87 protein-coding genes and 1 pseudogene (2 of these 88 only partly in view) are annotated in these 115,343 nt (G+C 62.6%); 43 read left to right on the plus strand and 45 right to left on the minus strand.

Going from position 1 to position 115,343, the window contains the following annotated elements; genetic code table 11:
* Positions 1 to 204, minus strand: partial view of a DUF6434 domain-containing protein gene (locus tag J3D60_RS07310; RefSeq protein WP_065942065.1) — the 5' portion only. It extends 15 nt beyond the left edge of the window; 204 of the gene's 219 nt are visible here — the first part of the coding sequence; the start codon lies at positions 202 to 204; its stop codon lies beyond the left edge, outside the window.
* A 246-nt stretch (positions 205 to 450) separates the two neighbouring features.
* Between J3D60_RS07310 and J3D60_RS07315 the strand changes: the two genes are divergently transcribed.
* Positions 451 to 879 (plus strand): nuclear transport factor 2 family protein, encoded by a 429-nt coding sequence (locus tag J3D60_RS07315; RefSeq protein ID WP_024075865.1) that lies wholly within the window; start codon positions 451 to 453, stop codon positions 877 to 879.
* A gap of 23 nt (positions 880 to 902) precedes the next feature.
* On the opposite strand, the gene J3D60_RS07320 is transcribed toward J3D60_RS07315, so the two are convergent.
* Positions 903 to 2,228: a PLP-dependent aminotransferase family protein gene (locus J3D60_RS07320; protein WP_253490655.1), complete on the minus strand. Its 1,326-nt coding sequence runs from the start codon at positions 2,226 to 2,228 to the stop codon at positions 903 to 905.
* Positions 2,229 to 2,316: 88 nt separating this feature from the next.
* Between J3D60_RS07320 and J3D60_RS07325 the strand changes: the two genes are divergently transcribed.
* Entirely contained in the window at positions 2,317 to 3,207 is an 891-nt protein-coding gene (locus J3D60_RS07325) for a DMT family transporter (protein ID WP_253490657.1), read from the plus strand.
* Here the strand turns inward: J3D60_RS07325 and J3D60_RS07330 are convergent.
* Complete coding sequence (locus tag J3D60_RS07330) at positions 3,204 to 3,761, minus strand: YceI family protein (protein ID WP_253490659.1); 558 nt, start codon at positions 3,759 to 3,761, stop codon at positions 3,204 to 3,206. The two genes, J3D60_RS07325 and J3D60_RS07330, sit on opposite strands and share 4 nt — an antisense overlap.
* A gap of 86 nt (positions 3,762 to 3,847) precedes the next feature.
* On the opposite strand from J3D60_RS07330, the gene J3D60_RS07335 reads away from it, so the two are divergent.
* Both J3D60_RS07335 and yghX read left to right on the plus strand, forming a co-directional pair.
* Entirely contained in the window at positions 3,848 to 4,342 is a 495-nt protein-coding gene (locus J3D60_RS07335; protein WP_253490661.1) for a PaaI family thioesterase, read from the plus strand.
* A 44-nt stretch (positions 4,343 to 4,386) separates the two neighbouring features.
* A complete protein-coding gene (yghX, locus tag J3D60_RS07340) occupies positions 4,387 to 5,274 on the plus strand; it encodes a YghX family hydrolase (RefSeq protein ID WP_253490663.1) in 888 nt (295 codons plus the stop codon).
* Positions 5,275 to 5,336: 62 nt separating this feature from the next.
* On the opposite strand, the gene J3D60_RS07345 is transcribed toward yghX, so the two are convergent.
* Positions 5,337 to 6,521: a DUF2252 family protein gene (locus tag J3D60_RS07345; protein WP_253490665.1), complete on the minus strand. Its 1,185-nt coding sequence runs from the start codon at positions 6,519 to 6,521 to the stop codon at positions 5,337 to 5,339.
* A gap of 74 nt (positions 6,522 to 6,595) precedes the next feature.
* A complete protein-coding gene (locus J3D60_RS07350; protein ID WP_253490667.1) occupies positions 6,596 to 7,474 on the minus strand; it encodes a LysR family transcriptional regulator in 879 nt (292 codons plus the stop codon).
* Positions 7,475 to 7,601: 127 nt separating this feature from the next.
* On the opposite strand from J3D60_RS07350, the gene ampC reads away from it, so the two are divergent.
* A complete protein-coding gene (ampC, locus tag J3D60_RS07355; protein ID WP_253490668.1) occupies positions 7,602 to 8,756 on the plus strand; it encodes a class C beta-lactamase in 1,155 nt (384 codons plus the stop codon).
* 56 nt (positions 8,757 to 8,812) lie between these two features.
* On the opposite strand, the gene dctM is transcribed toward ampC, so the two are convergent.
* The 8 genes from dctM to J3D60_RS07395 form a co-directional block, all read right to left on the minus strand.
* Positions 8,813 to 10,093, minus strand: a complete 1,281-nt coding sequence (dctM, locus tag J3D60_RS07360; RefSeq protein ID WP_065942056.1) for a C4-dicarboxylate TRAP transporter large permease protein DctM — start codon at positions 10,091 to 10,093, stop codon at positions 8,813 to 8,815.
* On the minus strand, positions 10,093 to 10,725 hold the full coding sequence (locus J3D60_RS07365) for a TRAP transporter small permease (RefSeq protein ID WP_027608529.1): 633 nt from the start codon (positions 10,723 to 10,725) through the stop codon (positions 10,093 to 10,095). The genes dctM and J3D60_RS07365 overlap by 1 nt, the downstream gene beginning before the upstream one ends.
* Before the next feature lie 49 nt (positions 10,726 to 10,774).
* On the minus strand, positions 10,775 to 11,758 hold the full coding sequence (locus J3D60_RS07370; RefSeq protein ID WP_253490670.1) for a TRAP transporter substrate-binding protein: 984 nt from the start codon (positions 11,756 to 11,758) through the stop codon (positions 10,775 to 10,777).
* 155 nt (positions 11,759 to 11,913) lie between these two features.
* Positions 11,914 to 12,726 (minus strand): CoA ester lyase, encoded by an 813-nt coding sequence (locus J3D60_RS07375; protein WP_253490672.1) that lies wholly within the window; start codon positions 12,724 to 12,726, stop codon positions 11,914 to 11,916.
* A gap of 14 nt (positions 12,727 to 12,740) precedes the next feature.
* Positions 12,741 to 13,934, minus strand: a complete 1,194-nt coding sequence (locus J3D60_RS07380; protein WP_253490674.1) for a CaiB/BaiF CoA-transferase family protein — start codon at positions 13,932 to 13,934, stop codon at positions 12,741 to 12,743.
* 9 nt (positions 13,935 to 13,943) lie between these two features.
* The gene (locus J3D60_RS07385) at positions 13,944 to 15,293 is read right to left on the minus strand and encodes an MmgE/PrpD family protein (RefSeq protein ID WP_253490676.1); all 1,350 of its coding nucleotides are present in this window, start codon (positions 15,291 to 15,293) and stop codon (positions 13,944 to 13,946) included.
* 10 nt (positions 15,294 to 15,303) lie between these two features.
* On the minus strand, positions 15,304 to 16,467 hold the full coding sequence (locus tag J3D60_RS07390) for an acyl-CoA dehydrogenase family protein (RefSeq protein WP_253490678.1): 1,164 nt from the start codon (positions 16,465 to 16,467) through the stop codon (positions 15,304 to 15,306).
* Between the two features lie 29 nt (positions 16,468 to 16,496).
* Positions 16,497 to 17,315, minus strand: a complete 819-nt coding sequence (locus J3D60_RS07395) for a MaoC family dehydratase N-terminal domain-containing protein (protein ID WP_065942126.1) — start codon at positions 17,313 to 17,315, stop codon at positions 16,497 to 16,499.
* Positions 17,316 to 17,561: 246 nt separating this feature from the next.
* Between J3D60_RS07395 and J3D60_RS07400 the strand changes: the two genes are divergently transcribed.
* The 4 genes from J3D60_RS07400 (at position 17,562) to J3D60_RS07415 (ending at position 21,703) form a co-directional block, all read left to right on the plus strand.
* Complete coding sequence (locus J3D60_RS07400) at positions 17,562 to 18,452, plus strand: LysR family transcriptional regulator (protein WP_253490680.1); 891 nt, start codon at positions 17,562 to 17,564, stop codon at positions 18,450 to 18,452.
* A 33-nt stretch (positions 18,453 to 18,485) separates the two neighbouring features.
* Entirely contained in the window at positions 18,486 to 18,974 is a 489-nt protein-coding gene (locus J3D60_RS07405) for a GFA family protein (protein ID WP_253490682.1), read from the plus strand.
* Between the two features lie 94 nt (positions 18,975 to 19,068).
* Complete coding sequence (locus tag J3D60_RS07410; protein ID WP_253490684.1) at positions 19,069 to 20,892, plus strand: serine hydrolase; 1,824 nt, start codon at positions 19,069 to 19,071, stop codon at positions 20,890 to 20,892.
* A 19-nt stretch (positions 20,893 to 20,911) separates the two neighbouring features.
* A complete protein-coding gene (locus tag J3D60_RS07415) occupies positions 20,912 to 21,703 on the plus strand; it encodes a MipA/OmpV family protein (RefSeq protein WP_253490686.1) in 792 nt (263 codons plus the stop codon).
* Positions 21,704 to 21,778: 75 nt separating this feature from the next.
* Here the strand turns inward: J3D60_RS07415 and J3D60_RS07420 are convergent, their stop codons facing one another.
* The gene (locus tag J3D60_RS07420) at positions 21,779 to 23,056 is read right to left on the minus strand and encodes an ATP-binding protein (RefSeq protein WP_253490688.1); all 1,278 of its coding nucleotides are present in this window, start codon (positions 23,054 to 23,056) and stop codon (positions 21,779 to 21,781) included.
* Positions 23,057 to 23,764, minus strand: coding sequence for a response regulator (locus J3D60_RS07425; RefSeq protein ID WP_065928008.1), 708 nt, complete (start codon positions 23,762 to 23,764; stop codon positions 23,057 to 23,059).
* A gap of 157 nt (positions 23,765 to 23,921) precedes the next feature.
* On the opposite strand from J3D60_RS07425, the gene J3D60_RS07430 reads away from it, so the two are divergent.
* A complete protein-coding gene (locus J3D60_RS07430; protein ID WP_253490690.1) occupies positions 23,922 to 25,121 on the plus strand; it encodes an MFS transporter in 1,200 nt (399 codons plus the stop codon).
* Here the strand turns inward: J3D60_RS07430 and J3D60_RS07435 are convergent.
* The gene (locus J3D60_RS07435; protein WP_253490692.1) at positions 25,077 to 25,679 is read right to left on the minus strand and encodes a tRNA-(ms[2]io[6]A)-hydroxylase; all 603 of its coding nucleotides are present in this window, start codon (positions 25,677 to 25,679) and stop codon (positions 25,077 to 25,079) included. The two genes, J3D60_RS07430 and J3D60_RS07435, sit on opposite strands and share 45 nt — an antisense overlap.
* Before the next feature lie 149 nt (positions 25,680 to 25,828).
* On the opposite strand from J3D60_RS07435, the gene J3D60_RS07440 reads away from it, so the two are divergent.
* Positions 25,829 to 26,692, plus strand: coding sequence for a universal stress protein (locus J3D60_RS07440; RefSeq protein ID WP_253490693.1), 864 nt, complete (start codon positions 25,829 to 25,831; stop codon positions 26,690 to 26,692).
* 34 nt (positions 26,693 to 26,726) lie between these two features.
* Here J3D60_RS07440 and J3D60_RS07445 read toward each other — a convergent pair whose 3' ends face one another.
* Positions 26,727 to 27,197: a DUF1289 domain-containing protein gene (locus J3D60_RS07445; RefSeq protein WP_065928006.1), complete on the minus strand. Its 471-nt coding sequence runs from the start codon at positions 27,195 to 27,197 to the stop codon at positions 26,727 to 26,729.
* Positions 27,198 to 27,593: 396 nt separating this feature from the next.
* Here J3D60_RS07445 and acnB point away from each other — a divergent pair, with 396 nt between their 5' ends.
* Positions 27,594 to 30,203, plus strand: a complete 2,610-nt coding sequence (gene acnB / locus J3D60_RS07450; RefSeq protein ID WP_065942045.1) for a bifunctional aconitate hydratase 2/2-methylisocitrate dehydratase — start codon at positions 27,594 to 27,596, stop codon at positions 30,201 to 30,203.
* Between the two features lie 472 nt (positions 30,204 to 30,675).
* On the opposite strand, the gene J3D60_RS07455 is transcribed toward acnB, so the two are convergent.
* Complete coding sequence (locus J3D60_RS07455) at positions 30,676 to 32,325, minus strand: SulP family inorganic anion transporter (protein WP_253490695.1); 1,650 nt, start codon at positions 32,323 to 32,325, stop codon at positions 30,676 to 30,678.
* A 144-nt stretch (positions 32,326 to 32,469) separates the two neighbouring features.
* Positions 32,470 to 33,747, minus strand: a complete 1,278-nt coding sequence (locus tag J3D60_RS07460) for a serine/threonine transporter (RefSeq protein ID WP_027608552.1) — start codon at positions 33,745 to 33,747, stop codon at positions 32,470 to 32,472.
* 442 nt (positions 33,748 to 34,189) lie between these two features.
* Here J3D60_RS07460 and J3D60_RS07465 point away from each other — a divergent pair, with 442 nt between their 5' ends.
* The 6 genes from J3D60_RS07465 to J3D60_RS07490 all read left to right on the plus strand — a co-directional run bounded on the left by J3D60_RS07465 (position 34,190) and on the right by J3D60_RS07490 (position 39,030).
* Positions 34,190 to 34,690, plus strand: a complete 501-nt coding sequence (locus J3D60_RS07465) for a DUF4822 domain-containing protein (protein ID WP_253490698.1) — start codon at positions 34,190 to 34,192, stop codon at positions 34,688 to 34,690.
* Positions 34,691 to 34,742: 52 nt separating this feature from the next.
* Positions 34,743 to 35,174: a hypothetical protein gene (locus J3D60_RS07470; RefSeq protein ID WP_065942042.1), complete on the plus strand. Its 432-nt coding sequence runs from the start codon at positions 34,743 to 34,745 to the stop codon at positions 35,172 to 35,174.
* A 275-nt stretch (positions 35,175 to 35,449) separates the two neighbouring features.
* Positions 35,450 to 35,974: a cysteine hydrolase family protein gene (locus J3D60_RS07475; protein WP_253490699.1), complete on the plus strand. Its 525-nt coding sequence runs from the start codon at positions 35,450 to 35,452 to the stop codon at positions 35,972 to 35,974.
* A gap of 127 nt (positions 35,975 to 36,101) precedes the next feature.
* Positions 36,102 to 37,055 (plus strand): 2-hydroxyacid dehydrogenase, encoded by a 954-nt coding sequence (locus J3D60_RS07480; RefSeq protein ID WP_253490701.1) that lies wholly within the window; start codon positions 36,102 to 36,104, stop codon positions 37,053 to 37,055.
* 129 nt (positions 37,056 to 37,184) lie between these two features.
* Positions 37,185 to 38,252: a phosphotransferase family protein gene (locus J3D60_RS07485; RefSeq protein WP_253490703.1), complete on the plus strand. Its 1,068-nt coding sequence runs from the start codon at positions 37,185 to 37,187 to the stop codon at positions 38,250 to 38,252.
* A gap of 10 nt (positions 38,253 to 38,262) precedes the next feature.
* Positions 38,263 to 39,030 (plus strand): SDR family oxidoreductase, encoded by a 768-nt coding sequence (locus J3D60_RS07490; protein ID WP_027608558.1) that lies wholly within the window; start codon positions 38,263 to 38,265, stop codon positions 39,028 to 39,030.
* A gap of 48 nt (positions 39,031 to 39,078) precedes the next feature.
* Here J3D60_RS07490 and J3D60_RS07495 read toward each other — a convergent pair whose 3' ends face one another.
* The 3 genes from J3D60_RS07495 to J3D60_RS07505 form a co-directional block, all read right to left on the minus strand.
* Positions 39,079 to 40,926, minus strand: a complete 1,848-nt coding sequence (locus tag J3D60_RS07495; protein ID WP_253490705.1) for a hypothetical protein — start codon at positions 40,924 to 40,926, stop codon at positions 39,079 to 39,081.
* Between the two features lie 61 nt (positions 40,927 to 40,987).
* Positions 40,988 to 44,344 carry a calcium-binding protein gene (locus J3D60_RS07500; protein WP_253490707.1) on the minus strand — a complete coding sequence of 1,119 codons (3,357 nt, stop codon included), beginning with the start codon at positions 44,342 to 44,344 and terminating at the stop codon, positions 40,988 to 40,990.
* 134 nt (positions 44,345 to 44,478) lie between these two features.
* Positions 44,479 to 44,922 carry a carboxymuconolactone decarboxylase family protein gene (locus J3D60_RS07505; RefSeq protein ID WP_065942036.1) on the minus strand — a complete coding sequence of 148 codons (444 nt, stop codon included), beginning with the start codon at positions 44,920 to 44,922 and terminating at the stop codon, positions 44,479 to 44,481.
* Between the two features lie 147 nt (positions 44,923 to 45,069).
* Here J3D60_RS07505 and J3D60_RS07510 point away from each other — a divergent pair, with 147 nt between their 5' ends.
* Entirely contained in the window at positions 45,070 to 46,503 is a 1,434-nt protein-coding gene (locus J3D60_RS07510; protein WP_253490709.1) for a PLP-dependent aminotransferase family protein, read from the plus strand.
* 85 nt (positions 46,504 to 46,588) lie between these two features.
* Complete coding sequence (locus tag J3D60_RS07515) at positions 46,589 to 46,870, plus strand: putative quinol monooxygenase (protein WP_065942034.1); 282 nt, start codon at positions 46,589 to 46,591, stop codon at positions 46,868 to 46,870.
* Between the two features lie 95 nt (positions 46,871 to 46,965).
* Here the strand turns inward: J3D60_RS07515 and J3D60_RS07520 are convergent, their stop codons facing one another.
* Positions 46,966 to 47,595 carry a DNA-3-methyladenine glycosylase I gene (locus tag J3D60_RS07520; RefSeq protein WP_253490711.1) on the minus strand — a complete coding sequence of 210 codons (630 nt, stop codon included), beginning with the start codon at positions 47,593 to 47,595 and terminating at the stop codon, positions 46,966 to 46,968.
* Positions 47,596 to 47,812: 217 nt separating this feature from the next.
* Between J3D60_RS07520 and J3D60_RS07525 the strand changes: the two genes are divergently transcribed.
* The 4 genes and pseudogenes from J3D60_RS07525 to J3D60_RS07540 all read left to right on the plus strand — a co-directional run bounded on the left by J3D60_RS07525 (position 47,813) and on the right by J3D60_RS07540 (position 50,698).
* Positions 47,813 to 49,138 carry a C4-dicarboxylate transporter DctA gene (locus J3D60_RS07525; RefSeq protein ID WP_253493977.1) on the plus strand — a complete coding sequence of 442 codons (1,326 nt, stop codon included), beginning with the start codon at positions 47,813 to 47,815 and terminating at the stop codon, positions 49,136 to 49,138.
* 32 nt (positions 49,139 to 49,170) lie between these two features.
* Positions 49,171 to 49,260, plus strand: a pseudogene (locus J3D60_RS07530) (outer membrane lipoprotein carrier protein LolA); the annotation flags it as partial.
* A gap of 32 nt (positions 49,261 to 49,292) precedes the next feature.
* Complete coding sequence (locus J3D60_RS07535; RefSeq protein WP_027608565.1) at positions 49,293 to 49,994, plus strand: FadR/GntR family transcriptional regulator; 702 nt, start codon at positions 49,293 to 49,295, stop codon at positions 49,992 to 49,994.
* A gap of 17 nt (positions 49,995 to 50,011) precedes the next feature.
* Complete coding sequence (locus tag J3D60_RS07540; RefSeq protein WP_065942031.1) at positions 50,012 to 50,698, plus strand: GntR family transcriptional regulator; 687 nt, start codon at positions 50,012 to 50,014, stop codon at positions 50,696 to 50,698.
* An 83-nt stretch (positions 50,699 to 50,781) separates the two neighbouring features.
* Here the strand turns inward: J3D60_RS07540 and J3D60_RS07545 are convergent, their stop codons facing one another.
* Positions 50,782 to 55,650, minus strand: a complete 4,869-nt coding sequence (locus J3D60_RS07545) for an NAD-glutamate dehydrogenase (protein WP_065942030.1) — start codon at positions 55,648 to 55,650, stop codon at positions 50,782 to 50,784.
* A gap of 491 nt (positions 55,651 to 56,141) precedes the next feature.
* Here J3D60_RS07545 and J3D60_RS07550 point away from each other — a divergent pair, with 491 nt between their 5' ends.
* From J3D60_RS07550 to J3D60_RS07605, 12 genes are all read left to right on the plus strand, one after another.
* Positions 56,142 to 56,495, plus strand: coding sequence for a hypothetical protein (locus J3D60_RS07550; protein WP_065942029.1), 354 nt, complete (start codon positions 56,142 to 56,144; stop codon positions 56,493 to 56,495).
* Between the two features lie 114 nt (positions 56,496 to 56,609).
* Entirely contained in the window at positions 56,610 to 58,310 is a 1,701-nt protein-coding gene (locus tag J3D60_RS07555; protein WP_253490713.1) for a S8 family serine peptidase, read from the plus strand.
* 192 nt (positions 58,311 to 58,502) lie between these two features.
* Positions 58,503 to 59,462: a MoxR family ATPase gene (locus tag J3D60_RS07560; protein WP_003174327.1), complete on the plus strand. Its 960-nt coding sequence runs from the start codon at positions 58,503 to 58,505 to the stop codon at positions 59,460 to 59,462.
* Positions 59,463 to 59,467: 5 nt separating this feature from the next.
* Positions 59,468 to 60,400 carry a DUF58 domain-containing protein gene (locus J3D60_RS07565; protein ID WP_253490715.1) on the plus strand — a complete coding sequence of 311 codons (933 nt, stop codon included), beginning with the start codon at positions 59,468 to 59,470 and terminating at the stop codon, positions 60,398 to 60,400.
* Positions 60,397 to 60,891 (plus strand): DUF4381 domain-containing protein, encoded by a 495-nt coding sequence (locus J3D60_RS07570; RefSeq protein WP_065927988.1) that lies wholly within the window; start codon positions 60,397 to 60,399, stop codon positions 60,889 to 60,891. The genes J3D60_RS07565 and J3D60_RS07570 overlap by 4 nt, the downstream gene beginning before the upstream one ends.
* Complete coding sequence (locus tag J3D60_RS07575; RefSeq protein WP_253490717.1) at positions 60,884 to 61,972, plus strand: VWA domain-containing protein; 1,089 nt, start codon at positions 60,884 to 60,886, stop codon at positions 61,970 to 61,972. Before J3D60_RS07570 ends, J3D60_RS07575 begins: the two co-directional genes overlap by 8 nt.
* Positions 61,969 to 63,708, plus strand: coding sequence for a tetratricopeptide repeat protein (locus tag J3D60_RS07580; protein WP_253490719.1), 1,740 nt, complete (start codon positions 61,969 to 61,971; stop codon positions 63,706 to 63,708). The genes J3D60_RS07575 and J3D60_RS07580 overlap by 4 nt, the downstream gene beginning before the upstream one ends.
* Positions 63,705 to 65,345: a BatD family protein gene (locus tag J3D60_RS07585; protein ID WP_065942025.1), complete on the plus strand. Its 1,641-nt coding sequence runs from the start codon at positions 63,705 to 63,707 to the stop codon at positions 65,343 to 65,345. The genes J3D60_RS07580 and J3D60_RS07585 overlap by 4 nt, the downstream gene beginning before the upstream one ends.
* A 275-nt stretch (positions 65,346 to 65,620) precedes the next feature.
* A complete protein-coding gene (locus tag J3D60_RS07590; RefSeq protein WP_253490721.1) occupies positions 65,621 to 68,701 on the plus strand; it encodes a hypothetical protein in 3,081 nt (1,026 codons plus the stop codon).
* Positions 68,702 to 68,808: 107 nt separating this feature from the next.
* Positions 68,809 to 70,050 carry an exonuclease SbcCD subunit D C-terminal domain-containing protein gene (locus tag J3D60_RS07595; protein ID WP_253490723.1) on the plus strand — a complete coding sequence of 414 codons (1,242 nt, stop codon included), beginning with the start codon at positions 68,809 to 68,811 and terminating at the stop codon, positions 70,048 to 70,050.
* Positions 70,047 to 73,685: an AAA family ATPase gene (locus tag J3D60_RS07600; RefSeq protein WP_253490725.1), complete on the plus strand. Its 3,639-nt coding sequence runs from the start codon at positions 70,047 to 70,049 to the stop codon at positions 73,683 to 73,685. The genes J3D60_RS07595 and J3D60_RS07600 overlap by 4 nt, the downstream gene beginning before the upstream one ends.
* The gene (locus tag J3D60_RS07605; protein ID WP_253490727.1) at positions 73,682 to 74,275 is read left to right on the plus strand and encodes a glutathione S-transferase; all 594 of its coding nucleotides are present in this window, start codon (positions 73,682 to 73,684) and stop codon (positions 74,273 to 74,275) included. Before J3D60_RS07600 ends, J3D60_RS07605 begins: the two co-directional genes overlap by 4 nt.
* Here J3D60_RS07605 and J3D60_RS31275 read toward each other — a convergent pair.
* From J3D60_RS31275 to J3D60_RS07620, 4 genes are all read right to left on the minus strand, one after another.
* A complete protein-coding gene (locus J3D60_RS31275; protein WP_256097795.1) occupies positions 74,272 to 74,397 on the minus strand; it encodes a hypothetical protein in 126 nt (41 codons plus the stop codon). The two genes, J3D60_RS07605 and J3D60_RS31275, sit on opposite strands and share 4 nt — an antisense overlap.
* Positions 74,398 to 74,567: 170 nt before the next feature.
* Positions 74,568 to 74,747 carry a hypothetical protein gene (locus J3D60_RS07610; RefSeq protein ID WP_027608577.1) on the minus strand — a complete coding sequence of 60 codons (180 nt, stop codon included), beginning with the start codon at positions 74,745 to 74,747 and terminating at the stop codon, positions 74,568 to 74,570.
* A gap of 156 nt (positions 74,748 to 74,903) precedes the next feature.
* Entirely contained in the window at positions 74,904 to 76,079 is a 1,176-nt protein-coding gene (locus tag J3D60_RS07615; RefSeq protein ID WP_253490729.1) for a lactonase family protein, read from the minus strand.
* On the minus strand, positions 76,066 to 76,356 hold the full coding sequence (locus tag J3D60_RS07620) for a DUF5629 family protein (RefSeq protein WP_065942019.1): 291 nt from the start codon (positions 76,354 to 76,356) through the stop codon (positions 76,066 to 76,068). The genes J3D60_RS07615 and J3D60_RS07620 overlap by 14 nt, the downstream gene beginning before the upstream one ends.
* A 140-nt stretch (positions 76,357 to 76,496) precedes the next feature.
* Here J3D60_RS07620 and J3D60_RS07625 point away from each other — a divergent pair, with 140 nt between their 5' ends.
* Complete coding sequence (locus tag J3D60_RS07625) at positions 76,497 to 81,353, plus strand: hypothetical protein (RefSeq protein WP_253490731.1); 4,857 nt, start codon at positions 76,497 to 76,499, stop codon at positions 81,351 to 81,353.
* A 43-nt stretch (positions 81,354 to 81,396) separates the two neighbouring features.
* Entirely contained in the window at positions 81,397 to 86,052 is a 4,656-nt protein-coding gene (locus J3D60_RS07630) for a hypothetical protein (protein ID WP_253490733.1), read from the plus strand.
* Positions 86,053 to 86,243: 191 nt separating this feature from the next.
* Here the strand turns inward: J3D60_RS07630 and J3D60_RS07635 are convergent, their stop codons facing one another.
* Positions 86,244 to 88,619 (minus strand): RND family transporter, encoded by a 2,376-nt coding sequence (locus J3D60_RS07635; protein ID WP_065942015.1) that lies wholly within the window; start codon positions 88,617 to 88,619, stop codon positions 86,244 to 86,246.
* 15 nt (positions 88,620 to 88,634) lie between these two features.
* On the minus strand, positions 88,635 to 89,663 hold the full coding sequence (locus tag J3D60_RS07640; RefSeq protein WP_253493978.1) for a YCF48-related protein: 1,029 nt from the start codon (positions 89,661 to 89,663) through the stop codon (positions 88,635 to 88,637).
* 298 nt (positions 89,664 to 89,961) lie between these two features.
* On the opposite strand from J3D60_RS07640, the gene J3D60_RS07645 reads away from it, so the two are divergent.
* A complete protein-coding gene (locus J3D60_RS07645; RefSeq protein ID WP_253490736.1) occupies positions 89,962 to 91,077 on the plus strand; it encodes a Gfo/Idh/MocA family protein in 1,116 nt (371 codons plus the stop codon).
* A 56-nt stretch (positions 91,078 to 91,133) separates the two neighbouring features.
* On the opposite strand, the gene J3D60_RS07650 is transcribed toward J3D60_RS07645, so the two are convergent.
* The 11 genes from J3D60_RS07650 to J3D60_RS07695 form a co-directional block, all read right to left on the minus strand.
* The gene (locus tag J3D60_RS07650) at positions 91,134 to 92,837 is read right to left on the minus strand and encodes an AMP-binding protein (RefSeq protein ID WP_065942012.1); all 1,704 of its coding nucleotides are present in this window, start codon (positions 92,835 to 92,837) and stop codon (positions 91,134 to 91,136) included.
* A gap of 31 nt (positions 92,838 to 92,868) precedes the next feature.
* On the minus strand, positions 92,869 to 94,167 hold the full coding sequence (locus J3D60_RS07655) for an acetyl-CoA C-acetyltransferase (RefSeq protein WP_253490738.1): 1,299 nt from the start codon (positions 94,165 to 94,167) through the stop codon (positions 92,869 to 92,871).
* Positions 94,164 to 95,054 (minus strand): MaoC/PaaZ C-terminal domain-containing protein, encoded by an 891-nt coding sequence (locus J3D60_RS07660; protein WP_253490739.1) that lies wholly within the window; start codon positions 95,052 to 95,054, stop codon positions 94,164 to 94,166. Before J3D60_RS07660 ends, J3D60_RS07655 begins: the two co-directional genes overlap by 4 nt.
* Positions 95,055 to 95,057: 3 nt before the next feature.
* On the minus strand, positions 95,058 to 96,401 hold the full coding sequence (locus tag J3D60_RS07665; RefSeq protein ID WP_253490741.1) for a 3-oxoacyl-ACP reductase: 1,344 nt from the start codon (positions 96,399 to 96,401) through the stop codon (positions 95,058 to 95,060).
* 223 nt (positions 96,402 to 96,624) lie between these two features.
* Positions 96,625 to 99,150, minus strand: coding sequence for an acyl-CoA dehydrogenase (locus J3D60_RS07670; RefSeq protein WP_253490743.1), 2,526 nt, complete (start codon positions 99,148 to 99,150; stop codon positions 96,625 to 96,627).
* A 292-nt stretch (positions 99,151 to 99,442) separates the two neighbouring features.
* The gene (locus J3D60_RS07675) at positions 99,443 to 100,861 is read right to left on the minus strand and encodes an outer membrane protein transport protein (RefSeq protein WP_115488182.1); all 1,419 of its coding nucleotides are present in this window, start codon (positions 100,859 to 100,861) and stop codon (positions 99,443 to 99,445) included.
* A 94-nt stretch (positions 100,862 to 100,955) separates the two neighbouring features.
* Positions 100,956 to 101,456 carry an alkane oxidation protein activator PraB gene (praB, locus tag J3D60_RS31355; protein WP_367399667.1) on the minus strand — a complete coding sequence of 167 codons (501 nt, stop codon included), beginning with the start codon at positions 101,454 to 101,456 and terminating at the stop codon, positions 100,956 to 100,958.
* 117 nt (positions 101,457 to 101,573) lie between these two features.
* Positions 101,574 to 102,098, minus strand: coding sequence for an alkane oxidation protein activator PraB (gene praB, locus J3D60_RS07680; protein WP_115488183.1), 525 nt, complete (start codon positions 102,096 to 102,098; stop codon positions 101,574 to 101,576).
* A gap of 123 nt (positions 102,099 to 102,221) precedes the next feature.
* Positions 102,222 to 102,716 carry an alkane oxidation protein activator PraA gene (gene praA, locus J3D60_RS07685; RefSeq protein ID WP_065942006.1) on the minus strand — a complete coding sequence of 165 codons (495 nt, stop codon included), beginning with the start codon at positions 102,714 to 102,716 and terminating at the stop codon, positions 102,222 to 102,224.
* Between the two features lie 117 nt (positions 102,717 to 102,833).
* Positions 102,834 to 104,114: an alkane 1-monooxygenase gene (locus J3D60_RS07690; RefSeq protein ID WP_065942005.1), complete on the minus strand. Its 1,281-nt coding sequence runs from the start codon at positions 104,112 to 104,114 to the stop codon at positions 102,834 to 102,836.
* Positions 104,115 to 104,408: 294 nt separating this feature from the next.
* Positions 104,409 to 105,407, minus strand: coding sequence for an alpha/beta fold hydrolase (locus tag J3D60_RS07695; protein WP_253490745.1), 999 nt, complete (start codon positions 105,405 to 105,407; stop codon positions 104,409 to 104,411).
* A 275-nt stretch (positions 105,408 to 105,682) separates the two neighbouring features.
* On the opposite strand from J3D60_RS07695, the gene J3D60_RS07700 reads away from it, so the two are divergent.
* The 3 genes from J3D60_RS07700 to J3D60_RS07710 are packed head-to-tail and all read left to right on the plus strand — an operon-like array spanning position 105,683 to position 108,957.
* On the plus strand, positions 105,683 to 107,221 hold the full coding sequence (locus J3D60_RS07700) for an NAD(P)/FAD-dependent oxidoreductase (RefSeq protein ID WP_141155185.1): 1,539 nt from the start codon (positions 105,683 to 105,685) through the stop codon (positions 107,219 to 107,221).
* Positions 107,218 to 108,108, plus strand: a complete 891-nt coding sequence (locus J3D60_RS07705) for an SDR family oxidoreductase (RefSeq protein ID WP_253490748.1) — start codon at positions 107,218 to 107,220, stop codon at positions 108,106 to 108,108. The genes J3D60_RS07700 and J3D60_RS07705 overlap by 4 nt, the downstream gene beginning before the upstream one ends.
* A 15-nt stretch (positions 108,109 to 108,123) precedes the next feature.
* Positions 108,124 to 108,957 carry a metal-dependent hydrolase gene (locus tag J3D60_RS07710; protein ID WP_253490750.1) on the plus strand — a complete coding sequence of 278 codons (834 nt, stop codon included), beginning with the start codon at positions 108,124 to 108,126 and terminating at the stop codon, positions 108,955 to 108,957.
* On the opposite strand, the gene J3D60_RS07715 is transcribed toward J3D60_RS07710, so the two are convergent.
* Positions 108,954 to 111,029, minus strand: a complete 2,076-nt coding sequence (locus tag J3D60_RS07715; RefSeq protein WP_065942000.1) for an EAL domain-containing protein — start codon at positions 111,027 to 111,029, stop codon at positions 108,954 to 108,956. The genes J3D60_RS07710 and J3D60_RS07715 overlap by 4 nt on opposite strands.
* A gap of 208 nt (positions 111,030 to 111,237) precedes the next feature.
* Here J3D60_RS07715 and J3D60_RS07720 point away from each other — a divergent pair, with 208 nt between their 5' ends.
* Positions 111,238 to 111,567 (plus strand): DUF6388 family protein, encoded by a 330-nt coding sequence (locus tag J3D60_RS07720; RefSeq protein WP_065941999.1) that lies wholly within the window; start codon positions 111,238 to 111,240, stop codon positions 111,565 to 111,567.
* Here J3D60_RS07720 and J3D60_RS07725 read toward each other — a convergent pair.
* The 3 genes in view from J3D60_RS07725 to tssM are tightly spaced (each overlapping or abutting the next) and all read right to left on the minus strand, a layout consistent with a single transcriptional unit that may run on beyond the window.
* Positions 111,543 to 112,418: a serine/threonine-protein kinase gene (locus J3D60_RS07725; RefSeq protein ID WP_065941998.1), complete on the minus strand. Its 876-nt coding sequence runs from the start codon at positions 112,416 to 112,418 to the stop codon at positions 111,543 to 111,545. The two genes, J3D60_RS07720 and J3D60_RS07725, sit on opposite strands and share 25 nt — an antisense overlap.
* Positions 112,415 to 113,143, minus strand: a complete 729-nt coding sequence (locus J3D60_RS07730) for a PP2C family serine/threonine-protein phosphatase (RefSeq protein WP_253490752.1) — start codon at positions 113,141 to 113,143, stop codon at positions 112,415 to 112,417. Before J3D60_RS07730 ends, J3D60_RS07725 begins: the two co-directional genes overlap by 4 nt.
* Positions 113,140 to 115,343: the 3' portion of a type VI secretion system membrane subunit TssM gene (tssM, locus tag J3D60_RS07735; protein WP_253490754.1), read on the minus strand. The gene runs 1,168 nt beyond the window's last position; 2,204 of the gene's 3,372 nt are visible here — the last part of the coding sequence; the start codon falls outside the window, past its right edge — the gene reads right to left on this strand; its stop codon occupies positions 113,140 to 113,142. Before tssM ends, J3D60_RS07730 begins: the two co-directional genes overlap by 4 nt.

Genomic DNA, 115,343 nt, shown 5'->3' on the forward strand with positions numbered 1-115,343 from the left:
CTCGTTGTGTCGTTGCCATTCATCCACCACGTCGCCCATGGTCTTGGGCGTTGCGTTGCGAATCCAGGCCATGAAAGGCCGGTCGAACTTGAACCCCGGCCCACAGTGTTCAAGCATGAAGCGTCGCACGTTCTTGGTGTTTTTATAGTGTGGGGTCACGGGAGTGGCGCGGGTGATGGGGTCGCTGTGCCAGTCAACATCCATTTTGTCTCTCCGGGATCTGGGGGGCGGGCAGTAGCATAGCGATGTGCTACTTGCACCGGAAGCGGGGTTTAAGCCAAACGAGGTGTTGAGACATCGTATAAGAAACTCAGATGTCCACCCCCCCCTTAAACGCCAATCCTTTCGAGATATTTCAAATTTTTCTTTCCTTCCCTGGGGAAAATATTGCATGGTTGTACGATGACTTAACGAGTCATATCCGCCCCCAACAACAATAAGGAAACACCCATGCAAAACGTCAAAGTGCTGATCGGATTTCTGTGCCTGTTCAGCGGCTATGTGGCCGCCGCCCCTGCCGCCGACAAAGACGTCGCCCAAGCGGTCGACCACCTCACCCAGGCCATGCTGCATAAAGACCTCAAGCAGCTCCAGAGCCTGACCGCCGAGAACCTCACCTACGGCCACTCCAGCGGCAAGATCCAGAACAAGCAGGAATTCATCGCCGACATCGAGACCGGGCGCAGCGGCTTCAAGACCCTGGAAATGCAGAAACAGACCATCACCCTGAGTGGCGATACCGCCCTGGTACGCAACCACTTCTCCGCCCTGGCGGTGAACAGCGGCAAGGAAGTGCCCACCGAAATCGAGAACTTCCAGATCTGGCAAAAACAGAAAGGCCACTGGCTGCTGATCGGTCGCCAGGCGTTTAAATTCTGATGGCTAGCGGTGGGCCATCGGGCTCACCACTGCACCACCTTGCGCACCTTCAGCAACGCCTCGCGCAGCGCCGGCATGTCCACCGAGCCCAAGGCCAGGCGCAATGCATGGGGCACGTGGGCCGAGACGGCGAAGGGCTCGGCGGTGGAGACGGAAATACCGTCACGCTGTAAGGCCATGGCGACTTGATCGGCGCGGGCCTCTTCCGCCAGGGGCAGCCACAAGAAATACGATGACGGGTGGCTGGTGTAGGCCAGCCCCTTGAGCACCTGCGCCGCCAAGGCTTGCCGCGCCCGCGCATCCTGGCGCTTTTGTGCTTCAAGTTGCGCCACCGTGCCATCCTCGAGCCAGGCCACCGCAATCGCACTCATCACCCCCGGCACGTTCCAGGTGGTGGCCATGATGGTGCGTTCCAGTGCTTTGACCCAACCCGAAGGGGCAGCGATAAACCCCACGCGCAGGCCGGTCGCGACACTTTTCGACAGCCCGCCCACGTAGACCGTGCGCTCCGGCGCCAATCTCGCCACGGGCAGCGGCACGTCCTCGGCCAGGAACGCGTAGGCCGCGTCCTCGATGATCATCAGGTTGTGCTCACGGGCAATCGCCACCAACTGCTCGCGCTGCGCCAGGCTCAGCACCCAGCCCAACGGGTTATGCAAGGTTGGCATGCTGTACACGGCACGCACCGGACGCTTGCGGCACAGGCTGTGCAGGTGGTCCAGGTCCGGGCCGTCGGCGGTGACCGGGATGGCGACAATTTCCAGGTGCAGGGTCTCGGCCAGCACCTTGAACCCCGAATACGTCAAGGCGTCGACGGCGATCACATCACCGGGCTTGAGCAAGGCCATCATGGTCACGGCCAACCCGTGCTGGGCGCCGCTGACCACCAGCACCTGTTCGGCCTCGACCGTCAGCCCTCGATTCAACAGGTGCCGCGCGACAGCGGCGCGCTCATGCAGGCGACCGGCGTGGGGCTGGTAACGCAGCAGCGCGTCGAGGTCGCCGGACAGTGCCAACTGGCGCAAGGCCGTGCGCAGCAAGTCGGCCTGGCCGGGCAAGGACGGGTAGTTGAAATTCAGATCGAGCATGCCCGCCGCCACACTCATCTGCCCGCTGCCCTGCCCCGGCGGCAGCGAGATTTCGCGCACGAAGGTGCCTCGGCCTGTTTCGCCGCTGACCAGGCCCATGGCCTCCAGCTCGGCGTACACCCGGCTCGCGGTGACCAACGCCAGGCCATGCTCGGCGGCCAGTTGGCGGTGGGTCGGCAGTCGCGTGCCGGGAGGCATGCTGCCTGAGCGAATGGCCTCGGCGAAGCTGTCGACCAACGACTTGTAGCGGGCACGGGGCATAAGCGATGTATCCATGACAATTTTTTGATTGTCTTTATCTTCAACCCTAGGATGCCTGCCACGCAACTCCTCCTTTCGGACGCCCCTTATGGAACGTACAGCTCCCCTCAGTAACCTGGACACCCGCACCCAAGGCTGGATCAACGGTTTTATCGGCGTAGTGATCTTCAGCGGCTCGTTGCCGGCCACGCGCTTGGCGGTGATGGAATTCGACCCGGTGTTCCTGACCATGATCCGCGCCGCCATTGCCGCGCTGTTGGGGCTGGCCTTGCTGGGGCTGTTCAAGGAGAAACGCCCCGCGCGCCAGCAATGGATGCCCCTGGCCATCGTCGCCCTCGGCGTGGTGATCGGCTTTCCCCTGCTCACCGCGCTGGCGCTGCAATACGTGACCTCCGCCCACTCCATCGTCTTCATCGGTTTGCTGCCGCTGGCGACCGCCGTGTTTGCTGTACTGCGTGGCGGCGAGCGTCCACGCCCGGTGTTCTGGCTGTTTTCGATCCTCGGCAGTCTGCTGGTGATGGGGTACGCCTTCGCCCAAGGCTTGAGCGCCGCACCGGCGGGTGACGTACTGATGCTGCTGGCGGTGCTGGTGTGCGGCCTGGGGTATGCCGAAGGCGCCAAACTGTCGCGCAGCCTGGGCGGCTGGCAGGTGATCTGCTGGGCGCTGGTGGTGTCGTTGCCGGTGGTGGTGCCGTTGAGCCTGGTGCTGGCGCCGTCGAGCGTCAGCGGCATCAGCCTGCCGGCCTGGCTGAGCCTGGGCTATGTGTCGCTGTTCAGCATGCTGATCGGCTTTGTGTTCTGGTATCGCGGCCTGGCCCAGGGTGGCATCGCCGCCGTCGGCCAATTGCAACTGCTGCAACCGTTCTTCGGCCTGGCGCTGGCAGCGGGCTTGCTGCATGAACAGGTCAGCCTGGGCATGCTGCTGGTGACGGTCGCGGTGATCGGCTGCGTGGCCGGGGCCAAGCGGTTCGCGCGCTAACGCTGGGGCGCGACCATCTTGAACTTGATGTTGATGTCGTCGGACACCACGCTGTTGCCGGCCCATTCGCCTTCGCCGATCCTGAAGTCGCCGCGCCTGAGGATGAACTCACCGTCGAACACGCCAATGCCATCCAGCTCCTTGAGCACCACGTTGACCGCCACCGGGCGCGTGGTGCCCTTGATCGTCAGGTTGCCGCTGATGTTGAAGCGGTTATCCCCCAAGGCCTTTACAGCGGTGGACTCATACACGCCCATCGGATAGGTCGCGGTATCGAACCACGAGGCCCGTTGCAGCTCGTCGTTGGCATCGGGGCTGCCGGCATCGATACTCGCCAGCTGGATCTTGAGCAAGGCATGTCCGCTTTCGGGCTTTTGCGTGTCAAAGCTCAGCGTGCCTTCGAAGTCGCCGAAGGTGCCATACACCCGCTGCCCCAACTGCTTATAGGTAAAACTGATCTGGCTGGCGGTGCGATTGACGTCGGTGTACTCCGCCGCCTGGGCACAGCCGATAGCACCCAGGACCAGGACCAACGGGAGAATTCGACGCTTCATGCCACGCTCCGCAAAAAAAGGATGTATTCCCATCAGGTGCCTGTGCTGCTAAACAGATTAGCCGCTCACAACAATAAGGACGCTGCATGCCCACCCCTTCTCTACAGGACATCACCGCGCCGGAAGGCATCTGCTACGGCTGCGGCGGCAGTAACCCCCATGGCTTGCATATCAAGAGCCGCTGGGATGCCGACGGTGTCCATCTCATCGCCGAACATCACCCCGAGGCAAAATACAGCGGCTGGCCCGACCTGGTCTACGGCGGCCTGATCGCCATGCTGGTGGACTGCCACTCCAACTGGACCGCCATGGCCTACCACTACCGTGCCGAACAGCGCGAACCCGGCAGCCTGCCGCGCATCGACTGCGTCACCGGCAACCTGGGGATCAAATTCATCAAGCCAACCCCCATGGGCGTCCCGCTCACCTTGCGTGCGCGGGTCGAGGGCGACGTGGGCCGCAAAAGCCGCGTGGTCTGCGAGGTGTACGCCGGCGAGGTGCTCACGGCCATCGGCGATTCGCTGTTCGTGCGCGTCGACACCCGCGAACTGGCTGCGGCCGCCCATGGCCGTGACAGCTGATCCTGGTCTACATTGACTGGCACCGCTAATCGAGGACCGAACCGATGACTCGTCTCACCGCGAAAGACTTTGCCCCCGAACTGCTGGAACTCTACGACGGCTACGCCCACGGCAAGCTCAACCGCCGCGAATTTCTCGACCGCGCGGCGCTGTTTACCTTTGGCGGCCTCACCGCCTCGGCCCTGCTGGCGGCCCTGAGCCCCAACTATGCCCTGGCCGAACAGGTGAAATTCACCGACCCGGACATCGTTGCCGACTACATCACCTACCCCTCGCCCAAGGGCAACGGCACCGTGCGTGGCTACCTGGTGCGCCCGGCCAAGGCCACCGGCAAGCTGCCGGCCGTGGTGGTGGTCCACGAAAACCGTGGCCTCAACCCCTACATCGAAGACGTCTCACGGCGCCTGGCCAAAGCCGGGTTTATCGCCCTCGCGCCGGACGGCCTGACCTCGGTGGGCGGCTATCCCGGCAACGATGAAAAAGGCGTGGCGCTGCAACAGACAGTCGACCCGACCAAGCTGATGAACGACTTCTTCGCCGCTATCGAATGGCTGATGCACCACGACAGCAGCACCGGCAAGGTCGGCATCACCGGCTTCTGTTATGGCGGCGGCGTGACCAATGCGGCGGCGGTGGCTTACCCGGAACTGGGCGCGGCGGTGTCGTTCTACGGGCGCCAGCCGGAAGCCAAGGACGTGCCGCGCATCAAGGCGCCGATCATGCTGCATTTCGGCGAGCTGGATACGCGGATCAACGAGGGGTGGCCGGCGTATGAAAAGGCCTTGAAGGCCGCCGGCACGACTTATGAAGCGTACATCTACAAGGGCGCCAACCATGGCTTCCATAACGATTCGACACCGCGTTATGACGAGGCCGCGGCGAATCTGGCGTGGGAAAGGACACTGGGTTGGTTCCGCAAATACCTGGCCTGAATACAGTCCAAATATGGGAGGAGGCAAGCCCCCTCCCACATTGATCGTCACCTCATTCCAGCTCAGTGTTCCAGCGCATACCGGCGGCAATGGTTGAGGTAGCCCTGCTCATGGCTGCCCACCAACTGCACCACGCTGGTCCATAACCACGACGGCGCATCCAATTGCCTGGAGCGGTTTTCCTGCAGCACCGCCATCCAGCCCTTGCGCGTCGCTCGGTCCATCTGCCGGGCATGGGCGATACCGACCACGCGCGCCAGGTAACCGGCGGCGTGCATGGCATCGAGTTCACTCAGTTCGTCCAGTTCCAGCTTCATGTCCTGGGGCAGCAGTTCGCGGATGAAAAAGCCATGGTCCAGAAACCGTGTCGCCACCATGCGTTCACCCAGGCCCGGCGACAGCTGGCGGGCGCCCTCCACCACTCGGCGGCCGTTGTCCCTGGGCATCTTCGCCCGTGCCGCGCGCGGTGCGGCGGCGCCGACGGCTTCCTTGATATCGATCAGGCAGTATTCCTCATCGCCCTTGTCGCCCACCCCCAGCAATACGGCGTAGCGCAGCAGGCCGAGGGAGCTGCAGCCCTTGACCCAGTAAGCCGAATCCAGCAGTTGGACCTTGGCGTCCTTGGGGCGGCCCTTGAGCGAGGTGACCAACTGATGGATGTCATCCGACGCGCAGACGCTTTCCAGCGCACTTTTTTCTGCCCGCGACAGCGACCAGAAATGCTTGCCCAGCGGGATCGTCGGCCGCACGTTGTCGATGCGCTCACGGGCCAGGCTTTTCCAGGTGCGCTCGACGGCGCTGCGCATCCCCGCCTTGACCTGGGACGGACGCGGCGGTACCTCGTCGGGCTTGTCCTTGAACGCCTGTTCATAGCCCACCATCATTTCTTCAAGCATGCGCGCGGTGGTCACGCCCGGCAGGTCCGAACCGCGCGCGGCGGTGGCCAGGGACAGCGCCAGGCGCACCAGGTCGTGGGCCGGGTTGCCGATCACGGCCTGGTCAAGGTCGCGGATATGCATATCGATGCGGCCCTTGTTGTCGCCGGTAGGCCCCAGGTTGCCCGCGTGGCAGTCGCCGCAGATCCAGATCGCCGGGCCTTGAGGCAGACGCCTGCCCATCTGGCTGTGCAGCCACTCGTAGAATTGCACGGTGCTGCCGCGCACATACGCGTGGGCGGAGCGTGCCATCTTCAAATTACGCAGTTGGGTGAGGTGTGGCATGCGAGCGGAGGGGCGCGGTATTTTCATGGAATAACTCAGTGCAGGTGTAGCGGTAGAACGCCGGCCCCGAGCAAATGTTTCATTATGTTTCAGAAATAAACTCAGACACGCCCACTCTCCTCCAGCAACCACGCCTTGAAGGCCTGCATGGCCGAGGTCTCGGCCCGCGACTGCAGGCGCGTCAGCCAGTAGCTGCCGGTGCTGATGCCGACGTCGAAGGGCTGGCGAATCACATCACTCTCCAGTTGCCGCGAGAACATCATCGCCGGCGCCAGCGCCACGCCGCTGCCTTGCAGTGCCGCCTCCATCATCGCCAGCGACGAGTCGAACACGATGCTGCGCGGTACCAGGGTGTCGGCGGGCAGCCCGGCGGCCTGAAGCCACAGGCTCCACTCATCCGCGCGGTAGGAGCGCAGCAGCGTGTGTTTCAACAGGTCGGCCGGCGTGTGCAACTGCGCGGCGAGTGACGGCACACACAGTACCGTCAGCGGCGCTTCCAGCAACTCCAGCGCATCCGTGCCGTGCCAGGCACCTGCACCGAAACGGATCGCGTAATCCAGGCCTTCGGCAGCCACGTCGACGCGGTTGTTGTGGGTGGACAGGCGCAGGTCGATGAACGGGTAGCGGCTCTGGAAGTCCGCCAGACGTGGCAGCAGCCAGCCGACGGCAAAGGTGCCGACCGCGCCCACGGTGAGTACCTCGCGGTAATGCCCGCCCTCGAACTGACCCAAGGTGTGGGCAATACGGTCGAACGACTCGCGCACCACCGGCAGCAGGGTTTCGCCCTCGCGGGTGAGCATCAACCCGCGGGGCAGGCGCTTGAACAAGGTGACAGTGAGCTGCGCCTCCAGGCTCTTGACCTGATGGCTGACCGCCGCCTGGGTCACGCATAACTCGATGGCGGCGCGGGTAAAACTCAAATGTCGGGCGGCCGCTTCGAAGGCGCGCAAGGCGTTCAACGGTAAGTGGGAGCGGAGCATATTGACCCCAATATTTCTAATGACTGCTGCGAGATATCATCGTTTGCCCAGGACCGGCGAACGGCCTACATTTGCCTCGCCCGCGCAGGCCCTTCATTCAATCGATCATTCTCATGGAAGCGTTATCATGCCCCAACATTTACTGTCTGGCGTGCGTAATTTCACCGCCCTCGCGGTGTTTATCGCCGCCGGCAACTGCCTGGCGGCCACCGACCTGCAGGCGGTGGTGGATGCCAATGTAAAACCGCTGATGCAGCAGCAGTCGATTAACGGCCTGGTGGTCGGCGTGGTGCGGGCCGGCAAGGCGCAATACTTTAACTACGGCGTCGCCGCCACCGACACTCGCCAGCCGGTCAGCGAAAACACCCTGTTCGAAGTGGGCTCGGTGAGCAAAACCTTCACCGCGACCCTGGCCGGTTACGCGGTAGCCCGCGGCAAACTCACGCTCTCCGACCCGGCCAGCCATTACCTGCCGGCACTGGGCGGCGACAAGTTCGACCACATCAGCGTGCTCAACCTCGGCACCTATACCGCCGGCGGCTTGCCCCTGCAATTCCCCGCCAACGCGGATAACAGCCAGCGCATGATCAGCTACTTCCAGCAGTGGCAACCCGACTTCGCCCCTGGCACCCAGCGCCTGTATTCCAACCCGAGCCTGGGGTTGTTCGGCTACCTGGCGGCGCAGAGCCTCAAGCAGCCGTTCGATCAGGCGATGGAAAAGACCCTGTTGCCCGCGCTCGGGCTCAAGCACACCTTCATCAAGGTGCCGCAGAGCCAGATGAGCCTGTACGCCCAAGGCTATGGCAAAGATGGCAAACCGGTACGCGTCGGCCCCGGCGCCCTGGACAGCGAGGCCTACGGCATCAAGACCAGCGCTGCGGACTTGCTGAAGTACGTTGACGCGAACATGCACCCGGCGACGCTGGATAAAACCCTGCAGCAGGCGATCAGCGTGACTCACACGGGCTACTACAGCGTGGACGGCATGACCCAGGGCCTGGGTTGGGAAATGTACCCCTACCCCATCCCGCTCGATAGGTTGATGGCCGGCAACTCCACACCCATGGCAATGGAACCGCACACGGTCAACTGGCTGACCCCGCCCCAGGCGCCCCACGCCGACACCCTGGTGAACAAGACCGGCTCCACCAATGGGTTTGGCGCCTACGTGGCGTACGTGCCGAGCAAGGGAGTGGGCGTGGTGATATTGGCGAACAAGAACTACCCGAATGCCGAACGGGTAAAGGTCGCCCATGCAATCTTGAGTGCGCTGGACCACTAACGATGGAGGGGCCGGTGCGACGATTCGACTGGCCCCCTCCCACCTATTGACCCGCGCTACATCCCCAGCCAATGCGGCAAGGCCAGCGAGATAAACGGCAAGTACGTGACCATGATCAGGAACACCAACAGGATCATCAGCCACGGCAACGCCGCACGAATAGTCTGCCCCAGCGTCAACCCGGTCACCGCCGAGGTCACGAACAGGTTCAGCCCCACCGGTGGGTGCACCAGGCCGATTTCCATATTGACCACCATCACGATGCCCAGGTGAATCGGGTCGATGCCCAGCTTCATGGCGATCGGGAAGAAGATCGGCGCCAGGATCAGCACGATGGCCGAAGGCTCCATGAAACTGCCGGCGATCAGCAGTACCACGTTGACCATGATCAAAAAGCCAATCGGCGTCAGGCCCTCGGACAGCACCCAGGCGGTGATTTCCTGAGGGATCTGCTCGGTGGTCAGCACATGGGCGAAGAGCATGGCATTGGCGATGATAAACATCAGCATGATCGCCAGGCGCCCGGACTCCAGCAGCACCTTGGGGCAGTCGCGCAGCTTCATGTCCTTGTAGACGAACAACGCCACGAACGCCGAGTACACCGCCGCCACCGCCGCCGCTTCGGTGGGGGTGAACATGCCGCTGTAGATGCCGCCGAGGATTATCACCAGCAACAACAGGCCCCAGAACGCGCGGCGCGCACAGCCCAGCCACTCACGAAACGTCGCCCGTGGCTGGGCCGGCAGCTTCTTAATGCGCGCGACAATGTAGATCGCCACCATCAGCATCAGGCCCAGCAGCAAGCCCGGGATCACCCCGGCCATGAACAGCTTGCCCACCGAGGTTTCCGTCGCCGCCGAGTACACCACCATCACGATCGACGGCGGAATCAGGATGCCCAGGGTGCCAGCGTTGCAGATGATCCCCGCGCCGAATTCCTTCGGATAACCGGAGCGCACCATGCCCGCCACCGCAATCGAACCCACCGCCGCCACCGTCGCCGGGGATGAGCCGGACAGCGCCGCAAACAGCATGCATGCCAGCACCGCCGCAATCGCCAGGCCGCCACGGATATGCCCGACACAGGCGTTGGCAAAGTCGATCAGCCGCTGCGCCACGCCGCCGGTGGTCATGAACGCACCAGAGAGCAGGAAGAACGGGATCGCCAGGAAGGTATAGGCGTCGGAGGTTTCGAACAGCTTGATCGCCAGGGAACTGACCGAGTCCGGGCTGAACATCAGGATCGACACCGCGCCCGACAAACCCAGCGCGATGGCAATCGGCACGCCGAGGAACATGAACACGAACAACAGCAGGAACAGACAGAGCACGGCCATCAGTGACGCTCCCCATGGCTGCCGGCCAACTTGCTGGCCTCACCGGCCTCGTCGGCCAGCCCCAACCCGACCTGACGACGGGTAAAGATGCGGTAGAAAATTTCCAGGTAGCGGATAAACACCAGGGCAAAACCGATGGGCACGATGATCACGATGTCACCCACGTCGATGCCGAACTTATCGAGGTCTTCGGCGCCGATATGGGCGGTCATCACCGCGCTGACCCACTTGTAGCTGGCGACCATGAACAGCCCGGCATAGGCCAGGCAACACAGGCAGGCGAGCATGCCCAGCACGCGCTGCACCGGACGCCGGGTCAGCTTGACCAGCGCGTCCACCCCCAGGTGCCCGGCGGTGCGCACCCCATAGGAAATGCCGAAGAAAATCAGCCAGCCGAACATGGCCTTGGTCAGCGCAACGCTCCAGGTCATGTCCTGGGCCCAGGTCATGGTGCCGTCGCCCAGGGCGCTGAAGAAGTTGCTGCTGAAGGCCCACTTGTCGGCCAGGGCAAAGAACAGCGTGTAGATGTTGTTGAGCATGACGTAGACGAATGTCACCAGGGTCATGGCCGCCAGCAGGAAGGCAATAAAGCCTTCCTCCAGGTGCTCCCAGACGCGCCTTAGCGTTTGCATGGCAAAACCTCGCGAAAGCAAAATGAGATGTCAGGGCGGAAACCGGCCTTTACTGGTTGGCGGAATCCGCCGCCTTGATCAGATCAGCCCCGATCTCGCCTTCGAACTTCTGCCATACCGGGCGCATCGCGTCGCGCCACAACTGGCGTTGCTCGGGGGTCAGCTCGATGATTTCGCTGGTCCTGGCCTCGACGATCTTCTGCCTGGCCGACTGGTTCAGGGCTTCGGCCTGTTTGTTCACCTCGACGGTGACCTCGACCATGACCTGCTCCAGGGTGCTGCGGATGTCGGGCGGCAGGCCGTTCCAGAACGTGGCATTGGTGATGACCATGTAGTCGATCAGGCCATGGTTGGATTCGGTGAAGTACTTCTGCACTTCGTTGACCTTCTGGCTTTCATAGTTCGACCAGGTGTTCTCGGTGCCATTCACGGTGCCGGTCTGCAAGCCCTGGTACACCTCGGCAAAGCTCATCTTGCGCGGGTTGGCGCGGATCGCCTTGAACTGCTCCTCCAGCACGCTGGAGGCCTGCACACGGAATTTCAGGCCACGGGCGTCCTTGGGTTCATGCAGCGCCTTGTTGGCGGAGAGTTGCTTGAGGCCGTTGTGCCAATAAGCCAGGCCGAGGATGTTCTTGTTCTGCATCGAGGTCAGCAGTTGCTTGCCCTCGGCGGCCTGGAAGCGGTCGACGGCGGCCAGGTCGTTGAACAGGAACGGCAGGTCATAGATCTGCACTTGCCGGGTGTATTGCTCGAACTTGGCCAGGGACGGCGCCAGCATCTGCACGTCGCCCAGCAGCAGGGCTTCCATTTCCTTGCCGTCACCGAACAGTGACGAGTTGGGGTACACCTCGACCTTGACCTTGCCCGGCAAGCGCTCTTCGGCGAGCTTCTTGAACAGCAACGCGCCCTGGCCCTTGGGGGTGTTTTCAGCGACCACGTGGGCGAACTTGATCACGATCGGGTCCGCCGCCTGGGCCAGGCCTGCGGCAAACAAGGTGGCGGCGCAGAACAGCGCCCGAGAAAGCTTGAGCATGGAAATCACCTTCTTATTGTTGTGTTGTAGGGCAAGGTGCCTGATATGACGCGTGTAGTGAATTTCGAATTTTTGATACCTGCGTTCGGCCACGCCGAACACCAACCTCAAGAAAAATGCAGTTCCCCCTCCCACCTTTGATTCAGTTCCGTCAGCTATGACTGTGCGAGCAACCGCTGCGCCCGCAACAAGACCGGCGCATCCACCATCTGCCCATCAATCTGATAAGCCCCCGCCCCATGCGCCCCGGCGTCCACCACCCGCTGCGCCCAGGCCAGGTCTGCGGCGCTGGGCGCCAACGCTTCATGGATCACCGCCACCTGCCTGGGATGGATACACAACGCGCCGGCAAAGCCCATTTCATAGGCATGCCGGATCGAACGGCGCAGGCCGTCGGGGTCGTCGATGGCCGGGTGCACGCCATCCAGTGGCGCCACCAGGCCAGCCGCGCGGGAGTGCACGATCAGCGCCAGGCGTGCCTGGTCGAGGGCGAACTGCGCGGCCGGGGAGTTGCTGCTCAGGTTGAGGTCCAGTGCCAGGTCCAGGCCGCCGAATGACAGACGTTCGACCTGCGGCGCCCGGGCGATGTCGGCCAGCGCCAGCAAGCCGCGGGCGCTTTCGATAATCGGCCAGATCAGCTTGCCCGCCGTGGCGACCACCGCCACCTGGGCCGCGCTTTCCACTTTCGGCAGGAGTACACCCGCCACGTTGGCGTAGGCTTTGCAGAACGCCACATCGTCGAAATGCCCGGCATGTTCCGGCGCGTTGATGCGCACCCACACCCGGGCCTGCGGATGAGCTTGCAGAAACGCTGCGAGGTTATCCCGCGCCTGGCGCTTGAGCGGCTCTTCCACCGCGTCTTCGAAATCCACGATCACGGCGTCGGCGCCACTGGCCAGCGCCTTGGCAAAGCGTTCCGGTCGGCTGCCGGGAACAAACAGCGCAGAGCGCACAAGAGGATTTGGCATAACGGACTTCCTTATTAGATAACGCCGCGCGCACGCAGGCTGTCGATGGCATCGCCGGAGTAACCGAGCTGCTCGAGGATGCCCTGACTGTGCTGCCCCAGCGCCGGTACAGCGTCCATGCGCGGGGTAAACGCCCCGTTGCGCGCCGGCGGCAACAGCGACGGCAACGGCCCGGCAGGGCTTGCGACTTCACGCCAACTGTCGCGGGCCTTGAGCTGCGGGTGGTCCCACACGCCTTGCATATCGTTGACGCGGGCGCTGGCGATCTGCGCGTCCTCCAGGCGCTGGATCACGGCCTCGGCATCCAGTTGGGCAAAGCTGTCGACGATGATCTGGCGCAGCGCCTCGCGGTTGGCCGAGCGCTTGAAGTTGGCGCCGAAGCGCTCATCCGTCGCCAGCCCAGGCGTGAGCAGCACCTTGTCGCAGAACGCTGCCCATTCGCGCTCATTCTGCAAACCGAGCATCACCGTGCCGCCGTCACCGGTGGGAAACGGCCCGTAGGGGTAGATGGTCGAATGCGCCGCGCCGGCACGCGGCGGCGGCGGCGCACCGTCGAAGGCGTAGTACATCGGGTAGCCCATCCATTCCACCAGGCTTTCGAGCATGCTCACGTCGATGCGGCTGCCCTGCCCCGTCTTGCCGCGCAGCAGCAGTGCGGAAAGGATGCCGCTGTAGGCGTACATGCCAGCGGAGATGTCGGCGATGGAGCAACCGGCCTTGGCCATCTGCTCGTCACCCGGGCCACCGGTCACCGAGAGAAAGCCGCCCTCGCTCTGGATCAGCAGGTCATAGGCTTTCTTTTTCTCGTAGGGCCCGCCTTCGCCGTAGCCGGAAATGTCGCAGACGATCAGCCGTGGAAAGCGTGCATGCAGCGCCTCGAACGACAGGCCCATACGCGCCGCCGCGCCCGGTGCAAGGTTCTGCACCAGCACATCGGCCTCCGCCAGCAGGCTGTCGAGGATGGCGTCGGCTTCGTCCTGCTTGAGGTCCAGGGTGAGGCTTTCCTTGGAGCGGTTGGTCCACACGAAATGCGAGGCCAGGCCACGCACGCGCTCGTCGTAGCCACGGGCGAAGTCACCGGCACCGGGGCGTTCGATCTTGATCACGCGGGCGCCGAGGTCGGCCAGTTGACGGGTGCAAAAGGGCGCGGCGATCGCGTGTTCCAGGCTGACAACGGTGATGCCGTCCAGCGGTCGTGGGTCAGTCATGACAGTTCCTCAGAGCCAGTGGGCCATGGACGCGGCGTTGCGCACATCCCAGACCTTGGCGATCAATGTGTCGGCCTGGGCCGGTGTGCAGGCGTGACTGAACCGGGCGAGGCGCTGGAATTTATCCGCCAGCTCTGCACGGCTCAGGGTGTTGCCCGGGTCGCCCTTGGGCTCGTCGATGGCACCGTGCAGGGTGCGGCCGTCAACCGTGGTGACGGTGACGCGGCCGAGCCAGCGCTGCGGGTAGGCGCCATCGACCTCGGGGTCGAGGGTCATGCTGACCCTGTCGCGAAAGGCGGCGACGGCGGGATCGGTCAACGCGTACTCATGGAACTCGGTGAGCCCGGCCTTGCCATGCACGGCGATCAACCCCAGCACGGTGCCCATGGAGAACTTGGCCTGATGCACGCTGGCCGGCACGCTTACCCGCCCCAGTACATCGATGGCGCCTTGGTGCACACGGGTTTCCACACGGGCGATATCGACGGCCTCCAGACCTTCGCGTTTCATCAACGCCAGCAACGCATCGGCGGCCGGATGGGTATGGCGGCACGACGCATGGAACTTGAACGAGGTCTCCAGCAGCGCCCAACGGCTACCAAGGCCAGCCGACAATTTGCTCGGTTCGGCATCCGTGGACATGCCCGCCGCCAGGCCCTGGTCGCCTTCGAGGATATTGCGCGCACCGGTCAAGCCATCCGCCGTCAGGTACGCGGCGAGCAAACCGTCCGCGGCCGCCTTGGCCGTGTGCAGTTGCTTGGAGTCGGCGGCATCGCGCAGGAACTCCCACAGCCCGGCGGCCTGGGTGCCGGCGCTGCCGAGCAGATGGATGAACTGGTCCTGATTGAAATCCAGCAACTTGCCCACCGCCACGGCCGCCGCCAGGGTGCCCACCGTGGCCGTGGTGTGGAAGATGCGGTAGTGGGAGCGCCCCATGAATTCGCCGATGCGGATTCCGGCTTCATAACCGGCTACCGAGGCCAGCAACAAGTCCCGGCCGGATTTACCGAGGTCCTGGGCGGCGGCCAAGGCAGCGGGAAACACCACGGTGGCCGGGTGCAGCACCGAGCTGTTGTGCAGGTCATCCTGCTCCACCAGGTGGGACGAGGCGCCGTTGACCAGCGCGGCGAAATACGCGCTGCTGCCGGTGCCATTGACGATCACCTGGGCCGGGCCGCTGCTGGGGCCCATCTTCTGCGCATAGCGCTCGAACAACGGGATCGGGTGCGCGCCCTGGCTGGCCAACGCGGACGCCAGCCAATCCAGGAACAGGTCTTCGGTGCGCGCCAGCACGGGTTCGGGCAATTGCTCGTAGGTCAGCTCGGCCAGGAACCGACACAGGGCTTGGGTATGGCTCATGGGCAGGCCCTCAGAAACTGCGTGGCAGCTCGAGCAGGTGCTCGGCCACGTAGGACAGGATCAGGTTGGTGGAGATCGGCGCCACCTGGTACAGGCGCGTCTCGCGGAATTTGCGCTCGACGTCGTACTCACAGGCAAAGCCAAAGCCGCCGTGGGTCTGCAGGCAGGCATTGGCCGCTTCCCAGGACGCCTTGGCCGCCAGGTACTTGGCCATGTTCGCGCTGGCGCCGACATTCACGCCGCTGTCGTATTCCGCACAGGCGCGCCAGCGCATCAGGTCGGCCGCCTCGACTTCGATATGGGCTTCGGCAATCGGAAACTGCACGCCCTGGTTCTGCCCGATGGGCCGGCCGAACACCACGCGGTCGCGGGCGTAGGCGCTGGCCTTGTCGATAAACCAGCGGCCGTCGCCGATGCATTCGGCAGCGATCAGGGTGCGTTCGGCATTGAGGCCGTCGAGGATGTATTTGAAGCCCTTGCCCTCTTCGCCGATCAAGCCATCGAGGGGCAGTTCAAGGTTGTCGAAGAACAACTCATTGGTCTCGTGGTTGACCATGTTCGCGATGGGCTGCACGGTCAGGCCGTTGCCGATGGCCTCACGCAGATCGACCAGGAAGATCGACATGCCTTCGGACTTTTTCTTCACCTCGGCCAACGGTGTGGTGCGCGCCAGCAGGATCATCAGGTCGGAATGCTGCACCCGCGAGATCCAGACTTTCTGGCCGTTGATCACGTATTTGTCGCCACGCTTGATCGCGGTGGTCTTGATCTTGGTGGTGTCGGTGCCGGTGGTGGGCTCGGTGACCGCCATGGATTGCAGGCGCAATTCGCCACTGGCGAGCTTGGGCAGGTAGAAGCGTTTTTGCGCCTCGCTGCCGTGACGCAACAGGGTGAACATGTTGTACATCTGCCCGTGCACGGTGCCGGAGTTACCGCCGCAGCGGTTCACCTCCTCGAGGATCACCGAGGCTTCGGCCAGGCCCAGGCCGGAGCCGCCGTACTCCTCGGGAATCATCGCCGACAGCCAGCCGGCGTCGGTCAGCGCCTTGACGAAGGCTTCGGGGAAGCCCTTTTCTTCGTCGATCCGGCGCCAGTAGGCCGCGTCGAATGCGGCGCACAAGGCGCGCACGCCGTCGCGGATGGCATTGAGTGCTTCGTTGTCATTCGGGTTCATCTCACGGCTCTCCGCCTGTTGTTCTTGGCTTATTCGAAATGCACTTCAGCGGTTTGCGCCAGGCCATCGGTATTCCCGGCCCACAACGCCGCCACTCCGGTTTCACTGATGCGACCGCCCACGTCGAACGGCTGCGGCGCAATCAACGGGCGCACGCCGCGATAGGCAAAGCGGCGCACGCTGGCTTCGGGATGGGCGCGGCAAAACGAGCGCAGGCTCAAGGTCGCGATCAGCGGGCCATGCACCACCAGCCCGGCGTAGCCTTCGGTGCCGGTGACATAGGGGTAGTCGTAGTGAATGCGGTGACCGTTGAAGGTCACGGCGCTGTAGCGAAACAGCAGGGTCGGCGTGGGGTCGATGGTTTCCTGCCACTCACCCTGGGCCGGGGCCTCGCCGCTGCCCGGCTTGGGCGGCGTCGGCTCGCGGTAGACGATGTCCTGTTCTTCGCGGATCGCCAGGCGACCGTCCTGGGCATAGTCGTGGCGCACGGTGACAAACAACAGCGAGCCGCTGCGGCCGGTCTTTTCTTCGACCTGGGTGATGGTCGACACACGGGTCGCCGCTTCGCCGGCCCGCAGCGGGTGCAGGAACTCGATACGCCCGCCCGCCCACATGCGGTTGCGGTTATCCGCCGGCGGCAGGAAGCCGCCACGGGCCGGGTGGCCGTCGCCGCCCAGGGCACTTTCCGGCAGCGGGTCCTGGAAGAAGCACCACTGCCACAGCGGCGGCAGGTCCGCGCCCTGCTCGGGGACGGCTTCGCCAAAGGTGGCGGCAATGCGTTTGAGCAGGTTATGGCTCAGGTGGTCGTGGGCGGTTTCGCTTCGGCCGATCCAGTCAGTGGCGCTCATCGGGTACAGGTCCTCGGGCAGTGAGTGTCTGCCCCGGATCATGCAAGCACGGGCCCGTTCTGAGAATTTGCATTTCAATAAACCAGCGTTCGGTTATGCTGAACGCCGCATTCCAACCCGTACCGTTTGTGGCGAGGGCGCTTGCTCCCGCTGGACTGCGCAGCAGGCCTGGTTTTTTGCGGCCGCTTCGCGCCCCAACGGGAGCAAGCGCCCTCGCCACAGGTCTTCGCAAGCCTGGAGTTTTGCATGCACTTCGACCTGGCCGACCTGCGCCTGTTTATCCATATCGCCGAATCCCCCAGCCTGACCCAGGGCGCCAGGCGCGCGTTCCTCTCGCCGGCCGCCGCGAGTGCGCGGATCAAGGCGCTGGAAGGCCAGCTCGACACGCGCCTGCTGTACCGCGACAGCCGTGGCGTAGAGATCACCCCGGCGGGCGAACGGCTGCTGCACCATGCGCGGTTGATCATGCGCCAGGTGGATTACCTCAAGAGTGAGTTCACCCAATACGGTGTGGATTCCGCCGGGCATATCCGCATCTTCGCCAACACCACGGCGGTCACCGAGTTCCTTCCGGAGGTGCTGGCCGGTTTCCTGTCCCAGCGCCCTGGCGTGACCGTCGACCTGCAGGAGCGCTTATCCCGCGATATCGTGCGCGGCGTGCTGGATGGCACCAGTGACATGGGCATCATCGCCGGCCCCGTGGAGGCGGCCGGTTTGCAGGTGCTGCATTTCAGCACCGACACACTGGTGCTGATGGTGCCCGTCGGCCACGCCCTGGCCGATCAAGCCGCGGTCACCCTGGAGCAGACCCTGGCCTATCAGCATATCGGCCTGCATGAAGGCAGCACCTTGCTCAGCTTCCTGCGTGAACACGTCGAGCGGTTGGGCAAGCAGTTGTCGCTGCGTATCCAGGTGTCGAGTTTCGAGGCGATTTGCCGGATGGTCGAAGCGGGCGTGGGCATCGGCATCATCCCCGAGTCCGCCGCCGTACGGCACAGCCGCACCATGCAACTGGTGGCGGTGACGCTGGATGAGCCGTGGGCGATTCGCGAGCGCAGTATTCTGGTCAGGGAGCTTGAGGCACTGCCCGGCACCATACGGGCATTGATTGCCACGTTGATGCCGGAAAGCACCTAAGCTCAGAAGTCACCTTGCCAGAGGAAACCTCCCATGCAGCTTGAAGGATCCTGCCACTGCGGCGCCGTGACGTTCAGCCTCACCAGCGCCCACCCGTACCCTTACCAGCGTTGCTATTGCTCGATCTGCCGCAAGACCCAGGGCGGCGGCGGTTATGCGATCAACCTGGCCGGGGATGCCAATAGCTTGCAAGTGCGCGGGCGCAAACAGATTTCGATCTACCACGCCCGGCTCAAACCCGAGGGCGCCAGCCGTGCCCATGCGAGTAGCGCCGAGCGGCATTTCTGTTCGCAGTGTGGCACTGCGCTATGGCTGTTCAGCCCGGAGTGGCCGGAGCTGATCCACCCGTTTGCCTCGGCCATCGACACGCCGTTGCCAGTACCGCCGGCGCATACGCACCTGATGCTGGGCTCGAAGGCGCCGTGGGTCGAAGTCAGCGTGCGCAAAGGCGACCTGCAGTTTGAGGCATACCCCGAAGAATCCATCGCGCAGTGGCATGAACGCCATGGGCTCAGCCGTTAACAGTCTTTGACAGTTTCCCGACAAAGCTCGCAAAGATTGTTGGACGGCCCTTCCCTAGCATTCGAGCATCCAAACAGCCATTCGGGTGCTCCTCATGTTTCGCAGATTGCGCGGTATTCCGCTGCTGGGTTGCCTGCTGGGCAGCCTCGGTTGCCATGGGCAGCCGCCGGCACCGCCGCCCATTCAGAAGGGTGACTACGGCGCGATCATCCGCTACCTGCAAGCGCGCATTCCCCGGGCGATCGCCCAAGAGCATATCGCCGGCCTGTCGATTGCCCTGGTCAATGGCCAGGAGCTGATCTGGGCCCAGGGCTTCGGCCTGGCCGACAAGGCCCGGGGCGTGCCGGTCACGCCCAACACCGCGTTCCGTGCCGGTGGCATTTCCAAGCTGCTCACCGCCACGGCCGCGCTGCAATTGGTGGAACAACAACGGCTGGCGCTGGATGCGCCGATCCAGCAGACCCTGCGCGAGTTTTACGTGCGCTCGCGCTTTCATGACGACCAGGCCGCTGCCGACCGCGCTGTCACCCTGCGGCGTTTACTCAGCCACCAGTCCGGCCTGCCCAGTGAACACCTGCGTGACCTGCGCAGCACCTACGCCATGGGGCAGATGCCGATGCGCGTGTCGGGGGTTTGGCTGAGCAGCCCGCCAGGCTCGCAGGTGGCGTATTCCAACCTCGGTTATGCCCTGGTGGGCGCGGCCATCGAGCGCAGCAGCGGCAAAAGCTTTGAAGCCCAGTTGCAAAACAGCCTGCTCAAGCCGCTGGAAATGAACCAGTCGAGTTTTGTCGGCACCGCCAGCCAGCAGGCGTTCCGCGCCCTGGGCTATACGGACGGCGTTGCCAGTACCGATGCCCCGGTGCGCGACCTCGCCGCCAGCGGCCTGTGGGCCAGCCCGAAAGACCTCGCGCATTACGTGCATATGCTGTTCGCCCAAGGCGTCTACAAAGGCAACCGCGTGCTGGGCAGCGCTTCGATTGACGCGATGTTCACCCAGCAGAACACCGGCAATGCGCTGGACTTCGATTGCCAGATGGGCCTGGGCTGGTTCCTCGCCCCCTGCGGTGACGAACCCGTCGGCCCCGGTATACGCACCTACCAGCACAGCGGTGGCGGCGACGATTTTGCCGCGCAGTTGAGCCTGCTGCCCGACCAGCAACTGGCCGTGATCATCATGGCCAATGACAGCAACGCCGAAGACCTGGTGGCCGGCCTGGCCACCGACACCCTGCGCCTGCTGCTCCAGGCGCAAACCGGCCACGCGGTCTGCGCCGACGACTGCCAGGCGCCCAGCCACGGCCTGAAACTGCGCCACGTGCCGGCCGCCATTGACCGCAGGCGCCTGGCCGGCTTCTACGCCACCGCCTGGGGCGTGTTCCGGATCAAGGATGACGATCAGCGGCTGTCGGGCGAGTTGGCCGGCTACACCTTCGAATTGTTGCGCGACGACGATGGCTGGTTGCGCGCGCAGAAGAAAATGCTCGGCTTCTGGTTCAAGGACCTCGGCGAACTGGGTCGCGTGCAACTGGACGTGATCAGCGTGCAAGGCCGCCAGATGCTCACCGCCCGCAGCCACGGCCAGCGCGTAGCTATCGGTGAGCGCATCGAGCCGCCACCCTTGCCCTCGGCCTGGGCCGACACCATCGGCACCTATCAAGTGCTCAACACCCATGAGCCGGACGCGCCCCTGAGCGGCATCAGCGTGCGCCTGGAAGACGGCTTCCTGGTGATCCGCGGCCAACTGCACGACGAACCGCTGACCGACTACATCCTGCTGCCCATCGACAACGCCCATGCCGTCCTCGCCGGTAACGGCTACGGCCTGGGCGATACGGTGAGCCGTCAGATCAACGGTCTCAGCGCTTCGGGCTACGCCTTCAAACGCACCCGCTCCCCTCATAACCCCTTGGCCTTCTAACCCCCATATGGAACCCTTTATGCGCTCAACCCCCCTGTACCTGTCGCTCTCCTCACTGTGCCTGCTGGCCGCTGCCGACCGCGCAATTGCCGAAGACTGGCAATACAGCCTCAAGGCCGGCTTGGCCAACGTGCCCCGCTACAGCGGCAGCGATGAACGCATGACCGCGCCGGTGCTGGGCGGCAAAGTCGTCAGCCCCTGGGGGATATTCCTCGACACCGACAAAGGCCTGGGCTGGGGCTATGAAGGCAACGCCTTGAGCTTCAGCACCTATATCGGTGCCAGCCATTCACGCAAGGACAAGAATCAAAGCCTGCACGCCGGCTCGAAGCGGCTCAAGGGCATGGGCGAGATCAAGGCCCGCCCGCAAGTGGGGGTGAGTGCCAGCTATAACCTGGGTGGGGTGATTGCCGGCGCGACCCTGGAACACGCGCTCAAGGAAGATGACCACAAAGACAGCGGCAAGGCGTTCACCCACCTGGAGCTGAGCCTGGGCACCACGCTCTACGACGGCCGCTACGGATCGGTCGATGCCAGCCTCAACAGTCACTTTGGCGACCGCAATTACCTGCAGACCTGGTACGGCGTGACCACCGGCCAGGCCGCGCAAAGTCGCTTCAAGGCCTACAAGGCCGGTGCGGGCAACATCAGCAATGGCATGAACCTGGTGTGGAGCCTGCCGATCGGCGAGCACACCCAGTTCTCGACCCTGCTGGATGTGCAATACCTGGCGGATGACGCCGGCAAGAGCCCGATTGTGGAGCGGCGCTTGCAGACCTCGGTGATGGGGGTGTTGGAATACACCTTTTGACCGGGTAAGCCCGTCAGAAAATGTGGGAGAGGGCTTGCCCCCTCCCACATTTGCCTCCCACTGTTCTCCGGGTACTTATTCGGCATACGCCCACGTCATGCGAAACGACGCCCCGCCCCACTCCGAATCCATTACGTGCACGTGCCCGCCATGCCACTGCGACACCCGTTGCACCAGCGCCAGGCCGAGGCCGAAGCCGCCGGTGCGGCGGTCGCGACTGGCATCCAGGCGCATGAAGGGCTGGAAGATCCTGGCCCGGCCTTCCTCAGGCACGCCGGGGCCGTCGTCACACACACGCACTTCGTAGCCCTCGCCGAACTTCACCAGCGACACCTCGACCCGGCGCTCGGCATAACGGATGGCATTGCGCAGCAGGTTGATCACGGCGCGGGCCATGAAGCGCGGTTCGATCTGGATAACGTCGACCTCGCAGGTGCGCAGCGACAACTGGATGCCGGCCGCCTCCGCCTCCAGCGCGACGCTGCCGATCACGCTGTCGAGCCAGCTGTGGGCCTCGATGCGCTCGCGGGTGACCTGAGTGGCGCCGCGCTCCAGGCTGGCGTAGGTGAGCAGCTCGGACACCATCTCCTCCAGCTCGCCGAGGTCGGCGTACATATCGGCGATCAATTCGCCCCGCTGGTGCGGGTCGGCCTGTTGCTTGAGTTGGTCGAGTTCGAACGATAACCGTGCAATCGGCGTACGCAGCTCGTGGGACACCGCATTGGTAAGTTCGCGCTGGTTGGCGATCAGGCTTTCGATGCGCTCGGCCATCTGGTTGAAGTGCCCGGCCAGCGCACGCACGGTGGAGCTGCGCGGCAGCAGAATGCGCGAGCCGAGGTCGTTGTCGCCGAAGCGCTGCGCGGCCAGGCGGATATGTTCCAGGTCGCGCCAGTGCGGGCGCACCCAGAAATACAGGACGATGGCCAGGCACAGCCCGAGAAAACCGTAGGCCCACAGGTATAACCATTTGGGCTCTTCCGGCAGCTTGATTTCCAGCAGTTGCGCGCCACCGTCGATGCCCGTGAGAAACTCCATGAAGTCGCCGCGCACCACCAGCAAGCCCTGCTCCAGAAGCTTCTGTTCGCGCTCGGTGAGGGCCTGGGCATCCTTTTGCACCAGCTTCAGGCGCAGGCCGTAGTGGGGCTGCAACTCGGCCAGCCGGGCAGCGCGCTGCTCCACGGGCAATGGCCGCAGTTGCTCCACCAAGCCGTATGCCGGACCACGCATGGCTTCGCGGTTATAGGTCTCGTTGGCTTCGGGGAGCAGTTCGTCAAAGGTGTAGTTGACCAGCCAGATCGCCCCCGCCAGGCCGATCGCCAGAATCACATACAGGCGCAGAAACAGGCGCAGCATCTAGACCTCCCACGCAAACGGATTGAACAGATAACCCTTGCCCCAGATGGTCTTGATGCACACCGGCTCACGGGGGTTGTCATTGAGCTTGCCGCGCAGCTTGCTGATGTATACGTCGACGCTGCGGTTAAGGCCGTCGAAGGCGATGCCGCGCATGCGGTTGAGGATGTCGTCGCGGGAAAGAATCTTGCCCGCGCTGCTGGCCAGCAACCACAGCAGCTCGAACTCCATGGTGGTGAGGTCGATCTGCTCGTCCCCCAGGCTGACCACCCGGCAACTGCGGTCAATCGCCAAGCGGCCGAACGCGAGGGCGCCGCGCACCGTCGGCTCGGGCGCCTGGCGACGTTGCAGGGCGCGCAGGCGTGCGAGCAGTACCGGCGGCTTGATCGGCTTGATCACATAGTCGTCGGCACCCGACTCCAGGCCGAGAATGTGGTCCAGGTCGTCTTCCTTGGCAGTGAGGATCACAATGGGGGTATCGGACACCGTGCGGATTTCGCGGCACACATGCAGGCCACTCTGGCCCGGCAGCATCAGGTCGAGCACGACGATCTTGGGTTTGAAGTCGAGGAACGCCGCCAGGGCTTCATCGCCACGGTGCACCACGCGGACCTCAAAGCCATGCTGTGACAGAAAATGCGCGATCAGCCCTGCCAGCTTCTCGTCGTCCTCAACGAGCAGGACCTTGCCCAGACCCAGGTTTTCCATAAGTTCTCAGTGTGCAAAGGCGGATTGAAGAGCGGGCATTATAGGTGGCAAGCTGGGCAACTAAAGCAACTGGCCAGTGGGTGCCGACGAAGCTTCATGCTTTTAAGAGTTTTTAACAAATAGCCCGCACTTTTTAACGCCATCCACAGGGAGTTGTATGCGCAAGGATTACCTGGCGTTCTTCGTTTCGCTGTTCCTGTCGAGGCTGGCGGACCAGATTCTGTTGTTTATCGTGCCGCTGATCGTGTTCCAGACCACCCACAGCGTGTCCTGGGCCGGGCTGGCCTTCTTTGTCGAGTCACTGCCGCGCTATCTCGCGTTTCCGGTGTGCGGGGCGTTGTGCGACAAGTATTCGCCGGTGCGCATCCTGCATATCAGCCAGGTTTACCGGGCACTGTCCTGTGTGGTGGCGGTGGCGTTGTATGGGATGTTCGACGGTATCTACTGGCTGGTGCTGCTGTCGGCGTTGTGCGGCGTGCTGACGACCCAGGGCATCATGGCCCGCGAAGTGCTGATGCCCCATGTCTTCCAGCAGTACAGCTATGCCAAGACCCTCTCCTACTCGCAGATCGCCGACCAGAGCGGCCTGGTGCTGGGGCCGCTGGTGGCTGCGCTGATGCTGGAGGTGTGGGCCTGGCATTGGGTGGTGCTGGGGATTGCCGGGCTGTTTGTGCTGGCAGACTTGGCGATGCTGGCCTGGCAGCGTAAAACCACGGCAAGCCTGGACACCCATCGGCAGCACCGGGACATCTGGCTGCAACCGCTGCGCATCGCCTTCGGGCATATCCGTAACCTGGCGGAACTGAAGCGGATCATTACCCTGGCGGTCGGTGTGAACCTGATCATCGGGGTGACGCTGGCCACCTCCGCCGCCATGGTCACCGGGCTGTACGCCGCCGACAAGGACACCTATGCCCTGCTGCAGGCGGCCGGCGCGGGGGTGACCATTGCCATCCTGTTTTACCTGGCGCGCGCCGCCCTGCCCTTGAAAGTGCTGGGCGGGCTGTCTTACTCGATGATCGGCGCCGGCGCGTTGATCATGGCGATCAGTCCCAACCTGTGGGCATACACCCTGGGCTTCCTGCTGGTCACCGGCTTCGACAAGATGTTCAACGTGTACCTGCGCAGCACCCGCCAGCGGGTCATTCCGGTGCAGGACTTCGGCAAGACCGTGGGCGTGATCACCTTGCTCAACAACCTGCCCCAGCCGCTGGCCGGCCTGATGATTGCGCTGCTGGCGGCGCCCTTGGGCACGCAAGCGGTGATCCTGCTGCTGACCGGGATCACCGCCTTGATCGGCGTGGCCGTGGCCTCAGGCTGGCACGCCACTGTGAAAGCGGAACTCGATATCGGGTGATTCGATCAGTTCCTGCTCGGCCCCCCTCACCCGCTCGATCACCTGGGCGATGTCCTTGGCGTCGCCGTACTGGTAGGCCAGCTTCAGGTAACCCTGGAAGTGCCGCGCCTCGCTTTTCAGCAGGCCGAAGTAGAACTTGCCGAGTTCTTCGTCCAAATGCGGCACCAGGGCTTCGAAACGCTCGCAACTGCGGGCTTCGATAAAGGCGCCGACCACCAGGGTATCCACCAGCTTGACGGGTTCGTGGCTGCGCACCACCTTGCGCAAACCGGAGGCATAGCGCCCGGCGTGCAGTTGGCGCAACTCGACCTTGCGCTTCTTGATCAGGCGCATGACTTGCTCGTGGTGCACCAGTTCTTCCCGGGCCAGCCGCGACATCATATTGATCAGGTCAACGTGGGCGTGGTACTTGGCGATCAGGCTCAGGGCGGTGCTGGCCGCTTTGAATTCGCAGTTCTTGTGGTCGATCAACAGGGTGTCCTGATCGGCCAGTGCGGCCTGCACCCAGGCATCGGGGGTTCGGCAACCGAGGAATTCGTGGATTTCGGGCAGGTTCATCGGGCTCACGGGCAAAGGATCACAAAAAGGCCGCCGATTATACCCACCGCACCGCAGACCACCAGCCACCGGCCTTGATGTGCATCAACATGACGTCTGGCGGGCAGCAACTATAGTTGTTCCACGCCCACCCTTTTGGAGATCCGATCATGCAAGCCATTCGCAGCATCCTGGTGGTCATCGAGCCCGCGCATTCGGAAAGCCTGGCCCTCAAGCGCGCCAAGCTGATCGCCGGGGTCACCGGCGCGCACCTGCACTTGCTGGTCTGCGACAAGAAACACGAGCATTCGGCGCTGTTGAGCCTGCTCAAGGCCGGTTTGCAGGAGGACGGTTACAGCGTGACCACCGAGCAGGCGTGGAATGAAAGCCTGCATGACACCATTATCGACGTGCAGCAGGCCGAAGGCTGTGGGCTGGTGATCAAGCAGCACTTTCCCGACAGCCCGCTTAAAAAGGCGCTGCTGACGCCGGCGGACTGGAAGCTGTTGCGCTTGTGCCCGACGCCGGTGTTGCTGGTCAAGACGTCCACACCGTGGGCGGGCGGGGTGACTCTGGCGGCGATTGATGTGGGCAACAACGACGGAGAACACCGCGAGCTGCATCACGCGATCATCGATCATGGCTTCGACATCGCCAGCCTGGCCAAGGCGCAGTTGCATGTGATCAGCGCCCATCCGTCGCCGATGTTGTCGGCGGCGGACCCGACGTTCCAGCTCAAGGAAACCATCGAGGCGCGTTATCGGGAGCAGTGCAAGGCGTTCCAGGCTGAATTCGATGTGGATGACGCGCACCTGCATGTCGAGGAGGGCCCGGCGGATGTATTGATCCCCCACCTGGCCCACACATTGAAAGCGGCCGTGACCATCATCGGCACCGTGGGGCGCACCGGCATTTCCGGGGCGTTGATCGGTAATACCGCGGAGGTGATCCTGGATGCGGTGGACAGTGATGTACTGGTGCTCAAGCCGCAGACGTTGATGGATCACCTGGAGGAACTGGCGACCAAGGCCTGACGCCGATCCCCTTCCCACATTGGGATGTGTGTTGTCAGTCAGCGAGCGCGTCTCTCAGGAACCCCGGGGCGATATAGCGCTGGTAATGGGCCTCGGACAGGATAAAGAACTCACGGTCGATGGCATCGCGCAGTTCCGGCAAGGCCCAGTCGCGAAACTCCGGCAACAGCACCATGCCGTACGCCTCCAGGTTATTGATCACCCGCGCGCCGCGGGCAATCAGCTGGTACGCCCAGCAGTACTCGGACTGGTGCGGCACGAAACGGATCTTGCGTTGCTCCAGTTGGCCGCGCAGGGTCTTGGGGTCGAAAATCTCGAGCTTGCCGGCCATCACCTGCACCAACAGTTGCTCCAGCCGCAGCCAGACCGCACGTTTTTCTTCCTCGTTATAGCCATTCCACTGGATCACTTCGTGGTGGAAACGCTTGCAGCCACGGCACACGAGATCGCCGTAGACCGTGGAGCACAGGCCGACGCAAGGGGTCTTGATGGTTTGGTTGGACATGGGCAACGACACGCAAATCAGCGAAACAGTGCGCCATGTTAGCCCTTTGTCTAAGGTTGATCACCCAGCAAACTTGGTGATGCAACTTACCTTTCGAAATTTTTTGCCGTAGAATCATCCGGCCTTGTAAGGCGCCAATAATCCGCTGGAAGCTGTTTTCAAAGCGTCACGAGCACAGTCGTTCCTTCAGAACGGTGTTGGCGATGGTTATTACCCGGTAGGTAATGATCAGCGCCAACCCTCATCAGCTCCGTTCTGCAGGCGTAAAACTTTGAAAGCAGCTTCTGTAAGGAATGCCGGCAGCGCTGGCTTTGCGGCCCAAAAAGCCCCCGAGCGCATGCGTGCCGTTCATTTCTGGATGAGCGTCCCGTGGGACCACTGATGAGGGTAATAACTGTGCTTGAAGCCTACCGCAAACATATCGAAGAGCGTGCAGCACTGGGTATCGTTCCCCAGCCGCTTAATGCCGAACAAACCGCAGGCCTGGTTGAGCTGCTGAAGAATCCTCCGGCTGGCGAAGAAGAATTCCTCGTTGACCTGATCACCAACCGCATTCCACCGGGCGTTGACGAAGCTGCCTACGTCAAGGCCGGTTTCCTGTCTGCCCTGGCCAAGGGCGAAGCCACTTCCCCCCTGATCGACAAGAAACGCGCGGTTGAACTGCTCGGCACCATGCAGGGCGGCTACAACATCGTGACGTTGGTCGAGCTGCTGGACGACGCCGAGCTGGCGCCTGTCGCGGCTGCCCAACTCAAGCACACCCTGCTGATGTTCGATGCGTTCCACGACGTCGCCGAAAAAGCCCGCAACGGCAACGCGCACGCCAAAGCCGTGATCCAGTCCTGGGCTGACGGCGAGTGGTTCCGTAACCGCCCGACCCTGGCCGACAAGATCAGCCTGCGCGTGTTCAAGGTCACCGGCGAAACCAACACCGACGACCTGTCCCCTGCCCCGGACGCCTGGTCCCGCCCTGACATCCCGCTGCACGCCCTGGCCATGTTGAAAATGGCACGTGAAGGCATCGTACCGGACGAGCAAGGCAAGACCGGCCCGATGAAGCAGATCGAAGAAATGCGCGGCCAAGGCTTCCCGATCGCCTACGTCGGTGACGTGGTCGGTACCGGCTCTTCGCGTAAATCCGCGACCAACTCGGTGCTGTGGTTCTTCGGCGACGACGTTCCCTACGTGCCGAACAAGCGCGCCGGCGGCTTCTGCTTCGGCAGCAAGATCGCTCCCATCTTCTACAACACCATGGAAGATGCCGGCGCACTGCCGATCGAATTCGACGTGACCAACATGAACATGGGCGACGTGATCGACCTGTACCCCCATGCTGGCAAAGTCTGCAAACACGGCACCGACGAAGTCCTGACCACCTTCGAAATGAAGACCCCGGTCCTGCTCGACGAAGTCCGCGCCGGCGGCCGTATCCCGCTGATCATCGGCCGTGGCCTGACCGACAAGGCGCGCGCCGAGCTGGGCCTGGGCCCTACCGACCTGTTCAAGCTGCCTGAAGCACCGGTCGACACGGGCAAGGGTTTCACCCTGGCCCAGAAAATGGTCGGCAAAGCGTGCGGCCTGCCGGAAGGCAAAGGCGTTCGTCCAGGTACCTACTGCGAACCGAAGATGACCACCGTGGGTTCCCAGGACACCACCGGTCCGATGACCCGTGACGAACTGAAAGACCTGGCGTGCCTGGGCTTCTCGACCGACCTGGTGATGCAGTCCTTCTGCCACACCGCGGCGTATCCAAAGCCGATCGACGTGACCACCCACCACACCCTGCCTGACTTCATCATGACCCGTGGCGGTGTATCGCTGCGTCCAGGCGACGGCATCATCCACAGCTGGCTGAACCGCATGCTGCTGCCGGATACCGTCGGCACCGGTGGTGACTCCCACACCCGTTTCCCGATGGGCATCTCGTTCCCGGCCGGTTCCGGTCTGGTCGCCTTCGCCGCAGCCACCGGCGTCATGCCGCTGGACATGCCGGAATCGATCCTGGTGCGCTTCAAAGGCAAGATGAAACCTGGCATCACCTTGCGTGACCTGGTTCATGCCATTCCTTACTACGCGATCCAGGCTGGCCTGCTGACCGTAGAGAAGAAAGGCAAGAAAAACGCCTTCTCCGGCCGCATCCTGGAAATCGAAGGCCTGAACGACCTGACGCTGGAGCAGGCTTTCGAGCTCTCCGACGCCTCGGCCGAACGTTCGGCTGCCGGTTGCACCATCAAGCTGTCGAAAGAGTCCGTCACCGAGTACCTGAACTCCAACATCACCCTGCTGCGCTGGATGATCGGCGAAGGCTACGGCGATGCCCGCACCCTGGAACGTCGTGCCCAAGCGATGGAAGCCTGGGTCGCCAACCCGGAACTGATGGAAGCCGATGCCGACGCGGAATACGCTGAAATCATCGAGATCGACCTGGCCGAAATCAACGAGCCGATCCTCTGCGCACCGAACGACCCGGATGATGCCCGCCTGTTGTCCAGCGTTGCCGGCGAGAAGATCGACGAAGTGTTCATCGGTTCGTGCATGACCAACATCGGTCACTTCCGTGCTGCCGGTAAGTTGCTGGAGCAGGTCAAGGGTCAGTTGCCAACTCGTCTGTGGCTGTCGCCGCCGACCAAGATGGACGCTCACCAGTTGACCGAAGAAGGCTACTACGGCATCTACGGCAAGGCTGGCGCGCGCATGGAAATGCCGGGCTGCTCGCTGTGCATGGGTAACCAGGCACGTGTAGAGCCGAACTCGACCGTGGTATCGACGTCGACCCGTAACTTCCCGAACCGCCTGGGTGACGGCGCGAACGTCTACCTGGCTTCGGCTGAGCTGGCGGCAGTCGCCTCCACCCTGGGTCGCCTGCCGACCGTCGAAGAGTACATGGGCTACGCAGCGAAACTGGACACCATGGCCAGTGACGTCTACCGCTACCTGAACTTCGACCAGATCGCCGAGTTCCGCAAAATCGCAGCAAGCGCCAACATCCCGGTGATTCAAGCTTAACGGTGTGTTGATGTAAAAGACGCCGCGTATCGCAAGGTACGCGGCGTTTTTTATGCCTGGAATACCAACACATTCAGTTGATCCCTTTGCTACTGACCCACCGCTATCGGGGGCAAGCCCCCTCCCACAGTTTTGACCGCGCCAAGCGACCTTATACCTTCAACCACACCACCGTCTGATCCTGAGAATGAGCTGACTGATGTACACCGATCCAAATGTGGGAGGGGGCTTGCCCCCGATGAGGGAGTGTCAGTTGATGCATCTGCCACTAACCCACCGCTATCGGGAGCAAGCCCCCTCCCACAGTTTCGACCGCGCCAGGCGACCTTATACCTTCAGCTGCGCCACCGTCTGATCCTGGGCCTGAGAATGAGCCGACTGATGTACATCGCTCCAAATGTGGGAGGGGGCTTGCCCCGTCAGTTGACGCGTCTGCCACTGACCCACCGCTATCGGGAGCAAGCCCCACGCGTCACGCTTTGCCCACCTCAAGCGCCAGCTGCACCGCGCCATCGACGCTCAAGCCACTGAGCAGCACATGGGGCGCGAGCGCTTCGGGCAGCCCCTGCAACACCTCACGCGCCTCATGCCGCACACGGGCCAGTACCAGGCGCTTGCCCTCCCCGTGCACCTGGGCAAAAAACGCCGCCAGGGCTTCGATGCTGGTGCCGTCCAGGTCCGGGGATTCTTCCAGGCTCAACACCACCGCCTCGACCGGCGACCGGCGCATCAGGCGCAAGGCCGCGCCCAGGATGCGTTCGGCATTGGCAAAAAACAGCGCCTCGCTGGGCCGGACGATCAAGACCCCCGGCACGGCCAGGGCATCGGCATGGTGCTGGCGGTCGACAAAGTCATGGCTGTCACCCAGGCGCCCCAGTACCTGGATGTCGGCTGACGACATCTGGCGCAGCATTAACATCACGCTGATCGCGACCGCCACCAGCAAACCATCCAGCACACCGAGCACCAGCACTGCCGTTACGGCACAGATCACCAGCACGCGATCGCGCCGCCACAGGAAATAACGCCCCAGCGGCTGCACGCTCAAGCCTCGTCCCAGGGCATAGATGACGACGGCGGCCAGCACCGGCTCCGGCGTGAGCGCGACATAGGGCAGCACTGTCAGCACAATCAGCAAGATCACCAGCGCCGCGACAATCCCCGCCAGGCGCGAATAGGCGCCGGCCGCCTCGTTGGCCGACGTCGCCGAATACCCGGCACCGGCCGGCATGCCGTGGAACAACCCGGAAACCAGGTTGGCCGCGCCCAGCGCCAGCAGGTCACGGTTGGATGACACGCGGTCGCCATGCTTGAGCGCGAACGAACTGATAGAACCGTAGGACTCCGCGTACAGGATCATCACCAGCGCAAACGCCAATTCCCCCAGGCGCAGCCAGTCGGCAAACGGCAGCACCGGCAAATGCCCCAGCTCCAGGCGCAGGTCGATCATGCCGATCTGCGCCACCCCGTAGGCCTGCAGGTCCAGATACTGCCCGGCAACGATGCCGAGTACCACGACCACCAGGCCACCGGGCAGGCGCGGGAGGCGTGCGCACAGCCACAACACCAGCAACGCCAGCGCCGCCACCAGTGCCGCAGGCCAGTTCCAGCGCGGCAGCTGCTCCAGCAACTGCGGCAGAAAACGGATCAGGTTGTTATCGGTGAGGTGCACACCCACCACACCGGCCAATTGCTTGAGGATGATGGTCAGCGCCAGGCCGAAGGCGAAGCCACGCAATACCGGTTTGGCGATAAACGAGGTGACGCCGCCGAGCTTGAACAGTCCGGCCAACAGGAAAAACACCCCGGTGAGCAACACCAGCCCGAAGGCCAGGGAAAGCCTCAGCGCCGGGTCGTCACCCGCCAGGCTGGCCGTGGCCGCCGCCAACACGGCTGCCGACGACGAGGTGGCCGAGACAATCGCAAAACGGCTGCTGCCGAACAGGCCGTAGCACACCAGCCCGGCAAACAAGGCGATCACCCCGGCCTGGGGCGGCAGCGCGGCAATACTGGAATAGGCCACGGCCTCCGGCAGCAGCAAACCGGCAATGGATAAGCCGGCCAGCAGGTCTTGGATGCGGTTCGACGGTACAGCAACGGGTGCATCGGTTTCAGTCTTCAATCGGCCCAACCCATCCTGGCAAAAAGCGTGGGTAAGCTTAGCCCTCATTGGTCGGTGACGGTTGCGCCGCGTCAGCTTTTGCGCAGGCAAAAAAAAGCCGATTCGCGGTGTGCGCGAATCGGCTTGCGGGCGTGAGCCCCGGGGTCAGGACAGCAGCGAGTAAATCAATGCGGTAATCGCCACCAGGCCCACCGCCGTGACAAACACGTTGGACGCCTGCCCACGGTACCTGGCCATGGCCGGCACCTTGCGGATCGCGTACATCGGCATCAGGAACAGGATCGACGCAATGATCGGCCCGCCCAGGGTCTCGATCATGCCAAGGATGCTGGGGTTCAGCGTGGCAACGATCCAGCACACCACCAGCATGAAGGCGGCGGTCATGCGGTCCAGGGTCTTGGCGGCCGGGCGGCGACCGCTTTTGAGCACCAGGCCCTTGAGGCCTTCGCTGGCGCCGATGTAGTGGCCCAGGAACGACTTGGCAATCGCCACGAACGCGATCAACGGCGCGGCAAACGCGATGGTCGGGTTGTTGAAGTGATTGGCCAGGTACGACAGGATCGACAGGTTCTGCTGTTTGGCTTCAGCCAGTTGCGCCGGCGACAGGGTCAGCACGCAACTGAACACGAAGAACAGCACCATCACCACCATCAACAGGTGCGCGCGGGACAGGATCTGCGAACTGCGCTCATCGGCGTGTTCGCCGTACTGGCGCTTCTGGTCGACCGCAAACGCCGAGATGATCGGCGAGTGGTTGAACGAAAACACCATCACCGGAATCGCCAGCCACAAGGTGTTGAGCAACGCCGACGGCGCCGGCACCACACTGGCGGTGCTGAGGATGCCGCCGTTCCAATGGGGGATCAGGTACACCGCGAGGAACAGCAAGGCGACGATAAACGGGTACACCATCAGGCTCATGGCCTTGACGATCACCTGTTCACCGCAACGCACCACCGCCAGCAGGCCGAGGATCAGCACAAACGCCAGCAACGCCCGTGGCGGCGGCATGATGTGCAACTGGTGCTCCATGAAGCTGCTGACCGTGTTGGTCAGGGCCACGCTGTAGATCAGCAGGATCGGGAAGATTGCGAAGAAGTACAGCAGCGTGATCAACGCACCGGCCTTGACGCCGAAATGCTCTTCGACCACATCAGTGATGTCGGAACCCGCACGACCGGAGAGTACGAAACGGGTCAGGCCTCGGTGGGCAAAGAACGTCATCGGGAACGCCAGCACCGCCAGGATCACCAAGGGCCAGAAGCCGCCCAGGCCGGCGTTGATCGGCAGGAACAAGGTGCCGGCGCCAATGGCGGTGCCGAACAGGCCAAGCATCCAGGTGGTGTCCTGGCGGCTCCAGCTTGAGAGGGTTGCAGGTGTCGTTGCATAGCGTTCGTCGACGCTATTGGCCTGATCATTCATCCGGTCGGATCTCCGCATTTACACGGCCGGGACGAGTCAGAAAAACCTGACAGGCAGCGCCCCGACCATAGAAGGGGCCGGATTGTCCGGGATTCTCGTGAATAAGCAAAGACTTAGCTGAGGAACGGTTATGCGGTGCAGAGGCTCAAGCGCGGCCCTGGGCAGTGGTTTCGGGGAGCTGCCGCGGGTTTCTCGAGTGGCTGCCAGGCGCCCTTGACGAGCGCGATCGGGGATTCTAACCAATAGACTTCCCATACTTTTAGAGAAGTCGCCTACAGCAAAACCAGAAACGCCTCATATCTAAATAAAAGTTTAACCACAACACCCTTGCAATTGTTACACAACCCTACATAGCCATTGAGCATTCGCCAAAAACCAACCTAACATCGCCCCGCTCCACTCGAAGAACAACATGCTTATTTAAAATAACAAGGATTCCAATATGCGAAGACTCACTGTTGTTTTTGCTGGTTTGTTGATAACGGGCCTACTCTGCTCGTCTGAAAGTTACGCCAATCAAACCGCGTCTGAACCTGACGCTCAAGCACTGGCTTCCTCGCCTCAATGGCTGACCACCAAGGTTTATATCGAAGGCGAGCCGGACACCGACGTCAAGGCCAGCTACCCCGGCGTGGTCGGCATATCGATGTGGGACCCGCAGCGCAATCGCTACGAGTTCTTCTACACCGATACCGGCCGCTCGAAACACGCCGATGGCGGCGGCGGTTACTTCCTGGTCACCGGCGATAAAAAGACCCATATCCTGGTCCCTGACGTTGGCCCGACCAGAACCATTGTCAGAAGGCTCGAAAAACTCGACAGCAGCGAATTCACTTATTCCCGCGAAGTGCCGCGCGATATGGTCAGCACTAACCCGCCCGTTCGAATTTATGTGGTACACGCCCCCTACACCGGCCCCATAAAGACAGTCATGTCGAACTGATTAAACATTCATGTTTAGTGATAAAACCGAATAATAAACAAGGCACCCGACAATGAATATGCGCAAACTGTTAATACCCGCACTGCTGGCCGCGACACTGTTACCCGGTGTAGCGACTGCGCAAACTTCAACAGCCCTTCCTGCAAAAAACGCTGCTGCCACAGCGGACAACGCCGTCATGTTGACCGTATTTCTTAAACACGATCAATCACGCCCGTTGAGCGAATTGAAACAACAACTGGCCAAGCAGGAATTTCACAAGGTGTTCCCGCCTGCCGGGGTGGAAGTGCTGAGTTGGAACATCACCATGGGTATCGGGCAGGTCGTCGTGCTGCGCCTGCCGGCGTCGCGCCTGGCGGAAGTCAACCTGGCGATCGAAAACACCGCATGGGGGGTCTACACCACGGAATTCTTCCCCACCTACAATTTCATGCCCATCGCTCAGGCCGAGCAGGAAAAGGCACGACGTAGCCCCCCGCAGTGATCTCCTGCTGGCAGCAGCGCCCCTGTTCCAGCTGGGGCGCAACTTTTTCGGCACCTGATGCATTTGACAGCCTCGCCCCTGTCCCAGCATGATCGAGGCATGACCTTTTTCCAGCAGCTCCTCACCCGCACCACCACCACGACCGCTCCAGGCGGGTCGTGCGGTTGCCGTGGGTGCTCGAGCTAAACACCACCCAGATTCAACCCAAGGCCCCGCCAGCAATGGACGGGGCCTTTTTATTGCTCCGTCGACTGGCACTCACAAGGAGCAATACCATGGCTGATGCCCTGTTGATCATCGATATGCAAACCGGCTTGTACGATGGCCCCGACAAACCCTTTGAACGGGAGCGCGTGCTGGGCACCATCAACTCGTTGATCGGCCGCGCCCGTGAAGCCGGCGCGCCGATCCTGGTCGCCCGCCATACCGGCCCGGCGGGCTCGCCGATAGCTGCAGGCAGCCCGAATTGGCAACTGTGGCAAGGGCTGCACGTAGACGAGACTCACGACCATCTGTTCGACAAAACCCGCCCCAGTTGCTTCCTGGGTACCGACCTGGCCCGACGACTGCGCGCCCTGGAGGTTAATCAACTGGTGATCGTCGGGATGAAAACCCAGTACTGCATCGACACCACCTGCCGCGTGGCGGTAGAGCTGGGCTTCTCGGTGATCGTGCCTGAAGACGCCCATACCTGCATGGACACCCCGGCGCTGAAGGCCGAGGCGATCATCGCGCATCACAATGCCACGCTGGCGGGGGCGTTTGGGCTGAGTGGGAAAGCGGCTGACGTCCGGTTCTGACCGGTACAGACGGTAGGAGCAAGCGTGCTTGCGCCTGCAGTCGTAGATTTTTTCTACCCGAGCAAAACGCGCCCTCCCGCAAATCCCGCATACTGATGCCCTCAAACCCTTCAGGAAGAGCCTTCCGATGACCACCACTGTTCTGGTTCTGGTTGAAACCATCAATGAATACCTGCAAATCATCGAGAGCAACGACTTTCATGTGATCCTGGCGCCCACACCCAGCGAGCGCGCCCAGGCGATCAAGACCCATGGCGGGCAGATCAAGGCCGTACTGACCCGTGGCCCGTTGGGCCTGTATGCCGAAGAAATCGCGGCCCTGCCGCTGCTGGAGATCATCTGCGTGATCGGCGCCGGTTATGAGCATGTCGACCTGCAGGCCGCGAGCAATCGGGGCATCGTGGTCACCAATGGCGCCGGGGTGAATGCGCCATCGGTGGCCGACCACGCCATGGCGCTGCTGTTGTCGCTGGTGCGCGGCATTCCCCAGACGGACGCAGCGGTACGCCGCAGCGAATGGCCCAAGGTCATGCGCCCGTCCCTGGGCGGCAAGCAATTGGGCATACTCGGGCTCGGCGCGGTGGGCCTGGAAATCGCCAAGCGCGCGGCCCTCGGCTTTGGCATGGAAGTGAGCTATCACAACCGCCAGCCGCGCGATGATGTGGACTACACCTACTGCGCCACGGCCGTGGAGCTGGCGCGCAGCTCGGATTTCCTGATCCTGGCCACGCCCGGCGGCGCCGGCACGCGCCACTTGATCGACCGCCACGCCCTGGACGCCCTCGGCCCGAACGGTTACCTGGTGAATATCGGCCGTGGCAGCGTGGTGGTCACCGCCGACCTGGTCATCGCCCTTGAACAACGCCGTATCGGGGGCGCGGCGCTGGACGTGTTCGACGATGAACCCAAGGTGCCGGATGCCCTCAAGCGCTTGAGCAATACCGTGCTCACGTCCCACGTGGCCGGCCTGTCTCCCGAGGCCGCCCACGACACCGTGCAGCGCGTGGCCGACAACCTGGTGGAATACTTTGCCGGCCGTCCGGTGCTCACCCCGGTTGTATTGCCCGCGCCCGAAAAATGACCGATCAGGCAGGCTGATCACCCTTCAACACGCTAACCTATTAAGCCGCCCCGATCTTGTCGCTGGGCGGTGGTGCGCATTAGATTAGGAAATAGTCCGACGCCTTTAGAATAAGCAGAAGGGATAAGCATGGCGCTTAACGACCAATCGACCCAGATTCGCCCAGGCGAAGAACTTGATGCCAACCTGATCGATCCCTACCTCAAGGCCCATATCCCTGGCCTGAGCGGCACGCCCACGATCAGCCAGTTCCCCGGCGGTGCATCCAACCTCACCTACCTGCTGGAATACCCCGGCCAGGAATTCGTGCTGCGCCGCCCACCCTTTGGCCACAAGGCCAAGTCCGCCCACGACATGGGCCGCGAATACCGCATTCTCAACCAGCTCAAGGATGGTTTCCCGTATTGCCCCAAGGCCTATGTGCACTGCACCGACGCGTCGGTGATCGGCGCCGAGTTCTATGTGATGGAACGGGTCAACGGCATCATCCTGCGCTCCGACCTGCCCGCCGAACTGGGCCTGGATGCCACCCGGACCGAGGCGTTGTGCAAAAGCTTTATCGACAAGTTCGTCGAACTGCACAAGGTCGACTACCGCGCCTGCGGCCTGGCCGACCTGGGCAAGCCTGAAGGTTATGTGGCACGCCAGATCGGTGGCTGGAGCGACCGCTACGAAAAAGCCCTGACCCCCGACGCCCCCAACTGGGAAAAGGTACGTGCCTGGCTCAACGACAAGATGCCCGCCGACCATCCCACCTCGAGCATCGTGCATAACGACTACCGCTTCGATAACGTGATCCTCGACCCGCATAACCCGATGCAGATCATCGGCGTGCTGGATTGGGAACTGACCACCCTCGGCGACCCGCTGATGGACCTGGGCAACACCCTCGCCTACTGGATCGAAGCCGACGACCCGGCGCCGGTGCAACTGATGCGCCGCCAGCCGAGCAATGCCCCCGGCATGCTCACCCGCCGCCAGTTCGTGGATTACTACGCTGAGCGCGCCGGGATCCAGATCGACAATTTCGACTTCTACTACACCTACGGCCTGTTCCGCCTGGCCGGCATCGTGCAGCAGATCTACTACCGCTTCTTCCACGGCCAGACCCAGGACAAACGCTTTGCGCAGTTCATCCACATGAACAAGCTGCTGGAGCAGATGAGCCTGAATGTCATCGGTAAATCAGCCCTCTAAGGAATCGCTAATGTCCAAGACCCACCTGTTCGACCTCGACGGCAAGATTGCCTTTGTATCCGGCGCCAGCCGTGGCATCGGTGAAGCCATCGCCAAGCTGCTGGCCCAGCAAGGCGCCCACGTGATCGTCTCGAGCCGCAAGCTCGAAGGCTGCCAGCATGTGGCGGATGCAATCATCGCCGACGGCGGCAAGGCCACGGCGATTGCCTGCCATATCGGTGAAATGGAGCAGATTACCCAGGTGTTTGCCGGCATCCGCGAGCAGTTCGGCCGCCTGGATATCCTGGTCAACAATGCCGCGACCAACCCGCAGTTCTGCAACGTGCTGGACACCGACCTCGGCGCCTTCCAGAAGACCGTTGACGTCAACATTCGCGGCTACTTCTTCATGTCGGTGGAAGCCGGCAAGCTGATGCGCGAGAACGGTGGCGGCAGCATCATCAACGTGGCGTCGATCAACGGCATTTCGCCAGGCGTGTTCCAGGGCATCTACTCGGTGACCAAGGCCGCCGTGATCAACATGACCAAGGTGTTCGCCAAGGAATGCGCCGAGTTCGGCATTCGTTGCAACGCCCTGTTGCCGGGCCTGACCGACACCAAGTTCGCCTCGGCGCTGGTGAAGAACGACGCGATCCTGAAAATGGCCCTGGCGCAGATCCCGCTCAAGCGCGTGGCCGACCCGAGCGAGATGGCCGGTGCGGTGCTGTACCTGGCCAGCGATGCGTCGAGCTACACCACCGGTGTGTCGCTGAATGTGGATGGCGGCTTCCTGTCCTGAACACGTGCCTGGGAGCAAGGGCGCTTGCTCCCAGGCATACCAGCACGGCTAGAAGTCCACGGGGCTCATGTCAATCTTGAACATGACAAGTTTGCCGTCCTTGGACGTCGCGCCTAATAACTTGAATAACTGGCCACGCCACAACGCGTCGGAAACGCGCCTGGCCGCCGGCGTATCGGGCTGGGATAACGCCAGCACTTGCCGCACCCAACTGTCGGTCATTTGACGTGAGCTTGTCGTCCCTCCCAGGCTGACGTTGGCAAGCTCGCCGGCGGAGGTATGACTGACATGCTTGGCTTCCAGAATGTAGATATCGCCTGCCGGGCCTTCAAACACCCGATCAAAGCCATTCTGTCCGCCTCCGTAGGTTCCGCCGGGAAGTACCGTATAGCCATCTTCCGTCAACCGGGCCTCATACATCGCTTCGTTCACTTCGCCCTTGCGCTTGTTGTCCCGGGCAGCGTCTTTTTCCCGCCACGTCTCAAGTAACGCCTCTTCGGCCAACGACCGTCTTCTATCGGGATAGTGCAGTTGCATGGTGCGGCTGATACGCGCCACATTGAAGTTTCCGTCTTTTGAGCACCTGACCGTGCCCAAACCTTGAAACCCATCGTATATCGGCATCCCCGGAGGCAATGGGCGGCGGTTTTCCAAGGCGCTGCAGATGGAAGCCAGACAGTCATACGGATAACCATTGCGCCAGATATAGGCATCGATCAGCCGGCCTTTTTGCGCGGTTGGCGCACTGCGGACAGTCGGCTCGCAAAACCCGACTATTTGCCGCAAGTAGCCCTGCATGTAGTGATAAACCCGCTGGTCGATACTGCTGTTGCGCAGATCGACTGCCCCCACACGCCCGGCATAACCTTTGATATTCCGCGCCGCTTGAAAAAGATTCGAGAGTTGATCCACTGCCAGCATCGGCACCCAGCTATCGGGCGCGCCACCCATTTCAATAAAAATCCCTGCCCCGCCATGACCGCCTGCGTCCATCACCTTCCAACGCAGCCTTGCACTATCGAAGCTCACGGGGCAAAAACCTGTGTCCGCCGGCAAATAATGTCGGTTGTCGTTTAACCTGAACAGGCCTTCCGGTTCGATACGCCCGGCGTTTACCAGATTGCCTCCCGCCCCCACAGCAAACAGATGGGGTAGCGCATTCGGCACGGCACCTGATGGGTTGCCATAATTGGCATCCATAAAATATTGCTCAGCCCCGATCATGAAGGCTTTCTTACCCGGGAACGCCAGGGTGTTGGCGGGGGCCGGACTCACCGGCAACGTGTAAAGCCTCAGGTCCCATACCGGATCAATACGCTGGGTCGCCGACAAGCTCACACTGCTCAGTGGGGCGGTCAGCGAGGAAGACGAAGCACTGTGGCTCAGTGACGACGCCGATGAGCTATGACTCAGGCTCGGGGAAGACGAGGACGAACTGGCCGCAGAGTGACTGCGCCAAGTGTTCGTCTGCGGCACCCGGTACAGTGCCGGGCCTTGTGGCAAGCGCGAATCCGGCGGTCTTTCACGCCATTCCCCGGTCTGCGGATCGCGCACCGCCAGAACGGTGGTGCCGTCGTCCAGGTTCAGGTAAGTGCGCGAATCATATTCACGCAACCCCGTAGCGGGATCAGGCGCCGGTATGGGGTCACCGAGGGCGGCGAAAATGGCATCTCGGGTGACCGCGGAAGGCGTGGGCAGATCGGTCATGCGCTGATAAGTCGCGCTCGGAACCGCTGCGGATGGTGTGTTGCGCACAGGTATCGCTTCAGGCGGCAGGGGCCCGCCGGCAAAATCAACCACAGGAAACGCAGTACGCGCACTGGGTGCCGCACCGCTGGGACGATCGACCGGACGCCCTGTAACCGGTGGCACGGAAGGGGAAGTAAATTGCTTCATAGAATGTCCTTGGACTATGTTGTTCAGCCACCCGTCAGAACCACCTCGGCTGCTGATGGGTTCAGGTTGAAACAGCCAGCTCCTCACTGGATAGCCGCCGATGCCTGTCAGCGTCCAGCCTCCAGCAATCCGCCATGACGTCGTAGTAAACGGTGCCTTTTGTCCCATCGGCCATGCCGATGCCGGTCACGTTGATGGTTGGCGTAAACACGGAGGCTCTTTGCCGATGGTGACGCAAGGACTTCAACAGTTGCGCAATCGAACTATTGCCCGAGGCAGCGACCCTGGCCAGGTACACCTTGCCAAGGTCCAGCCTGACGTCGAAACGCCCGCCGTCCTTTGAATGAATCCGGATGTTTTCCAAGGGAACGTCGGGGTCGTCATACCGGGGGACCCGAATCGACACGCTGCCCACCTTGATGTGACCGGGGCTGACAACAATGCTGTCGAGCTGAATATCTTCCGCCAGCGCTGTACAAAAGAAGTCCCAGGTCGATGCATCGGACTCTTTACTCAGCGCCTGCGGTGTTGACAGCTCAACGATCGCCCATGACGTCAGATAGATTTCGTACACCCCGCCCCGTCCGCATAACACACAGGTTGCCAGGTGAGGGGCCGCGCCCAGGTGCACCCGTTGTGAGTGAGCGGTCAGATTCAGGCTTTTAGGCCTGCGCGGCCTCAAGAACGGGTAATGACCGTACCTCAGGTTCAGCGAAGCCATTGCGTCCTTGATTTTGTAACCCGGGCTGGCGAAATCACTGACGTAAGACTGCACCGGCGGTAATAGCCGGTACGAAACACCGTCGCGCATCACCACGACAAATTCAGCCTTCAACTTCAAGGCTGACGCCTGTAATGAACCGCCCACGCTCGTCCACGTCGCTGAGGGTTGCGCTGCGTATTCGTCCAGATACAGCGTGCGGCCATCAGCCCACTCAAACTTTATCTTCGCGCCCGTGTAATCCAGGTAGTCGAAGTGGCTCTGGCGTCGCGTGGCCACATGATAGGTCGTATACACCCCTGCCAATTCTTGACTGTCATAGTCCACATACACACAGCATCGGCCCTGCTCCTGGCTTGCATGCGCATCAATGGCCGTCATCCCGTGGCCGCGGCTGACAAAGTAGCTGGACGTGCCTGCCGCCAAGGCAACCGACTGACCGGGTCCCAGAATAATCGGGGAGATCCTGGGCCCGGGAGGCGCCAGCACTTCCATGCTCACCTGCGGCTCCCCGGTCGGGTCCAACGTTTCAGGCAACAAGGGCGCTATTCGATAGCCGTCCTGGGTGAGAAAGCTGAAAAGCGCGTTGGCCAGGTGGCGTTTACCCTCGCGTAGCGTGTAGACATTTTCGATCCCGACACAAGGGCCCGGCAGTTCACCGTCCAGCCCCAGGGTAGACGCCACCTTCAGAGCGTTGCCCGAGATCCACCAGCGTTGAATCCGGCTGAAGGGCCAGTTGAGCATGATGAGGCTGCGCTGCTGGCCGTCCTCCTCGATCACCACGTCCTTGGCGCTCTCAAGAATCTCGAAGTAATCGGCGCCTGGCCCGCCATTCACCCTGGCGCTGCCCCGCTGTATCAACAACTGGTCGTCTCCGGCCATTGCGTGGGCCTGGTCGTACTCCCCCTTCAGGACAATACGGTTGGCCTCGTTACTGCCGGTAATCACGCTGGAAGCGCCGGCAAGGGACGCAACATTTTCAATGCTCCACAACCCCATGCACTTGATACCGTCGCGGCCATTGTCGGTCATCAACGTCACGCTGCCCGCCCCCAGGTTGACGTTGAAGCCTGCTGCACGCGACCCCGGCGTCTCGCCGAGAAAGCTCAGGGTGTCAGCCCCGGTACCGCCCACCAACACCGAGATCGGCACCCGCCCTTCTGCGCCAGAAAAAGTATCCGGCGGTACCTCGAACATGAACTCGTCGTCCTGACTGCCGCCCACCAGGTGCTTGCGACCACCGCCATAGCGAAAGTGGTTCGGGCGATTCGGCACGCCCAACACCGAGTCATCCCCGCCACCCAGCAGCCAGAGCACACCTTTTTCGGGTCCCTTCGCCCCCCAGGTGGCCTCGGGCAATAGATCGACGGCCCCCTCCTTGCTCGCGTCGAAGTAGTCATCCACCTCATGGATGACCGGTTCACGCACCAGCGTGTGAGGGGACTCACCCGCCTGCTCATCCCATTGATGTTTCCAGTGCCGTATCGTCTGCAGGCGGACCTCGAACCTGCCATTGACGATGGCCTGCACACTGTTCTTCATCTCTGCGCCAAGCAATGCCCGGGCTTGGGCCTTGAGGCTTTCTGCGTAGGCAGTGCGCGCGCGGCTGGTCTTGTAGCGCTCGAGTACGCTGTCATCCAACTCCACACCGGCAAACGCGAACCAGCCAGTGCGCAGGCGCTCAAGGGTGCTCAGCTCGATGTAATCATCGATCTCATCCACCACTCGACACGCGGCATAAATCCGCGCGCCGACAATCAGCACCGCTGCGGCGATAAGGCCCACGGGCCCGGCCGCGCCGAAGCCCGCCAACGCCGAGACGCCCAGTGCAAGACTGAGGGTTGCGCTGACGAGACTGAAACCGGCCTCGACATAGAGATCCTGTGCCTGTTTACCTTCTGCTTTCAACGCTTTTGAAAGCGCAATGACCGCCTGGGCAATGTCAAAAGGCACGGTCAATACCGAGGCGATCAATCCGGCACCACGGCGCAGCAGCAACCCCGCGCGTGATGCGCAGAACCCGCGATAAACCGTATGGCCGGCGCTCATCATTTTCTGGCCGATACGCTCCAACGCCAACTCCAGGCCGAGGGACGCAACTTCTGCGGAAAAGGCGCCGCCCTCGAACAACAGCTCGCCCGTATCCCCCGTTCTGAGCGCTTCGCCTATGCCTCGAATGGCGCTGTAAAAACCGTAGAGCTGCAGCCCGGCTCCCAAGGTTTGCGCACTCCCGCTCCTGAGCTTATCGGCCCAGCCGGGCAGGTTTTCCATGGCACTCACGTCGTTGAGGTTGACGCTCTGTACCCGCCGCAGCAGTCGATCGAGTTTGACAATCGCCCCGTCCGAAGCATCCGGCGGGCTCAACATGACGGGCGCCCACTCCGAACGCAATGACGCCAGTTCAAACAGTGCGGTGGTGGCCTGGTCACAGCTTTCACCGCTGGCGGACGTCAGATACGCCTTAAGGTGCACGGCAGAAAACGTGATCTGATCGATCAATGCCTGATCAGCTTCCTTGACGCGATACCGCTCCACATCAAGTTCCCCGCCCTCCAGGCGCGCGCCCATGTTATCCAGGGCCATGCGGCCAACCGAGATTTCACCGATACCCATCGGCCCCCATGCTGCGTCCAGATCCATCAAGGTCTGTTGACGCAGCGGTAAGACCGACGCGCCGTCGTCCTGCAACTCTTCCATTACGGCACTCCAGTCACTGACGAAGCACGCTTCGTCGTTATCAACGCGAACACCCTGTGCGCGCACTGCGTCGATACTGAAGTGTTGAGGCATGAACCTGGGGTGCATAGGTAGAGCGCTGGTGAATATCCCGCTCAAGCATTCGGCGGTTGCTGGCGAAAACTCACCGCCAGGCGGTTCCAGGCACTGATGCTGGAGACCGCCATGGTCAGGTCCACCAGTTCCTGTTCGCTGAATTCCTCGCGCACGGCGCTGAAGAGTTCGTCCGAAACACTGGAAGTCGGCAGCATCGCCACCGATTCGCACCAGGCCAATGCCGCCTTCTCCCGCCGCGTAAAGAACGGCGAGTCACGCCATACGCACAGCGCGAACAAGCGTCGCTCCGTTTCGCCGCGCTGACGCGCCGCCATCGAATGCATATCGGTGCAAAAACCGCAGTGGTTGAGCTGCGAAACGCGGATCTTGATGAGTTCCAGCAACGGCCGCTCGATGGACAGGCCAAAGGTGTTCGCCTCCAGCAGCAACATGCCCTTGAGCGCTTGCGGTGACGCAGTGTAGTAGTCCAGACGGGATTCCATGGGCAGTTCTCGGGGGCAATGACCGTTCAGCCTAGAACTCTCACGGTGTAAGCCCTATAGCCAATCCGACGGTTTACCCAGGGACCATTTTGAGCGCGCCCCGCGAGCGAGTAACCTTGGCGCAGAGCGAAGACCCCGGGATGAAACATGGAACTGCACGTCGTCATCAATGGCCGCAAGGATCTGGCCGAACAGCTGTACCAGCAGTTGCACGAGGCCATTGGCTCCGGGCGCCTGGCCGCCGGCGCGCAACTGCCGCCCAGCCGCTTGCTGGCCGAACAACTGGGGGTATCCCGCAAGACCGTATCCGACACCTACGCGACCCTGACCTACGAAGGCCTGCTGGTCGGCAAGACCGGCCGCGGCACCTTCGTCAACGCCCGTACGCCGCAGACCGAGCGCCTGCAAACCGCTACCGACCTGGCCTGCGCCGCCAACCTGGCGAAGTGGCAGTCACTGCCCTCGCCCATGCGCCACCCCACTCGCGACAGCACGTTGCGCTACGAATTTATCGGCGGCGCCACCAGCCGCAACCAGTTCCCCCAGGATGAATGGCGGCGCTGCACCCAGGACGCGTTGCGGCGCATCGCCCGGAACAGCGGGTTCTACAGCCAGCCGGAAGGGTTGCCGGCCCTGCGCAGTGCCATCGCCGGGCATATCGCGTTTTCCCGTGGGGTCCAATGCCGCGACAGCGACATCGTGGTCACCAACGGCGCGCAGCAGGCCCTGGACCTCATCGCCCGCGTGGTGCTGGAACCGGGCAGCATCGTCGCCATGGAAGACCCCGGCTACAGCCCCGCGCGCCAGTTATTCATGGCGATGGGCGCGCAGGTCATCGGTGTTCCCGTCGATGAGCAAGGCATCCAGGTCGACCGGATCCCCGATGGCGCACGGCTGATCTACGTCACGCCCTCCCACCAGTTCCCCCTTGGCATGCCCATGAGCCTGCTACGTCGGAAAGCGCTGCTGGCGCGGGCCTTCGAGCTGGGTGCAATCATCATCGAGGACGACTACGACAGCGAGTTCCGCTACGAAGGCCGGCCCACCGACTCGCTGCAAAGCATGGACAGCCGTGGCGTGGTCACCTACGTCGGCACCTTCTCCAAAACCTTGTTGCCCGAACTGCGCCTGGGTTATGCGGTGCTGCCCCCGGCGATCTACGGCGCGGTGCTCAAGGCCAAGCAATTGACCGACCAGCACAGCTCCACGTTGCCGCAATGGGCGCTGGCCAAGTTCATCAGCGAAGGTTATTTGCTCAAGCATATTCGCCGCTGCCACACCGTGTACGCCGGGCGCCGCGAGCGCATTTTGCAGCGCCTGGCGGGCGACCTGTCGCCGTGGTTCGAAGCGGTGCCCACCGTCGCCGGGTTCCATATGGCGGCGTTGTGCAAAGTACCGGTGAATATCCCGTTGCTGATGGCATTGGCGCGCCAGGTGGAAGTCGGCCTGTACCCGCTGGACGTGTTCTTCCACGACACGCCGGTGCGTTCGGGCCTGATCATCGGGTTTGGGGCCATCGAGACCCTCGATATCGACCCGGCGCTGGACAAGGTGCGCGATATTCTCCAGCAGATTGGCTAGGGGGTTTTCCGAGGGATTGGTCATTGGTCCTGGCGCGTCGAGGCTCTAGCCTGTGCGCTGACACCTGACCTCGGAGACCATCGCCATGCCCGACCGTGCCTTCAACACTGTTCATGTCCGCGCAACTGCCGGGCGCTCCAGGGAACTGGGCGAGCGCCTGCGACAGATCGCCGAGCTCGTGCGCACCACCCCAGGCTGCCTCGATTACGCCGTACAGCGCAGCCCGGTGGATCCCGACCTCTGGACCGTCAATGGCTGCTGGGCCGGTGCCGAACCGCTCAACGCACACTTCGGGCTGCCAGCCCTGCAAGGCTTTATCGAGCTGGCCTCGGCAAACCTGGCGAGCCGCCTTGCGTTCGACCATTGATGGGATTGGCCTCCTGGTGCTGACCCCTCTTCCACACCAATCAGCCTCATCACCAATCAGCAGCATGGGTGAACCCCCCTCCCACCGTCAGCGGCTCACGGGCGCTTGAACTGGCGGCGCAGTTCTTCGATCTTTGGGCGGCACACACACCCATCAAGGTGATCATTGACCATCCCCATCGCCTGCATCAGCGCATACATCGTGGTCGGCCCGACGAACGTCCAGCCGCGTTTCTTCAAGGCCTTGGACAGGCGCACCGAGGCCGGCGAGGTGGGATTGCCCGTCCAGTAAGCCAGGTCCACCACTGCCGGGCGCTCTTCAGGGCCGGGTTCGAACGCCCACAACCACTGCGCAAGCGAGCCGGTCTCATCCACCAGCTCGCACGCCCGGCGGGCGTTGTTGATGGTGGAAACGATCTTCGCCCGATTACGCACGATGCCCGGGTCCTGCATCAACCGCGCGATATCCGCCTCGCCGTACTGCGCCACCCGGCGAAAATCAAAACCGTCGAATGCAGCCCTGAACTGCTCGCGCTTGCGCAGGATGGTGATCCAGGCCATGCCGGCCTGGAAGCCTTCCAGGCAGATCTTCTCGTACAGCTGAACATCATCCGCCACCGGTACGCCCCACTCGTGGTCGTGATAACGGAGGTATTCCGGCGCGGCCGTGCGCCAGGTGCAGTGGGTCAGCCCGGTGTCGTCAGTGGTCAGTCCTGGTTTAGCCATCCATCACCTCATGTGCCAGGCCGCGGATGATAAGCGAAAAAATTTGCGCCCCGCCAACCGCTCAAGCATCAACCTTCGCGACCAACTGGTCAGACCGGGACCTGCCAACCGCCGAATTTTTACTTGTGATTTCAAAAATACCTGGCCTAGACTGGCGACGCACTGGACTTACCGGTATGACCACAAAAATTAAGCCCTGGAACCACCAGGGCACCGAATAGAGATCCCTCCCATGCTCAGATGGTGCTCGCGTTCGATTTTCCTGCAAGTCGTGATTGGCCTGATGCTCGGCATCGTGTGCGGCCTGGCCCTTCCCGAATTCTCCTCGCAACTCAAACCCCTGGGTGACGGCTTTATCAAGCTGATCAAGATGCTGATCGGCCTGATCGTGTTCTGCGTGGTGGTCAGTGGTATTTCCGGGGCCGGCGACTTGAAGAAGGTCGGGCGCATCGGCCTCAAGTCGGTGATCTACTTTGAAGTGCTCACCACCATCGCCCTGGTGATCGGCCTGGTCATGGCCTTCAGCACCGGGATCGGCACCGGCGCCAATATCCATCTGGAACAGCTCTCCTCCGCCGGCCTCAATGAACTGGCCGACAAGGGCCAGCACATCAAGGGCACCAGCCAGTTCCTGATGGACCTGATCCCCAACTCGGTGATCGGCGCCTTTGCCGACAACAATGTCCTGCAAGTACTGCTGTTTTCGGTGCTGTTCGGCAGCGCCTTGAACCTGGTGGGCGAAGCAGCCTCCGGTATCACTCGGCTGATCAATGAACTGAGCCATGTGATTTTCCGCATCATGGGCATGATCGTGCGCCTGGCGCCCATCGGCGTGTTTGGTGCGATCGCCTTCACCACCAGCACCTACGGGCTGGACTCCCTGCAACACCTGGGCAGCCTGGTGGGCCTGTTCTACCTGACCTGCCTTGCCTTCGTCGCGCTGATCCTCGGCGTGGTGATGCGCCTGTCGGGCCTGCGCATGCTGCCGCTGCTCAAGTACTTGCGTGAAGAACTGCTGATCGTGATGGGCACCGCCTCCTCCGACGCGGTGCTGCCGCAGGTCATGCGCAAACTCGAACACCTGGGCATTGGCAGCTCCACCGTCGGCCTGGTGATTCCCACCGGGTACTCGTTCAACCTCGACGGTTTCTCGATCTACCTGACCCTGGCCATCGTGTTTATCGCCAACGCCACCGGCACGCCACTGTCGATGACCGACCTGCTGACCATCCTGCTGGTGTCGCTGATCACCTCCAAGGGCGCCCACGGGATTCCCGGCTCGGCCCTGGTGATCCTGGCGGCGACGCTTACGGCGATCCCGGCGATTCCAGTGGTCGGCCTGGTGCTGGTGTTGGCGGTGGACTGGTTCATGGGCATCGGTCGCGCCTTGACCAACCTGATCGGCAACTGCGTCGCCACCGTGGCCATTGCCCGTTGGGAAAAAGACATCGATATCCAACGCGCCAACAAGGTGCTCGACGGCCAGCAAGGCTATGCCTTCCAGGCCAGGAAGCCGGTATCACAGGCGCACCAGGAATTTTAAAACGCTAAACGCTTTCCACTGTAGGAGCGAGCTTGCTCGCGAAGGTCGTCAACGATAACGCGGGCATTCTGGATGCACGCGGTGACTTGAAGTTTTTCGCGAGCAAGCTCGCTCCTGCAGTGCAGGGATTATTCATTCTTAAGGAGCGCACGACGTGATCAGCACCTCAACCGTCGTCAATTCAGTCGTAGAAAAACTCCGCGCCGCACTCAAGCAAGGTCAGTGGCGCCGGGGCGAAATGCTCCCGGGCCAGCGCGAACTGGCCGAACAGCTGGGCATCAGCCGCCCCAGCCTGCGCGAAGCGGTGATCGTGCTCGAAACCCTCGGCCTGGTGCGCTCCATGCCCGGTAAAGGTGTGGTCGTGCTGGAAACCAGCGTCAGCGAACCACAATCGAGCGACGCCGTGGCCGATGCCAGCCTCGAAGACATCCTGCAACTGCGCTACACCCTCGAACCCTTTATCGTCGGCCTGGTGGCCCAGTCCATCAGCAGCAAGGAAGTCGGCCAATTGCGCCTGACCCTGATGGACATGCGCGAAGCCCTGGATGCCGGTGACGCCGAAGCCGGCATGAACGCCTACCTCGATTTTCACGAAGAACTGTTCGCGCTCACCGCCAACCCGATCTTCCAGAACGTGGTGCAGCAAACCAGCACCGCCCTCAAGCAAAGCGCCCAGGTACTGCGCAATTCCCCCGAGCACCTGGCGGAACGCCTGCAGGAAAATGAAGCGGTGGTACGCGCCATCCGCAACAAGAACAGCGCCCTGGCCAGTGCCGAGATGCGTCGGCACATCCTCCAGGAAGGCCTGCGCATGGGCATTCACTTGAACATTCCGGACGACCATCTCGGCAACTGATTTTTTGGAGACAGGCCATGACCGCCCACGCCCTGCAACGCGATCCGATCATTCCTGCCCTGCGCCTGGTGGCCGGTAAAAAGCCTTCGGTGGACGACATCTACCCACGGTTGTTCGACGCCATCCTCGAACAACGCATCGCCCCGTCCAGCCGCTTTACCGAAGAAGGCCTGGGCGAAACCTTTGGCGTCAGCCGCAGCGTGATTCGTCGGGTGCTGGCCAAGTTGTCCCACCAGCAAGTGGTCATCCTGCGCCCCAACCAGCGCGCCCAGGTCGCAGCGCCGGATGCCCAGCAGACGCGGCAGATCCTCGAAGCGCGGCGCATGACCGAAATCACAGTGGTGCAATTGGCCTGCGCCCAGGCCACGCCCACGCAGATACGCCAGCTGCGCGAGCTGATAGCACGGGAACGCGACGGTATGGAACGCAACCAGCGTGGGCCGGCGATTCGGTTGTCCGGGGAGTTTCACCTGCAATTGGCGCAGATGGCGGGCAACGCGCCATTGGCGCAGTTCCTCAACAGCCTGGTGCCGTTGACGTCGCTGATCATTGCCCAATACGAAGCGAAAGCCTGCACGTATTGCGCGTGGCAGGAGCATGTGGCGATTGTGGATGCGATTGAGCAGCGGGATGTGACTGCTGCGGTGGGCTTGATGACCCGGCACCTGGATCACCTGGAAAGCAAATTACTGAAACACCACTGATATCCGGATAGATAAAGATCCAAGTGTGGGAGGGAGCAAGTCGAATCGTCGCACCGCCCTCCCACATTGGTTTTACCCAGGCATCAAGCCGGTTGCAGCACCGATTGACCACTCAACGCCAGGTCCAGCAGTTCACGGTTTGCCACCGCGTACATGGCGTAGTCCGTGCCGACCGCAGCACGGATTTCCACCATCATTGCGACCCAACGATCAGCCATGTCCTTGTGCTGCTCAAGCCACAGGGCCACGCGGGCTTCCATGTCCTGTGGCGCGTCGGCCATTTGCAGGACGGAAATGGTGATCGCCCGCTGCTGCCAATCCACATCGTCGCGGAACGCTTCGCGGGCCTGGGCCTGCCAGTTGTTGGCCACGGGCAGATCGCTGATCTGCTGCAGGTACCACGGCAGGTCCAGGGCGCTGCCGACAGCGAAGTAGGCCTTGGCCACTTCGGCGGCGTCATGCCCGGTCACATCAGCGGCTTCGATGATCGGCAGCAAGGTGTACAGGTGGGTCGTGCCTGCAACCATGCGCGCCAGCAACTCCGGCACGCCGGCTTCGGTGTAGGCCTGGTAGCGGGTCTGCCAGCCTTCGCGGGTCGGACCTTCCAGCAGTTCGTCGAGCTTGAGGCCCAACGCGGCCAGGTGCGGACCGAAGTGCGCGGTGTCACGGCCAGCGTCCTGCTCGTTGCGACGGCTGCGCAGGAACCAGCGCGTGGCGCGACGGCCCAGGCGCATCAGCTCATCCATCAACTGCAATTGCACGTCAGCGGAGACCTGGTGGTCCAGGGCTTCGATCTGGCGGAACCAGTGCGGGAGGTGGAAGATGTCGCGCACGATCACGTAGGCACCTGCCACGTTCGCCGGGCTCATGCCGGTCGACTCCTTGAGTCGCTGCACAAAGGTGATGCCCATGTGGTTGACCAGGTCGTTGGCGATCTGGGTGCTGACGATCTCGCGCTTCAGACGGTGGCGACGCATGGCTTCGCCGAACTTGGCCACCAGGCTCGGTGGGAACGCGGTCTCCATGTCGCGGGTCAGGTAGTCGTCATCCGGTACCAGCGACTTGAGCAGCGCTTCCTTGAGGTCGATCTTGCTGTAGGAGATCAGCACCGACAGCTCCGGACGGGTCAGGCCCTTGCCGGTGGAAGCGCGCTCGGTGAGCTGCTCTTCGGTCGGCAGGTACTCGATGGCGCGGTCCAGCTTGCCACGGCCTTCCAGGTCGCTCATCAGGCGCTTGTACTCGGCGGCACGCTCGTAGGCACGGCGCGCGGCCAGGGACAGGGCCTGGGTCTGCTTGTAGTTGTTGCCCAACACCAGGCTGCCGACTTCGTCGGTCATGCTCGCCAGCAACTGGTTGCGTTGCTTGTCGGTCATGTCGCCGGCCTGCACCACTTCATTGAGCAGGATCTTGATGTTCACTTCGTGGTCGGAGCAGTCCACGCCACCGGCATTGTCGATGAAGTCGGTGTTGGAACCGCCGCCATTGAGGCCGAATTCCACACGGCCCAGCTGGGTCATGCCGAGGTTACCGCCCTCGCCGACTACCTTGCAGCGCAGCTCGTTGCCATTGACGCGCAGCGCGTCGTTGGCCTTGTCGCCTACATCGGCGTGGCTTTCGGTGCTGGCCTTGACGTAGGTACCGATACCGCCGTTCCACAACAGGTCCACCGGCGCCTTGAGCAAGGCGTTCAGCAGTTCGGTCGGGGTCAGCTTGTCGGCCGAAATGTCGAAGCGTTCCTTCATCTGTGGCGAGATGGCAATGCTCTTCGCGCTGCGCGAGAAGATACCGCCGCCTTCGGACATGATGCTGGTGTCGTAGTCGGTCCAGGCCGAACGCGGCAGCTCGAACATGCGCTGGCGCTCGACGAAGCTGGTGGCCGGGTTCGGGTTCGGGTCGATGAAGATATGCAGGTGGTTGAAGGCCGCGACCAGTTGCAGCTTGTCGGACATCAACAGGCCGTTACCGAACACGTCGCCGGCCATATCGCCGACGCCCACCACGGTGATGCTGTCTTCCTGCACGTTGATGCCGCGCTCACGGAAGTGACGCTGCACACCGACCCACGCGCCCTTGGCGGTGATGCCCATTTTCTTGTGGTCGTAACCGGCGGAACCACCGGAGGCGAACGCGTCGCCCAGCCAGAAACCGTAGTCGATGGCGATGCCGTTGGCGATGTCGGAGAAGGTCGCGGTGCCCTTGTCCGCTGCCACCACCAGGTACGGGTCATCGTCGTCATGACGCACGACGTTGGCCGGCGGCACCAGGGCGCCATCCTTGAGGTTGTCGGTGATGTCCAACAGGCCGGAGATGAAGATGCGGTAGCAGGCGATGCCCTCGGCCGCGATCTCGTCACGGCTGCCGCCCAGTGGCAGGCGACGCGGCAGGAAGCCGCCCTTGGCGCCCACCGGCACGATCACCGAGTTCTTCACTTGCTGGGCTTTGACCAGGCCGAGCACTTCGGTACGGAAGTCCTCTTCACGGTCGGACCAGCGCAGGCCGCCACGGGCCACGTTGCCAAAGCGCAGGTGCACGCCTTCGACGCGGGGCGAGTAGACGAAGATTTCAAACTTCGGCACCGGCTTGGGCAGCTCGGGGATCGCGCGCGGGTCGAACTTGAAGCTGAAGTACGACTTGTTCTGGCCGTTGGCGTCGGTCTGGTAGAAGTTGGTGCGCAGGGTGGCCTTGATCAGGTCGAGGTAGCGCCGCAGGATGCGGTCTTCGTTGAGCACCTGGACGTCGTCCAGGGCCGTGAGGATCGCTTGTTCCAGGCGTTGCTGCTTGTCTTCCAGGTCATCGGCGGTGAGCTTGCGCGCCAGGTAGAAGCGGGTCTTGAACAACCGGGTCAACTCGCGGGCGATGTCGGTGTGGTTGTTCAGGGTGCTGGCGATGTAGCCGAGGTCGAAGCCCAGGCGGATCTGCTTCAGGTAACGGGCGTAGGCACGCAGCAGCGCGACGTCGCGCCATGGCAGGCCGGCGGTAAGTACCAGGCGGTTGAACGCATCGTTCTCGGCGTCGCCATGCACGATATGCACGAACGCGTCCTGCAGGGTGTCGTTGAGCTGCTGGATGTCCAGGTTCACGCCTTCGGCGGCGATGAACGCAAAATCATGGATCCAGAACTCGCGGCCGTTGGCATGACGCAGGCGGTACGGGAACTCACCCAGCACGCGCAGGCCGAGGTTTTCCAGGATCGGCAGCACGTCGGACAGTGCCAGTGGGGTATCGGCGTGATACAGCTTGCAATGCAGCTCGCGTTGGCCGGAGACCTGGCCCAGGGGCTGATAGAAGCTCATCACCAGCGGGTTGGCTTCGGTGAGGCTGAGCAGGTGCTGCATGTCGACCACGGCCGAATGCGCAGCGAAACGCTCGCGGTAGCCGGCCGGGAAGCCTTTCGGGAAGTCCGCCAGCACGTTGGTGCCGTGGGCTTCGCCGAAGCTTTCCACAACGAGGCTGGAGTAGTCGTCCTGCCAGCTGCGGCAGGCCTGCACCACTTCTTTTTCCAGTTGCAGCGGGTCGATGTCCAGGCGGTTCTTCGGGTCGACCCGCAGAATCAGCTGCACGCGCGCCAGCACGGACTCGGAGAAGAAGGTCCAGAATTCGCAGTCCGAGGCTTTCAGGCGATCCATCAGCACTTGCTGGATCTTCTGGCGCACTTCGGTGGAATAGATGTCGCGCGGCACGTAGGCCAGGCAGTAGCAGAAACGACCGTACGGGTCTTTGCGCAGGAACACGCGGATCTTGTTGCGTTCCTGGATCTGCACGATCGACATCACGGTGCTGAACAGCTCGTCGACCGGGGTCTGGAACAGGTCGTCACGGGGCAGCACTTCAACGACTTGAGCAAGCTCCTTGCCCAGGTGCGCCTTGGCCTGGAAGCCCGAGCGACGCTCGATTTCCGCGACCTTGCGGCGGATATACGGGATCACGCGTACGCTTTCGCCGTACACCGACGAGGTGTAGAGGCCCATGAAGCGGCATTCCTTGATCACCTTGCCGTCGGCATCGATCTGGCGGATCGACACGTAGTCCGGGTAAGCCGGGCGGTGTACACGGCTCGGGTGCGCGGCCTTGGCGAACGACAGCACGGTAGGCTCGCGCAGGTACGACACGGCGTAGTCTTCGATGCGCAGGTCGTCGGCGGTGAGGCCGGCGCGCAGCAGCTTGGTCAGACCGAGGAACGAGCCGGCGTCATATTCGATATGACCGCCGTCCGCCTCGTCACGTACCACGAACTCTTCATAGCCGAGGAAGGTGAAGTGGTTGCCCACCAGCCATTCCAGGAAGTTCTTGATCTCGGCTTTTTCTTCGCCGTCGATGCCAAACGGGCTGGCGTCGATACCGTCGAGCAGCTCCTGGACCTTGGCCTTCATCGGTTCGAAATCGGCCACGGCCACGCGCACTTCGCCCAGCACCTGCTCAAGCTCTTTGCTCAGCACGTTGAGTTCGGCGGCGTTGGCGCAGCGGTCGATTTCCAGGTACATCAGCGATTCTTGCTCGATGCCTTCGCCCTGGGTGCCCTTGGGCAGGATTTCCAGCAACTCGCCCTTGCTGCCACGGCGCACGCTGAGCACGGTGGTCTGCAGGGTGTGGATGCTGTAGCCACGGCGGTTCAGCTCGGTGCGTACCGAGTCCACCAGGAATGGCAGGTCATGGTGCAGCACTTCGACCGCAGTGTGGGTCGATTGCCAGCCATGACGTTCGTAATCGGGGTTGTAGACCCGCACTTGCGGTTGGGTGTGATCAAAGCGCTCAAGCAGGCGCCAGGCGGACAGGGTGCAACCGGCCAGGTCGGAAAGGCGACGCTGGGTCAGTTCGTCCAGGGAAATGATGCCGAAGAATTGTTCAGCGAACAGCGCCACTTGTGGCAGTGCCTGTTCACTGATGTGCTGCGCCAGTGCCGCTTGCAGTTGATGCTGGAAGTCGGCCTTGCTGGCTGCGGTGAAGAACGCCATCTGTGGTACTCCGCTTGGGCTTGTTATTGATGGAAGCGTCGCGTGTTATCCCCTGGTGGGGAGACCGTCAGCTCTGTTCGCAGGTAACGAGTTAAGCACCATAAACGAATCAGAGTGACAGGTGGGTGAAGCTGGACAAGACAATGAGGTCACATACAACTTCCATAAGATGCGCACCTTGCCGGGTGACGGTACGACGGGCAGGTCAGGCGCCTGGCACGTGCACATCCGTTGCGCAGCTTAACGAGTGTGGGAAGCCGGGTGCTTGCGGTGCTGCGACATATTCGGTCATCGGTACGCAGGCTTGGGGTTGCGACTTGGGCAACCCGGAATTTCCGGGCAAAAAACCGGCTATTTTCCCACCCCCGAGTACCGAAAATGACCGGTATTGCCCGTCAGGTCATGCGCTGGGTCTGACACAGGAAGCAGCACAAAATTCGCCGCAATGGCACAATTGCCTACGCAACGCCCTACCTCAGACAGGATTCCCCATGCTGCAACTGAAAACCGACGCCCTGATGGCCACCCCGTGCGACGACGAAGAAGACAACATGGCCATGCTCTGCTGCCACGGCAGGAACGGCGAGATGTTCATGCTCACCCGCTACCCCGACGAAGACGAAGTGGAACTGACCTGGGACTACGAGCCGTCGACCCTGGATGGGCTGAAAGTCACCCTCAGCGACACGACATTGCGGATAGAGCTGGCGGCGGGCGATGCCGATGCACTGGGCGGCAAGGACCAATTGGAGATAACCCACGCCACCGCCGCAGCGGAGATGGCAGAAGTGGAACAAACCCTGCAGAACATTCTCAAGGGCACCGGCACTTTCATTCGCACCTGACACCGACAGCCTGAACCCCTGACCACTCGTCGAGACTGTTATTTCTAACAGTTTCCGGGTCTGGGTTCTGAGCCTTAGCTCAATGGACAAACACTTCATTGACAGGGTATTCGAATGAGATCAATCAACTGCGGCCTTGGTGCGTTGCTGTTTCTGGCGATAACACCGTTACCTTTTTCCGCGAGCGCAGCAGCGCCCGGCTTTACAGACTTGATCGTCAGGATCAAAGCGTCTCCAGATAATCTCAGGCCCCCCAGCGCAGGCCTAAGCGAACTCCAGAAACTGGCGCCCAACCTGATTCCCGCGGTGCCACCCTCCAACTCGCAGACAACTGAAAGCCTGCAAGCCTTGCAACGGCATCGACTGGACCGCTACTTCGTCATCGACACGCGCCACCTGACGCGCCAGCAGGCGCAAGCACTACGCCTTCGAGTCAGGCAGATCCCTGGCGTGGAAACCGCAGAGTTCGAACCCATGATCGGCGATATGCGGGGTGATAACGGTACTCCCATCAAAGCACGGGCCGCCGACGATGTTCCCGATTACACTGGCCGCCAGAACTACCTACAGGGGCGAGGCGCGGTCGCGCCCTACATGATCGGCGGGGTGAACGCCATCGAGGCGCGGGGAACCGAAGGTGGCGATGGTCAGGGAATGCGGGTTATTTCCGCCGAAATTGACCACTGGTCCTTCGAGCATGTAGACCTGCCACCGCCCTACACACAACTGCACTCGCCGACCCAACCGGCGCGCGTCGGCGCCCACGACACCGCCAGTGCCGGCATTATTGCATCCAGGGAAAACAGCTTTGGCACCACCGGCATCGTGCCGCATGCACAACTTGGCTACTTACAGTGGGGGGCCGTGCGACTCGGGGAAATGGCCCAGCGCCTGCAAGCCGGGGATGTCATGCAATTAGGCGTGCACTACCTGTACGGTGACAATGATTTCCCAGCCGATGTGTGCACCAAAGATTGCTATATGCCACTTGAAGACGACGACCTGGTGCGCGACACCATTGCGTATCTGACGGAAGAAAAAGGCGTGCACGTAGTGCTGGCAGCGGCCAATGGCAATATCAACCTGGACCACCCTTATTTCGACGGTCGCTACGATCGCAACCTTTTCGATTCAGGTTCCATTTATGCAGGTGCCGTCGACCCGGGGACGGGTTTGAGGGCAACCTTTTCCGAGTATGGCAGCCGCGTCGACCTGTTCAGCTGGGGAGGCAATGTCACCACCACCACCTGGAGCCGTGCCAACCCCACCAAAGGCTATACCCATACGTTCAGTGGCACCTCGTCAGCCAACCCCATCATCGCGGGCGTCGTCGCGTCGTTGCAAGGCGTCGCTCGGGCCAATGGCCTGGGCAATCTCCCACCCAAGGCATTGCGCGCACTCCTGGTCTCTACGGGGTATCCGCAAATCAACGGCAACCACACTGAAATAGGCGTGCAACCGGATCTGGATGCCGCGATCAAAAAAATGCTCGGTGATGGCAATGATCGCCCACCGACGGGGCGCCTTGCCCTCCCCGAATACGCCACCTCGGGCCAAACCTTCAGCGCTCGCGTGTATGCCGAGTCCCCCGCCCAAAAACCGCTGATGTATCGCTGGGAGGCACCAGATTTTATCCCACCGGCGGCGAGCACCGCTTCGTTGTATTTCCTTGCGCCGAATGTGACCGAAGACACCCCTGCCTCCATTACAGTGAAAGTGTCCGATGGCACTCATACCCTCGAGTTGACCGAGCCCATCACTATCACCCCCGCTGAAGCCTCGGGTTCCCCATCAACTGCCGACGGCCAGCGATGATTCAACCCGGGGGGCGTGCCTTCGCCTTCATCCCCCCCGTTGCCGGGCGGCGGCGGGGGCAACCCCCGCTGCAATCTGCATAGCCTGCGTAAAAACCCCTTAGTCGCCACCCGGCCAATGCATTAAAGTATGGACCCCCGCTTCAGGTGCGCTGTACAGCACCCAGGCTCTTCTTTCCAGGAACCGTCATCGATGGAACATCGTGAAGCGCTGCTCGCGCTGCGAACCTTTCTTTCTACGCAGATTCTCGGCCAGGAAAAACTCATCGATCGCCTGCTGATCGCCCTGCTCGCCGACGGCCATATGCTGGTGGAAGGCGCGCCGGGCCTGGCCAAGACCAAGGCGATCAAAGAGCTGGCCGAAGGCATCGAAGCGCAGTTCCATCGTATCCAGTTCACCCCCGACCTGTTGCCCGCCGACATCACCGGCACCGAGATCTATCGCCCGGAAACCGGCAGCTTCGTGTTCCAGCAAGGGCCGATCTTCCACAACCTGGTGCTGGCGGACGAGATCAACCGCGCCCCGGCCAAGGTGCAATCTGCGCTGCTGGAGGCCATGGCCGAGCGCCAGGTCAGCGTCGGGCGCAGTACCTACGACCTGTCCCCGTTGTTTCTGGTGATGGCCACGCAAAACCCCATCGAGCAGGAAGGCACCTACCCGCTGCCGGAGGCCCAGCTCGACCGTTTCCTGATGCACGTCAAGATCGGCTTCCCCGACGCGGCCGTCGAACGGCGCATCCTGCAACAGGCCCGTGGCGAAGCCCTCAACGGCGAAACCAAGCCCGAGCGCCGCGTCAGCCAGCAGGCGATCTTTGCCGCGCGCAAGGAAATCCTCGGCCTGTACATGGCCGATGCGGTGGAGGAATACCTGGTGCAACTGGTCATGGCCACCCGCACCCCGGCCAAGTTCGATCCCGAGATGGCCGAGTGGATCGCCTACGGCGCCAGCCCCCGTGGTTCCATCGCCCTGGATCGCTGCGCACGCGCCCATGCGTGGCTGGCCGGTCGCGACTTTGTCAGCCCGGAAGACATCCAGGCGGTGCTGTTCGACGTGCTGCGCCATCGCATCATCCTGTCGTTCGAAGCCGAAGCGGCCGGGATTGACCAGGACCGTGTGGTGCAACGCATTCTCGACGTCGTTGCCGTCGCTTGAAGTCGATGAACGCAAGCGTAGGGGTGCGCGTCACGCTCAGCGAGCTGATCGAGATGCGCCACCGCGTGCGCGAAGTGCAGCTGTTTTCCACGCCAAGCCAGCGCAGCCCGCTGATCGGCCTGCACCACTCCAAGCTGCGCGGGCGCGGTGTGGACTTCGACCAGGTGCGCGTGTACCAGGCCGGCGACGACGTGCGCACCATCGACTGGCGCGTCACCGCGCGCACCCAGGAGCCGCACACCAAGCTGTTCCACGAAGAACGCGAACGGCCGATTTTCATCATGGTGGAGCAAAGCTGCCGGCTGTTTTTCGGCTCGGGGCAGATGTTCAAGTCAGTGCTCGCCGCTCAAGCCGCCAGCCTGATCGGCTGGGCCGCGTTGGGGCATAACGACCGCGTCGGCGGACTGGTGTTCGGCGACAACGAGCACTACGAAATCAAGCCGCGCCGCAGCAAGCAAAGCCTTCTGCAATTGCTCAACCGCCTGGTGCGCGTCAACCAGAGCCTGGACACCGAAAGCCGCCCGGAGGCCGACGCCCTGGGCATGGCCCTGCGCCGTGGCCGCGAAGTGCTGCGCCCCGGCAGCCTGGTAATCGTGATCTGCGACGAACGTGCCCTCACCGAGGGCGCCGAGCAGCAATTGAGCCTGCTGTCACGCCATTGCGACTTGCTGCTGTTGCCGATCTCCGACCCGCTGGACCACGCGCTCCCTGCCGCCGGGCTGCTGCGTTTTGCGCAGCGTGGGGCGCAATTGGAACTGGATACCCTGAATTTCGATTTGCGCCAGGCCTACAAGGCCCAGGCCGAAGCGCGCATCGCCCGCTGGGAACTGCTCGCGCAGAAACTGCGAATCCTGTTGATGCCCCTGAGCACCCAGAGCGAAATGGTCGAACAACTGCGCGAATACCTCAACCCGCAACGCCCGGTTAAAAAGCAATGAGCAGCCTCGACCAACTGCAACCGCTGATCGCCCCGCCGCCCATCGGCTTCTGGCCGCCCGCGCCGGGCTGGTGGCTGTTGCTGCTGGTCATCCCGCTGCTGGGTTGGGGGTTGTGGTCGCTGCGCCGCTTCTTGCCGACTCGACGCCCCCTGGCCCGCGCCGAACAACCGCTGGACCCACTGCGCATCGCCGCCCTGGCGGAATTGGCGCTGATGCCCAAACCCTACGATGGCGCGCCCGCCGGTGCCTGGCTGCAACAGCTCAATGGCCTGCTCAAGCGCCTGTGCCGCAACGACTATCCCTATAGCCAGAGCCATACCCTCAACGGCCGCAAATGGCTGGCATTCCTCGACAACCGTTGCCCGGCCGCCGGCCTCACGCGCTGGATGGTGCTGGTGGAGGGTGCCTACAAACCCGAATGCAAACTCGACGACAAGGCCATCGCCGGCCTGACCCAAGCGGTCGACACCTGGATTCGCAAACATGTTTGAGTTCGCCTGGCCATGGATCTTCGTCCTGTTGCCCTTGCCCTGGGTGATGCGGTTCATCCTGCCGGCGGCCGACAGCGGCGAGCCCGCCCTTAAAGTCAGCTACCTCGGCGATCTCGAAAGCCTGGCCCGCCGCCGTGCGCGGGTGAACCTGCCGGGCTGGCGCCAACAGGCGCCCTTCGTGGTGCTGTGGCTGCTGCTGCTGAGTGCCGCTGCGCGCCCGGAATGGCTGGGCGAGCCACTGCCGCTTGCCGCCAGCGGCCGCGATTTGCTGGTGGCAGTGGACGTGTCCGGCTCCATGGACTTCCCCGACATGCACTGGCAGGACGAAGACGTCAGCCGCCTGAACCTGGTCAAGCACCTGCTCGGCGACTTCCTTGAAGGCCGCGAAGGCGACCGTGTGGGCCTGATCCTGTTCGGCAGCCAGGCCTACCTCCAGGCGCCGCTGACCTTTGACCGCCGCACCGTGCGCACCTGGCTGGATGAGGCGCGCATCGGCATCGCCGGCAAGAACACCGCCATTGGCGATGCCATAGGCCTGGCGCTGAAACGCCTGCGCCAGCGCCCTGCGCAAAGCCGCGTGCTGATCCTGGTCACCGATGGCGCCAACAACGCCGGGCAGATCAACCCGCTGACCGCCGCGCGCCTGGCGGCCGAAGAAGGGGTGAAGATCTACCCCATCGGCATCGGCGCCGACCCGGAGCAAACCGGTTCCCTGGGCATCCTTGGCGTCAACCCGAGCCTGGACCTCGACGAGCCGGCGCTCAGGGCGATTGCCGAGGCCACCGGCGGCCAATACTTCCGTGCCCGCGATGGCCAAGAGCTGGAAGCGATCAAGCAGACACTGGACAAACTCGAGCCTGTCGAACAACAACCGACCCAGGCACGCCCGGCGCTAGCGCTGTACAGCGGACCGCTGGCCCTGGCGTTGATCCTGAGCATGTTGCTGGTGATCCAGGAACGCTGGCCGAACAACGCCCTGCAACGCGGGTTCAACAAACTGTCGAGCAAAGGGATCTTCCTGCAACAGCATCCGGAATGGCGCCAGCGCCTTAAACGCCTGCGTCTGCGGAGGCGTCGATGATCGCCCTGTGGCCGCATTGGTTCCGACCCTGGTGGCTGTTGCTGCTGCCGCTGCTTGGCTGGTTGCTGTGGCAACTGTGGCACCGGCAAAAGCGCGCCGGGCGCTGGCAGATGATCCTGCCGCCGGCCTTTCACGCCGTGCTGCTCAGCGGTGGCAACGGGCGCGAAAGCAAATCGCCGTGGGTGTTGCTGGGCCTCGCCTGGCTGTTGGCCGTGCTGGCGTTGCTGGGTCCCAGCTGGCAACGGGTTGAACAAACCAGCCAGAAACCCTCCGACCCGTTGGTGGTACTGCTCGAACTGACCCCGGAAATGCTCGCCACCGACAGCCCGCCCAACCGCCTCGAACAGGCACGGCGCAAACTCTACGACTTGTTGCAGGCGCGCAGCGATGCGCAAACCGCCATCGTCGTCTATGCCGGCAGCGCCCACACCCTGGTGCCGCTGTCGGACGACCTGGCCACCAGCCGCAACCTGCTCGAGGCCCTGCGCCCCTCGATCATGCCTGAGTCCGGCCACCGTGCCGACCTGGCCGTGGAGAAAGCCCTGGACCTGCTCAAGCATGGCGGCCTGGGCCAGGGTCGCCTGCTGCTGGTCGGCTCTTCGCTGTCCAAACAGGAACGCCAGGGCATTCGCCTGCTGCTGCAGGGCAACCAGGCGCCGAGCCTGTCGATCCTGGGCATCGGCAGCCGTGAAGGCACGCCGGTGACCCAGGAAAGCGGCGAATTCCTCAAGGACGAACAAGGCGCGATCCTGGTACCGCGCCTCGACAGCCCGACGCTCAAGGCCTTCGCCAGCGAAATGGGCGGCCGCTACCGGGCCGCACGCCTGGACGATAAAGACCTGCGCCAGCTCGGCGTGCTGGACCCGCCCCAAGCCCTGCGCAACGATGGCCAGTTACTGCACCTCGACACCTGGGCCGACCAGGGTTACTGGCTGCTGCTGCCGCTGTTACTGCTGGCCGCCTGCGCCGGGCGCCGTGGCTGGTTGTTCTTTCTACCGCTGCTGCTGTTGGGCACGCCGCAACCCAGCTATGCCTTTGAATTCCAGGATCTGTGGCTGCGTCCGGACCAGCAAGGCCAATACCTGCTCAAGCAGAAACGCCCCGCCGAGGCCGCCGAGCACTTCCAGGACCCGCAGTGGCAAGGCGTCGCCCTGTACGCGGCCGGCAACTATGCCGAGGCCATCAAGCGATTTGCCGAGGGCAATGACGCTTATTCCCACTACAATCGCGGCAACGCCCTGGCCAGGTCCGGTGAACTCGAAGCGGCCATCGACGCCTACGAACAAGCCCTGGAAGCCCAGCCCGACCTGCAACCGGCGCTGAAAAACAAGGCCCTGGTAGAAGCCCTGATCCAGGAACAGACAGAACCCGAGTCGCAAACGCCGGCAAAAAACGAGGATGACGAAACCACCCAACCCGGCCAAACTGCGCAACCGGGCGCCACTGGGCAAAATGCCACAAGTGCCGAGCAGTCGTCCAAAGGCCAGGGCGAAGCCGGCACCAGCGATACCCAGGCCGGCACCCCGCCGCCAGCCGCTGGCAACGACGTGCCGGGCAGCGAGTTGGGCGATGAGCACACCACCACCCCGCCGCTGCTTGCTGCCGACGCCAACCTCGACGGTGAACACCGCCAGGCCCTGGAACAATGGCTGCAGGAGATCCCGGACAATCCCGGCGAACTGCTGCGACGCAAATTCTGGTACGAACAGCAACAGCATCAGGACAAGACTCGATGAGCCGCCGCACCACCCTTCTGCTTCTGCTCGCGTTGTCGGCAGGCCACGCCCAGGCGGCCAGCCTGGTCGCCAGCGTCGACCGCAACCGCCTCAATTCCGGGGAAACGGTGGAACTGACGGTGGAATCCAGCGATGTCACCCAGTTCGGCAAGCCCGACCTGTCGCCCCTGGATGCGCAGTTCGAAGTCAGCGGCACGCGCCAGCTCAACCAACTCACCACGCTGGGCGGCGATAACCATGCGACCACCCGCTGGATCATTACCCTGCTGCCCAAGCAGAACGGCACGGTGGTGATTCCGCCGCTGCAAGTGGGCGAGTACACAACCCAGCCGATCAGCCTGCAAGTGCTGGAAACCACCAGCCAGGACACTAACGCCGAACTGGCCCCGGTGTTTGTCGAAGCCAACCTCGACCAGACCAGCGTGTACGTCCAGGCCCAGGCACTGTTGACCGTGCGCGTGTACCACTCGGTGTCGCTGTATGACGACAGCAGCTTGACGCCGTTGCAGATCCCCGATGCCCGTGTCGAACAGTTGGGCGAGTCGCGTACCTATGAAAAGGTCATCAACAGCATTCGCCATGGCGTGATCGAAACCCGGTACGCGATCTACCCGCAGCACAGCGGCACCCTGGAGATTCCCTCGCAGACATTCAGCGCCACGCTGGTGGAGTCGCGTCCGCCCCAGGAAAACACGCTGCAGGGCACCAAGCCCGGCAAGCTGATCCATGTGAGTTCGGCGGCGCTGCCACTGGCGGTCAAACCCAAGCCCGCGCTGTACCCCGTCGATGCCCCCTGGCTGCCGGCTCGCAGCCTTACGCTCACCGAGAGCTGGAACCCGGAGCCGGAACATGTACAAGTCGGCGACTCCCTGACCCGCAGCCTGACCGTCAAGGCCGAGGGCCTGTCCAGCGCCCAACTGCCCGCCCTGCCCAGCACCGACATCAATGGCCTGCGCCGCTACCCGGACCAGCCGGTGCTCGGCAACCAGACCAGTGACCGTGGCCTGATCGGCAGTCGCGAAGACCGCGAGGCCCTGGTGCCCAACCGTGTCGGCGCCCTGGAACTGCCTGCCGTCGAGGTGGTGTGGTGGAACACCCACGAGGACCACCTGGAGCGCACCAGCCTGCCAGCCCGTAACCTGCAAGTGGCCAACAACCCCAGTCTGACGGTGGACACACCTGCCACGCCGACCATCATCACCGCACCGGACGACAGCCGCCTGTGGCTGTGGCAACTCAGCACACTGCTCCTGGCCTGCACCACCCTGCTGGGCTTCGGCCTGTGGTGGCGTGCCCGCTGGCAACCGGCGGTACTGCGTGCAGCGCAAACCGGCCCGAGCCCACGCACCTTGCTCGACGACCTCAAGCGCGCCACCCAGGCCAACGACCCCCAGGCCACCCGCCAGGCGCTGGATGCCTGGGCGCGGCAACAGCCGGAAACCCTGGCGGATATGGCGGCACGGTTTGTGCCGTTGTCGGATGCATTGGATGGGCTCAATGGCGCGCTGTACAGCGAGAGCGGCCAGTACTGGCTGGGCGAAGACCTGTGGCGCGCGATCAAGGCCATCCCGATGGCTGAGCGTGAGCAGGACCCGGCAACCGATACCACTAGCCTGCCGCCGCTATACCCCAAATAACCTGGATTCAGCCCACGCCACGCAACCCCGTGCCGTGGGAGCGGGCTTGCCCACGAAGGCGGTCTGTCGGTAAAAATCTGCTGCATGTTGATGTGCATCGCCACGTGTCTGCGTGCGGGCATCGACAGGTGTCTTCCATTCATGACTGCCCACTCGTCGCTACTGTCAATTCTGACAGGTGCTGAATCGCATCTATTTGACGCTAAATCCTGTGTACGACCTGCCGCGCGCACTCGCCAGTACGGGTCATTTCGCTACTCACAGGACGCCTGATCATGGATCAAGAACAGCTCTCCAACCCGCGGCTGCCCGCCGTATGCCCGCCCTTACATCCTGAACCGGGGTCTGACGACATTTTCGACCTGGCCACCCCCGAATACCACGCACCCGTGCCGTTTTCCGAGCTCCCACTTTACATCCCCGGCATGACCACGCCTGTGGTCGGCTTCGACGGTGGGATCAACCTGGCCGCCCTGGACAACCATCGCGACGAGGGTCTGCTGTGCATCCTGTTGCCCTATCTGGACATGACGCAACTGGATTTCATCGAGCTGTTCTACCGCAATGTCATCACGCCCGTGGCGACTCACACGGTGACCAAGGAACAAGCCGACAAGGGCATACAGATCCCGTTGTACATCCCCCGTACGCGGTTTACAGACGGCCCCGTGGAACCGGTTTTTTTCCGGGTTACGCGAGTGCTCGGCGGAACGGAGGAGACTCGCCGCTTCAGGCTCAAAATCGACACTGTAGCGCCTGCCGGGCCGGATCCGATACCTAGCGAGCCGTGGCACTCCAACCTGGGCGCGCCCGAGCCGGATACCGACTTCGTCGATGAAACAGCAGCCGGTCTGGGAGTGAAGGTGGCAATTCCCTTCTACCCCCTCGACATCAACAGGCCCGCCAACACCTACCGCACGGTGCGGGACCGCATTCGCCTGAGCATTGGCGGATTTATCCTCAACCACCGGGTCACCGAAGGCGAGGCAGACGGCCGCGAGCCGATTGTAATCTGGGTGTATGCGGGCACCTGGGCGCAGATCGGCAGCGGCTCCCACGTCTGCGAGTACGAAGTCGTCGATGAGGTGGGTAACTATTCCCCAGGCTGGTCACCGGCGGTGCTGATCGAGGTCGAGCTGGATGACGGCGCCGAACCGCTGCTGCCTGAGTGCTACATCTACGAAGCACCTGCGGACGTCCTTGATGTGGACGAGCAGATGGGGGCAGACGCCACCATCGAAGTCTCCGTTCATCGCTTTGACTATGTGGTCGGCGATCTGATTCGGGTCAGGGCTATTGGCCGCAATGCGCAGGGGGTGAGCGTCACCACCTACTACGAACACCGCGTCACGGTTACCGGGCGCAATGCCCGCATCCCCTTCCCGTTCGAGGATTTTGCCCCACTGGTGGGCGGGCGTGTGCAATTGTCCTATGAGCGCATACGCGCTGGCGTTCCAAACCGGCGCTCGCACACGACTATCGTGCAGGTCACCGGCACACCGATCAACATCAGCTTGCCAGCACCTCGCGTGGACGAGGCGCCGGACGGCGCCACCCTGCCGCCGGAATCGGCATATGTCACCGTAAGAATTGACGAATACACAGGCCAGGACCCTTTCGACCTGGTCACCCTGTTCCTGGTTGGCGTGTATGCCAACGGTTCGCGGTATTACCGCGAGGTTTACAACGCGGCCGGTGAGGGGCCTATCACCTTCCGGTTGGTGAACGGGATCAACGGCGATATCGCCAAACTCGAAGGGGGTACCCTCAGGTTTTCTTATACCGTCACTAACGCCCAAGGAACTCGCCCCTCGCAGGATCTGCTGCTCGATATCGGATTACCCCAGGCCTCGTTGCCTGAACCATTCGTGGAACAGGCACCGCCTCCCGAGTATGTGTTCGATCCAGACCAGTCAAGCGGTGACGCACGCATCCTGGTCCGGGCACACACCGATATACAAGACGGCGACATCATCACCTTGTACTTCGAAGGTAGCGCCAGCGGCGGCAGTGCGCCCCCCATCATCTTCCAGGTATTGCCGCACTGGGTTGGCCGCGACGTGCCATTTACCGTCCAGCGCCAGTATGTTCTGGCCAATCTCAACGGATCGGCGCGTATTTACTACACCCTCACCCGTACGGGTGCACGCACGCGGTTATCCCATCCCGTCGTGATGAAAGTCGGTGCCATGCTGACCTTGGATGTACCTGAAGTGCTGGAAGCCACGAAGACAGGCCCGACGACTGCGCAGATGAATCCGTTGCATATCGATCAAACCGCGGTGTTCACCATCCGCGTGAGGTATGCGCCGATGCTTTATACCGATGACATCACCGTCTTCCTGTTCGGCAAGCCCGGTTTCGCGATACCGGCCATCAAACCGAAGCCGGGCGACCCGTCCTTGGGGTATGTTGATTTCTATGCCTCCGGCAGGAATATCGCAGCTCATCTGGGGCAGGTACTCAGAGTGGGCTATAGCGTCCACCGCCAGGGAGCCCTCACAAACTCCGAGATACTGGGCTTGCGGGTACTGGCGTTTGATGAGCTGACGCCCAATCCACTTCCCTTTCCAAGGATCAACGACATCGCTCCCGGCGGAACGCTGAACCTCAACACCATTGCCGGCGATGCGACCGCCGCCGTGGCCAAGTGGCCCCTGAGTGCGGCGGGCGATTGGGTGTGGCTGACCTGCAGCAGCGCAGGCGTAGATGACTTGAACCTGTTGACGGCACACCCGCTCACATCAACGGAGGCGGCGAATGGGCTGCATAACCTGCCAGTACTGCGCAGTTGGCTGGAGTCGATCCCCAACAACGGTCCCATCCATGTGACGTTCCAGGCAACATTCGATGGCACCCTGGATGCCGAGAGCATCGTCACCTTTCCGATCACGACATACACCGTTGTGCAACGGAGCAAGCTGTCGATGGAATGGCCTTTCACCACTGGCAGCTGGCACGGCTGGAGCCCAGATGGACAATACAGAGACACAAACAACATCGCCAATGAAGGCGTAGGGCTTGGGATTGGCTCATATACCGACGGGCCTTACAACTTTTCCGGGCCGGTCATCGCGTATACCGTCCAGGTACAAGCCAACAAGACCTATGACTTGAGCTTTTCACTGCGCGCCATACGAGCCACGGGCGCAAACGCAACCAATATCTATCTCACCGTCAATGGCAGCGCTATCGGCTCAGCCGTGAACACACAAAGACAAACGACCTGGCGCACCGGTACTGGCGTCTATACTGCGTCGACCACAGGGTCGGTAAGGCTTGGTCTATACAACACGATCGCCAGTGGCGACGGGAATGACTTCTACATCGGGCAAGTCACGATGAAGGAACGGTAACTAACTGAAACAACTGATCGTTCCCAGCTCGCCCGGGAACGATCAGCCCCCTCCTTCAGGTTTACAGGTAAACTCCCTCCTTTTTCACCTTCCCCACGGAGTTCGCCTTGCGTCTGTTTCACACCTCCGACTGGCACCTTGGCCAAAACCTCCACGGCCAGGAACGCGACTTCGAACACGCCTGCTTCCTCGAGTGGCTGCTGCGCCAGATCGCGGCCCAGCAACCCGATGTGCTGTTGATCGCCGGCGATATCTTCGACACGGTCAACCCGCCGCTCAAGGCCCAGGAGCGCCTGTACGATTTCATCATCAGCGCCCACGAACAAAATCCCAAGCTGACCATTGTGATGATCGCCGGCAACCACGACTCCGGCTCGCGGATCGAACTGCCCGCGCCGTTGATGCGACGCCTGCGCACCCATGCGCTGGGCCGCGTGCTGTGGCTGGACGACGGCCAGCTGGACGCCGAACGCCTGCTGATTCCCCTGCCGGATGCCAAGGGCAAGGTCGCCGCGTGGTGCCTGGCGCTGCCGTTCCTGCGCCCGGCGGAAGTCACCGGTGCCCACCTGGGTGACGACTACCTGCACGGTATCGGCCAGGTCCATGAGTGGCTGATCGCGGCGGCCAACGCCAAACGCAAGAAAGGCCAGGCGTTGATTGCCATCAGCCATGCACACATGGCCGGCGGTTCGGTATCGGAAGACTCCGAGCGCAGCCTGATCATCGGCAATGCCGAGGCGCTGCCGGCCAAACTGTTCGATAAAAGTGTCGGCTATGTTGCCCTCGGGCATTTGCACAAGCCGCAAAAGGTCAATGGCGAGGAGCGCATTCGCTACAGCGGCTCGCCGATACCGCTGTCATTTTCCGAAATTGGCTATAAGCACCAGATCCTCGACGTGACGTTCCAGGGCGAACGACTGGTCAGCGTCGAACCGCTGCTGATTCCCCGCTCGGTCAACCTGCAACGCCTGGAAGCCGCGCCCCTGGCCGACATCCTCAAGGCCCTGGCAGAGTTGCCCGACATCGACCTGCTCGCCGAAACCCAGCGTCACCCCTGGCTGGAAGTGCGCGTACGCCTCGACGAGCCGCAACCGGACCTGCGCCAACAGATCGAAACCGCCCTGCAAGGCAAGGCCGTGCGCCTGGTGCGCATCGCCGCCGAATACGCCGGCCAAGGCCGTCGAGACGACAGCAACGAAGACGCACTGATCGAACTCGACCAGCTCACGCCCCAGGAATTGTTCAGCCGTGCCTGGCAGGACAGCTACGGCAGTGAAGTAGATGAACAGACCTTGAAGGATTTCGCCGTGCTGCTCCAGGAAGTGCAACAGGCAGGTGAACAGCCATGAAGATTCTTGCCATCCGCCTGAAAAACCTCGCCTCCCTGGCCGGCCCGTTCGAGATCGACTTTACCGCCGAGCCCCTGGCCAGTGCCGGGCTGTTCGCGATTACCGGGCCGACCGGCGCCGGTAAAAGCACCCTGCTCGATGCCCTGTGCCTGGCGTTGTTTGGCGCCGTGCCACGCCTGGGCGATACCGGCCAGGCCAAGATGCCGGATGCCGACAGCGATATTTCCATCGGCGATCCACGCACCCTGATCCGTCGCGGCACCGGTGGCGGGTATGCCGAGGTGGATTTTGTCGGTGTCAGCGGCCGTCGCTACCGTGCGCGCTGGGAAGCCAATCGCGCCCGCGACAAGGCCAGCGGCAAGTTGCAGAACAGTCGGCAAAGCCTGATCGACCTGGACAGCGACCAACTGCTGGCCAGCCAGAAGACCGAATACAAGACCCAGCTGGAACTGGCCCTGGGCCTGAACTTCGAGCAGTTCACCCGCGCCGTGTTGCTGGCGCAAAGCGAGTTCAGCGCTTTTCTCAAGGCCAACGACAATGAGCGCAGTGAACTGCTGGAAAAGCTCACCGATACAGCGCTGTACACCCAGCTCGGCCGCCGCGCGTTCGATAAGGCCAAGGAGGCCAAGGATACGCACAAACACCTGCAGGACCAGGCCACCGGCGTGGTGCCCCTGGCCCCCGAGGCGCGCGCCGAATTGGACCGGCAATTCGACGCGGCCCAGCAACAGCTCAAGACCCAACAGGCGCAGCTCAAGCAATTGGAGTTACAGCACACCTGGCTCAAGGAACTGCGCGAATGGCAGGACCGCCAGCGCAGTGCCACGGAGCAGCTCCAGCGTGCGCAAGCGGAGTGGGACAACCAGGTCACGCAGCGCCAGGACCTGAGCCGCCTTGACCAACTGGCACCGCAACGCCATCAGTTTGCACGCAAGGCTGAACTGCTCACCTTGCTGACGCCCCTGGCCGCGCAGATTCAGCGGCACACCGAGCAACAGGTCGAACTGCATACCCGCCAGGCGCAACTGCAACAACAGCAGACCGCGGCCCAGACCGCGCTGGTTGACGCACAGCAGCAACAAACCGCCGCCGCGCCCCTGCTACGCCAAGCCTTCGATGCGCAAAACACCCTCGCCCACCTGACCGAGAGCCTGGGCAAATTTGCGTCTGAAAAACAGTTGGCGCAAACCGCCTGCACTGAAGGTCAAGCCAACTTGAATGGCTTGCTCGACAAGCAAAAACAAGTCGACGAGCGCCTGCAACGCCTCGCCGCCGAACTGGAGCGCAGCAGCGCACTCGCGCCGTTGGGCGATGCCTGGAACGCCTACCGCGATCGCTTGCAACAGTTGATGCTGATCGGTAATCGCCTGAAAAAAGGCCAGGCCGAACTGCCACAACTTGAACAGCGTGCGACCAGCGCCGCAGAAAAATTTGCCCAGCAACGCGAAGCCCTCGACCTGCTGTATCAAGAAGCCGGCGCCGAACCCCATGCCGTGGCCGAACAGGTGCAACTGCTGGCCAGCCTGTTGCAGGACAATCGCAAGCAGCAGCGCGCCTTCGAAGACCTGTCACGCCTGTGGGACAGCCAGCAGCAGCTGGAACAGCAAGCCGTTGCCCTCACGCAAAAGCTCGCCGATGCCGCCCGGCAACGCGACCATCTGAACCAGACCGGCCTGCAAACCAAGGCCGAGCTGGCCGTGGCTGAACAGACCCTGACGGTGACCAAGCAACTCTTGGAGCGCCAGCGCCTGGCGCGCAGTGCCAGCGTCGAGGAATTGCGCGAACAATTGCAGGACGGCCAGCCCTGCCCGGTGTGCGGCAGCCACGAGCACCCGTACCACCAGCCCGAAGCCCTGCTGCACAGCCTCGGGCGCCACGACGACAACGAAGAGGCCACGGCGCAGAAAGCGGTCGATACCCTCAAGGAAAAACTCACTGAACTGCGCGGTGAAGTCGGCGGCCTGATCGCCCAGCAAAAAGAATTCCTGCAACAACAGGAACACCTGGTCACCCAACAGCAGGCGCTCCAGCCCAGCCTGGACGCGCACCCACTGGCGGCCTCGCTGTTCAATCAGGATGCAACCAAACGCAGCCATTGGTTGGCCCAGCAACTCAGCCAACTGAGCCAAAGCATCACCCAGGACGAACAACGCCAGGGCGCCCTGCTCAACCTGCAGCAAAACGCCGGGCGCTTGCAGCAACAACTGCAAGCCGCCCAGGACGCCAGCCAGCAGGCGCGCCAATTGCTGGTGGACCAGCAACGCGAGCTGTCCAACGACCGCGAGCGTCTTGATGAAGAACTCAACGCCTTCGCCAGCCTGCTCCCCGCCGACCCCCTGGAAGGCCTGCGCAGCGACCCGGCCGCGACCTTTATGCAGTTGGACCAGCAGGTCAGCCAACGCCTTGAACAACTGGGCCATCAGAAGGATGAGCTGGCCGAGCAGCAGGAACGCCAGCAGGCCATCGAGAAAGAGCACACGCACCAGCAGCATCGCCAACAGCAACTCGAGGCCCTGAACCAACAATTTACCGAGCTGGCCGCGCAGCAACAGGCCGCCCAGGAAAAGCTCGGGGCCTTGCTGGGCGAGCACGCCAGCGCCGAACACTGGCAACAACAACTGGAACACGCCGTGGTGCAGGCACGCCAGAGCGAGACGGACGCCAACCAGCAGTTGCAGGACATCCGCAACCAACTGATCCAGTTGGCCGCCGACCTCAAGGCCCAGCAGGAGCGCGAGCACGCTTTCGAAGCCGAACAGCACAGCCTGGATGCCCGCACCACCGAATGGCGCGCCCTGCACCCCGAGCTGGATGACGAGGGCCTGGCGCGTCTGCTGGCGTTCGATGACACACACATCGCCACGCTGCGCGAACATCTGCACAGCAGCGAAAAAGCCGTCGAGCAAGCCAAGGTATTGCTGCAGGAACGCGAACAACGCCTCGCCGAACACCAGGCCCTGCACAATGGCAACCTGGACGCCGAACAACTCGACGGCGCCCTGGCTGCGCTCAATCAACACTTGGCCGACGGCGAAAAACACTGCGCCGAACTGCGCGCGCGTCAGTCCGAAGACCAGCGTCGCCAGGACGCCAACAGTGCCCTGGCCGAACAGATCGCCAAGGCCTATGACGAGTGGCAACGCTGGGCACGCCTGAACGCACTGATCGGCTCGGCCACCGGCGACACCTTCCGCAAGATCGCCCAGGCCTACAACCTCGACCTGCTGGTGCACCACGCCAACGTGCAACTGCGCCAACTGGTGCGCCGCTACCGTCTCAAGCGCGGCGGCAGCATGTTGGGCCTGCTGGTGATGGACACGGAAATGGGCGATGAACTGCGCTCGGTGCATTCGTTGTCCGGCGGCGAGACGTTCCTGGTATCCCTGGCCTTGGCCCTGGGCCTGGCATCGATGGCGTCCAGCACCTTGAAGATCGAATCGCTGTTTATCGACGAAGGATTTGGCAGCCTCGACCCCGAGTCCCTGCAATTGGCCATGGACGCCCTCGACGGCTTGCAGGCCCAGGGGCGCAAGGTGGCGGTGATCTCCCACGTGCAGGAAATGCACGAGCGCATCCCGGTGCAGATCCAGGTCAAGCGCCAGGGCAATGGCCTGAGCACCCTGGAGGTCAAGTGAGCGAGGCGCTGCTGTATTCGTTCCGGCGCTGCCCCTATGCGATGCGCGCACGCCTGGCGCTGCGCTATTCGGGGGTGGCGGTGCGGATTGTCGAGGTGAGCCTCAAGGCCAAGCCGGCCGAGATGCTGGCACTGTCGCCCAAGGGCACGGTGCCGGTGCTGGTGGTGGATGGCGAGGTAATCGACGAGAGCCTGGCGATCATGCAATGGGCCCTGGCCCGGCATGATCCGGATAACTGGTTATTGCAGGGCGATCCGGCGGTACTTGAGCTGATCGCCGAGAACGATTCAACCTTCAAGCATCACTTGAATCGATACAAGTACCCCGAACGCTATCCCGAGCAGCCGATGGAACACTATCGAGCCGAAGGCGAGGTGTTCTTGCAGAAGCTCGAGGGGTTGCTGGCCACTCGCGCCTATCTGCTGGCCGACCACCCTGGCCTGGCGGACATGGCGCTGGCGCCGTTTATACGGCAGTTTGCCCACGTGGACCGCGAATGGTTTGCCGGTACGCCGTACAAAGCGTTGCAACGCTGGTTGGAAGGCTTCCTGCAATCCCCCCTGTTTATCGACGTGATGGCGAAGGCTTAGCCTTCGATCAGGCTTAACAACCGCTCCCGAGCGATCTCCGGTTCGCCGTCCGTCAATTGCACGGATGACAGGATCGGGGTGGAATAAAGGGCGAGGATAAGTGCGGCGAGTCGAAGTGCCATGCTGTCGATTCCATAAAAGAGCGCGTCAATATTTAAGCGTCAATTTAAACATATGGCAATGCGCCATTACCTCATTTTTACTTCGACAGATGCACAAACGCCAAACCACTCGAACGCGCGTTTACGTTCCAGTGGTTTGGCGTCTGCTTGTGTGCAGGGTCAATCAGCGCTCATTGCTGGGTCTTGTGATCCAGGGCGGCGTAGAAGTTGGCGCTTTGTTGCAGGTATTTCTGGGTGTAGGCGCTGGTGCTGGATTTTTTGCCGCTGACTTCCACGCTCGCGGCGGCAGGCAGGGCCACGGTAGCGGAAACGGCGGAGGCGGCGATGACGGAGAAGAGATTCAAGTTCATGTCGGTAACCCTTATGTTCGTTCGGTTGGGTGGCCGGGGAAGGCCTTGGAACCCAACTTACGCCCGAGGGTTGAACCTTAGAAATGCTTTGAAACAGTAGCCGCTATTAATACAATTAATACTAAGGGTCAGGCCCCGCATGGCGGGGCCTGTGGCTTATTGACGCACCAGGAACTTGAGGTCGCTGGGGGCATCGATCGGCAGTTTCTGCACGGTTTTACCCAGCAGGCCGGTCTTGGGGTCACGTTCGACCACCACGATTTCGTTGCTCTTCTGGTTGGCGATCAGCAGGAACTTGCCGCTCGGATCGAGGCTGAACTCCCGCGGGTGGTCGCCTTCGACGTTGCGGCGCTGCAGCTCCTTGAGGTGGGCGGTGGCCGGGTCCACGCCAAATACGATGATCTGGTTGGCGGTGCCGCGATTGCTCACGTACAGGAACTTGCCATCGCTGGAGGCGTGCAGTGCGGCGCCGGCCTTGTCGGATACCGGTTGGCCGGCGGCGAAGTCCACCAATTGCGTCTGACTGAGCTTGCCATCGGTGTAATCGAAGACCGCGACCTGGGCGCTCATCTCGGTGGTCAGCCAGGCATGCTTGCCATCGGCGCTGAACAACAGGTGCCGCGGGCCGCTGCCCGGTGGCAGTGGCACAAAGGCCGGATCGGCCGGGGTCAGCGGCAGCTCGTGGTTGGCCTTGGGGTCGTAGCGATAGGCGAACAGCTTGTCCGCGCCCAGGTCCTGCACAAACACGTACTTGCCATCCGGCGACGACACCACCGAATGCACATGGTTGGAGGCCTGGCGCTCAGGGTTCACGCGACTGGCCGGGTGTGCGCTCAACTGCACCGGTGCCGACAGCTTGCCCTCGGCATCCACCGGCAGCACCGCCAGGCTACCGCCCGGATCTTCCAGCACCGAATAGTTGGCGACGAACAGGTAGCGCCCATCCGCCGCGACGCTGGAATGGGTCGGCTCGTTGCCCAGGCTCTGCACCTGATTGACCAGGGTGAGCTGATGATTCTTCGGGTCGATGCGGTAGCTGCTGACGCGGCCGACCGGGTCTTGCTGGCCCGGGCCGTTTTCATTGACCACAAACAGGTGCTTCTGGTCTTTGGAGACGGTCAGCCACGAAGGGTTGGCGGACTTCGCCGCCAGTACCGGCTTGCCTTGGAACTGCCCGGTGCGGCTGTCGAATTGCAGGCGATAAATGCCTTCGCTGGAGCCGGCGGTGTAGCTGCCCACCAGCAACTCATAGGTGTCCGCCGGTGCAGCCTGCACCGACATCGCCCCCACACTGCCGGCCATCAGCAGCGGCCAGAATTTACGCATCATCATGCTCGTCTTCCTCGTCGTTATTGTTGCCGGTGAAGGCGGCCATGCACACCAGGCGGTGCTCGCCCGAATCACCGGTGAGGGTCCAGCTTTGCAAGGCATCATCAAAGGTCGCGGCCTGCACCTGTGCCAGGCTGAAGGACCAACGTTTCTCGGCCCGGCCGTCCATGCTCTTGATCAGCAGCTGTTGATCGTCGAGGCTGAAATCAAAGGCATGCAGCCCATCGATTTCGAGCATGTCGCTGGTGTGGAGTTCAGTAAGCAGGGAAGCGGCAGTCATCAGGCTCATTCATCGCTGGAAAAAACGCTGATGATAGGCCAATCCGGCCACGCCGTCGTGTCGCGATAGCGGGCTACCGCACGGCAGCGGCCGGCGCTTGCCATTCTGGGGGCGAACTCCCCCACAGAATGGAATCTCCTATGCCAGACACTTCAAACGCCCCGCCGGCGGGGCCGCTGTACTACGCACACCGCAGCAACACCCCGGCCCTGGCGGTCGCCCAGCAGTTCGCCACACGCCCGACGTTACGCCAGGTGGTGGAACGGCACCTGCACGAACGCCTGCAGGAACAGTTCCCGGCGCTGCCCCTGGACGTGCCCACCCTCAAGCTGGCCACCCCCAACCAGCGGCGCGGCTGGGACCTCAGGCGCTTGACCGATGTGGTCCTCGAGCACCTGGGCAATGGTACGGCCCTGAACCTGACCCAGGTGGTCGACCAACGCCGCTGCTTCCTGTCCCAGCGCCCGCCCTCGCGCTTGACCTATGAGGCCAATGGTCCCCGCGAGCCGGACATGGCGGTGATCGAACGGCTGATCCTGGACCTGGCCTTCACCCTGCCCATCGCTTTTCAGCAAGCCCTGGCCACCTATTGGAACGGCGCTGCCGACACCGGCACCAGCCGCTGGCAATGGCTTGGCGATCTACTGGCGGACACCCTCAAAAGCAGCGCCAGCCTGCTGCCCGCCGGCACACCTCGGAACATGCTGGACAGCGTGACCCGCCAGCCTGACCGGCGTGAACGCCAGGCCGGGGCCAGTGGTTTTGTGCATGCTTACTGCCTGGAAGCCTGTGTGATCCGACACGGCCGTGAAGCCCGCCTGCTGAGCAGCGACCTGCTGTTGGTGCAAGGCCACCAGGCCTTGCTGTGCCAGGCGTCGGGCAGCGTCGAGCCATTCGCCTCACTGGAGGTCTTCACCCAGGCCTGGGGCCAGCGCCTGAGCCAGCGGTTGCAGGTCGACAAGGTGGTGGTCAGGCGCTACGAGCCCGATGGCAATCTCTTCGATACCCAGGCCGCCCTGTTGCTCAACCAGCAACTGGATGACCTCGAAGCCATCGCCCTGCCCGCCTCCGACGGCGTGCGCAGCCTGGAGCAGCGTTTTGCCCTGGCGACAGACCCCAGCGCCGTCTTTGTCGCTGCGCCGGCACCCGACCCGACACATCGGGACGCCATCCAGACGGCGTTGCCCGCCTGGCTGCAGAGCGCCAATGCCCAGCAGCGTTTCGCCTATCGCCAAGGGCTGTTGGAACAGGCAGGCCTGCAGCGCCAACAGGCCGGGGCGTCGTTCCTGGACGGGGTCGAGAGCCTGCCGGCCTTTGCCTCCCGCACCCTGCGCGAGCAGATGCGCCGCGACCACCCCGACTCCAGCGTGGAACCGGACAACCTGCGGCTGACTTTCCATGTCCCGGTGGGTGACTTGCACAGCGGCTACCTGGCACCGGTGACCCTGGGCCTGACCGAGCTGGCGATCAAGAACCTCGCCGCCGCGCCGCACGGCCGCATGACCTTGCAGGACACGTCCGGGGCCGCCCTCCCGGCCTGGCTGACCGAGGACTATATCCTCGGGGAAAAAGGCCTGTTCCACAGCACGCCCGGCCTGATCCGCCAAGTGGATATCGGCCGGCGCTACCCGCAACAACTGCGCGACCTGCTGCTGGGCGACAACCCGCAGGTGCGCCGGCGTGAGACGCTGTTCGGCCAGGCGCTGACCGTGCAACTGCCGCACCAGGCCCTGGAATTGGCGATTCGAGGGCAACAGGGCTTCAGCTTCCTGGGGTATCGCTACGTCAAGGCGGTGCTGCACGCCAGCGCGGCGGGGCGCGTGGTCGACACCCTCGACATCGTGATGCGCCCGCTGGCCTTCGCCCGCAAGCCCGCTGCCGTGCCGGATATCGTCGGCAACATGTTTATCATCGAACCCCGTGACATCGACGCCGGGCCGTCGATTCTCTATCGCCCGCTGTACTCTGACGCGTTGCAGCAATTCGCCAGCCGCGCGGCCCTGTTCGACGCCATCGCCCAGCCCGGTGCACTGCAAGACAGCGTGCTGGCCTGGATGAGCGACAAGGCCCGGCCGATCTACAGCCATGGCGGCTTCCGCAGCCCGCATATCCTGCGCTTCGGCCAGGGCGACGACACGGTGCAGTGGCCGGCGCCGCCGCCCGCGCAGTTGGTACAGGAGTTCAATGGCAGCGAAGTCGAGGGTTCCCTGGCGCAATGCCTGGCCACCGGCAACCTGACCCAGTACCTCTACGGCAGCAACGCCCGGGCGCTGGTGGACCTGGCGGACCGCGACGCGGTGTCCAATGCCGAAAGCCGTTGGGCGGTGTTGCTCGAAGGTGGCTGGCTGCTGTTCAACGCCCTGCTGTTGCCGCTGCTGCGCGGGCCGGCGCTGGTTGCAGGCTGGATGGTGCAACTGGCGGTCAGCCTGCGGCACGATATGGCCGCCCTGCACGGCGACGACGCCGCCGCCCGCGAGCTGGCCTGGGTCGACGTGCTGCTCAACATCGGCCTGATCCTGCTGCACATGGCCCCCCGGCAACACCCGACCCTCGAGTTACCCTCGGAGCCCGCCTTGCCGGCCACCCTCGCGGCCCTGCAGCGCCCGCCAGGCCTTGCGCCACTTCCGGTCACCCCAGTGGAACTGGGGCCGGTGGGCCTGCCCGCGGAGCCGCCGGCCGGCGACCGCACCCTGGTTGACTTTGTCCATTCCAACGCCCGCGACGCCAGCCGCCGGCGCCTGCTCGAAGCCCTGCGCGAACTGCATGTGCCATGGCCGGTGCCGGCCCCCGAGCCGCTGGACGCCGGTGTGTTCAAAGGGCTGTACCGCATCGACCAGCAATGGCATGCCTCGGTGGGCGGCCTGCTGTTTCGGGTAAACATCGCAGCGGACCTGGGTGAGGTGTGGCTGATCCATCCGCAAAAACCGCAGCATCCAGGCTTCGTGCTGGTGCGCAATGCCCAGGGCCAATGGGGCCTGGACCTGGGTCTGAAACTGCGCGGCGGCGGGCCGAAAAACCGCCTCAAGGCCAAGCTGGCGCACATCGACCAGCAGCGCACCCAAGCGTCGGAGGAGATCAATCGCATCAGTGATGAGGTCAGCGGCCTGATCAAACGCCTGCAGCCTATCGACCAGGTGCTGGATGCCGCCCGGCAGAAGTTCGAGCAGGCCCATAACGCCTTGGGTTTGGCCCGCACCCGCTTGCGCGGCGCACCTGACGACCCGGCGCGGGTGGCCGAGCACCTCGCCAGCGTCGCCCAGCGCTCCCGGGCCAGGGCCGGGTTCCAGGTGTTTCAGGAGCGCTTCGACGCGGCCGCCGCCGAGTTGCTGCAACAGCGGCGCGCCTTGATCGAGGCCTACGGGCGGATGAAAGCCGTGGACAGCCGCTTCGACTACGAAGGGCAGTGTGTGGAGCAATACCAGTCGATCCTGGCCACCGATGAAATTCGCGTCAGCCAGTTGTCGTCCCTGTACCTGGCCACGTTTGTGTCCGAGCAGGGCGAATCGCTGATCGAGCTGCAAGGCAGCGCCCAGGATGTGCAGGCGCTGCGCTATGTCAACGACCTGCTGGAAACCAACTTTGCCGTGTCCGAGCGCCATGCCCAGGCGATGATTGCCATCGAGGACACCCTGGAGGCGATGGCCGCACGTTTGAAAACCGGCGCGGCCCAGCGCCTGAATTACCTCAACGGGCATCCCAAGCGCCGGTTCTACAACCGCCTCAATGCCACCCTCGAATCCCTGGATGTGCTCACCGAGTTGAGCATCGACCAAACGATCCCGGCCACTACCCCGCAGGAGCACTATTTCCTCGCGCGCCATGAGCACCTGCAATCCTCCCTGTCTGCCCTGGAAGACTCCCACCTGGACCTGCTGACCACCGAAGGTTTCACTACGACCGAACGCAAGGAGGTGCTGACCAACCTGGTCAGGCATTACAACCGGCGCCTGCAGATTTACCAGAGCCTGCTGGAACTCGACTCACCCCTGGCGCACCCACGCTACATGCCGCTGCTGATCGAGCGGTTGAACACCGTGCGCGACAGCGCCGAGGCCGACCTGGCGGCGCTGCTGCGCGAAGATGAATTCCTGCCGCCGCAACCGGGGGCCTTCAAACCGGTGCGGGTCGCGTCAAGAACCAAACGGGTGTTCAAGTCGCGGGACAAGGGCACCCTGGTGGGTGACCTGGAGCCGGCGCAGCGTGACCAGCCCTTCCCCACCATCGTGACCCGCAACCCCATTACCCAGCAGGTCAGCGGGCGCTTTATGGAGCACCCCAACGAGGGTTGGGTGGAAATTGTCGAGGCCAGGCCAAGCCGTCCCGCCGAGCCATCCCAGGCACCGGCGCTGTCCACACTGCGCGCCCAGGCGCAACGGTTGCAGGAAGAGGTGCCGGCCATCGAGCGCTCCATCGAATTCCAGAAACGCAAACTCAGCGACCCCACGCGTCGCGATGACCTCAACCCGCGTGACTGGCACGACATGCTCGCGCACCAGGCCGAGCGCCTCGACAGCGTCGCGACAGAATTGTCCAGCCACGCGGCCGACAAGCCGGACGTGCTCCAGACCGTCGAGCGCCTGCGCCTGCGCGCCGACGAGTTGCGCGCCCAAGGCCGCCAGCATTGCATCGAAGGCTACAAGGCCCAGCGCCCGCGCCAGGAAAACATCGAGTTCCTGCGCGCCCATGCCGCCGTCGATATCGGCCTGGTCCACGGCCCGCAACGCACCGCCGCCAAGGACTATGTGTCGGAGTTCGCCGTGCGCGAGAAAAACCGCCTCACGGTGCTGTGGTATGCGCACTTTCACTACAGCCAGGCCGACAGCCCGCCGGGCGCTTATGCGGCGGCCCATCTCAAGCGCCCCGAACAGCGGTTTGTCACCCTCCGGGACCTGATCGCCCAGGCCGGGGCAGATAACCGAAGCATCGTGCGCGACCTGTACAACCCGATCACGGCACCGCTGGATCAGCGTCTGTTCCTGAGCCTGCTGCCCGCCTGAAACCCCGCTATGCATGGCATCGCATCGCCTGAAAAGGATTTTTATGCAACTACCTGACCCTATTGCCCACGCCGTCAGCGCACGCTTCACCCAGCGCCCGGCGCTGGAAACCGTGATCCGCGAGCAACTCGCCACGGCCATCGGCGACACGTACCCCAGCCTCAGCCTGGACCTGCGCCGCACCCGCCTGGCCCGGCCCCAACGCCGCGGCTGGCTGCTGCAGCCCTTTATGCCGGTGGTCCACGATGCCCTGGCCAGTGGTGCGCCATTGGATTTCAGCGAGGTCAACGGCTCGCCCTGGTACCTCTCGGACGAGCCGCCCAAACGCCTGAAACTGCCCGGCCTGACCGAGGAAAAACTCGACATGCAGGTCATCGCGAAGCGGGTCGGCGAACTGCCGCAAACGCTGCCCATCGCCCTGCAAAATGCGCTGGCGGCGTATTGGGACACCGGCCCCTGGCACTGGCTGGCCGGCGTCTTGAGAGACACCCTGCGCATCGGCGCCCTGGGCCAGGCCGGCCTGGACCAACCCGCCAGGGAAACCCTGGAACAATTGATCGACTGCCCTGACCGCGAGGCCCGCCTTGCGCGGCATGGCGTGAATGCGGTGTTTGCCTACGCCCTGCAAGCCACCCTCACCCACGCCGAACGCTCGGTCACACGGATGGGGCCGCAGCTGGCATTGATTCGCGCCGTCAACGGCAAGGTCTCGGTGGTGCTGTGTGACCCGCAGCGCACCGCCGAGGCTTTCCCGAGCATGGACGCCCTGGTCCAGGCCTATGGCCAGCGACTGGGCCGCCAGTACCAGGTCGACGACATCCTGATTCAACGCTACGAGCCCGATGGCGATATCTTCGAGCACCAGGCGTCGATGATCCTCGATCGCCAGCTCGAAGACCTCGGCAACCTGCGCCTGCCCACCGGCCAGCCGTTCAGTACCTGGCAGGCGCTGTACGCCGAGATCACCGATCCGGGGCGGTTTTTCCGCGACACGCCCGCCGCCCCGCCCCAGGCCCTGGACACCCTGCGCCAGCACCTGCCGGCCTGGCTGCGCGACGCCGACGCCGACGACCAGGCCACGTATCGGCGCTACGCCCTCGCCATGGCCGGCGCCAAACGGCGCGCGGCGGGACGTACGGCCTTCAGCCAGATCGATGACCTGCGCACCTACACCGTCAAGGCGTTGTTGCAGGCCTTGCAGCAGGATGCCGTGACCCTGGGCAGCTCGGCCCTCGCATTGCCTTCCGTCGGCGCCTTGCACCCCGATGACCTGCAACTGACCTTCACCATTGCCGCCGGCTACCCAGGTACGTCAGGGATCATTCGCCATGAACGCATGAGCCTGACCGACCTGGCCATCGACAACTTGTCCAGCCGTCCCAGCGGCAGCGTGACCCTCACCCACCGCCACGGCCTGCCCCTGCCGGCCTGGCTGACCACCGACTACCTGATGGGAGCCGACGGCCCGGTGGCGCGCGTGGACATCGGCCAGCACTACCCGCGCCTGCTGGAGGCCCATTGGCTGGGTGAAAGCCCCGAGGCACGCCAGCGCGAAACCCTGTTCGCCGAACAACAGGCCGTGCAATTGCCGTTGCTAGCCCTCGAATTGGCCCTCAAGCAACAAGCCGGCCTGAGCGCCAAAGGCGCACGCCTGGTGGCTGCATTGATGGAGCCGGACGCCGCCAACCAGAAGGTCGACCAACAGCCGGTGGTGATCCGTCACCTGGCCCTGCTGTCGGCGCCCGGCGCCCATCCGGACACGGTCAGCGCCATGTACCTGATCGAGCCGCAGGACATCGCCGGCGGCCCCCATTTGTTGTATCGCCCGCTATATGCCGAGGCGCTGCAGGAGTTTGCCAGCCGTGAGGCGCTGCTGGAGGCCATCGCCGAAACCGGGCCGCTGCAGGACAGCGTACTGACCTGGCTGAGTGACAGGGCCCGGCCGATCTACGCCAATGGCGGGTTCCGCGAGCCCCACTCATTACGCTTTGGCCAGGGCGACGAGTTTGCCCCCTTGCACAGGCCGGCGCCGGCCACCCTGGCCGCCGACGGCATCAATGACGAGTTGCAGCAGTGCCTGGTGACCGGGCGCCTGATGACGTATCTGTACAGTGATCACGCCCGGGCCCTGGTCGAACAGGCCAACCGCGAATCGGTGTCCAACAGCGAAAGCCGCTGGCAGGTGCTGCGCGAGGGCAGCAGCCTGTTGTTCGGCAACCTGTTGCTTCCGCTGCTGCGTGGGCCGGCCATGCTGACCGGCTGGCTGTGGGGCCTGATGGCCAGCCTGGGCGAGGACATTCCGGCGCTGGCCTCCGAAGACCCGCAAGCGCGCGAATTGGCCAGCGTCGACCTGCTGCTCAACCTGGGGTTGCTGTTGTTCGAAACCGTGCCCGTGGTCACCCCCGCGTCCCCCGAGCTGGCGGCCGGGCTCAAGGACCAAGCGTTGCCCCCGCCCCTGGCCCCGTGGATCGCCGAGCAGTGGCCGCAACCGCCCCCGCCCGCCATCCGCGAAGGCGCGGTTATCCTGCCCGGTGCGCTGGAGCGGGTGGACAACAGCGTGCTGGACTTGAGTTTTACCCAGGCTCGCCCGCGCCTGACCACGATCCAGCGCCGCCGCCTCGCCAGTTTCAGCACCCCTCGCCCAACGCCCCTGCCCCAACCGGTGTTGAACGGGCCCCGCCGCGGGCTCTACCCCGTCGAAAACAGCTGGCATGCCCTGGTGGAAGACGCGTGGCTGCAGGTTGCCCTGGAGCCAACGGGCGATATCCGTGTGGTGATGCCTGGCGACGCGCCCCAGAGCGGCCCGTACTTGCGCACTGACGGCCACGGGGTGTGGTCGGTTGACACCCGCCTGCGCCTGCGTGGCGGCATGCCGCCCAAACGGATTGCCGCCGAACGCCAGCGCCAGGCGCAGCGCATCAGCGAACTGAAGAAGAGCTTCGAACAGTTCGTCCAGGCACAGGTGACCGTGCAGAGTCAGCTCGACGTGATCCTGGCGGTGATGACCAGAACCGCGGAGGACCCACGTTTCACCGAAGCGCAGCAAGCCGACAGTCGTAAACGATTCGATACCGCACTGCTGGAACAGACCCAGGCTTACCAGCAGCAACTGGACAGCCTGCCGGAACGCAGCAGGCTGGGGATTGCCCTGCCGCCCCGGTCGGTGGCGAGCCTGCTGGAAAACATTGTCAACAACGCGCGCAAACATGTGGTGGTGGCCGAAAAAGACCGCGCAGCGCTCTACCGCAACCACCCGCGCTTCACCACCAAGGGAGGCCGCCTGGCCGAAGCGGTGCTGACCGATTTCCCGGCCTACCGCCAGTTCATCCGCGCAATGATTGCCATCAATGAACGCTCGGCGTACTGGCTCGAACTGCGCGATCGCTACCTCGACCAGCTGTTCAACCTGGGCACCGCCAGCGCGGAAGACTACATTCGCCTGACCGCGGAACGCCCCCAGGAAATCAGCGTGCTGGCCGTCAAGGACCTGCTGATGCGCAACTATGAGCTGATGACCCACAAACACCCTGATCACCCTTTGGTGGGCGTGCTGATCGATATCCTTGAGCCGCTCCAGGAGCACTTGCGTACCCACAGTGACCTGAACGACCTGGAACTGTCGGCAGAGGAACGCGTCAACGTGCTGGAAAGCCTGGTGGAGCACTATGGTCGGGGGCTGGACTCGTTGCAGGGGGTTGGCATCGTCAACGCCGATGAGTTCGACGGCGACTATTTCGCCAAGCTGGTCAAGTTGGTGGAGGAGCTGTACCAGGAGGCCGCCAGGCAGCTGGCCAGTGAAATCAAGCCGCTTGCCCAACCCGCCCCGCGCCCGAGCCGGCGTAGCCCGACGGCGGTGGGCAGACCGCAGAAAAAGGTCATCCGCACCTCGAAAAAAGGCACTTTTATCGGCGAGGTCAAACCGCTGGGTACGCTGGAAACCGTGGAGGTTCGCTCGGAAGTCACGGGCGAGGTGCTGGGCACCTACTCGCAACGGGGCGAACAATGGATCGAGTTCAAGGAGTCGCCGCCCTCACCCACCGCGCCGACTGCCCGCAGCCTGAGCCTGGTCAGGGGAGAAGCGCGCAAACTGCTGGGCATGCTGGAAGAACACCTGAAACGCGGCGATCAATACAAGAAAATCTCCCGGCATCCGGAAGAGGTCCAGGAGGTGCTGCAGTATGAGTCGGTACGCTACGACAAGTTGGCGACCGAACTGCACCAGGCCATCCAGGCCCAATCGGCCGAGGCCCGCACGCTCGCGGACCAGAACCTGGAGCGTGACATGCGCCAGGCGGCGGCACGCCTGAGTGAGCGCGGCCTGGCCCTGCGTATTCAACTGTGCCTTGAGCTCCCCCCTACCCACGGCAGCCTGGAGTTCCTGATCGAGCAAAAGCGCGCGAACATGGCGCTGCTGGGCGAGCGTATCCAGCTGAGCGGTGAACGAAGGGACTTTGTCCAGGAATATGCGATCAACGACCAGGGTGGCTACCCCTTGTGGTACGCCCACTTCCACTATCCGGCAGCCGACACGCCCAAGCAGGCCTACACCGCCGCCCACCTGAAGACCCGCGAACAGCGCCGGGTCAGTTACTACTCGCAACTGGCCAGGGCCCAAAGCCCACAGGCCGTGGTGGATGTGCATCGCGGCTTGATCGGCAAGGCGCTGGCGCAGCGCTGGTTCCTGCCGCTGGCCCGCTGATAAGACTGTGGCAGGCCCGCTTGTTGTAGCGAGGGGACTTGCCACAATGCCAGGTAGGAGCGAGCTTGCTCGCGAAAAACGCCCAGGCAACGCGTTCATTCTCGATAACCGCGATGGCCCTGAGTGCTTCGCGAGCAAGCTCGCTCCTACCTGGAATTGGGACAAGCCCGCTCGCTGCTCTTTAGCCAGGCTCAGTGGGCAAACAACGAGTTACCCTTCTGCCCCGCCAGCTTCTCGGGCTTGATCAGGAAGCGTGCCAGCGCCGGCAGCAGCCACAGTGCACCGAACATGTTCCACAGCAGCATGAAGGTCAGCATCAGGCCCATGTCGGCCTGGAACTTGATCGCCGAGAAGATCCAGGTGCACACGCCGATCGCCAGGCACAGGCCGGTAAACAGCACGGCTTTACCGGTGGACTTGAGCGTCTGGTAATAGGCTTCCTGCAACGGCAAACCGGCACGCAGGAAACTTTCCAGGCGGCTGTAGATGTAGATGCCGTAGTCCACGCCGATCCCCACGCCCAGGGCCACCACCGGCAGGGTCGCGACCTTGACGCCGATGCCCATGAACGCCATCAGCGCATTGCCCAGCACCGAGGTCAGCACCAGCGGCAGCACGATGCACAGGGTTGCCGCCCAGGAACGGAAGGTGATCATGCACATGGTCGCCACGCACAGGTACACCAGGATCAGGATGGTCAGTTCCGACTCCTTGATCACCTCGTTGGTGGCCGCCTCGATCCCGGCGTTACCGGCGGCGAGGATGAATTCCAGGCCGTCCTTGTTGTTCTCCTTGGCGAAATCCTGCACCGCATGCACCGCGCGGTCGAGGGTCTCGGCCTTGTGGTCGTTGAGGAACACCAGCACCGGCGCCAGGGAGCAATTATTGTTGTACAGGCCGTCGGCGCGGGCGATGGAGTTGTTCAACACATCGGGGTTGCGCGACAGGGTTTCCCATTTCAGGTTGCCCTCGTTCATGCCCTTGATCATCTGCTTGGACACGGTCACCAGCGAGATCGCCGACTGCACACCCTCGGTGTTCTGCATCTTCCACATCAACTGGTCGATGGGCGCCATGGCTTCATAGCGCGAGCAGCCTTCGGCCTTGGTCTTGACCATCACCACCAGCACGTCGGAGCTGGTGGAGTAGTTGCTGATGATGAAGTTGTTGTCCTTGTTGTAGCGCGAGTCGGGGCGCAATTCCGGCGCGCCTTGGTCGAGGTCGCCGATCTTCAGGTTCTGGCTGTACCAGAGGCCACCGCCAAAGGCGACCAGCGCGAGCAGGACCGAGACCGGCGCGACTTTGGGGCTGGCGAATTTCGACAGCAGGCGCCAGAACGGATGTTCGCGGTGCGCGTCTTTCTTGCTCCGGGCGATGGCACGCTTGCTGATACCCGCATAGGAAATCGCCACCGGCAGCAGGATCAGGTTGGTGAACACGATCACCGCCACGCCGATGGACGCGCCGATGGCCAGTTCGCGGATCACGCCGATATCGATAATCAGCAGGGTAATGAAACCCACCGCATCCGCCAGGATCGCGATCATCCCCGGCAGGAACAGTTGCCGGAAGGTGCGCCGCGCAGCCGTCAAGGCGTTGTCCGCCTCGCTGGATTGCAGGGCGATACCGTTGATCTTCTGCACACCGTGGGAAATCCCGATGGCGAAGATCAGGAACGGCACCAGCATCGAGTACGGGTCCAGCCCGAAGCCGAAGAAGTGCATCAGGCCCAGTTGCCAGACCACCGCCACCAGGGTGGTGCTCAACACCGCGACGGTGCTGCGCAGGCAGTTGGTGAACCACAGCAATAGAACCAGGGTGATGACAAACGCAACGCCGAAGAACAGCACCACCATCACCAGCCCGTCGATCAGGTCGCCGACCTTCTTGGCGAAGCCGACGATGTGGATCTTCACGTTGGGGTTCTGGGCTTCGAACTTGTCGCGGATCTTGTCTTCGAGTTCATGGGAAAACTTGCGGTAATCCAGGGCCAGCAGCTTGCCCTGGTCCTGCGGGTCCGGGTAGGACTCCAGCAGCGGGATGTCGACGATACTCGACTTGAAATCGTTGGCCACCAGCCGTCCGACCTGGCCGGACTTAAGCACGTTGTTGCGCAGTTGATCGAGGCTTTGCGTCGAGCCGTTGTAGCTCTGCGGGATCACTTCACCGCCGGCGAAGCCTTCTTCGGTGACTTCGGTCCAGCGTACGCTGGGGCTCCACAGCGACTTGAGGCCCGAACGATCGACGCCCGAGATGTAGAACACCTCGTCGTTGATCTGGCGCAGGGTCTCCATGTACTCCTTCGTGAAGATGTCACCGTCCTTGGCCTCCACCGAGATGCGCACCGTGTTGCCCAGGTTGGCCAGGTCGTTGCGGTGTTCCATCATCTTTTCGATGAAGGGGTGCTTGAGGGGGATCATCTTTTCAAAGCTGGTGGACGGGCGAATCAACGTCGCCTGCCAGAACAGGAAAATGCTCACCAGCAGGCAGATCACGATGACTGCCGGGCGGTTGTTGAAGATCAGGCGCTCAAGAAAGGTCGCTTTATCGTTGTGATGACTGCTCATGCGTTCCCCGCCTTCTTATTGTTTTGTCGGTTCGGCGCCAGTGGGTGCGGCGACGCGAACACCACCCTGCCCGACCAGAATCAAGTTGCCGTTGCCTGCCGCCGTGACGGCCGACAATGAAATACGGTCCGGGCGGTTGAACACGCTGAAGGTCTGGCCGTCGTCATGGCTGACCACCACGCTGCCGCCGTTGCCGACCACCACCAGCGAACCGTCTTCGAGCAAGGTGGCCCCCGACAGGCCGAACTCCAGGGCGCCGCGTGCGGCATTCAGTTCGACCTGTTCCCAGGTGCTGCCGAAATCCGTAGAACGGTAAAGGTTGCCGCGCAAACCGTAGGCCAGCAGGGTCTGCGGTTGTGCGGTGCTGATGACGCCAAACAGCGAACCCTCGTAGGGGCCTTCGAGTTTTTCCCAGGTCTGGCCGTCGTCGCTGGAGCGGAACATGCTGCCCTGCTCGCCGACGATAAACAGGCCGGCGTCCTTGATCTGGGCGATGGCGTTGAGGTGGAACTGGTCGTCGTTGTCGAGGCGGTCGCTGACGTCTTCCCAGGTCTTGCCGCCGTCGGTGGTTTCGATCAGCGCACCGTAGGCGCCGACGGCCAGGCCGTGGCTGGCGTCCTTGAACCAGATGTCGAGCAGCGGGGCTTCGCGCTTGAGGTCCTGGTATTGCTGGGTCCAGGTAGCGCCGCCGTCGGAACTGGCGAGGATTTGTGCATCATGGCCGACCGCCCAGCCCTGTTTGTCATCGACGAAATACACCGCCGTGAGCAGTTGCCGGGTGGGGACCTTGGCTTGGGTCCAGGTGTTGCCCTGGTCATCGGAATAGAGGATGTGCCCGCGATCACCGACCGCCACCAGGCGCTTGCCGGCATGGACGACATCGATCATCAGGCCCTTGGCGGCCTTGGGGGATTCAATCGCAAAAGGGGTATCGCTGGCGGCCTGGACGACGGTCGGCAACGCGACAGTCCCAAACAGCGAGAGCGCTGCGGCCAGCAACGCAACCCTGCGTGCGGCGCGTGGGCGGCAAACAACCCAACCCATGACAGGCTCACTCATAGACCTTTCTCCCATTTATTATTGTTAGGTCGTCTCGCCTTCCCGGGCCCTGAAACCTGCAATCTAGAGCGCCTGGAGGAAGCAGGGGCCATCCTATCGGGCTTTCGAATCGTCTGACAATCGGTGCTACGTTATCTTTTGTTAACTGGCGGCGTTTAGCCATGCCTGAATAGGCGGGTATCAGCCAGGCTGATTAATGAATTTTTATTCCATCTATTGAAATTTAGGAATTTTTATTCCATTAATAACCCTCCTGAAAACAATAATCCAAAGGACCACGGCTATGCGTGAACTCGGAATCGGCTTGATCGGCACAGGCTTCATGGGCCGCGCCCACGCCCTGGCATTCAACAATGCCCGGACGGTATTTGAACTGCCGGTACACCTCAAGCTGGCCGCCCTGGCCGATGCCGACACCGAGCGCGCCCAGCGCTGTGCCACGGCCTGGGGGTTTGCCCAGGCCCACGGCGACTGGCAGGCGCTGATCGACGACCCGGCCGTGGATGTGGTGGCCATCACCACACCGAACCACCTGCACTTTCCCATGGCGATGGCGGCCATTGCAGCGGGCAAGGCGGTGTACTGCGAAAAACCCCTGGCGGTCAGCCTGGAGCAGGCCGATGCCATGCGCCAGGCCGCCCGCGAAGCCGGGGTGGTGACGCGGGTCGGCTATAACTACCAGCACAACCCGATGATCGGCCTGGCGCGGCAACTGATTGCCGAGGGTGACCTCGGCGACATCATCAGCTTCCAGGGCGAGTTCAGCGAAGACTTCATGGCCGACCCGGCGTCACCGTGGTCGTGGCGCTGTGAAGTGGAGCATGCCGGTGGCGCCCTGGCGGACCTGGGCAGCCACTTGCTGTCGATGGCGCGTTACCTCGTGGGCGATGTGACCGGCGTGTGTGCCGACACCCAGACCGTCCACGCCCAACGCCCGGCCGTCAAAGGCAGCGCCGAGCAGAAAGCCATCGCCGTGGACGACCAGGTGCACGCCCTGCTGCGCTTCGCCAACGGCGCGCGCGGCACGGTGAGCAGCAGTTGGCTCAAGCACGGTTACAAGAACCACCTGAGTTTCGAGATCAGCGGCACCAAGGGCACCTTGGCGTTCGATCAGGAACGCTTGAATGAACTGCGCCTGTGCCGTGTCGGCCAGGACGGTTTCCAGCGTTTGCTGGCAGGTCCTGCCCTGCCCGGCTACGCGGCGTTCAGCCCGGCGGCGGGGCATCAACTGGGGTACAACGAGCTGAAGACCCTGGAGGTGCAGGAGTTGATCATGGCCGTGACGGGGCAAGGCGCGGATGGCACCGACTTTGAAGCGGCGTGGGAGGTGGAGCGGTTGGCGACGGCGATTCGTGTGGCTGCCCAGGAAGAACGCTGGGTCAAAGTGAACTCGCTCTGAAAATGTGGGAGGGGGCTTGCTCCCTCCCACATTTAGATCACCTACACACATTTAAATCAGCGCAAGGCTCGGCGCAGTACTTTACCCACAGTGGTCTTGGGCAACTCGGTACTGCGAAACTCCACATACCTGGGCACCTTGTAACCCGTCAGGTATTCGCGGCAATGGGCGAGGATCTGCTCCTGGGTCAGATTCGGGTCCTTGCGCACCACGATGATCTTGACCTTCTCCCCCGTCACGCCATCTTCCACCCCGATGGCCGCCACTTCACCGACTCCAGGGTGCAGCGCCACCACGTCTTCGATTTCATTGGGGTACACGTTGAAGCCCGAGACCAGGATCATGTCTTTCTTGCGGTCCACCAGGCGGATATAGCCGCGTTCATCCATCACGCCGATGTCACCGGTCGACAACCATCCCTCGGCGTCGAGCACTTCGGCGGTGGCGTCCGGACGTTTCCAGTAGCCCTGCATCACCTGCGGGCCGCGCACCTGCAGTTCGCCTTGCTCGCCGATATCGGCCAGCTCGCCGTCTTCACGCATAAACCGCACCCAGGTCGACGGTAAAGGAACACCGATGCTGCCGGTGAACTCCATTTCGCGCATGCGCGCAATGTCGATCGGGCTGATGCTCACCACCGGCGAGCATTCGGTGAGGCCGTAGCCTTCGATGATCGGCAGCCCGGTGACGTCCTTCCAGCGCTTGGCCACCGCCGTGTGCGTGGCCATGCCGCCGGCGATCACCATGCGCAGGTCGGAGAAGTCCCGGGCGCAGAACTCCTTATTCTCCAGCAAGCCGTTGAACAGCGTATTGACTCCGGCAATGCCATTGAAGCGCTCCTTGCGCAGGATCATCTGCACCCGCTTCACATCCCGCGGGTTGGCGATAAGGATGTTGCGCCCGCCCAGGCACATGAACATCAGGCAGTTCACCGTCAGGGAAAAGATGTGATACAGCGGCAGCAGGGTGACGTTGGTTTCCTGCTTGTCCTGGTCCAGCTGGTCGCCGACCCAGGCCTTGGCCTGCAACAGGTTGGCGATGATATTGCGATGGCTGAGCATCACGCCCTTGGCATCCCCGGTGGTGCCGCCGGTGTATTGCAGGAAGGCCAGGTCGTCGAGGTGCATGTCCACCGGGAAGTGGTTGAGCGCGCGGCCCTGTTTCAGCACCTGGTTGAAACGCACCGAGCCCCTCAGGTTGAACGCCGGCACCTGCTTTTGCACGCGACGCAGGATGAAGTTCATCGCCGCCCCCTTGAAGCTGCCGAGCAGGTCGCCGATGGCGGCCACCACCACGCGCTTGACGCTGCTGCCGGCGATGACTTTTTCCAGGGTGTGGGCGAAGTTTTCGAAGATCACCACGGTTTCGGCGCCGCTGTCCTTGAGCAAGTGCTTGAGCTCATGGGCGGTGTACAACGGGTTGACATTGACCACCACCGCGCCGGCCAGGATCGTGCCCAGCAGGCAGATCGGGTACTGCAGGCAGTTGGGCATCATCAACGCCACGCGGTCGCCCTTCTGTACACCCTGGCCCTGCAGCCAGGCGGCGAACGCAATGCCTTGCACCTGCCAGTCGGCGTAGGTCATCTCGGTGCCGATGCTGACGTAGGCGACCCGCTCGCGAAATTTCTCCAGGTGCTCCAGGAACACCTCGCGCAACGACGGGTAGTCCTCGATACCGGCATCGATGTCCGCCGGGACGCCGGGCAGGTAAGCGTTCAACCAGACCCGTTCGGTGTGTTCCAGGCTGATAGCGTTCATGGCGGTCTCCTTATTGTTGTTTTTGATGGGGCTATTTTTCGACGATAGCGGTAATGCCCAGCCCGCCCGCCGCGCAGATGGAAATCAGACCGCGACCGCCGCCCCGCTCGTGAATGGTCTTGGCCAGCGCCGCCAATTGCCGGCCACCGGTGGCGGCAAACGGGTGGCCGCAGCCGAGAGAACCGCCGTTGACGTTCATTTTGGCGCGGTCGATGGCCCCCAGCGGCGCCTCCAGACCGAGCCGTTCGCGGCAGTAATCGGCGTCTTCCCAGGCCTTGAGCGTGCACAGCACCTGGGCGGCAAACGCTTCGTGGATCTCGAAGAAATCGAAGTCGGCGAAACTCAGCCCTTCGCGCTTGAGCATGCGCGGTACGGCGTAGGCCGGCGCCATCAGCAGGCCTTCGCTGCCGTCGACAAAATTCACCGCCGCCGTCTCGCCCGTGCGCAGGTAGGCCAACACCGGCCAGCCATGGGCCGCCGCCCAGTCTTCGCTGGCCAGCAGCACCACCGAGGCACCATCCGTCAGTGGCGTGGAGTTGCCCGCCGTGAGGGTACCGTGCTGGCGGTCGTAGGCCGGGGACAGGCCGGCGAGTTTCTCCAGGCTGGCGTCGGCGCGCAGGTTGTTGTCCCGCGCCAGGCCACGATGGGGGCTGATCAGGTCGTCGAAGAAACCGCGCTGATACGCGGCATCCAGGCGCTGGTGGCTGGTGAGGGCCAACTCGTCCTGGGCCAGGCGCTTGATCTGCCAGCGTTGGGCCATGGCTTCGCAATGTTCGCCCATGGACAAGCCGGTACGCGGCTCGCCATTGCGCGGCAACAGCGGCTTGAACAACATCGACGGACGCACCTTCAGCAGTGCCTTCACCTTCTCGCCCATGCCCTTGGCGCGGTTGGCCGCGAGCAAGGTGTGGCGCAGGGATTCATTGATGCCGATGGGCGCGTCGGAGGTGGTGTCGGCGCCGCCGGCGATGCCCACGTCGATCTGGCCGAGGGCGATTTTATTCGCCACCAGCAAGGCCGCTTCCAAGCCGGTGCCGCAGGCTTGCTGCACATCGTAGGCCGGAGTCTGCGGGGACAAGGTGGTCGACAGCAGCGACTCACGCGCCAGGTTGAAATCCCGTGAATGCTTGATCACCGCGCCGGCGGCAAACTCGCCCAGGCGCTGGCCGTGCAGGTTGTAACGGTCGACCAGGCCTTGCAGCGCCGCCACCAGCAGGTCCTGGTTGCTGTCGTGGGCGTACACCGTGTTGGAACGGGCAAACGGGATGCGGTTGCCGCCGATAATCGCCACGCGGCGGGTCGGGGCCGGATTGAAGCTGTAGTCACTCATGTAGGGCTCTCATTCCAGACAAATAGCCCGCGCATATGCGGTTTGTCGCCGGCGAAATTGCGCACTTCGAATTCGCGGCGCGGACCGCTCACGGGGTGTTGCCACAGGGCGACCTGGCCGGGCAAAAAGATCGGCAGTTTGAAGTCGCAATGGGCTTGGGCCTGCTCCAGGCCACCGGGGGGTTGTTGAGCGGCCAATGCGCGGCCAAGGGTCCACATGCCATGGGCAATGGCGCGGCGAAAGCCAAAGAGCCTGGCGCCGATCTGTGAGGTGTGGATCGGGTTGAAGTCCCCCGAGACCTTGGCGAAGCGCCGCCCCAGATCGGCGGGCAACACCCAGCGCTGGGTGCGCAACAGGCCCTCCTCCTGCAACGCCAGCGCGTCTTCCCACGGCTCGCCGACGGGATTTTTCACCTCGCGGCGCAGGTACAGGCTGTCGCTTTCCCACACCAAGGTGCCGTTGCTGTAGGCGCGGGTGGCGATGCTCAGCGCCTGGCCCTTGGCATGGGCCACCCAGCGTTCACAAAAGACTTCCAGGCGCAGCGCCTGGCCCTCCTGCAGGCGCTGGTGCTGCCGAATGCGGTTGGCCAGGTGCACCATGCCGCTGGCCGGGTACGGAAAACTCGGACGGGTCAGCAGCATCAGGTGCAGCGGGAACGCCAGCACATGGGGGTAAGACAACGGCACACCCTGCTCGCGGCGAAAGCCGCAGGCACGGCCGTAAGCCGCAATGCCCGCAGCGGACAATTCCACCGCCGAGCGCACCAGGCGCTCCTTGGGCAACAGCGGTGCACCCTCGAGCTTGGGTTTGCGCAGGGCACGTACGCCGTCCAGCAGCAGGCGCGTGCGCGATGGCGGAGGGTCGATGATCTGCGTCACGTAGTCCATGGCTCAGGCTCCCAGCAGGCTTTGGCCGCACACGCGCACGACCTGGCCGTTGACCCCGCCCGACGCCGGGTGCGCCAGCCAGGCAATGGTTTCGGCCACATCGATCGGCTGCCCGCCTTGGGACATCGAGTTCATGCGCCGCCCGGCCTCGCGAATCATCAAAGGGATTTTGGCGGTCATCTGGGTCTCGATAAATCCAGGTGCCACCGCATTCACCGTTACCTGTTGCGCCGCCGCACGCGGGGCCAGGCCTTGCACCAGGCCGATCACGCCGGCCTTGGAGGTGGCGTAGTTGCTTTGCCCGAGGTTGCCGGCAATGCCGGAGATCGACGACACGCACACGATACGCCCACCCGGATTCAGGCCCTGGCTATCCAACAAGGCGTTGCTCAGCTGCAACGGTGCTTCGAGGTTGACCGCCAGCACGCTGCGCCAGGCCGCTTCAGGCATCTTGGCGATGGTCTTGTCGCGGGTGATCCCGGCGTTGTGCACCACCACGTCGAAGGCGCCGTATTGGCTGACGTGGGCATGCAACTGGGCAGCGGCGTCCGCTGCCGTGATGTCCAACGGCAGCGCCGAACCGTCCACACTCGCGGCCGCCTGTTGCAGCGAGTCCTGGGCCTGAGGGACGTCCACGCAGACCACATGGGCGCCCTCGCGGGCCAGGACCTGGACGATGGCCAGGCCAATGCCTCGGGAAGCGCCGGTGACCAGCGCGCGTCGGCCGGCGAAGGGTTTGTCCCAATTGACGGCGACCTGCCCATCCACCGGTTTTTCCAGGCGCACCACCTGCCCCGACACATAGGCCGAGCGCCGCGACAGGAAGAAACGCAGGCTGCTGTCCAGTGCGTCTTCCGCTCCCGGCGCCACGTACAGCAACTGCACGGTGATCGCCCGACGCAACTCCTTGGCCAATGAACGCACCAAGCCTTCGAGCGCACGCTGGGCGATGGCCTGGGGCAACTCGGTGCAGTGTTCCGGCGCGGTGCCCAGCACCACAACGCGGCCGTGTTGGCCCAGGCGTCTAGCGTTGGCATGGAAGAACTCATAGAGCTCGTCCAGTTGTTGCAGGCCGGTTATGCCGCTGGCATCGAACACTGCGCCCTGCACCTTGACCGTGGACGGCGCCTTGAGCGTCGCCGGGGTGGCGGTGACCGTGTCGGTGGCGCTGAACACCTGTTGCACCTGCGCAGCCAGGCGCCCTGCCCCGGCGACAATCACCGGGTTGGCCAGGCCTGGCTGGCCGCTGCGATGGCGCTGCAACGGCACGGGCTGGGGCAAGCCTACCACCTGGGCCAGGCGACGGCCCCAGGGGGAATTGACGAACGATAGGTAGCTGTCACTCATATCAGCATTCACTCACAACACATTCTGACCTTGTAAACCCGATCCATGTCGGAGGGGGCAAGCCCTAATGCCAGTCATGTAGGAGCGAGCTTGCTCGCGAAGAAACTCAGGGCCACCACGTTTCTCCAGAATGAACGCGTTGCTTAGACGTTCTTCGCGAGCAAGCTCGCTCCTACATGACTGGCATTGAACCCATCCCCCTCCCACATTGACCGCGTTTGTCCTAGTTGACCGGGGCGTTTTCACCTTGGGCGGTTCGGCGTTTGGGCGCTGGTTCCAACGCCTGCCTGCGCTGCTGCAACGCCTCCAGCAAACCGAAGTCCTGGGGGAAGTCATCCACTTGGATAGCGTGGTCGGCGTATTCCACATAGCGCGCCAGCAAGGCATCTTCGTCGTCGCTGATCAGGTCCAGCGCCCGCGCCTTGACGCGCCAGGCGGTGAAGGCCGTGGCGGCGATCGGCATCGGTTCGAGCAGGCCTTGCCTGATGGCCGGCTTGAGCCGGGCGTCGATCAACTCCACCTGCGGCAACAGGCGGAAGCCCAATTCGCCGTAGGCCAGCTTGTCGATTTCCGGACGTGGAATGTAGGAGTTGGCCAACAGGCGGTCACGGGTTTCGCCGGGGGTCTGCACCACATCGGCCACCTGGGCCAGCAGGCGATCCGAGGGTTTGTGCAGGGGAATGCCGAACGGGAAACTCAAGCCACGCACCACAGCTGCTGCGGCTTTCGACGGGTAGTTATCCAGCACTTCGGCAAGGGCTTCATGGGCACGCAGCAATGCGTCCTGTGCCGCCCAATGCACCAGCGGCAGGTCTGCCTGGGGCCGGCCGTCATCCTCGAAGCGCTTGAGCACGCAGGACAGGATGTACAGCTGCGACAGAATATCGCCCAAACGCCCGGTGATACTTTCCTTGCGCTTGAGGGCACCGCCCAGCACGCCCATGGAAATATCCGAGATCAGCGCCAGCACCACCGACAGACGATTGGCCTGGCGATAGTAGGACGCCAGCGCCGGGTCGGTCTTGGCCGGTGCGGAAATCAGGCGCCCGCCGGTCAGGGCATGCACCGCCGCACGTACGGTGTTGGCCAATACAAAGCTCACATGACCGAACATCGCGCTATCAAAATCTTCCAGCGCCTGGCGCCGGTCCGGGTTGCGCGCCGCTTCCATTTCGCGGAACACATAGGGATGGCAACGAATGAGGCCCTGGCCAAAGATGATCAGGCAGCGCGTCATGATGTTCGCGCCTTCCACCGTGATGGCGATGGGGCTTTGCTGATAGGCACGGGCCAGGAAGTTATTCGGGCCCATGCAGATGCCCTTGCCGGCGACGATGTCCATGCCGTCATTGACGATCATCCGCGCGCGTTCGGTGACGTGGTACTTGGCGATGGCCGAGATCACCGAGGGCTTCTCACCGGCATCCAATGAAGCCACCGAGACCTTGCGCACCGCATCGCAGGCATACAGGTGCCCGGCCATGCGCGCCAGCGGCGCCTGCACCCCTTCGAACTTGCCGATGGGCAAGCCGAACTGTTTGCGCATCGCCGCGTAGGCCGTGGTGCCGCGCACCGCGACCTTGCCCAGGCCGACGTTGGCCGATGGCAGGGAAATCGCGCGACCGGCGGCCAGGCACTCCATCAACATGCGCCAGCCGTTACCGACCTGTTCGCGGCCACCGATGACCCATTCCAGCGGGATGAACACATCCTTGCCGGTGGTCGGGCCATTCTGGAATACGGCGTTGAGCGGCCAGTGCCGGCGACCACTGTTTACGCCGGGATGGGAGGTGGGGATCAGGGCACAGGTGATGCCCAGCGAGCCCTTCGGCCCCAGCAATCCGTCCGGATCTTCCGCGCGAAACGCCAGACCGAGCACCGTGGCGATCGGTCCCAGGGTGATATAGCGCTTGTCCCAGGTCACACGAAACCCCAGCACTTCCTGGCCTTCGTGGGTGCCTTTGCAGACGACGCCCACATCGGGAATCGCCCCGGCATCGGAGCCGGCGTACGGGCTGGTCAGGGCAAAGCACGGGATGTCCTCGCCCCGGGCCAAACGTGGCAGGTAGTAATTGCGTTGGGCATCGGTGCCGTAATGCAGCAGCAGTTCGGCCGGGCCCAGGGAGTTGGGCACCATCACCGAAATCGCCGCCGCCGAGCAGCGCGTCGACAGCTTCATCACCACTTGGGAATGGGCGTAGTGGGAGAAGCCTTTGCCGCCGTACTGCTTGGGAATGATCATGCCAAGGAAGCCGGCGTCCTTGGTGTACTGCCAGCCTTCGGGGGACATGTCCTGCCAGACCTGGGTGGTTTCCCAGTCGTTGGCGATATCGCACAGGGTTTCCACTTCATTGTCGAGGAAGGCTTGTTCCTCGGCGCTCAGGCTCGCCGGGGTCGCTTGCAGCAGGCGCTGCCAGTCGGGCTTGCCGCTGAACAGCTCAGCGTCCCACCACACGGTGCCGGACTCGATGGCGGCGCGCTCGGTGTCGGACATCGCTGGCATGATCGTGCGAAACAGATTGAGGGCCTTGCCGGTCAATAGCGCGCGGCGCAGCGGTTTGAGGCTCATCAACAACGCCGGCAATACCACCAGCACGGCCGCGACGGTGGCGCCGAAAGCCGCCACCCCATTGAACAGGTAGCCCGCTGTCAGCCAGATCAGGCCAGCGCCCAGCCACAGAGTGGCGGCAGCTTGTCGATACGCCAGGGCAATCGCGGCTGCGACACCCACCAATAACCAGATAACCATGGGGATACCTCTACTCGATTCAGGGCGTGGTTTACGTGCGAAAGGTCGGATCGACCTGCGGCGTAAAGCCACACTACAAACTTGGAAAGACAAATTCAAATTTTGTTTTGAAATTTTTATTTAATTATTGAGCGAAAGAAATGTCGGTTGAATGATTCAGCCTGATGGTTGAGTGGTTACGAAATCGGAACGGGGCGCGTAGGCGCCCCGTCGATGCATGACCGGTGTGAAACCGTGCAGAAAGATGCGCTGACGGCAGGTTTACACCGGTACTGCACCCGGCAGTGGCGCGTCAGAACTCGTAGGTTAATCCCAGGCTGACCACGTCCCCGTAAGCATCGGCCTTGCCATCCAGAGTTGCCCCACCCAGGCGGTCCTGGTTATGCGTTTGCAGCTTGGCCTTCTCTACAAACTGGTGGGAATAGGACCCGTCGATACCCAGGCCTGGGATGGCGCGGATTTTGTAGCCAAAACCCAGGGACGTGAAAATCCGGTCACCGTCCGGGATACGCGGGTCGCGGGTGGAGTTACGCGTCGGCGTCTGGTCCGTGGCCACACCGGCGCGCAGGGTGAAATCGTCGGTGAGCTTGTAGTCACCGCCGAGGGAGACCATCCAGGCATCCTTGTAGTTATAGGGAATGGCGACAATGGTCGTACCCTCAGACTTCAGGGTCAGGTCCTTGAACGACGACCATTGGGTCCAGGTGACGCTGGCGCCGAGGGTGAATCGGTCGGTGAACTGGTGCACCCAGTCAACGGAGGCGTTGGCTGGAACGTCCAGTTGAGCAGAGGCTTTTGCGCCGTTGGAATTAAGCGTAAGTCCCGGGTAGGCCTGAGAGGGAAGCCCGGAATCAATCAATCCCGTGGAAATCGGATCGGCATAAATGCTGTACTTACCCTCCAGTTTGTTTTTGATCTTGGCGTGGTAGTTCAGGCCAATAGTGTCTTTCGGTGTGGGCTTCCACGCCAGGCCTGCGAACCAGCCAACCGAAGTATTGTCGACCTTCACACGCATTAACGTGTACCCCGCACCGGATGGAAATGGCACGCCGATGTTGGGCGAAAGGGCCGCAGCGGAAAGCAGGTCGACGTTCTGACTGACAAACCCTTTTGTATGCTGAACGATGGCGCCGGCGCCTACGGAGAATTCGTCATTGACCTTGAATGACAGGGAGCCGGTCACGCCCACTGTTTCAATCCGAGTATCTACGGCAAAGTCCCGACCGACCCAATCGTCATCCCACGTGGTGCGCGCACCCATAGGCACGACCTGGCTCAGGCCGAAGGCGAAACGATCACCGAGCGGCATCACCATGAAACCGGTCGGCAACCAGGCGGTGAACCCGCCTTGGCCGCCGTCACCGGTGCGGGGCACAGAGCTTGTCTCACCCGTCACGGGGTCAATGGTCACTTTGGCAGGGTCATTGCCAGCATAATCTTTGGCGGTGCCTTTATACTTGATGTTGATACGCGCGTAATCGACGTTAAATTGTGCAATGTTGTGATCGATAAACGCCATGGCCGCGGGGTTGTTATAGGCCGATGAAGGATCATCTTTAAACATTGAACCACCACCAAAGGCGCGGCCCCACCCTTCTGCCCCAAACGTGGGTGTAGCAAAACCACCGGCGTGTGCAGAAGTAGCGAACACCAGCCCACCGACTACCGCAAGTCCTAACAAGGTGCGAGCGTGTTGTTTTTTATTATTCATTTACCACTCCTAATTATTGTTATCACCGCGACCAACGGCATGTCTCAAACAACAGGCGTTGCAACGCTTACAACTTCCTTTATGGCGACACCCACTAAGGAACAATATCCAAATACCAGAACAACACTTCTAATGAGACCAGCGTACAGCTCCCCGACAATACCTGGCTCGAGGCATTCAATTGGCGAAATGAACCCGTCCACCCAGCGGAGAGCGTAGAGGGCCCACAGGCACTTTGAATCACCCCAGGGCCGAATATTGAGAACTGCACATTCGACATCGTCACACCAGCAAGACTGGTGGCTGACAGTGTCCAAGGTGTACTGCCAGTACGCGTGTACTGACATAACGTATTCGCACCTGAAATCACGCTATTAGTAATGCTGACCGTGCCATCTTGGGACACTTGGCCACTCATGCGGATGTCGCACTTGATAGGAATTTGCAATGACGAGGGCGACTTAAGCGTCAGCGTACCCGTGATTGAACCAAATGGTCCCACCGGTGAAAATGTTGCCCCCATGCAGACGGAAGATATTAAAATAACTACCAACATCGATACCGTCTTACAGACACACCGAATCAGCGCTTGCATAACATCTCCTGTGGACACTTATGGTCGCCCACTCTGCTGTTGGGGCCACCCAACAGGCACCTTATTCAAGGTGCCTGTCTTTCAATGGGTGATCAGCCCTTTGTCCTCAAGACTGCCTCAAGGAACAACAACAATAGGCACTCCACCGGCACCCACTACGGTCACGCTCAAGCTTTGAACGGTGCAACTTCCGGACAAAGGCTGGTTGGAGGCCGTCAGCACCTTAGTGGTGTTGTTATACCCAACGGTGATTGTGGACGGGCCACAGTTCGATGGGATAACACCTGAAGCGGTAATGTTGTAACCCACGTTGGTAACGTTGCCCACGGCGGTCGGAGCCGTCAGGCTTGTAGCCGTTAGCGTCCATGGCTTATTGGTGGTCTGCGGCAGGTTACACAGTGAATTACTGCCACCCACGACGACATCGGTGATTTTCCCAAGGCCACTGCCATCGACATTCCCGGTAAAGGTCACACTGCACGTCACTGGAATCTGGATCGACGACGGGGATTTAACCGTGATCGAACCCGTGGCGGTAAAGCCTGTGTTAATTGGGCTCAGGCTGACAGCATTCGCCATCGAAGCAGCACCCATGCAAACAGCCAAAGCAGACAACGATACGAGGGTTTTCAAACTTTTCATTGTTTTTCCTCACATGTTATGGCGAATTCATTTCGCCGGGGGTAATGGCCATGAACGAGAGGTCACGGTGAAACTGCAGAACTTCCCTTTCCAGCCAAATTTCAATTCAATTACCGCAGCACGCTATTCAACAACTTTGAAGTTCGGCGGCATCTTGATCGACACCGTCTTGATCTTGCAGTCTTCGCCAATCGGTACATTGGCAGCTTCCAACTTGCCGGTGGCGTTATCCCAGGTGCCATCGGCGGTAGAAGGCCCGCACTTGCCGCCCAGGCCGAAGGCGTGAACATCCACACTGATCTTCGACATGGAACCGCTCCTGGTATCTTTGGCGACCAGAATCCACGGCAAGTTGATGGCTTCGACCCGACTGCACTTGAGGCCGCCGTCGAATTCGACTTTGTCGACATTGACCGAGGAACCGTCCGCAGCGACCTTGCCGGCCACCTTGATGGTGCAATCGGCGCTGATCAGCGCGCCTTTGGAGAAGCTGATCGGGCCCTGGGCGGTAAAGGCGCTGCCCGCCGGTTCGATACGCGCGGCCTGGGCCTGGTGATAGGCGATCAGGCCCAGCACGGCCAATACGATATGGGTGGTGAACTTGGCAGGTATTTGCATGGTGTACGTCCTTCCCTTTAATTATTGTTGTTCGGGTCAAAGCACTTTCTCGGGGCGATAAAATCCTGCGCGGCAATCAGGCCCCGAGTACACGACAACACTCAGTGTTACTTCAGATCAAAACGGCTTGGCACTGCCGCTGTACTTCTCCAGGTACTTCAAACGCTGTGAAGGTTGAAGATTGGTCAGGGTGATATCCCCGGCATAATGATTAAGGACTCGATGATCCATGCGCCGCCGCCACAAGTACGGTACATAGGCCCAGACAATCATGCTCGCGTAACCATAAGGCAGTTGCGGCGATTCATCGAAGTGGCGCAACGACTGATAACTGCGCGTCGGGTTGGCGTGGTGATCGGAGTGCCGCTGCAGTTGGAACAGAAAGATATTGGTGACAATCCGATTACTGTTCCAGGAGTGCCGAGGCGAACACCGTTCATAACGACCGTTGGGCAACTTCTGGCGTTTAAGGCCGTAGTGCTCCACATAGTTCACCACTTCCAGCAACGAGAAGCCGTAGATGCCCTGGATAACCAGGAACGGAATCACCGCTGCCCCCAGCCAGGCAATCATCGCGCCCCACAACACCACGCTGTACATCCAGGCACTGAGCACAGCGTTTTTCCAATGCCAGGCCGGCAGGCCGAGTTTGCGCAGGCGCTCGCGCTCCAGGTTCCAGGCCGAGCGAGCACTGAACCACACCGAGCGTGGCAGGAAAGCCCAGAAACTCTCACCCAGCCGCGAGCTGGCCGGGTCTTCCGGCGTGGCGACGCGCACGTGATGGCCGCGGTTGTGCTCGGTATAAAAGTGCCCGTAAAACGTCGGCGCCAGGGTGACCTTGGCGAGGAACACTTCCAGGGTATTGGGCTTGTGCCCCAATTCATGGGCCGTGTTGATCGCGATACCGGTGGCAGCCCCCGTGGACATGGCCATGCCCAGGTAGGTAAACCAGCTTGGTTGACCATGCAGTTGCGCACGCTCAGTGATGTAACCGGCGGCGTGGGCCAACCAGCTGGAAGGTTCAAGGTTGGCGGTGGCGTGCAGCAGGCCGCCCCGGATGATCCAGTCGATGCCGCCGGCGGCCAGCCATCCGGTAATCACCACCGACGAGATGACGAACAGCACGCCGGTGTAGACGATCCAGCGGTAGTAGCGTTGGGATTCCAGGTGGTTGACGGCGGATTCGGGCGGGTTGCTGATGTCTTCGCCGAGCAGCCCGTCGATCAGGGGGATCAGGCCAAAGATCACCAGTACACCGACCCACCACAGTTGCTGGATACCAGTGGCAATGGCGAGTGCGCCGGACAACAGAGGGGTGGCCAATGGCAGGATGCCCAACCACCACAGGTGGCGCTTGCCGTCGGTCCAAATGCTTGGCGCTGCCAGGGTCTGGTTCATGGCAGCCTCCTTGGCAGGCAGGCGGTAAACAGGTTCAGGGAGCGCTGGATGCTCCGGGAAATCAACCATGCGATAAAAGACGTTTTTTTCATTTTTATTCGCTCTTAGGCATTTCAAAAATCATTTCAAAATAAATATTGAAATATTTTTTTAAATAAATAGCGCGGAATCGTTAGGTCGTCAACTACTTTTTCGAGGCCTTTTTTACATGACTGAACAGTCTGTTTTTCAGCCGTTTGGTCAGGTCTCTAGGGCAGGCATTTGCGACGCTCGACCCGGCGATGAGGGCCACGATTATTTGTTCGCCAAGGCAAAGGGCGGATGCAGGACCATGGCCGTTTCCACCGGGCGCACGCGCTTGGCCACGTGCAGCACGGCCTCGACCACCCGCGCCGTGGCGGTGATCGGCAGCATGTGGCCGCGCCCTTCCACCACTTGCAGCTTGAGGCCGGGCACTTTATCGGCGAGGGCCTGGCCATGCCGGCGAAAGTCCAGCACCTTGTCCCGCGCGCCATAGATCAGGCCGATGGGCAGGGTCAGTTGGGGGTAGCGCTTGACCATCCCGGGCAGGCAGTCGTTGACCAGCGCAATCTCGCTGGAGGCAGCGTAAAAGTTATCGGGGCGCATCCCCAGCAAGCCGCCGCCCCGGGTGGCGAAGTCCTCGGGAGCGGCGTCCGGCGCAAACACGCCCTTGACCACCGCACGTCGAGTCAACAGGCCCATGGGCACGGTGAGGGTATTGGCCACAAAACGTCGCAACCAGGCCGGTCGCACCGCCAGCGACCAGAACACCAGCGGCAACCTGGGTTGGGGATGGGTCAACGGTGCCACCAGCACCAGGCCCGATACAGCCTCAGGATGATCAAGGGCCAGGGCCAGGGAAATCGCCCCGCCGAGGGAATGCCCGAGCACCAAGGGTTTGTCCAGGCCAAGCTGGTTGATGAAGGCCGCGACTTGCCGCGCCTGGGCCGGCAAGTCCGCAGCGGTACCTTTATGCCGCGTGGAATACCCCGACCCGGGACGGTCGAGGGTGATCACCCGAAAGTGCTCACGCAGCTGGCCGGACAAGGCATAGGTCAGGTTGCGACTGCTGCCCATCAGCCCGTGAATCATCACCAGCGGTGGGCCCTTGCCCTCTTCCACATAATGAAAGCGCTCGCCATTCACCTCCACGAAGCGCCCGTTGATCGGAACGGCGGCTTCGATGCGCCGTGTCATCCAGGCGCTGAAACTCCATAGCACCGCACTCGCCCCCACCAGCACACCTGCAGCAATCACCCATTGCACAGCCATAGCTCGTCCTCAGCTTCCCTGTGACCGGCGACCTGACCGGAATTGATCAAGGCCTCGGCCAACGTCCACACCCTGGACCTGAACGGCGTGCGTACCACGCTCGTCCGTCGGACAAGTCGCACATAAGGCACAAGGTCCTAGCGTAGGCGCTATTTTCAGGTAGATTATTTAAAATCTTTTTTAAAATAATTAATTCAATTTTTCTTTGCAATGGTGTTCTATCTAAAAGACACAACAAAAACAGGAGCACATCCGATGCCCATGAAGGACCGCCTATGAATGCCCACAGTGATTCCATCGACATCGCCATCATCGGTTCGGGTTTTGCCGGCCTGTGCATGGCGATCAAGCTCAAGGAAGCGGGGTTCACCGACTTCTTTATCGCCGAGCAGGCCGACACCCTCGGCGGCACCTGGCGGGACAACCATTACCCAGGTTGCGCCTGCGATGTGCAGTCCCATGTGTATTCGTTTTCCTTTGCGCCCAACCCGGACTGGACACGTCAGTTCGCGCCGCAAGCGGAAATCCGCGCCTACCTGGAACACTGCGCGGTGCGCTTCGGATTGGCGCCCTACCTGCGTTTCGGCATGGGCCTGAAGCGCGCGGTGTTCGATGAACAACTACAACGCTGGCAGTTGAGTTTCAGCGATGGCCGCCACGTCAGTGCGCGGGTGCTGGTGTCGGGCATGGGCGCCCTGGCACGCCCGGCGCTGCCGGAGATTCCGGGGCTGGAAACCTTCAAGGGCAAGCGCTTCCACTCCCAGCAGTGGGATCACGCATACGCCTTGAAAGGCAAGCGCGTGGCGGTGATCGGCACGGGAGCCAGTGCCATCCAGTTCGTGCCGCAGATTGCGCCGCAGGTGGCGCACCTGGATCTGTTCCAGCGCACTCCACCGTGGATCATGCCCAAGCCGGATCGCGGGATTTCAGCGTTCGAACGCTGGCTGTTCAAGCACCTGCCTGTTACCCAGCGCCTGGTGCGTGGCGCCTTCTACTGGGCACTGGAAGGCCGTGTGCTGGGCTTTGCGCTGCATCCGCGGCTGATGAAAATGGTGCAGAAAGTCGCCCTGCGCCACCTTCGCAAACAAGTGCCGCGCCCTTCCCTGCGCAAGGCCCTGACGCCGGACTACACCATCGGCTGCAAGCGTGTGCTGATCTCCAATGACTACTACCCGGCGCTGTCGCGCAGCAATGTCGAGGTGGTGACCGACAAAATCCTGCGTATCGAAGCCGACGGCGTGATCACCGCCGACGGTATCAAGCACCCGGCCGACTGCCTGATTTTCGGCACCGGCTTCCAGGCCACTGACCCGCTGCCCCGGGACTGCATCATCGGTCGCGACGGTGTGGACCTGATGGACACCTGGCGCGACGGTGCACACGCCTATAAGGGCACCACGGTGCCGGGCTATCCCAACCTGTTTCTGATCATCGGGCCCAACACCGGCCTGGGCCATAACTCGATGATCCTGATGATCGAGGCGCAGGTGACCTACATCCTCGACGCGCTCAGGCAGATGCAGCGCCATCGCATCGCCACGGTGGACGTCAAACCGACGGTGGAACAGGCCTACAACCGTCAATTGCAAGACCAACTCAAGCGCACCATCTGGAACACCGGCGGTTGCCAGAGCTGGTACCTGGACCCACGTACCGGCAAGAACACCACCCTGTGGCCCGCTTCGACATGGCGCTTCAAGCGGGTCACCCGGCAGTTCGCACTCAAGGACTATGCGGTCGACCTGTTGCCCCTCACTGTTCCCACCCGCCCGGCCACGGCGCCCCACTCCACCGCAGAAGGCAGCCTCTCATGAAGTCATTCAACGGCCGCGTAGCGGCGATTACCGGCGCGGCATCCGGCATGGGCCGTGCATTGGCCCTGGCACTCGCGCGCGAAGGTTGCCACCTGGCACTGGCGGACAAAAACGCCCAGGGCCTGGAGCAGACCCTGGCACTGATCAAGACCTCGACCCTGGCGCCGGTGACAATTACCACCCAGGTGCTGGATGTGTCCGACCGCCCGGCCATGGAGGCTTGGGCGGCGCGCTGCGTGGCCGAGCATGGCCAGGTCAACCTGGTGTTCAACAACGCCGGCGTGGCCCTGTCGAGTACGGTCGAAGGCGTGGACTACGCCGACCTGGAGTGGATCGTCGGCATCAACTTCTGGGGCGTGGTCTACGGCACCAAGGCGTTCCTGCCGCACCTCAAGGCCAGTGGCGACGGCCATGTGATCAACACGTCCAGCGTGTTCGGCCTGTTTGCCCAGCCCGGCATGAGCGGTTACAACGCGACCAAATTCGCCGTGCGCGGCTTTACCGAAGCCCTGCGCCAGGAGTTGGACCTGCAACGCTGCGGCGTCTCGGCCACCTGCGTGCACCCCGGCGGCATCCGCACCGATATCTGCCGCAGCAGCCGCATCGACGCGAACATGACCGGCTTCCTGATCCACAGCGAACAGCAGGCCCGCGCCGACTTCGAAAAACTCTTCATCACCGATGCCGACCAGGCCGCCAAGGTGATCCTGCAAGGCGTGCGCAACAACAAGCGTCGCGTGCTGATTGGCCGCGATGCGTATTTCCTCGACCTGCTCGCCCGTTGCCTGCCGGCGGCCTATCAAGCGCTGGTGGTGCTGGCCACCAAGCGCATGGCCCCCAAGCAACGCAGACCAGTGTTTGAAACCAACGACGAGCCCCGTCTCTGAACAGGAGCACGAACCATGTTGCCGATCCGCCGCGACCTCCATTTTGCCCTGCCCGCCGAGCGCATCACCGACTGGCACGAACAAGGCCCGTTCATCACGCATTTCTTCAATGCCTTGTCGCTGCTGTTCCCCCAGGGCGAGCTGTTTTTCATGGACAGCGTGCGCCACTACCGCCAACGCATCGACGACCCGGCGCTAAAGAAACAGATCCAGGGATTTATCGGCCAGGAGGCCATGCACAGCCGCGAACATGTGGCCTATAACGACCTGATGCAAGCAGCCGGGCTTCCGGCGCACACCCTGGACCGTCGGCTTAAGTTCATCCTCGACCTGCAGAAAAAACATTTCCCGCCCGCCTTCAACCTGGCGATCACCATTGCCCTGGAGCATTACACGGCGATGCTCGCGGAGATCCTGCTGAGCGATCCGTCACGCTTTGGCGATTCGCTCAAGGGTTACCAACAGATGTGGTATTGGCACGCCCTGGAAGAAACCGAACACAAAGCCGTGGCCTTTGATGTGTGGAACACGGTGATCGAACCTGGCCCCAAACGCTACCTGCTGCGCACGGGCGCCATGCTCACCACCACGGTGTTTTTTTGGCTGGTGGTGCTGGATTTTCATCTGCGTCTGTTGATTGCCGACCGCAAGGCGGGTGGGCACCTCAAAGGCTTCTGGCGCATGTTGAAATTTCTTTATGGCCCCAAGGGCGTTTTCCCGCGCATGCTGCGGCCGTGGTTGCACTATTTCAAACCCGGCTTTCACCCCTGGGATCACGACAACCGTGCACGCCTGGCGGGTATCGATAGCTTGGTCGAGGAGATCGAACAAACCCAACGCGGCTACTAGCCCTGCGCCATGGCCACCCGTTGGCGCACAAAGCTTTCCAGCTGGTCTCCCGGCAGTGCCTTGCTGAAATACCAGCCCTGGATAATCAGCTCGTCGCCGGTGTTCAAGAAGGCCAACTGCTCGGCGGTCTCCACGCCCTCCACCACCACGCCCAGGTTCAGCGCTTCGCAGAAACGCAGCATGCCAGTCAGGACCTGGGCGCCCTTGGGATCGTGCTGCGCCACCACGAAACTGCGGTCGATCTTGATGAAGTCCACCGGGAACTGGTGCAGGTAACTCAAGGCCGAAAACCCGGTGCCAAAATCATCGATATAGACCTTGGCGCCGATGGCCTGCAACTTCTGGATGTTCTGGCGCGTGGCCGGGATATCACTGACCAGTGCATCTTCGGTGATCTCCACCGACACCTGGCCGTGGGCCTGGGCGAGGATCGCCACCAGGCGCTCGCCGTAGGCGGCGTCGGTCAGGGTGGCGCTGGAAATATTGATCGTCATCGGCAGGGTAAAGCCGAGTTTCTGCCATTTCTGGTACTGGCGAATCGCCTGGGATGCCACCCACATATCCACGTCCGGCATCAACCGCGCCTGGGCCAGCCATTGCAGGAACTCCCAAGGCGAATGCACCGTACCGTGGGCGTCGCGGGCACGCATCAGCGCTTCGCAACCGGTGCACAGCCCGGTGCGGGTCGAGACCTGCGGTTGGTATTCAAGATAGAACTCATAGTCGCTGATCTGCTGGATGCGGCTCAGTTCATTGGCCTGGCGCAACTGGATCCGGTGCGACGCCAGCACGGGGTCAAGCTCGCGCAGCCGACCTTTTTCTTCCAGGCCGTGAAAGGTCATGTCCAGGGACTTGAGGTACACCGTACCGCCTTCGGCGGGCTGGCGATGGATCGCGCGCACATAGGGCGCATACACCAGCGTGCCCAGGCCCAGTAACCCCAGTTGCAGCACCACCGCCGCCAGGTCGCCATGGGTACTGAGGTAGGCATTGAGCAGTATCGGTGCGGTGAACGGTACACTGGCGACCGCCGGCGACACCCAACCCACCTGCACCACCGTCAACGCCACCATGGCATTGACGGCGGGCACTAACAGAAACGGTAGGAACAAGCGCGGGTTGAGAATGATCGGCAAGCCGAACAGCAGCACCTCGCTGACGTTGAACAGCGAGAGCGGCAAACTCGCCATCGCCACCAGGCGCATGGACTGGCTCTTGGAAAACAGCAGGATCGCCAGCAGCAGGCACAACGCACCGCCCGAGCCGCCGATAAAAGCAAAGCTGCCCAGCAGGCCGCTGTTCAATACATACCTGATCGGCTCGCCCGCCGCCGACGCTGCGCTATTGAGCACCACGGCCTGGTCCAGTACATCGAACAGCGGCTGCATGGCGTACACACCGTGGATTCCGAAAAACCACAGCAATGAGTTCATCAGGGTCACGAACAAACCGCTGCCATAGGGCGACTCCAGGGCATCCAGTACCTGAGGCCCCTGAAGCTGCGCCACATACGGAACCTGCAACAGCGAGGACAACACCGCCACGAGCAACAGGGCCGTGATGAGGCCTGGCACCACCATATTGATCGTGCCCCTGAGGTTGTGCCCCACCAGGTCCTCGTTGACCAGGCGGGTCCAACGGAAACGGTGCAGCCAGGCAATGGCCGGCACATTGAGCAACGGTGAGGCGATAGCGATGAACAGCACGAACGTCGCCGAGGCCCGAGGGTATTCGCGCAGGATAAACGTCGCCACCACCACATGGGCCAGGCACAGGAATGCCACCGGCAGTTGTGGCAGGCGGTGCTGGATAGCCAGCATGTAACCGATGGAAGCGGCGACCAGCAGCGGGATCACTGAGCTGATCTGGTTGTGCAGCCCGGCCAGGAATGTCACCACCTGTGGGGCGAAGCCCAGTGCTCGGGCGCACTCGGACAGGATCAGAAACCCTGCCGACACCAGCAGGCAGGGCAGGATCCACAGCAGCCCTTCACGGATGGCACGCAATGACTCGGTACTGGCCAAGGCCGCCAGGCGCTGAGTAAGGAAAAGTTTGAATAGCGTTTGCGCCATGCCCCATCCCTCTGCCATCGCTCTCTGCCCCCAAGGGGCAGGCCCAAAAACCCTTGTCACGCTACACGCCCTGATGCCGTGAGCGAAAGACTTTTGCCACACTACCCGTCATTATTCCAAATCAATTTAGGCCCTTGTGGACGATCGGCGCCCCGACGCCGAGAACCTGCCGAGGGCTCCGATACCGTTCCCTTTCAGGAGTAAACCTTTGACCCCACCTGGCGATAACCACCAGCGCGCCCTGGATAGATTCCTGAGCGAACATCCGGACGTGGCTCTTGAACTCAACACCCTCAACCCGCTTGCGGCCCAAGCCAAGGGCGAAACCCTGGCGCAGTACCGCGATGAACGCCTGCATGAAGCCTTCGAAGCCGAAGCCGAGCGCCAGGGCCTGTTTGCCTGGGAATTGACCCTCAAGCTGACTGCGGACTCCCGCGAAGCCTTTGAGGCCCAGCGTCTTGAAGTGCATAAGGAAGTGGCGCAGATGGCCGGCCTGAGCTGGGCCGAGTACTGTCAATTGCATGACTTGCCCGGCTGAAACCCCAATGGCAGGCACCAGTACCGCCGCCGGCCATCCAGTGCCTCGCGCAACTCGGCGACGGAAACGCTGCGCCGCTGCGGATCCATGGCCAACGCTGAGTGCAGCGCCGACCAGCAATGCCTGGGCAATCGGCGCGGCCGCGGCAGTGGTCGATCGGGCTGGCGCTCACCCAGGCGCTGGCCCTGGGCCAATTCATAGATCACGCAGGCCGCACCATACAAATCGGCGCCCGCTGACAAGCCCCCACCCGCCATCAGTTCCGGCGCTGCATACGCGGGCGTCCAGGCGTTCAAACGGCTGCGGTTCAAGCCCGGCAGCCCGGCTGTCTGCTGCACTTTCGACCGGCCCAGGCCGAAATCGAACAAACGCACTCCCTGCTCACCCACGATGATATTGGCGGGCTTCACATCGCCATGGAGAATGCCCTGCTGGTGGGTGTACGCCAGCGCGTCCAACAGCTGCAAGGCCATGGGCTGCAGTTCCTGCCAGGGCACTCCTTGTGGACATTCCATCAGCAGCCGATCGAGGGTCATGCCGTGCAGCAACTCCATGGTGAAGAATGCCACCTGGTGCAGCGTGTCGACTTCGAAGGAAAACACCCGCACCACATGCTCATGCCGCAAGCGGCGTGTGAGGGCAAACTCGCTGTACAGCAGTACAGGGGCGTCAGGGCACGCGGAAAATGTTTCGTCCAAGCGTTTCAGGGCCACGCTGGAGGCGGGCTCACCGAACGTCTCATGCAGCAGGTCCCGGGCGCGATAGACCACTCCCATGCCGCCTGTGCCCAGCTTGCGTTCAAGCTGATAGCGCCCGGCAAGCAAGTTCGGCGAGCTTGCCTCCTCGCTCATGGCTGGATCACGACGGCCGTAAGGTCATCCCGCGCCGGCCCGCGTAACACGTCGTTGAACAATCGCTCCACCACCCGCCATGGTGTGCCTACGCTCATGGCGCTGCCCAGCTCGCCATGGCTGAGCCCCTGGTACAGGCCGTCGCTGCACAACAAAAATACATCCCCGGGTTGAGTACTGAGCTCCAGTACCTCCAGACTCAGTGCCTGTCGGGCGCCGATCGCACGGGTCAAGGCCCTCGCGCCCGGATAGACCCGAGCCTGTTCCAGGCTCAACTGCTGCGTATCCATCAGTTGCTGCAACACGGTATGGTCACGGGACAGCTGGTACAGCCGCTGCCCGCGCCATAGATAGCAACGGCTGTCGCCCACCCAAATGCAGGCCGCACGCTGGTCTTCGAGCAACAGTGCAACCACGGTACTGCCCATGATGCCCGCCGGACCGTCGGCCGGCGCAGTCGGCGCCTGCCCCAGTTGGCTGTCGAGCCCGCGCAGGCAGCGCCGGACGGCCTCGACACGCTGATCAAAACTGCCCTGATCCGGCAGCGATGCAAGACTGCTGATTACCCATCGGCTGGCCACATCCCCGGCCTGATGGCCTCCCATTCCATCGGCGACCGCCCAGCACCCACGCTGGGGGCAATCGAGGAACGCATCCTCGTTGCGCGAACGCAACTTGCCTTGAACCGTGCGCCCGGCGCTGCGCCAGGTGTGCGCCGTGTTCACAGTTGCTCCGGCAGGCGGAAGGTGCGCCATGCCGCCATCTGGAACGGGCTCGGGTTGCGCTGGCTGGTGAGCAGGTAATTGGCGCGCAGCCCGGCCAGGTCGGCCTTGAGAATGTGCGCATCCCTGCCATTTGCCGGCTCACTCTGCATCAGGTCGAAGAAGCGGAACAACGACCACTCGCCGCTGTTTTTTTCGATCCCCAGCGGTCGCTCGGTACCCCGTTCCAGCACCAGGCTGCTGCGGCTGCCAGGCGTCTCGCCTGGCCAGTGGAAGGCCATAGGCACAATCGGCCCATGACGGTATTCCAAGTGTTGGTCACCCACTCGCAGGATCGCCCGGCTGACGGCTTGATCGAGACTGTAGGGCGCCAAGGTGAATCGAACGGCCCATTCACCCTGTTCCTCGGTGAAAAAGCCTTGCCGAATCATCTGGGCCCTGGCCAGTTGGTCCAACAGCGAGCGCGATATCGGCAGGCTGCGACCGTCCAGGCCCCGCAGTCGATACCGGTTGCCATCAGCGCTGATAAAAGGCCGCAGGTACGTTTCATAAAAGCGCGCCATGGAACCTCGAGGTTTAAAAAACGTCTGGAAATCGCCCAGGGCAACGTCACTGGTAGCATGCGCATTGAACGGGTAGCGACGCTGGATGGCCCTGGCGTAAAAACCATAGAGCTCGCTTTGGTAACGCTGGTTCACGTAGACATAGGTGCCATCGAGCAGATGACGCCAGGCGTGGTCGGCAATGTCTTCGAGCCAGCCCTTGAGCGGCAGCGGCAAGCGGGCGGCGGCATTACGCAGGTTGGCCAGAAGAGGCTGCTGCCCTTCCATGCGCTGCTTGACCCATGTAAACGCTGCCTGCTCCGGGGAACTCTCCCGGCTCAGCGACGACAATTGCAGGTGTAATTCATCGAGCAGCCGCAATGCCTGGGTCAGTTCAGCACCCGGGTTCTGTTCTTCATCAAGTAGCAGGTGCAGTGGTTCGAAGCGGCGCTGCAACGCACGCCGGGCCGTGTCAGGCAGCATCTGGCCCTGTAACGGTTTGACCAACGCACCGGACACCGTTGCACTTGACTCGCCGGCCTGCTGGCTCAGCGCCTCGACCCGATCATGGATCGATAACAGCCGGGTGTTTTCGCGAACCTGCTGCAACAGGCGCATCAACGCCGACTGGGCGGATATCAGGCTCGCCAGTTGGTCGGCGCTGTGCCGCAAACTGTCACTTTCCTGCAGGCGGACACGACCGAGGGCGTCACTCCAGGCATCGGCGTACTCACTCAAATAACGCTGTTCCAGTGCCTGCAGCAACCGGCGCATATCCATGGCGCTGAGGTCGGTACCTTCCCCAAGCACCCAGTTATCCTGGGCAATGGCATTGACCAGCGCAGGGCCCTGCTTTTCGAAATACTGCTGGTACCTTTTGGTGTAGAAACCGGGTATGGGCGGCTCAAGGTTGGCGAACACGCCGCCATCGGCCAGTCGCAGAGGCTCCAGGCTGCGGGCTTGTTCACGCAGTGCACGGTAAACCACCTCTGCCAGCGACTCGCCGCGTAATGCCTGGCGGGCCTGGGCCACCAGTGTATCGTTCAACGGGGCTGCGAACGGTTGCTCCAGTAATCGCCCAAGGTGTTCGTTCAAACGCGTCTGCGTCGAAGTGTCCCCCGCATAACGCGCAGACCAATGGCCTGCCATGTACTCCGCCAACCACGCGTTATCACGCCGTTCGCGCAGGTTGAGCATCAGGTACGCCCGCAAGCTGTCCAGCAACCGCTCGCGCTCGCCAAGGCTGGCCTGCACCTGTTCTTCAAGCAGGGTTGCCACGTGCGGCAGTAACTGATGGCGCAGGCTCTCGTGATAGGCATCGGTCAATAACGGACGACTCACCTGCCCTTGATACAAGCCGGCTCGATCAACCCAGCGGACCTCAGTGACAGGTGGAAACACGCGGGTCGCTGCCAGACGACTGTCCAGCAGCGCCAGCAATACCCGGCTCTCGTCCGCATCAGCTTGGGCAGGCGCCGGCGTGTTCAGCGCCTGCAACTGCATCAGACGCTGATGATTGAATGAATAACTGTGCCCCCATAACCACCCCGCCATACCGATGACCAGCGCCGTGGCCAGCGCCAGCCCTCCTTGGCGTCGATGCAGGCGGTGGCGCTCGGGGGTATGCAGCCCGGCAAGATCGGCCTCGGCGAAGATCACCC

The organism is Pseudomonas sp. S3E17 (assembly GCF_024168685.1).
GTDB lineage: Bacteria > Pseudomonadota > Gammaproteobacteria > Pseudomonadales > Pseudomonadaceae > Aquipseudomonas > Aquipseudomonas marginalis.

Coding starts and splice junctions, on each gene's coding strand:
- J3D60_RS07315 (WP_024075865.1), top strand. CDS start 451: ATGCAAAACGTCAAAGTGCTGATCGGATTTCTGTGCCTGTTCAGCGGC.
- J3D60_RS07320 (WP_253490655.1), bottom strand. CDS start 2,228: ATGCCCCGTGCCCGCTACAAGTCGTTGGTCGACAGCTTCGCCGAGGCC.
- J3D60_RS07325 (WP_253490657.1), top strand. CDS start 2,317: ATGGAACGTACAGCTCCCCTCAGTAACCTGGACACCCGCACCCAAGGC.
- J3D60_RS07330 (WP_253490659.1), bottom strand. CDS start 3,761: ATGAAGCGTCGAATTCTCCCGTTGGTCCTGGTCCTGGGTGCTATCGGC.
- J3D60_RS07335 (WP_253490661.1), top strand. CDS start 3,848: ATGCCCACCCCTTCTCTACAGGACATCACCGCGCCGGAAGGCATCTGC.
- yghX (WP_253490663.1), top strand. CDS start 4,387: ATGACTCGTCTCACCGCGAAAGACTTTGCCCCCGAACTGCTGGAACTC.
- J3D60_RS07345 (WP_253490665.1), bottom strand. CDS start 6,521: ATGAAAATACCGCGCCCCTCCGCTCGCATGCCACACCTCACCCAACTG.
- J3D60_RS07350 (WP_253490667.1), bottom strand. CDS start 7,474: ATGCTCCGCTCCCACTTACCGTTGAACGCCTTGCGCGCCTTCGAAGCG.
- ampC (WP_253490668.1), top strand. CDS start 7,602: ATGCCCCAACATTTACTGTCTGGCGTGCGTAATTTCACCGCCCTCGCG.
- dctM (WP_065942056.1), bottom strand. CDS start 10,093: ATGGCCGTGCTCTGTCTGTTCCTGCTGTTGTTCGTGTTCATGTTCCTC.
- J3D60_RS07365 (WP_027608529.1), bottom strand. CDS start 10,725: ATGCAAACGCTAAGGCGCGTCTGGGAGCACCTGGAGGAAGGCTTTATT.
- J3D60_RS07370 (WP_253490670.1), bottom strand. CDS start 11,758: ATGCTCAAGCTTTCTCGGGCGCTGTTCTGCGCCGCCACCTTGTTTGCC.
- J3D60_RS07375 (WP_253490672.1), bottom strand. CDS start 12,726: ATGCCAAATCCTCTTGTGCGCTCTGCGCTGTTTGTTCCCGGCAGCCGA.
- J3D60_RS07380 (WP_253490674.1), bottom strand. CDS start 13,934: ATGACTGACCCACGACCGCTGGACGGCATCACCGTTGTCAGCCTGGAA.
- J3D60_RS07385 (WP_253490676.1), bottom strand. CDS start 15,293: ATGAGCCATACCCAAGCCCTGTGTCGGTTCCTGGCCGAGCTGACCTAC.
- J3D60_RS07390 (WP_253490678.1), bottom strand. CDS start 16,467: ATGAACCCGAATGACAACGAAGCACTCAATGCCATCCGCGACGGCGTG.
- J3D60_RS07395 (WP_065942126.1), bottom strand. CDS start 17,315: ATGAGCGCCACTGACTGGATCGGCCGAAGCGAAACCGCCCACGACCAC.
- J3D60_RS07400 (WP_253490680.1), top strand. CDS start 17,562: ATGCACTTCGACCTGGCCGACCTGCGCCTGTTTATCCATATCGCCGAA.
- J3D60_RS07405 (WP_253490682.1), top strand. CDS start 18,486: ATGCAGCTTGAAGGATCCTGCCACTGCGGCGCCGTGACGTTCAGCCTC.
- J3D60_RS07410 (WP_253490684.1), top strand. CDS start 19,069: ATGTTTCGCAGATTGCGCGGTATTCCGCTGCTGGGTTGCCTGCTGGGC.
- J3D60_RS07415 (WP_253490686.1), top strand. CDS start 20,912: ATGCGCTCAACCCCCCTGTACCTGTCGCTCTCCTCACTGTGCCTGCTG.
- J3D60_RS07420 (WP_253490688.1), bottom strand. CDS start 23,056: ATGCTGCGCCTGTTTCTGCGCCTGTATGTGATTCTGGCGATCGGCCTG.
- J3D60_RS07425 (WP_065928008.1), bottom strand. CDS start 23,764: ATGGAAAACCTGGGTCTGGGCAAGGTCCTGCTCGTTGAGGACGACGAG.
- J3D60_RS07430 (WP_253490690.1), top strand. CDS start 23,922: ATGCGCAAGGATTACCTGGCGTTCTTCGTTTCGCTGTTCCTGTCGAGG.
- J3D60_RS07435 (WP_253490692.1), bottom strand. CDS start 25,679: ATGAACCTGCCCGAAATCCACGAATTCCTCGGTTGCCGAACCCCCGAT.
- J3D60_RS07440 (WP_253490693.1), top strand. CDS start 25,829: ATGCAAGCCATTCGCAGCATCCTGGTGGTCATCGAGCCCGCGCATTCG.
- J3D60_RS07445 (WP_065928006.1), bottom strand. CDS start 27,197: ATGTCCAACCAAACCATCAAGACCCCTTGCGTCGGCCTGTGCTCCACG.
- J3D60_RS07460 (WP_027608552.1), bottom strand. CDS start 33,747: ATGAATGATCAGGCCAATAGCGTCGACGAACGCTATGCAACGACACCT.
- J3D60_RS07465 (WP_253490698.1), top strand. CDS start 34,190: ATGCGAAGACTCACTGTTGTTTTTGCTGGTTTGTTGATAACGGGCCTA.
- J3D60_RS07470 (WP_065942042.1), top strand. CDS start 34,743: ATGAATATGCGCAAACTGTTAATACCCGCACTGCTGGCCGCGACACTG.
- J3D60_RS07475 (WP_253490699.1), top strand. CDS start 35,450: ATGGCTGATGCCCTGTTGATCATCGATATGCAAACCGGCTTGTACGAT.
- J3D60_RS07480 (WP_253490701.1), top strand. CDS start 36,102: ATGACCACCACTGTTCTGGTTCTGGTTGAAACCATCAATGAATACCTG.
- J3D60_RS07485 (WP_253490703.1), top strand. CDS start 37,185: ATGGCGCTTAACGACCAATCGACCCAGATTCGCCCAGGCGAAGAACTT.
- J3D60_RS07490 (WP_027608558.1), top strand. CDS start 38,263: ATGTCCAAGACCCACCTGTTCGACCTCGACGGCAAGATTGCCTTTGTA.
- J3D60_RS07495 (WP_253490705.1), bottom strand. CDS start 40,926: ATGAAGCAATTTACTTCCCCTTCCGTGCCACCGGTTACAGGGCGTCCG.
- J3D60_RS07500 (WP_253490707.1), bottom strand. CDS start 44,344: ATGGAAGAGTTGCAGGACGACGGCGCGTCGGTCTTACCGCTGCGTCAA.
- J3D60_RS07505 (WP_065942036.1), bottom strand. CDS start 44,922: ATGGAATCCCGTCTGGACTACTACACTGCGTCACCGCAAGCGCTCAAG.
- J3D60_RS07510 (WP_253490709.1), top strand. CDS start 45,070: ATGGAACTGCACGTCGTCATCAATGGCCGCAAGGATCTGGCCGAACAG.
- J3D60_RS07515 (WP_065942034.1), top strand. CDS start 46,589: ATGCCCGACCGTGCCTTCAACACTGTTCATGTCCGCGCAACTGCCGGG.
- J3D60_RS07520 (WP_253490711.1), bottom strand. CDS start 47,595: ATGGCTAAACCAGGACTGACCACTGACGACACCGGGCTGACCCACTGC.
- J3D60_RS07540 (WP_065942031.1), top strand. CDS start 50,012: ATGACCGCCCACGCCCTGCAACGCGATCCGATCATTCCTGCCCTGCGC.
- J3D60_RS07545 (WP_065942030.1), bottom strand. CDS start 55,650: ATGGCGTTCTTCACCGCAGCCAGCAAGGCCGACTTCCAGCATCAACTG.
- J3D60_RS07550 (WP_065942029.1), top strand. CDS start 56,142: ATGCTGCAACTGAAAACCGACGCCCTGATGGCCACCCCGTGCGACGAC.
- J3D60_RS07555 (WP_253490713.1), top strand. CDS start 56,610: ATGAGATCAATCAACTGCGGCCTTGGTGCGTTGCTGTTTCTGGCGATA.
- J3D60_RS07560 (WP_003174327.1), top strand. CDS start 58,503: ATGGAACATCGTGAAGCGCTGCTCGCGCTGCGAACCTTTCTTTCTACG.
- J3D60_RS07565 (WP_253490715.1), top strand. CDS start 59,468: ATGAACGCAAGCGTAGGGGTGCGCGTCACGCTCAGCGAGCTGATCGAG.
- J3D60_RS07570 (WP_065927988.1), top strand. CDS start 60,397: ATGAGCAGCCTCGACCAACTGCAACCGCTGATCGCCCCGCCGCCCATC.
- J3D60_RS07575 (WP_253490717.1), top strand. CDS start 60,884: ATGTTTGAGTTCGCCTGGCCATGGATCTTCGTCCTGTTGCCCTTGCCC.
- J3D60_RS07580 (WP_253490719.1), top strand. CDS start 61,969: ATGATCGCCCTGTGGCCGCATTGGTTCCGACCCTGGTGGCTGTTGCTG.
- J3D60_RS07585 (WP_065942025.1), top strand. CDS start 63,705: ATGAGCCGCCGCACCACCCTTCTGCTTCTGCTCGCGTTGTCGGCAGGC.
- J3D60_RS07590 (WP_253490721.1), top strand. CDS start 65,621: ATGGATCAAGAACAGCTCTCCAACCCGCGGCTGCCCGCCGTATGCCCG.
- J3D60_RS07600 (WP_253490725.1), top strand. CDS start 70,047: ATGAAGATTCTTGCCATCCGCCTGAAAAACCTCGCCTCCCTGGCCGGC.
- J3D60_RS31275 (WP_256097795.1), bottom strand. CDS start 74,397: ATGGCACTTCGACTCGCCGCACTTATCCTCGCCCTTTATTCCACCCCG.
- J3D60_RS07610 (WP_027608577.1), bottom strand. CDS start 74,747: ATGAACTTGAATCTCTTCTCCGTCATCGCCGCCTCCGCCGTTTCCGCT.
- J3D60_RS07615 (WP_253490729.1), bottom strand. CDS start 76,079: ATGATGATGCGTAAATTCTGGCCGCTGCTGATGGCCGGCAGTGTGGGG.
- J3D60_RS07620 (WP_065942019.1), bottom strand. CDS start 76,356: ATGACTGCCGCTTCCCTGCTTACTGAACTCCACACCAGCGACATGCTC.
- J3D60_RS07625 (WP_253490731.1), top strand. CDS start 76,497: ATGCCAGACACTTCAAACGCCCCGCCGGCGGGGCCGCTGTACTACGCA.
- J3D60_RS07630 (WP_253490733.1), top strand. CDS start 81,397: ATGCAACTACCTGACCCTATTGCCCACGCCGTCAGCGCACGCTTCACC.
- J3D60_RS07635 (WP_065942015.1), bottom strand. CDS start 88,619: ATGAGCAGTCATCACAACGATAAAGCGACCTTTCTTGAGCGCCTGATC.
- J3D60_RS07640 (WP_253493978.1), bottom strand. CDS start 89,663: ATGGGTTGGGTTGTTTGCCGCCCACGCGCCGCACGCAGGGTTGCGTTG.
- J3D60_RS07645 (WP_253490736.1), top strand. CDS start 89,962: ATGCGTGAACTCGGAATCGGCTTGATCGGCACAGGCTTCATGGGCCGC.
- J3D60_RS07650 (WP_065942012.1), bottom strand. CDS start 92,837: ATGAACGCTATCAGCCTGGAACACACCGAACGGGTCTGGTTGAACGCT.
- J3D60_RS07655 (WP_253490738.1), bottom strand. CDS start 94,167: ATGAGTGACTACAGCTTCAATCCGGCCCCGACCCGCCGCGTGGCGATT.
- J3D60_RS07660 (WP_253490739.1), bottom strand. CDS start 95,054: ATGGACTACGTGACGCAGATCATCGACCCTCCGCCATCGCGCACGCGC.
- J3D60_RS07665 (WP_253490741.1), bottom strand. CDS start 96,401: ATGAGTGACAGCTACCTATCGTTCGTCAATTCCCCCTGGGGCCGTCGC.
- J3D60_RS07670 (WP_253490743.1), bottom strand. CDS start 99,150: ATGGTTATCTGGTTATTGGTGGGTGTCGCAGCCGCGATTGCCCTGGCG.
- J3D60_RS07675 (WP_115488182.1), bottom strand. CDS start 100,861: ATGAATAATAAAAAACAACACGCTCGCACCTTGTTAGGACTTGCGGTA.
- praB (WP_367399667.1), bottom strand. CDS start 101,456: ATGCAAGCGCTGATTCGGTGTGTCTGTAAGACGGTATCGATGTTGGTA.
- praB (WP_115488183.1), bottom strand. CDS start 102,098: ATGAAAAGTTTGAAAACCCTCGTATCGTTGTCTGCTTTGGCTGTTTGC.
- praA (WP_065942006.1), bottom strand. CDS start 102,716: ATGCAAATACCTGCCAAGTTCACCACCCATATCGTATTGGCCGTGCTG.
- J3D60_RS07690 (WP_065942005.1), bottom strand. CDS start 104,114: ATGAACCAGACCCTGGCAGCGCCAAGCATTTGGACCGACGGCAAGCGC.
- J3D60_RS07695 (WP_253490745.1), bottom strand. CDS start 105,407: ATGGCTGTGCAATGGGTGATTGCTGCAGGTGTGCTGGTGGGGGCGAGT.
- J3D60_RS07700 (WP_141155185.1), top strand. CDS start 105,683: ATGAATGCCCACAGTGATTCCATCGACATCGCCATCATCGGTTCGGGT.
- J3D60_RS07705 (WP_253490748.1), top strand. CDS start 107,218: ATGAAGTCATTCAACGGCCGCGTAGCGGCGATTACCGGCGCGGCATCC.
- J3D60_RS07710 (WP_253490750.1), top strand. CDS start 108,124: ATGTTGCCGATCCGCCGCGACCTCCATTTTGCCCTGCCCGCCGAGCGC.
- J3D60_RS07715 (WP_065942000.1), bottom strand. CDS start 111,029: ATGGCGCAAACGCTATTCAAACTTTTCCTTACTCAGCGCCTGGCGGCC.
- J3D60_RS07725 (WP_065941998.1), bottom strand. CDS start 112,418: ATGAGCGAGGAGGCAAGCTCGCCGAACTTGCTTGCCGGGCGCTATCAG.